This is a genomic window from Xanthomonas sp. NCPPB 3569 (assembly GCF_041475645.2).
Classification (GTDB): Bacteria; Pseudomonadota; Gammaproteobacteria; order Xanthomonadales; family Xanthomonadaceae; genus Xanthomonas; species Xanthomonas phaseoli.
Window position 1 is genome coordinate 171,846 of record NZ_CM192969.1, and the last position, 115,343, is coordinate 287,188.

Below are 115,343 nucleotides of genomic sequence, written 5' to 3' on the forward strand. Positions count from 1 at the left end.
GCCGGTGCAAAGAACCTGCTTCTCTGTAGGAGCGACCCCGGTCGCGAAGCCGTCCACGCATTCCATCCGTTGCTCAAACTTGACCCGCATCACCGCATCACCGCATCACCGCATCACCGCATCACCGCATCACCGCACCCCAAAGAAAGCTTCACCGTTCGTAATGGTCTGTCCTTGGCGTCTCTGTCGTTCTGTTTTGGTGAGTGAGCAATGAATTCCCAGTCCAACCTGTCGCCGGCGTCGCCGGGTGCTTCCTTGTTTGCCGAGACGCTTGCCGAGCAACGTGCGCAGCAGTTCCGCATGCGCCGCTTGCAGGTGCACAACTGGGGCACCTTCAACGGGCTGACCGAAGTGCCGATTGCGGAAAAGGGCTTCCTGTTCGTTGGGCGTTCGGGTTCGGGCAAGTCCACCTTGCTGGATGCGATGTCGGCACTGCTGACGCCGCCGAGCATCGTCGACTTCAACGCCGCCGCGCGCGAAGCCGAGCGCAGCGGGCGCGATCGGAGTCTGGTGTCGTATGTACGCGGTGCGTGGGCCGATCAGCAGGACAGCGCGTCCGGCGAAATCGCCACCCAATACCTGCGCAAGGGCGCGACCTGGACCGCGCTGGTGCTGGAATACGCAAATGCGCACGGCGAGGCGGTGAGCCTGATCCGCTTGTTCTGGATCGCCGGCAGCGGTAACGCGGCAGCCGATGTGCGGCGGCACTACATGGTCGCGCCACGCCGTTTCGACGTGGCGACCGAGCTGGATGGCTTCGATCTGGACCTGCGCAAGCTCAAGGCGCGATTGGGTGAGGAAGTGGCGCATTTCGACGGCTTCGCCGGCTATGCCGAACGCTTCCGGCATGCGCTGGGCATCGGCAACGAGATGGCGCTGCGGCTGCTGCACAAGACCCAGTCGGCCAAGAACCTGGGCGATCTCAATGCGTTCCTGCGCGGCTTCATGCTGGATGAGCCGCGCACTTTCGAAGCGGCCGATCGGCTGGTGGAGGATTTTGCCGAACTCGATGGCGCCCACCATGCGGTGGTCACCGCGCGGCGCCAGGTGGAAACGCTGACCCCCGCGCGCGAGCACCATGCGGCGCTGATGGCGTTGCGCCACAGCGTTGGCGAGTTGCGCGAGCTGCAGTTGGGCGTGGACAGCTACCGCGAGCAGCAGCGGCTGGCCCTGCTGGATGAGCGCTTGCAGGAGCTCGATAACCAGGACCGTGGACTGGCCGGCGAAGAAGGCCAGCGCCGCGAATCGCTGGATAACCACGAACAAAAACTGGTTGGCTTGGAGCGCGAGCAGCGTGCTGCCGGTGGCGAGCAGATCGAGGAACTGGAACGCGAGCGTGCGCGTGTGGAGCGCGAGCGCGACGAACGCCTGCGTCGCCGTGCGCAGATCGAACAGGCCTGCCGCCAGCTCGGTACCGCCCTGGCGGCCGGCGCCAGCGGCTTTGCCGCACAGGTCGCGCATGCGCAAACCGTGCTGGATAACGGCAAGCACGACGCCAGCGCGCTGGACGAGGCGATCGCCGAGCGCATGGGCGCGCGGCGCGACGACGAACGCCGCTTTGCCGAGATCCGCGCCGAACTGGATGCGCTGAAGCGCGCGCCATCGAGCATGCCCGCACCGATGCAGACGCTGCGCGCGCGCTTGTGCGAAGACACCGGCATTGCCGAGGCTGCGCTGCCGTTCGTGGGCGAGCTGGTGCAGGTGCGCGAAGACCAATCGGCCTGGCGCGGCGCCATCGAGCGTGTGCTGCACGGCTTCGCGCAGTCGCTGCTGGTGGACGAGCGGCATTACGCGCAGGTCAGTGAATGGGTCAACCGCACCCATATCGGTACGCGCCTGGTGTACTTCCGTGTGCGCCGTAACGACGAGCTGCACTCGCGGCGGGTCGATCCCGGCGCGCTGCCCGGCAAGCTGCAATTGCGCGAGCACGCCTTTACCGAATGGTTGCGCAACGAGCTCACCCGCCGTTTCGACTACGCCTGCGTGGACAACGCCGCCGCACTGCGCAACGCCGACCGCGCGATCACCCGCGAGGGCCAGGTCAAGCACCCGGGCGATCGTTACGAAAAGGACGACCGCCACGCCGTCAACGACCGCAAGCGTTGGCTGCTCGGTCACGACAACCGCGACAAGCTCAAGGTGTTCGAGCGCGAAGCGCAGGCGCTGGCCCAGCGCATCGCCAGCTGCGATGCCGATGTCGCAGCGCTGCGCAAGCAGCGTGAGCAGGACCAGGAGCGCCAACTGGCTGCCCACACCCTGGTGGAGCGCGACTGGGACGAGATCGACGTCGGTCCCAAGCTGCAGCGCCTGAGCGATATCGATGAACAGTTAGTGCAGCTGCGCGAAGGCAACAGTGGCCTGCGCGCGCTCGGCCAGGCCATCGACACCGCACGCACCTTGCGCGACCAGGCCAAGCGCACTTATGAAGATGTGCGGCTGGAGCGCGCGCAACTGGCGCGCGAGCGCGTGCGGCTCGAACAGCAGCATGCCGCATGTGCGGGCCGCGCCGGCAGCGCTACGCTCACGCCCACCCAGTTGCAGGGCCTGCGGGAACGGCTCGCCGCCTTGACGCCGCTGTCGCTGGACAATCTGGAAGCGCATTTTCGCGTGGTCGAACGTGGCCTGGCCGAGCAGCTGGCCGACAGCCAGGGCCGCGACAGCCGGCTCAGCGCGCAGTTGCTGGAATGCTTCCGCAAGTATTGCCAGCAGTGGCCCGAAGACAGCGGCGATTTCACCGTGAGCCTTGCCAGCGCCGACGATTTCCTCGCGCGCCTGGACCGGCTGGAAAGCGATGGCCTGCCGCGGCACGAGCATCGTTTCTTCGATTTGTTGCAGACCCAGAGCAAGAACAACCTGCTGGCCTTGCAGCGCCACACCGCCGAGGCCCACAAGGGCATCAAGCAGCGCATGGACGAGGTCAACGCCAGCCTGGAGCAGGTGCCGTTCAACCGCGACACCATCCTGACCATCGAGGTCGGCGACCGCCGCCTGGCCGAAGTGCAGGAATTCCAGCAGCAGTTGCGCGCAGTGCTGTCGCATCAACAGACCGAAGACCGGGCCCTGGCCGAAGCGCAGTTTTCCACCTTGCGCGCGCTGGTGGCGCGCCTGGGCGCGCAGGAACCGGAGGCACGCCGCTGGCGCGAGCAGGTGCTGGACGTGCGCCTGCATGTGGAGTTCATCGGTGTGGAGCTGGACGCCCAGACCCGTGCGCAGGTGGAGATCTACCGCAGCGGCGCCGGCAAATCCGGCGGTCAGCGCCAGAAGCTGGCAACCACCTGCCTGGCGGCCGCGTTGCGTTACCAGCTCGGCGGCGAAGACGGCGAACTGCCGCGCTACTGCGCGGTGGTGCTGGATGAAGCCTTCGACAAGGCCGACAACGAATTCACTGCGCTTGCGATGAATATCTTCGAGAACTTCGGCTTCCAGATGGTGGTGGCCACGCCGTTGAAGTCGGTGATGACCTTGGAGCCCTTCATCGGCGGCGCGTGCTTTGTCGAAATCAGCGGCCGCCACAACTCCGGCGTGTTGCTGATCGAATACGACGAGCAGGCACAGCGATTGAAGCTGCCCGAGCGCGCGCGTGGCGATGAGCCGGCAGTTGCCGATGCCGTTGATGCTGCGCCGTCGATCGAGGCTGCGGGCGAGCCTGCAGGAGTGCAGGGCGCTGTCAGCGCAGATGGCATGGCAATTGACGGCGCCGCAGTGCCCACGGCATCGCCTGCCACCGATGAGACCTTGTCCGCGGCGCCGGAAACGCAGACCGGTCAGCGCACGCCGGCAGTCGCGACGGCGAACAAGCAGAACAGGAACGCCAAGACCGCCAAGACCGCATCTTCCACGCGCGCTGCGGCACAGTCGCAAGCAATGCAGACCAAGAAATCGACTTTGCGCACTCCAGCTTTGGCTAGCAAGGCGGCATCCGACAAACGCGCATCGGGTGCGTCGGCGGTGCCTTCGGCAGCTGCATCCAGGTCCAGCGTCGGCAAGACCACTCGGTCTTCGAAAACACCGGGCAAGCCGATTGCGGCCACAAACGCATCCAGCGCCACATCCGGGAAGGGCGCCACCGCCTCTGCGGCGGTGAAAACTGCCGCAGCCAAGCCACGTGCAACAGCTGCATCGACCGGGCAGCCAGTACGCGGTGCCGGCAAGACAAGCTCCAAGCGCGCGGCGACGACTGCTTCACCGGCCAAAACGCGCGGCGCCAAGCCAGGCACGGCGCAGTCGCGCGGCAAGCGCTGACCATCGGGCACGGGCGACGCCATCTGCGCGGTGGCGTCACCCATCGAGCATCTCGCATCGCCAGCACGTTGCGATTACTGCTGCAGCAGATCCCAGCCCATCTTGCCGATCAGCACGATCACCAGCACCAGGAACAATTTGCGGATCAATGGCGTGCCGCCGCGTAACGCCATCCTTGTGCCGGCCACCGCGCCGGCCACGTTTGCCGCCGCCATCGGCAGGCCGATCGCCAGCATCACCTGTCCACTGGGCAAGAAGAACGACAACGCCGCAAGGTTGGTGGCCAGGTTGACGACTTTTGCCGCCGCCGAGGCGCGCAGGAAATCCAGCCCGAAAAAGCGAATGAACAGGAAGATCAGAAAGCTGCCCGTCCCCGGGCCGAAGAACCCGTCGTAGAAGCCGATCGCCGCTCCCATCGCCAACGCGGTGGCCAGTTCGCGCCGGCCGATCCGACGTGGCCGATGCAGCGCGCCGAAGTCCTTCTTGATCAGCGTGTAGATCAGCATCGCGATCAGCAGCACCAGAATCAGCGGCCGCACCGCCTGCCTGGGCATCAGGCTGACGGCGGTCGCGCCCAGGAACGAAAACGTAAACGCCGCCGCGGTGGCATACAGCACCGGCCGCCACGGAAAGCGCACCGTGCGCGCGTATCGCCACGCCGACGCAGCGGTGCCGAACATTGCGCTGAACTTGTTGGTGCCCAGAATCAGCGATGGCGCCTGCTGCGGCAGTGTCGCAAACAGGCCAGGCAGCTGGATCAATCCGCCACCACCGACCGCCGCATCCACCAACCCGGCCACGAAGGCAATGCACAGCAGCCACGGCAATTCGGTGGGAATCAATTCCAGCAAGGCCACGCTCCGCACAATAGGGGCCACAGCATAGCGAGTGCACCGAGGTCGCGCGCCGCAGTAAAAGCCAACGGAATCGCGGCAGGTGTAGCCGCGTCGGCAGTTGCAGTATCAGCATCAGCAGTAGCGAGCCGATGCCTGCCCCGTGTCACCCACGCATACCCAATGGAGACCGTGCAACATCAGGTCACGGCATCCAAAGCCCCTCTCCGTGCGGGAGATGGGTGAGGGTAGGGGGCGAAGCCTCGTGTTGTTCGATAAGAGGCTGCTAAACAACGCCCCAATCCCCAATCCCATCCCCCACAATCCCCGCATGCCAACCTCCACACCCACCGACCCCTGTCCCTGCGGCCGCCCCGCCAACTACGCGCAGTGCTGTGGCCCTTACCACGCCGGCGCCGCCGCGCCTGACGCTGAGACCCTGATGCGCGCCCGCTACAGCGCCTACGTGCGCCGCGATGCTGCGTACCTGCTGGCCAGCTGGCACCCGTCCACGCGCCCGGCCGCGCTGTCGCTGGACGAAGGCGGGCGCACCACCTGGCTTGGCCTGACTGTGCAGCGCACCCTCGAGACCGGCCCCGAGACGGCCGAGGTGGTCTTCCTGGCGCGCTATCGCATCGGTGGCGGCAGCGCGGTGCGCATGACCGAACACAGCCGTTTCGTGCGCGAAGCCGGCCACTGGTACTACCTCGACGCGCGCTGAGCACGACCCGGGCCAGTCGCTACCGCAGCCCAAGCAACCCCAACCACGTCTTCACACCCGCGCAGCCAACCGACTCGTCCGCATCCCAACGCGCAGCCCTGAAGCCCGGTTCAGCCCGACGAACGGCATCCAGACCCGCCATTTGTCGACGCCGCGTTCGCAGCCGATCGCCGAAGCTTGCCGCGCAGGCGAACTCCGCCGCGGGGGACTTGGATCATGGCAACCTTCAATCTCTGGCAATGGGCGATTCTGGCGGCGGTCGTGTTCGCGGTCGTGCTGCCGGCGTGCGTGGCGACCGCACTGATTCGCTTCGGCCCGCGCCACGACGCGCCGCGCCACGCGCGCACCCGCCGAGTGACCGAAAACGCCCCCTCCGCGCCGACCCTGTCGATGTTGACCGGAATTACCGGTGAGGGCAGCTGAGCCAGTCGGGCCGGCGGCACCATCGCTCGCATCGAGCCGCCGACCACCCCGGAACGCCTCACCTATCGCCATCCTGCACGCCTGCCACCATCCAGGTTGGCTATGCTCGGCGGCTCGACTTGCCGCGCAGGAGCATCCCACTGCATGACCTCTGCCCACCCGCCGGCCATCGCGCCATGACGCTGTCCCGGCGCGCATTGCCGCTCGTGTTGGGGCTGCTGCCGCTGGCAGCCTGTGCCGATCCGGCCTTCGACCGTTGCCTGGCCGGCCTGCAGACCCAGGCCGCTGCCAAGGGCGTGGACGCTGCCAGCTTTCAGCGCTTCACCGCCGGGCTGGCGCCCGATCCCAGCGTCCTGCCACTGCTGGACGCGCAGCCCGAATTCACCACGCCCATCTGGGATTACCTGGCCAGCCTGGTCGACAGCCAGCGCGTCACCGATGGCCAGGCCATGCTGGTCACCCACCGCGAACTGCTCGGCCGCCTGTCCGAACAAACCGGCGTGGACCCGGCCACCATCGTGGCGGTGTGGGGCGTGGAGAGCGATTACGGCCGCGTCACCGGCAAGCGCCCGCTGCTGGTGTCGCTGGCCACGCTGTCGTGCGCCGGCCGCCGCCAGCCGTTCTTTCGCGGCGAATTGCTCGCCTTGCTCAGCCTGCTGCAGCAAGGCGATCTGTCCGCGGACGGACTCACCGGCTCCTGGGCCGGCGCGTTCGGGCAAACCCAGTTCATGCCTTCGACCTACGCCCGCATCGCCGTGGATGGCGACGGCGACGGCCGCCGCGATCTGGTGACCAGCATCCCCGATGCACTGGCCTCCACCGCCAACTATCTGGTCAAGGCCGGCTGGGAACGTGCCCGTCCGTGGGGCATGGAAGTCACCCTGCCGCGCGGCTTCGACGCCAGCAAGGCCGGGCGCACCCGCCGCCAACCGCTACAGGCCTGGCAACGCGCCGGCCTGCTCGGCACCGACGGCAAACCGCTGGCACCGACCGGACTGCCGGCAGAAACGCCGGCCGCCTTGCTGCTGCCGGCCGGTGCCACCGGCCCGGCGTTCCTGGTGTTCCGCAATTACGACGCGATCTACGCCTACAACGCCGCCGAAAGTTACGCGCTGTCCATTGCCCTGCTCGCCGACCGCCTAAGTGGCGGCCCCGGCCTGATCGCGGCCTGGCCTACCGACGACCCCGGCCTGGGCCGGCCCGAACGGCGCGAGCTGCAGCAGTTGCTGCTCGCCCGTGGCTACCCGATCGGCGAGGCCGACGGCATGGTCGGCAGCGCCACTCGCCGCGCCATCCAGGTCGAGCAGACCCGCCTGGGCCTGCAACCGGCCGACGGCCGCCCCGGCCAACGCATCCTCACCGCGCTGCGCGCCGCCCCGCCGGTGGCCGGCGCCGCCGCCATCCGCGCCACCGCGTTCAAGCTGCCGGCCGCATACCCGGCCTTCGCCCAATCCCCCAGCGTCCACAAGGCATCCCCCATGTCCGACACCACCGGCCTGACCACAGGCGATTTCCACGGGTTTCCGTCGCTGCTGATCGAAACGCCGTTCTCCACCGCCGCCATCAGCCTGTTCGGTGGCCAGCTGCTCTCGTTCGTGCCCAAGGGCGGACAGGACGTGATGTGGCTCTCGCCCATCGCCAAGCAGCCGCCCACCCCGATCCGCGGCGGCGCGCCGGTGTGCTGGCCGTATTTCGGCCGCCAGGACCAGACCGGCGACGTCCCCGCCCACGGCTTCGTGCGCACGGTGGCCTGGCAACTCACCGAAAGCCGCCGCGAAGACGACGGCACCGTGGTACTCACGCTCACTCCGCCGCGTTTCGACGACCTGGCGCTGCGCCTGCGCATGACGCTGCGCATCGGCCGCACGCTGGAGCAACGCCTGATCACCGAAAACACCAGTGCCGCTCCGGTGCGCTTCACCCAGGCGCTGCATAACTACTTCCGCGTCGGCGACGCGCTCAAGGTCAGCGTGCAGGGCCTGGACGGCCTGGACTATCTGGATAAATACGAGAACTACGCCACCGCCCACCGCCAGCAAGGCGACTGGAGCCTGCGCGACCCACGCGATCCTGGCCGTAGCGACCGCATCTACATCGACGCCGGTGGCCGCTACACGCTCACCGACCCGGTGCTCGGCCGCCGCATCGTCATCGCCACCGAAGGCAGCCGCTCGCTGGTGGCCTGGAACCCGGGCGAAGAGGCCGGCAAGAAGATGGCCGACGTGGGCGAGGGCTGGCGCGACTATGTCTGCCTGGAAGCGGCCAACGCCGGCCCGGACGTCATCGAACTGGCTCCCGGCGCCAGCCACACCCTGACCCAGACCATCAGCGTCGAGTAACCGATCGCCGGCACCAGCCACGCCACCCACGCCAGCCACGCCACCGCGCTGCCTTCTCCCGCCTGCGGGAGAAGGTGCCCGAAGGGCGGATGAGGGCCGGCAGCCATGCCAGGCACTGCGAACCAGAGGCCAGGCTGCGCGGGGCCACGCAGCGCAACCAATGCACCGCCGGTAGCTGCCCTCCCTGTGCCGCTACACTGCCGGCCTCATCACCCCGGGCCGCGCGATGTCCCTCTCTCCCGATTCCGCTCCCGTCCCGGGGCGCCGCCGCGCCGCGCTGATCTTCATCTTCATCACCGTCCTGATCGACGTGCTGTCCTTCGGGGTGATCATTCCGGTACTTCCGGATCTGGTGCGCCACTTCACCGGTGGCGACTACGTGGTGGCTGCCGGCTGGATCGGCTGGTTCGGCTTCCTGTTCGCTGCCATCCAGTTCGTCTGCTCGCCGTTGCAGGGCGCGCTCTCCGACCGCTTCGGTCGCCGCCCGGTGATCCTGCTCTCGTGCCTGGGCCTGGGCCTGGACTTCGTCCTGATGGCGATCGCCCACAGCCTGCCGATGCTGCTGCTGGCGCGGATCATCTCCGGCGTGTGCTCGGCCAGCTTCTCCACCGCCAATGCCTACATCGCCGATGTCACCCCACCGGACAAACGCGCCGGCGCATTCGGGATGCTTGGTGCTGCCTTCGGCATCGGCTTTGTTGCCGGCCCGTTGATCGGCGGTTGGCTGGGCAGCATCGGGTTGCGTTGGCCGTTCTGGTTTGCCGCCGGGCTTGCCCTGTTGAACGTGCTGTATGGCTGGTTCGTGCTGCCCGAATCGCTGCCCGCCGAACGCCGCACCGCGCGGCTGGACTGGTCGCACGCCAATCCGCTGGGCGCGCTCAAACTGCTGCGCCGCTACCCACAGGTGTTCGGCCTGGCGTCGGTGGTGTTCCTGGCCAACCTGGCGCACTACGTCTATCCCAGCACTTTCGTACTGTTCGCCGGCTACCAGTACCACTGGGGCCCGCGCGAAGTGAGCTGGGTACTGGCCGGTGTCGGTGTCTGCAACATCATCGTCAACGCGTTGCTGGTCGGCCGCCTGGTGCGCCGGCTCGGCGAACGCCGCGCGTTGTTGCTGGGGCTGGGCTGCGGGGTGATCGGCTTCATCATCTATGGGCTGGCCGACAGCGGCACTGCCTTCCTGGTCGGTGTGCCGATCAGTGCGTTGTGGGCCATCGCCGCCCCGTCCGCGCAGGCCCTGATCACCCGTGAGGTCGGCGCCGACGCGCAAGGTCGCGTGCAGGGCGCGCTCACCGGTCTGGTCAGCCTGGCCGGCATCGCCGGCCCATTGCTGTTCGCCAATGTCTTCGCCTGGTTCATCGGCAGCGGTGCGCCGCTGCATCTGCCGGGCGCGCCGTGGTTGCTGGCCGCTGTGCTGCTGGCCGCAGGCTGGGGCATGGCCTGGAAACGGGCGGCGCGCGGCGCCGGCACCGCACCCGCGGCGCAGCCGTGAAGCCAACCTATTCAGCTTGCGCTCGCGTCTGCTTTTTCCGATTTGCGCAGGCACTGCTAGGCTGGTGTCCTTCGTGCCGCGGCACCGCCTTGAGCCCCTATGGTTTCCGACGTCCTGGCAGTTCCGCCATCGGCTGCGCTCGCGCTGCGCCATGCCACCCAGGATGCCCATCGCCTGGTCGAAGCGGTGCCGCTGATGCAGGCGTTAGCGCAGGGGCAGGTCGATTCGGCGGCCTATGCGCAGATCCTGCGCCGCCACCACGCCTTGCTGGCCGGCTTCGAAACACAGTACGGCAACTGGCTGACCACCCTGGTCGGCAACGGCTGGCAGTACCGCCGTCGCGTGCCGGCACTGCGCGATGACCTGCACGCGCTTGGCCAGCAACCGGATCTGCCGGTCGCACTGCCCGCCAGTGCCGAGGATGCCGCGCGCTGGGGCATGTTGTACGTCATCGAAGGCTCGCAGCTCGGTGGACGGGTGATCGCTCGCAGCTTGCGCAAACAGCAGCCCGCGCTGGCCGGCGCCCTGCGCTATTTCGAGATGGCCGACGACGACCCGGCCGGCTGGCGCCGCTTCCAGGCAGCGCTGGACCGACGCCTGGCCACCCCATCCGCACGCGACGCCGCCATCGACGGCGCGCAGGCCATGTTCGCCCACTTCCATGCTTGCCTCGCAGCGGAGCCACAGCCGTGAATCAGCCCACTCAACCTCTGGATATGGATGTCTGCGCGCGGGAACCGATCCATATTCCCGGCCTGATCCAGCCCTACGGCGTGTTGCTGGTGATCGAACCGGCCGATGGCCGCATCGTGCAGGCCAGCAGCACCGCCGCCGACCTGCTCGGCGTGCCGATGGATGCCTTGCTGGGCATGCCGTACACCCAGGTGCTGGAACTGCCCGACGCGCAACCATTTGCAGTAGACGATCAACCGCAGCACCTGCTGCACGCCGATGTGCGCTTCCCGCAGCGCAGCGCGCCGACCGATCATCCCTGGGTCGCCGCCTGGCATCTGTATCCGGAGCAGTGGCTGATCGAAATCGAGCCGCGCGACGCGCGCCTGATGGATGTCACCCTGCGCGAAGCGCTGCCGCTGTTGCGCAGCATCGAGCGCGATGCGGGCATCGACGAAGCGGCCGTGCGCGCGGCCAAGGGCCTGCGCAGCATGATCGGCTTCGACCGGGTGATGGTGTATCGCTTCGACGAAGAGTGGAATGGCGATGTCATCGCCGAAGCGCGCCAGCCCGAACTGGAGGCCTATCTGGGCCTGCATTACCCGGCCAGCGACATCCCCGCGCAGGCACGCGCGCTGTACCTGCGCAACCGCGTACGCCAGATCGCCGATGTGCGCTACCAGCCGTCGCCGATTCAGCCCACCTTGCATCCGCGCCTGGGCACGCCGGTGGATCTGAGCGATGTCAGCCTGCGCAGCGTCTCGCCGGTGCATCTGGAATACCTGGCCAACATGGGCGTCAGCGCCACCCTGGTGTCCTCGATCGTGGTCAACGATGCGCTATGGGGGCTGATTTCCTGTCACCACTACAGCCCGCACTTCACCAGCCATGCCATGCGCGATGCCACCGATGCGGTCACCCGCGCGCTGGCCGGGCGCATCGGCGCGCTGCAGGCAGTGGGGCGGGCGCGGCTGGAGTCGGTGCTGCTCACCATCCGCGAAAAACTGATCACCGACTTCAACGACGCCGAGCACCTGACCGTCGACATGCTCGCCGACATGGCCCCGGACCTGATGGACGTGGTCGATGCCGATGGCGTGGCAATCTTCCACGGCAACGAAATCAGCCGTCATGGCAGCGTGCCGGATGCAGAGGCGTTGCGCCGCATCCGCGAACACATCGAATCCGAGCACCACGACGCCCTGCGCGAGGATGCGGTCGGCGCCCTGCATGTGGACGCCATCGGCGAGGTGTTTCCCGAGCTGGCCGACCTCGCGCCGCTGGCAGCCGGTTTCATCTTCGTGCCGCTGATGCCGCAATCGCGCAGCGCCCTGTTGTGGACGCGCCGCGAGCAGGTGCAGCAAGTCAAATGGGCCGGCAACCCGCAGCTGGCCAAGCTGCAGGACATCCCCAATTCGCGGCTGTCGCCACGCAAGAGTTTCGATCTGTGGCAGCAGACCGTGCGCGGTCGCGCACGGCGCTGGTCGGCGCTGCATCTGGAATCGGCGCGCAGCCTGCGCGTGCTGATCGAACTGATGGAACGCAAGCGCTTCCAGCAGGATTTCACCCTGCTCGAAGCCTCGCTGTCACGGCTGCGCGACGGAGTGGCCATCATCGAGCGTGGCGCCAACACCGCTGCGCACCGGCTGATGTTCGTCAACCCGGCGTTCGCCGAACTCAGCCAGACCGAAGTGGCCGACTTGATCGGTTGCGACATCCTCGCCCTGCTGGCCGACGATGCCGCCCGCAGCAAGGTCGAACTGCTCGAAGAGGCGCTGCGCCTGGGGCGCGCCGCCTACGTCACCTTGCCGCTGCGCACCCGCGATGGTGCACCGGTGTATCGCCAGTTCCATCTCGAACCCTTGCCCAGCCCCAGCGGCGTCACTGCGCACTGGCTGCTGCAGTTGCGCGACCCGGAGTAAGAACGCTGCGATCACCGGCATGCGGCCAGCCCATGCGCCTGCCGCACCGCTTGCTCCATCCGCGTGCAGGCGTGCTAGGGCGCTGCTGTCGTCCGCAAGGCCAGCAATGTGACCGTTCCGGCCACCAGGCCCCAGAACGCCGCGCCGATCCCGCCCAGCGTCAGCCCGGAGGCGGTGACCAGGAAGGTGATCAACGCCGCTTCGTGTTCGCTGTCCTCGCGCAATGCCGCCGCCAGGCTATTGCCGATCGTACCTAGCAGCGCGATCCCGGCAATGGCCATCACCAGTTCACGCGGGAAGGCCGCGAACACCGCGGCCACGGTCGCACCGAACAACCCGACCACCACGTAGAACACACCCGCGCTGACCGCAGCGGTGTAGCGCCGCGCCGGATCTTCATGCGCTTCGCGACCCATGCAGATCGCCGCAGTAATCGCCGCCAGATTCAACGCAAAGCCGCCGAACGGCGCCAGCACCGTATTGACCGCACCGATCCAGCCGACCGTCGGTGAGATCGGCACTGCATAGCCGGACGCCCGGATCACCGCCACGCCCGGCACGTTTTGCGAGGCCATGGTCACCACGAACAATGGAATCGCCAGGCCGAACAGCGCCGCCCACGATAGCGACGGCATCACCAGCACCGGATGGGCCAGTTGCAGCTGCACGGCCTGCAACCGCAGGAGCCCCCCGCCGGCAGCGATCGCAATACCCACCAACAAGGTCGCAATCACCGCATAGCGCGCAAACCAGCGCCGCCCGCCCAGATAGGTCGCCAACATCGCCAGCGCCAGCAGCACCTGGCTCTGCATCGCCACAAAGAGGTCCAGGCCGAAGCGCAACAGCACGCCGGCCAGCATCCCGGAAGCAAGCGAAATCGGAATCCGCCGGATCGCCCGTTCGAATAATCCCGAAAACCCGGCCACCATCCCCAATACCGCGGCCACCACGAACGCACCGACCGCCTCGCCTAACGGCACTCCGGCCGCACTGCCGATCAGCATCGCCGCGCCCGGCGTGGACCAGGCCGTGACCACCGGCACGCGGTAGCGCAGCGACAAGCCGATACACGTCACCCCCATGCCGATGCCCAGCGCCCACATCCACGACGCCATCTGCGCCTGGTCGGCGCCCAGGTGGCGTGCCGCCTCGAACACGATCACCGCAGAACTGGCGAACCCCACCAGCACGGTGACAAAACCGGCAGCAATTGCAGGCAGGGAGAGATCGCGAAGCAGATTGCGGGAAGCGGGCATGAGGGCGCTCTGTGTCTGGTACATGCATTTTCATCGAGCCAACCCGCGATCGATACCGCAGCGTTACGCCTTTGGGTGTCGATCAGTGAGCTTGCAGCCCGCGTGCGTGGGGGATGCGGCTGGAGTGCGCAATCGCGCGCGGTATCTGCGTGGATCGGAGTCGATGTCATGCCAGTGTCAAAAAGTGCTTGCACTTCTGCGTGGTCTCGATAAACTGCGCGGCCTCGCTCAGGACGGCGGCGCTTCTCGAAGCATCGCACTAAGAACGAGGCGAATCGGAAACATCACAAGGTGTTGACGAAACGAAAAAGCCGGCTATGATGGGCGGCTCGCTATACGGAAAGACGCTTCGGCAGATTGAAGTGCAGCGGCGGCAACTTCCTCTTCACGAGGGGTTGACGAGGATGAAAAGCCTGCTAATATGGCCGGCTCGCTTCGCAGAAAACCTTTGGGTCGAAGCGAAGCAGCGTCAGCCACCTCGAAATGAGGTGTTGACGGCAAGAAAAAGTCCGCTATAATGGGCGGCTCGCTTCGACGGAAACGACGAAGCTGACGGGAACGGCGCTGAGGCCACTCCCCAAGTTCTTTGACAGTGTGCGCAGGTAATTTGTGCGGACGCCTGCAGGAAGGATGATTGTCCATCTTGCAGACGTTTAATCAAGCAACATATTAATTGCTTTGCAAGCGATAAGTTGCCAGTGGTTGGACTTCTGCAGCTAAAGTATTTGCCTTCGGGCATGTAATTTTAAGTGAAGAGTTTGATCCTGGCTCAGAGTGAACGCTGGCGGCAGGCCTAACACATGCAAGTCGAACGGCAGCACAGTAAGAGCTTGCTCTTATGGGTGGCGAGTGGCGGACGGGTGAGGAATACATCGGAATCTACTCTTTCGTGGGGGATAACGTAGGGAAACTTACGCTAATACCGCATACGACCTACGGGTGAAAGCGGAGGACCTTCGGGCTTCGCGCGGTTGAATGAGCCGATGTCGGATTAGCTAGTTGGCGGGGTAAAGGCCCACCAAGGCGACGATCCGTAGCTGGTCTGAGAGGATGATCAGCCACACTGGAACTGAGACACGGTCCAGACTCCTACGGGAGGCAGCAGTGGGGAATATTGGACAATGGGCGCAAGCCTGATCCAGCCATGCCGCGTGGGTGAAGAAGGCCTTCGGGTTGTAAAGCCCTTTTGTTGGGAAAGAAAAGCAGTCGGTTAATACCCGATTGTTCTGACGGTACCCAAAGAATAAGCACCGGCTAACTTCGTGCCAGCAGCCGCGGTAATACGAAGGGTGCAAGCGTTACTCGGAATTACTGGGCGTAAAGCGTGCGTAGGTGGTGGTTTAAGTCTGTTGTGAAAGCCCTGGGCTCAACCTGGGAATTGCAGTGGATACTGGGTCACTAGAGTGTGGTAGAGGGTAGCGGAATTCCCGGTGTAGCAGTGAAATGCGTAGAGATCGGGAGGAACATCCGTGGCGAAGGCGGCTACCTGGACCAACACTGACACTGAGGCACGAAAGCGTGGGGAGCAAACAGGATTAGATACCCTGGTAGTCCACGCCCTAAACGATGCGAACTGGATGTTGGGTGCAATTTGGCACGCAGTATCGAAGCTAACGCGTTAAGTTCGCCGCCTGGGGAGTACGGTCGCAAGACTGAAACTCAAAGGAATTGACGGGGGCCCGCACAAGCGGTGGAGTATGTGGTTTAATTCGATGCAACGCGAAGAACCTTACCTGGTCTTGACATCCACGGAACTTTCCAGAGATGGATTGGTGCCTTCGGGAACCGTGAGACAGGTGCTGCATGGCTGTCGTCAGCTCGTGTCGTGAGATGTTGGGTTAAGTCCCGCAACGAGCGCAACCCTTGTCCTTAGTTGCCAGCACGTAATGGTGGGAACTCTAAGGAGACCGCCGGTGACAAACCGGAGGAAGGTGGGGATGACGTCAAGTCATCATGGCCCTTACGACCAGGGCTACACACGTACTACAATGGTAGGGACAGAGGGCTGCAAACCCGCGAGGGCAAGCCAATCCCAGAAACCCTATCTCAGTCCGGATTGGAGTCTGCAACTCGACTCCATGAAGTCGGAATCGCTAGTAATCGCAGATCAGCATTGCTGCGGTGAATACGTTCCCGGGCCTTGTACACACCGCCCGTCACACCATGGGAGTTTGTTGCACCAGAAGCAGGTAGCTTAACCTTCGGGAGGGCGCTTGCCACGGTGTGGCCGATGACTGGGGTGAAGTCGTAACAAGGTAGCCGTATCGGAAGGTGCGGCTGGATCACCTCCTTTTGAGCATGACGTCATCGTCCTGTCGGGCGTCCTCACAAATTACCTGCATTCAGAGATGCGTATCGGCACAGGCCGGTATGCGAAAGTCCCATCATGGGGCCTTAGCTCAGCTGGGAGAGCACCTGCTTTGCAAGCAGGGGGTCGTCGGTTCGATCCCGACAGGCTCCACCATTTGAGTGAAACGACTTTGGGTCTGTAGCTCAGGTGGTTAGAGCGCACCCCTGATAAGGGTGAGGTCGGTGGTTCGAGTCCTCCCAGACCCACCACTCTGAATGTAGTGCACACTTAAGAATTTATATGGCTCAGCGTTGAGGCTGAGACATGTTCTTTTATAACTTGTGACGTAGCGAGCGTTTGAGATATCTATCTAAACGTGTCGTTGAGGCTAAGGCGGGGACTTCGAGTCCCTAAATAATTGAGTCGTATGTTCGCGTTGGTGGCTTTGTACCCCACACAACACGGCGTATGGCCCCGAGGCAACTTGGGGTTATATGGTCAAGCGAATAAGCGCACACGGTGGATGCCTAGGCGGTCAGAGGCGATGAAGGACGTGGTAGCCTGCGAAAAGTGTCGGGGAGCTGGCAACAAGCTTTGATCCGGCAATGTCCGAATGGGGAAACCCACTGCTTCGGCAGTATCCTGCAGTGAATTCATAGCTGCTGGAAGCGAACCCGGTGAACTGAAATATCTAAGTAACCGGAGGAAAAGAAATCAACCGAGATTCCCTGAGTAGTGACGAGCGAACGGGGAGCAGCCCTTAAGCTGGAATGGCTTTAGAAAAACAATCTGGAAAGATTGGCCATAGAAGGTGATAGCCCTGTATTTAAAAGGGCCACTCCAGTGAAGACGAGTAGGGCGGGGCACGTGAAACCCTGTCTGAATAGGGGGGGACCATCCTCCAAGGCTAAATACTCCTGACCGACCGATAGTGAACCAGTACCGTGAGGGAAAGGCGAAAAGAACCCCGGAGAGGGGAGTGAAATAGATCCTGAAACCGTGTGCGTACAAGCAGTAGGAGCTCGCAAGAGTGACTGCGTACCTTTTGTATAATGGGTCAGCGACTTACTGTTCGTGGCAAGCTTAACCGTATAGGGGAGGCGAAGGGAAACCGAGTCTGATAAGGGCGCATAGTCGCGGGCAGTAGACCCGAAACCGGGTGATCTAGTCATGGCCAGGGTGAAGGTGCCGTAACAGGTACTGGAGGCCCGAACCCACGTCTGTTGCAAAAGACGGGGATGAGCTGTGATTAGGAGTGAAAAGCTAATCGAACCCGGAGATAGCTGGTTCTCCTCGAAAGCTATTTAGGTAGCGCCTCATATGTATCCTCTCGGGGGTAGAGCACTGTTATGGCTAGGGGGTCATCGCGACTTACCAAACCATTGCAAACTCCGAATACCGAGACGGACTGTATGGGAGACACACGGCGGGTGCTAACGTCCGTCGTGAAAAGGGAAACAACCCAGACCCACAGCTAAGGTCCCAAATTCACTGCTAAGTGGAAAACGATGTGGAAAGGCATAGACAGCCAGGAGGTTGGCTTAGAAGCAGCCACCCTTTAAAGAAAGCGTAATAGCTCACTGGTCGAGTCGGTCTGCGCGGAAGATTTAACGGGGCTAAGCAGTGAACCGAAGCTTGGGGTGCATAAAACTTGTTTTATGCGCGGTAGAGGAGCGTTCCGTAAGCCTGCGAAGGTGGATTGAGAAGTCTGCTGGAGGTATCGGAAGTGCGAATGCTGACATGAGTAACGATAATGCGGGTGAAAAGCCCGCACGCCGAAAGCCCAAGGTTTCCTTGCGCAACGTTAATCGACGCAGGGTTAGTCGGTCCCTAAGGCGAGGGCGAAAGCCGTAGTCGATGGGAAGCAGGTTAATATTCCTGCACCTCGCGTGAGTGCGATGGAGGGACGGAGAAGGTTAGGTGTACCGGGCGTTGGTTGTCCCGGGGAAAGGCGGTAGGTTTGGATCTTTGGCAAATCCGGGATCCTTTAAGACCGAGCACCGAGACGAGCCTTTTTGGCGAAGTCACTGATACCACGCTTCCAGGAAAAGCTCCTAAGCTTCAGCTCACGAAGACCGTACCGTAAACCGACACAGGTGGGTAGGATGAGAATTCTCAGGCGCTTGAGAGAACTCGGGTGAAGGAACTAGGCAACATGGCACCGTAACTTCGGGAGAAGGTGCACCCTTTTTGGTGGCTCGTGCGAGCTATAGCTGAAGAGGGTCGCAGAAACCAGGCCGCTGCGACTGTTTATCAAAAACACAGCACTCTGCAAACACGAAAGTGGACGTATAGGGTGTGACGCCTGCCCGGTGCTGGAAGGTTAATTGATGGGGTCAGCCGCAAGGCGAAGCTCTTGATCGAAGCCCCAGTAAACGGCGGCCGTAACTATAACGGTCCTAAGGTAGCGAAATTCCTTGTCGGGTAAGTTCCGACCTGCACGAATGGCGTAACGACAGCGGCGCTGTCTCCACCCGAGACTCAGTGAAATTGAAATCGCTGTGAAGATGCAGCGTTCCCGTGGCAAGACGGAAAGACCCCGTGAACCTTTACTATAGCTTTACACTGAACGTTGAGTTCGTCTGTGTAGGATAGGTGGGAGGCTATGAAACTGTGGCGCTAGCTGCAGTGGAGCCATCCTTGAAATACCACCCTGTCGTGCTTGACGTTCTAACCTAGGTCCGTTATCCGGATCAGGGACCGTGTATGGTGGGTAGTTTGACTGGGGCGGTCTCCTCCTAAAGAGTAACGGAGGAGCACGAAGGTACGCTCAGCGCGGTCGGACATCGCGCACTGTGTGCAAAGGCATAAGCGTGCTTGACTGCAAGATCGACGGATCAAGCAGGTACGAAAGTAGGTCTTAGTGATCCGGTGGTTCTGTATGGAAGGGCCATCGCTCAACGGATAAAAGGTACTCCGGGGATAACAGGCTGATACCGCCCAAGAGTTCATATCGACGGCGGTGTTTGGCACCTCGATGTCGGCTCATCACATCCTGGGGCTGTAGTCGGTCCCAAGGGTATGGCTGTTCGCCATTTAAAGTGGTACGCGAGCTGGGTTCAGAACGTCGTGAGACAGTTCGGTCCCTATCTGCCATGGGCGTTGGAAGTTTGAGAGGGGCTGCTCCTAGTACGAGAGGACCGGAGTGGACGAACCTCTGGTGTTCCGGTTGTCACGCCAGTGGCATTGCCGGGTAGCTATGTTCGGAAGCGATAACCGCTGAAAGCATCTAAGCGGGAAGCGCGCCTCAAGATGAGACTTCCCGGGGCACAAGCCCCCTAAAGGAACCATGTAGACTACGTGGTTGATAGGTCAGGTGTGTAAGTACAGCAATGTATTGAGCTAACTGATACTAATGATCCGTGCGGCTTGACCATATAACCTCAAGTTGCCTTGGTCCCAACGAACGTTGGTAGATCATCAAATGCAAGCTACGTCACAAGTTAACTATGCGAGGCTGAGCGCCGTAGGTGCTTCCATACGCAAACGCTTGCACACCCGTGCTCACGTTTGAGGAAGCAGCAACTGGCGACGCTCCAACCGTCTCCCTGGTGAAATTAGCGCTGTGGAACCACCCGATCCCATCCCGAACTCGGAAGTGAAACGCAGCTGCGCCGATGGTAGTGTGGCTCAAGCCATGCAAGAGTAGGTCATCGCCAGGGGCTTTACCCCGAAACCCTCAGTCCGCAAGGACTGAGGGTTTCTTTTTTTGCGCCCAAATTGATACAAGACCCAGTCGGGGATGGCCTCAGGGCGCCTGAAAGCCGGCGGCGACCCAGGTGCTGCAGCAGCACAGCACATGAGATAACCGCCGCAAATCGCCTGGCGGTGGGGAGTTAGTCACCCCACAGCACCGCGCTCATCCAGCCGCCTCGCCCGCTTACCCTGCGCCGCTTGCCAGTCGGCGCCGACATCGCCTTCGTGGTAGCGGTCCAGGGCCAAGGCGCCCGTATGGCCGCGGCTGCGAATGCCCCGCAACACAAAGCACGCGCTCCCCGTAACCTGCGGGCCACCGGCACTGAGGGTTTATCCTTGGCCGCCAAACCGCCTGGCCAGTGCCAGGCGCGCCAGGCGGCAGTCGCTGGAGCCGATCACCGCACGATCAACGGCTGGTCGAGCAGGCTCATGCAGGCATGCATGAGCAGTCCCAGGTACTGGCCCACCAAAGGCGTGGCTCAGCATTACATTGCTACGCCATGGACCGCTTCCACGCCATGCAATCGAAGGAGCGATTACGGCAAGCCGTAAACGCCAAGGGCCGCCGCTGCGAGAGATCAGCAGCGTCATATCGAAACGAATCGTGCACCCATTCAGCGTTAGTCCACGCTGTGGAGTCGACGTGGTGCTTACATCGGGCAGACAACGCACGAATAGCCCCGCGATGGCGCGCCGACCGTCGCACTAATTGCATTTGAGTGTTTCGACCCCATTAGCTGCCTTGCCGGTACGTTGCCGGCGCTTGCTGGATGCGCTGATGCCTGAGTTGCCCGAGGTCGAAACGACGTTGCGTGGCCTGTCGCCGCATCTGGTCAGGCAGCGGATCCATGGCGTGATCCTGCGTCGGCCCGATTTGCGTTGGCCTATTCCCGAGCAGATCGAACGCTTGCTTCCCGGTGCCACCATGACCAACGTGCGCCGACGCGCGAAGTATCTGTTGATCGATACGGATGCGGGCGGCAGCGCGCTGTTGCATCTTGGGATGTCCGGAAGTCTGCGGGTACTACCTGGCGATGCGCTGCCGCGGGCGCATGACCATGTGGATATCAGTCTGCAGAACGGGCGCGTATTGCGTTTCAACGATCCGCGTCGCTTTGGCTGCCTGCTGTGGCAATCGGGCACACAACCCCATGAATTGCTTGCTGCGCTTGGTCCAGAACCATTATCGGACGCATTTACTGGCGATTATCTCCACGCACTGGCACAGGGGCGGCGGGCTGCAGTCAAAACCTTTTTGATGGATCAGGCCGTGGTTGTCGGGGTTGGAAATATCTACGCTGCCGAAAGCCTGCATCGGGCGGGCATCAGTCCGTTGCGCGAGGCGGGAAAAGTGTCGCTGGAGCGCTATCGGCGTCTGGCTGACGCGGTGAAAGACATCCTGGCGTATGCGATCCAACGCGGCGGAACCACGTTGCGCGACTTCATCAGCCCGGATGGTGCGCCTGGCTATTTCGAGCAGGAACTCTCTGTGTATGGGCGCGAGGGCGAGGCCTGCAAACAGTGCGGACGGGTGTTGAAGCACGCGACGATCGGCCAACGCGCCACGGTGTGGTGCGGGAGCTGTCAGCGCTAAGCGCGATATCGGGCCGACGCGGTGGTTGAGCACGGGCACTATCGGGATGTGTCCCGTCGTTTAAGCCAACTCACACCAAGCGACTCCGGCTCACTCCCCATATGGCGCAACTGCGGGCGTGCTAAGCGCGCCTGCTCTGCGCAATGCTGTGACGATCGACGTGGCTCTCCTTGGGCAACGCAGTTGTCGGCTTGCACTGTCTGGTTGTGACGCATGCGGTCGGGGCGCCCGCGACGAATGAATCGATCGCTGTGCCGCACCCGTAAAGCAGCCACCCAGCTGCAGGAATCTTCGCGTTCGTTACGCTCGCTCCGATGCCGGCATCGGACCTGCGCTCCATCCTGCATGCATGTCCGAGCGCATGTTCCGACCAAACGGAAACCCGCTTCTGCTCGAGTCCGTCGAGAAGTGCTCGGCGTGCTGCGTGGCCAGGTCTCCAGGCAGGCATCGCCTGAAGTCGCACGCAGCTTGCAGCGGAGTTGCAGCAAACAGCCGCAAGCAGCGGTGTTCTGGCGTCGACGCAGGCGGCGGGCCACAATCGCAAGGTCCTCCTATGGAAGCGCTGTATGTCCAGCTCGCGACAACTTGTCATTGCCCTGGTGCTTATCGGTGCAAGTGCGCTGGTAGCGATGCCGTCGACTGGCGCGGTGACGCCTTCTGCGAGCGATGCGGCTGCCGTAGAGCGCCTCCAGTTGAAGACCAGCGCGATAGAGCTGAGTGTCACGCCGGCATTTGGCGGGCGCGTGCTGTCGTTCAATCTGCGCGGCCAGCCCAACGTGTTGAAGGTCGGTGCGGCGGTGGAGCAACAGCCTGCCCCCGAGGTGTCGGCCACTGCGGGAGATATTCCCTATTTTGGTCATGATGTATGGGTCGGGCCGCAGAGTCAGTGGTGGCTGCATCAGCAGCTCAATGCCGAGCGTCAGGCGGCGGCCGCGGTGTGGCCGCCGGATCCGTATCTGTCGCTGGCGCAGACGCGCGTCAGCGTGCGTCGTCATGACGCGGTGGAACTTGAAGGCGTGCCCAGCCCGCTGACCGGGGTGCAATTGCGCAAGCAGATCAAACGTTCTGCAGCGCGTGCGGACACTGTCGACATCCAGGCCAGCGCGCGCAATATCCGCGCGCAGCCAATTGCCTGGGACCTTTGGTTCAATACGCGGGTTGCGGCGACGACGCGGGTGTTTGTGCCCGTTGCCGCTGCTGCGGATATTCGGCTGCAGCCACCGCGCGAGCCTGGCACGGTGGCGCCGCGTTATCAGCAGGAGCGTGGCCTGCTTGCGCTGCGCGCCGATGCGCGCCCAGATGGATTGATCCAGCGCGGCAAGCTATTGCTGCAGCCGTCGGCAGGATGGATGGCCGGTTTCGCAGGCGGGCAGGTCCTGGTGATTCGCTTCGCGCATCAACCGCTGTCGGCGATCCATCCCGAGCAAGGCCAGGTGGAGTTGTATCTGGATGCGCCAGCCCAGCATCCGGAACAGGGATTGCTGGAAATGGAGGTGCACGCGCCGTATCGGCAGCTTGCGCCAGGTGCGCACATGCAGGCACAGGAGCAGTGGACGCTGCTGCGCTACACCGGGCCGGATGAGGAACAAGCGCAGCGGCGGTTCCTTTGCAGCAACGCCAACGCGCTCGCGCTGGCCAATGCGTGCGATGCGCCGCCTGCACCTGGCTGAGATGCGCATTCACGTCGATGCCGGGCTGTGGCTATGATGTCGCCCATTCCCTGACCAGATCGATGCGCATGCAACGACGCCACTTCCTGAAGAATGCTGCTGCCGCATTGGCCGCGCTCGGTTTGCCGACGTTGCCGCAGTGGGCGCTGGCGGCCAAGGCCGTTGGTCTGCGTCGACTCGGGCAGCCGCAGCCGTTCGACTATGCCTGGTTGAAGGGACAGGCGCGCGCGCTGGCGAAGGCGCCTTACAAGACTCACAAGCAGCTGCTGCCGGGGCCGCTTGAGGCGCTGAACTGGGATCAGTACCAGTCCATCCGCTACCGCCAGGACCACGCGCTGTGGGCCGATGGCAATGGCAAATTCCAGGCGAAGTTCTTCCACCTGGGGCTGTATTTCCATACCCCGGTGCACATCTACGACATCGTCGATGGCAAGGCGCAACAACTGGCCTACGATCCGGCGGCCTTCGATTACGGCAGCAGCGGGCTGGGCGGCAAGCAATTGCCAAAGGACCTGGGCTTTGCCGGTTTCCGGCTCAACACACGCAAGGACACCGAGCGCGACTTTTCGGCATTCCTGGGCGCAAGCTATTTCCGTGCGGTCGGCAAGGAAGGCCAGTATGGGCAATCGGCACGTGGGCTGGCCATCGATACCGGTACTGGCGGGCCGGAAGAGTTTCCGGATTTCATCGCCTATTACCTGGAGCAGCCGGCGGATGATTCGGACACGGTGGTGGTGTACGGCTTGCTGGATTCGCCCAGCGTTGCCGGCGCCTACCGTTTCGCCATCACCAATGGCGATGTGTTGCTGATGGATATCGACAGCGCGCTGTACCCACGCAAGGCGATCGAGCGGCTGGGTATCGGCCCGTGCACCAGCATGTACCAGGTCGGCGAAAACGATAACCGGATGGACTGGGATTGGCGTCCGGAAATCCACGACACCGATGGCCTGGCGATGTGGACCGGCGGCGGCGAATGGATCTGGCGCCCGCTATGCAACCCGCCGCATCTGCGTTTCAACATGTTCGTCGACGAGAACCCGCGCGGTTTCGGGCTGCTGCAGCGCGACCGCAACTTCGACCATTACCAGGACGATGGCGTGTTCTACGAAAAGCGCCCGTGCCTGTGGGTGGAACCCAAGAGTGGTTGGGGCAAGGGCTCGGTGCAGTTGGTCGAGATTCCGACCGTCGACGAGACCTTCGACAACATCGTGGCGTTCTGGAACCCGCAATCCAAGCCGCAGCCGGGGCAGGAATTGCTGATGGGTTACCGGCTGTATTGGGGCGCGCAGCCGCCGGCCAGCTCACCGTTGGCGCATTGCGTGGCCACCCGAACCGGCCTCGGCGGCATCGTCGGGCAAAAACGCAGCCATTTCTCCTGGCGCTTTGCGGTGGACTTTGCCGGTGGCGAACTGGCCGCGCTGGCGAAGGATGCAAAGGCCAAGGTGGAGGCGGTGTTGCAGGTGTCGCGTGGCACCACTGAAATCGTGTCGGCGCGTCCGCTGCACGAGCTCAAGGGTTACCGGGCGATGTTCGACCTGGTGCCGCCGGACGAGGGCACCCAGCAGATCGATATCCGCCTGTACCTGCGCGCCAACGGCAAGCCGCTCACCGAAACCTGGCTGTACCAGTGGACGCCGCCGCCGCCGAGCGAGCGCAAGATCTACTGAGAAGCGCCGAACCAGGCGGCCGGGCGACGCTTGTTGCGGGCATCCGGTTGCCCGCGCTGTCGCGTGCGGCGCCAGGGGACGTGTGGCCGGCATGCAGCATGCGGCTGGAGCACTACCTGTTGGTGGACTTGTCTGCGGGACGATCGTCGCTGCGTCGCGCACTCAGGCCGGCGCCGAGGTGCCGACCAGGTGCAGTCGTCCGCGCGGACGTGTGCAGACCAGCTCCACGCGGAAGCAGGTGCCGTCCTTGCCGCTGATGATGCGTAATTCGCCTTGATGGGCCTTTGCGATCTGCGCCGCCATATGCAGGCCCAGATCGACATCCGGTAGCGCACGTCCGCCGGTATGCACATGGGTGGAAGCATGCAGCACATCCAGCCGACGCGGATCGATCCCATCCAGATTGCAGACTTCGATGCGTAGCCGGCCATGTTCGGTGACCGCGACGGCCTTGATCAGCGAACTTTGCGGCCCTTGCACGACGGCGTTGATCATTAGGCTGCCGAACATCTGCGCCAGCCGGATCGCATCGCCGTGCACGGGCTCGTCGATGGCCACGTGCGTGGACAGCACCTGGTTGGGGTAGGCGGCGCGGGTTTCGTCCACGACCTGGGAAAGTGCATCGAGCAGGTCGCTCCCGTCGCCATAGTCCAGCTGCAACCAATCGAGTTCGATGCCGCGAGCGAAATCGCAGGCGAAATCAATCAGTTCTTCCATGCGCCGCAGGCTACGCTGCAGCGAGCGGATGGAGCTGCCGTAGCGATGGTTGAGTTGGTCGATGGACAGCGTATCCACCACCGCATGCATGGACTGCAACGGGTTGCGCAGGTCGTGCCCGAGAATGCCGATGAATTCTTCGCGCAAGCGCGCCGAGGCGCCAACGCGACCCAGTTCGCTGCGGGCGCGCCGCGATTCCTGCGCGCTTTCTTCGGCGCGTTGCTCGGCCTGGATCTGTGCGGCCAGCAACTGTGCGAGCAGTTCGACCTTTTCCACCAACGGTGCGTCCATGACGCGCGGCTGCGGGTCCAGCGCGCACAAGGTGCCGAATACGCTGCCGTCGTCGAACTTGATCGGCACCGAGACGTAGCTCTCGAAGCCGTAGAGTCGCGGGGAGGGGTGATCGCGATAGACCGGGTCATCCGACGCATGGCCGAACCACACGGCATTGCCTTTCACCCGCACGCTGTCGCAGAACGTGGTGGCCAGCGGCAGCTCGTCGCCGGGCTGCAGGCCAAAGGACAACGCATCGTGCACCTGGCAGGTGATCCAGCGCGTCTCGGTGACGCGGGCGACGGCGGCAAATCCCATCCCGGTCAGGCGGGTGAGGACGCTCAACACGTCGGCGACCGAGGAGAGCCGGCCAACACGTGCGATATCGGCGCGTAATGCGGGAGGCAGTGGATCCATGAGTGCCTCCAAAGAGTAGACGATTGCCAGTTTACAGGACCGCGGTTGCGCCCGGTTGTGCGCCGCGCCGCTGTCTGCCAGACGCCACGATACGCCTGTCTGACGGCGTCCGCGACGCTTGCGTGAGCGCATGCCCGCACGGGTTTAGCAGCGCCTGCAAAGCGTATAGAGCGTGGCCGTTGGTCGCGCGCGGCTGTCGACGAAGCGGTGCCGCACTGTGTGCTGACGTAGGTTCTAGCGGCTGGCGTCAGCGCGACGGTGACGCGCTTGGTGCTGTCGAATGGCCAACTGCGATGTGCAAGCCCCCGCTCTCCAGCGCGATACCGCAGCGCGAACGAGGATGTGCGCGAATGCTGCTCCGGGGCACTGCTGTGCTGGATGCACACCGGCAGCGCGGATGGCTGCGGGTGCATGACCAGCCCCGGCGCTAGGCGACGGGCAGCGGCAAGGCGATCTGCAGCGGATCGATGCGGCCTTCGCCACGCATGATCTTCTTGAACTCGGCCCGGCTGACCGACACATAGCGCTCGTTGCCGCCGATCTCCACCTGCGGGCCATCCTGCACCGCGTGCCCGTGCACATCGACGCGCACGGTCATGGTTGCCTTGCTGCCGCTGTGGCAGATGGTCTTGATCTCTTCCAGCTCGTCGGCCCAGGCCAGCAGGAACTGGCTGCCTTCGAACAACTCGCCGCGAAAATCGGTACGCAAGCCGTAACACAGCACCGGAATCCGCAGACGGTCGACCACCTCGCTCAACTGCCAGACCTGGGCGCGGCTGAGGAATTGCGCTTCGTCCACCAGCACGCAGTGCAACGCGCCGTCGTTGTGGATGTCGCGTTCGACTAGTTGTTGCAATTCGGTGCCGCGCTCGAAGATACGCCCGTCCGCGCGCAGGCCGATGCGCGAGGCGACCACGCCGCTGCCGGCGCGGTGATCGAGTTTGGGCGTGAGGATCAGCGTGCGCATGCCGCGCTCGCGGTAATTGTGCGCCGATTGCAGCAAGGTGGTGGTCTTGCCGGCATTCATCGCCGAATAGTAGAAATAGAGCTTGGCCATCGGGCGATTTTACCGGGCCGGGCGGCAGGATGCGGCGCCTGTGTGTGCGGCGCTGGCGTGGCTGGGCCGGGGCAATGCCTGCCATCGAGCGGGTGGGAGCGCAGCCCCCGGTGATGGGCAAGGGCCAGCGGCACTGGAGACATGAATCCGTCGCGTCGGCCAGCCGCAAGCAGCCCCGGTACAATGGCGCGCTCTGTCGGAAGCCACTATGTACGGTCTCAATCCCCCGCAAAGCGCCGCGGTGCTGCACTGCGAAGGTCCCTTGTTGGTGCTGGCCGGTGCCGGCAGCGGCAAGACGCGCGTGATCGTGGAAAAGATCGCGCATCTGATCGCCATCGGCCGCTATCCGGCCAAGCGGATCGCCGCGATCACCTTCACCAACAAATCGGCCAAGGAAATGCGCGAGCGTGTGGCCAAGCGCATCCGTGGCGACGGCGCCGACGGCCTGACCATCAGCACCTTCCATGCGCTGGGCTTGAAGTTCCTGCAGATCGAACATGCCGCCGCCGGACTGAAGCGCGGGTTCTCGATCTTCGACTCCGATGACGCGGCTGCGCAGATCAAGGACCTGATGCACGGCGCCAAGCCCGATGCGATCGAAGATGCCAAGAACCTGATCTCGCGTGCCAAGAATGCCGGCCTGTCGCCGGAGCAGGCGATGGCGGCCGCACGCAGCACCCGCGAGAAGGAAGCGGCCAGCTTGTACGAGCGCTACCAGGCGCGGCTGACCACCTTCAATGCGGTCGACTTCGACGACCTGATCCGTCTGCCGGTGCAGATCCTGGAAGCCAACGAAGACATCGTGATGGGCTGGCGCGAGCGCATCGGCTACCTGCTGGTGGACGAGTGCCAGGACACCAATGATGCGCAGTACCGATTATTGAAGATGCTGGCCGGGCCGCGCGGCAACTTCACCTGCGTGGGCGACGACGACCAGAGCATCTATGCCTGGCGCGGTGCCAATCCGGAAAACCTGCAGCAGATGGCGCGCGATTATCCGGCGCTGGAAATCATCAAGCTGGAACAGAACTACCGCTGCTCCAATCGTGTGCTGCGTGCGGCCAACGCGTTGATCGCGCATAACCCGCACGAGCATTTGAAGACCTTGTGGAGCGACCAGGCCGACGGCGAGCGCATCCGCGTGTGGGAATGCCGTGACAGCGAGCACGAGGCCGAAAAGGTCGCTGCGGAGATCTCGTTCCTGGGCACCGCCAAGCAGGTGCCGTGGAGCGATTTCTGCATCCTGTTCCGGGGCAATTTCCAGTCGCGGCCGCTGGAAAAAGCGCTGCAGCTGTTGCGCGTGCCGTATCACCTCACCGGCGGCACCGCGTTCCTGGAGCGGCAGGAGGTCAAGGATCTGCTGTCGTGGTTGCGGTTGATCGTCAATCCGGACGACGACGCGGCGTTCCTGCGTGCCGTGCAATCGCCCAAGCGCGAAGTGGGTGCGACCTCGCTGGCGCGTCTGGCCGAGCTGGCCAGCGCCAAGTCGGTACCGATGTCGCGCGCAGCCGAGTCGATGGGCGCCTTGCAGCATTTGCCGCCGCGCGCGGCCAACGGTTTGAGTGCGTTTACCGACATCCTGCGCGACATGCGCGAGCACTCGTCCAGCATGCCGGCCGGCGAGCTGGTGCGCCTGCTCGCCGACAAGTCCGGTCTGCTCAACGACCTGCGCAATCAGTCCAAGGACGAAACCGGCTTCCAGCGGCGCAAGCGCAATCTGGACGAGCTGGCCGAGTGGTTCGAAGGTGGTCCGCGCGGCGCCAGCGCCAGCGATCTGGCTGCGCAGTTGGCGTTGCTGTCGCGCAACGACAAGGACGATGGCGGCAACCAGGTGCGCATGATGACCATGCATGCGTCCAAGGGATTGGAATTTCGCTATGTCTTCATCGTCGGCTGCGAGGACGGCGTGCTGCCGCACGAAGTGAGCCTGGAAGAAGGCAATTTGCAGGAAGAGCGCCGCCTGCTGTACGTGGGCATCACCCGCGCCAAGGAGCAGTTGTGGATGAGTCACAGCAAGCTGACGCGCAAGTTCGGCGAGCATGTGCGACTGAAGCCGAGCCGGTTTTTCGATGAGATTCCGGCCGAAGAACTGCAGCGCGATGGCGCCGACCCGGTGGCCGATGCCGAGCGCAAGAAAGAACGCGCCAGTGCGGGATTGGCGGCGATCCAGGCATTGTTCGATTGAGTTCCACTGAGTCGCGCGGGCAGCGTGGTGCCACCTGCATGAAGGGGTGAGCCTGGCACGCAACACGGTGCTGGGCGTGGGCCGGATGCGCTGCTGGTGCGTGCGTAGCACACATCGGTTGCGAAGCGTGCCTGGCGCTTAGCCTTCTGAGCCGGCTCCACTGCACGGCATCGCCTGTGAAAGGACAGAGCGCATCGTGCAATGACCTGCCATGCGGTGGCAGAAGAAGTACATCAGGGCTCAGCGTTGCAGCTCGACATGCGCACTACGCGCTGAGGCACGCGACCTGCCACAGAAGCGGAGCAGCCTGGTATGCAGGCCCGGCATGATGGCTCGCGCTGTCGTTCGCCGGCCCAAGCCCGAAGCGCCGCCGGCCAACGATGCAAGCCGGCAACGCGCCGATGGCCGCAAGACGCACCGGTGGTGCGTGACGATTGCACCGCCCAACCTGCGTGACATCACCGACCTTGCGCGCCATGCAGCGTGGCCATGCGTGCTGTGGTCAGGCTTGTCAGTGCCATTGCCGCACGGCAGTCTGAGGCTCCCGCCAACGGAGTGCACCGTGACCGTCATCCTCGAAACCGCTCGCGTGCGCTTGCGTCTGCTTGACCCCGAGCGTGATGCAGAGGCGATGCTGGCACTGGTCAACGATCCTGCCTTCATCGCCGGCATCAACGACCGCGGCATCCGCACCCGCGAGCAGGCGCGCGAGCATGTGCGCGAATGGGCGCAGGCCCATCAGCAACAACACGGCTTCGCGCACTGGGCGCTGGAAACGCGCGAGGCAAGCGCCTTCATGGGCACCTTGGGTCTGTTGTGCCGCGAGACCTTGCCGGTGCCGCATATCGGGTTCGCGCTGTTGCCCGCGTATCGCGGCAAGGGCTATGTGACCGAAGCCGGGCGCGCGGTGCTGGAGCATGCACGCCAGCGACTGGGATTGACGCAAGTGTGCGCGATCGTTTCGCCAGGCAATGCGGAGTCGATCCGCGCGCTGGAAGCGCTGGGGCTGCGCTACGACAGCTTGCGGGTGCTGAGTCTCGGCACCGAGGCCGTGGCGTACTACACGATCGACCTCCGCCCCGGTGGCGTGGACAGCTGAGCGGCGCTGCGTCACCCTGCCGGCTGTTTTCCACCGCACAGGGATGCCTGCATGGCACTGTTGGTCAACGCCTATTCCACGCTGCGCGCGCCGCTGTGGCCGGACTTTCTGCCAACCACTGCCGTGCAGCATCGCGACCACGCCGACCCGGAACTGGCCGCGCATCTGCATGGGTTTGTCGGCTACGTGAATCAGGCCGGCGATGGGCAGATGACGCAATCGCGCTATCACCTGATGCGGCATGTGCAGCGGGTGCGCCAGCACTTCAGCTTCGAGGTGGACGATGCGGCATTCGGCGCGCTGGCGCAGTGGGCCGAGCAGGCCAATGCCGTGTGTTTCCTGGCCGATGGCAGCGTGCGCGACCCGCAGGGCCGGGTGCTGATCAGCCAGGGCGAGCCGCTACTGGATGCGCAGGCGCAGCTGCCCTATCCACCGGACGCGCTGGAGCGCCGCGCGCGGCAGCACGACCAGCTGGCAGCGCTGGGCATCCGCGTGCCACCGAGCCTGCCACCGGTGCCGGGGGAGGCCGAGGCCCGCCTGCGGACGCCGGACAGCATTGCCGCGCGCATGCTGGGGTTGTTTGCGGTGGCGCTGCGGGCGGAAATCCTGGCCGCCGGCGATACGCCGCCGTCGCTGACCGACATGGCCGAACGCCTGCCGGGACTGCAGGCCGCCGTGTCACCGCAGGAACAGGCATTTTTCGAACACGCGCAGCCGGATGCGCAGCAACTGGCCAACTTCGGCTGGCGCTACGAAAGCCTGGCGCTGCTGCAATGGGCAGTGGGCATGACCGACACCCTGCCGCTGCCCACCGCTCTATGCGATGTGCCCGGCGTGGCGCAGCGCGCGCTGGAGCGGGCCGAGACTCCCACAGCACCGCCGCCAACGCTGCGCCCGGTGCCGGAGCTGCTGGATGCGCTGGACCGCCACCTGCGCCTGCACTGGGCAGTGCGCCAGGCCGGGCAAACCGGTCAGACGGTCCCCGCCGGCATCGTGCCCGGCGTGGTGTACGAGCGGCATTACGCGCTCAACTGGCTGCTGCACTTCGAAGACGCCGACTGGGACGAGGTGGATACACCGACCTGAGCGTCGCGAGCGCCGCTGCGACCTCGGCGCTGCATGGGGCTTGGCGCAATGCATCCGCCTGGCGTTGCGTCTTCGCGCCTGCCCCAGCGTGTGATTCTCACATGCGCTAGCCGAGGAAGGACATGGCATGGGTCAGCGAGCGATCGGTCTGCAGATCCAGTAAACGGCCGTGCGCGTCGTGGAACAGCAGATGGCCGGACTGCTCGCGCACCTTGACCGCGATGCCCGCAGGCCAGTCCAGCGACGCAACGATGCCGCCGTCCTGGTGGCGCACCACCAGATAGCGCGAGCCATGCGGCCAATGCAGGCCAACCAGGAATCCCGCTTCAAGCGCCACCACGTTTGAGCCATCCGGCGTGCCGGATGCGGCGCTGCGTTCGTGCAAACGGCGCTGACGGGCGCTGCCGGAGTGCTGGTAGTGCAGCCAAATGTCGCCATCGGGATCGGCGCGCACATCCGCTTGCTGCACGCTGCCCAGCCGATGCGCGAGCAGCGGCGTTTGCGGCTCAACGCGCAGGGACTCGCGCGCCTTGAGGCGTCGCGCAGGCAGGCTGTAGGTCCAGTCTTCCAGGTGCTCGCGGGCCTGCACGAGATACACCTCGCAATCGCTGAAGAATCCCGCCGCAATCACCGGGCCGGGCAGGTCACCGACGTGCCACAGCACGCGGTGCAGATCCTTGTCGGTATCGACGACCAGCAGCCGGTTGTCGACCACGATGCTCCAGCCGATTCCGCTGTAGCTGGGCGCGGCGTACTGCAGCGCGATCTGGCCAAGGTCGCGCACCGCATGGGTGATCAAATCCAGCCGATGGACGGTGGACACGCGCTCACGCGGTGCGATTGCCAGGGCGACCTGCCCACTGTCGGCGATGACCACACCGAATGCAGGCGCCGGGTAGCGCCGCAGCAGGCGCCCGTGCGCGTCCACCACCGCCGCACCGGCTTCGCCCAGGGCCAGAAGATAACGGCGACCCGGGAGTGCAGCCACATCGTGGATGGCCGCCAGACCGGCCTGCGGTGCCTGCAGTCGCAGGGTGGTGGCGCCGTCCCATAGTTTGGATTGGCTGGCCGTGACGTGTGGTTTGAAGGCGGGAATATCGGCGCTGAGCAGTGGGTCGTTGGCCAGTTTCAGCAGCGTGGTCAGATCGCCGACCGACAAGCTGTTGCGTGCGAGGGCATGATCGGCGGCAATCGCCGGCAGCAACTGCCGTGTCAGCTGTTGCAGCCAGCGGTTGGGGGACGCATCCACCAGCAGCGCTGCTGCCATTTCGCTGCGCGGTGCCGGATCGGCGGTGGGGTCCGCAAGCGCGGCGATGCGGTCGGCGTACTGTTCCAGCGTGTCTGGCAACAGCTGCGCGCGCTTGACCAGGGCGCGTGCGCGCAGCGTGCTGCCGGCCTGTTCCGCGGCCAACAGCCACTGCGCGGCCCGGTTGCGCGCAGTGTGCAGCGGCCACACCGCGTCCACGGCGGCCAGCCAGTCGCCGGCCTGCACCAGTGCCTGGCCCCATTCCAGCCGCAGCGCGTCGGCCAGCGCGCGCTCGGTGCCGTGCAGCAGCTGGATGGCGGCGGCAAAGGCGCCATCGCGGCGCGCCACCTGCACCGCACGCGCGTGGTCGCCGGACAGCATCAGCAGCCGGATGATCATCGCCGCCGACATGTCCCAGCCCAGCGCCAGCTCCGCGGCCTGTTTGTAGCGAGCGTGCTTGACCAGATAGTCCAGCGCCTCCTGGCGCGCATTGAGCAATTCGGCCAGCACGAACACCGCACGATCGATCTGCCCCTCTCGGTCCAGGCGCGCGAAGGCGCTGCGATAGGTCGCGCGCAGATGCGCCTGCAGCTCTTCGCCCAGGCCGATGCTGGTGCCGGCGCCGCGCGTGCGTGACAGACTCAGGTCGCTGCGCCGCTGGGGCACCCCGAACGCCTGCCCCAACGACTCGCCCACGCCATCGAGCGGCAGCGCGTTGCGCAAGGCTTCGTCCAGATCGCCAGTGTCGAACTGGCGCAGCATCCGGCGCATGTAGGCGCCCTGGTGACGTCCGACCAGGCTGGCCATCCGCGAGGCAACCAGTGCGCGGGCAAGCCGCGTGCGCCACGCCGACACGGATGCTGCGTCCCGGCGTGCCGGCACGGCAGCGTTGTGCCCGGTGGCTGCGGATCCCTGCGATGCCGGTGCGTGCTCGCTGCCCAGGGTGCGCTGAGCGCGCGCCAGCAGGCGTTGCCACAGCGTGTTGTTCTCAACGCCGGGGCGCTGCGTCTTCAGCGCGTGCAGAAACGCATCGCGCTCGGCGCTGGCTGGTGGGACGGCATTGCCCAGCAGTTGCCGCAGCGGTTTGCCGCGCAGCCGGTCCACCTCCAGCGGTGGCTCGCCCGGGCTGCAGTCGTAGGGCATGTGCAGCGGGTAGCCGGACACGTCGATCGCCTCGGATGGATCCAGCGCCACCGCGTGTTGCCACTGCAAGGCGATCACCTGGGCGCCATGGACCAGGCCGATATCGGCGGAGGGTAACTGCGCCGCCTCGGCGGCGGTCAGCGCGCCGGAGAACAGGCCGCCATGCACCTGGCACAGCACCAGGCCGGGCGCCTGCTCGCAAACCAGCGCACGCGGCGCAGCGAAGCACAGCACATCGCCGTCGGCAAAGCGCAGCGCCCGGCTACCGGGTTGCCAGGCGCGTACTAGCCTGGCCAGGCGTTGGTCCGGGCTGAGCCACGCTGCCGAGAACCACAGCGCCGATACCATCTGGCTGCCATGCCACAGCGGGTACCGCACGCTGGCGCCCGCGTTGTCCGTGCGTGCGGAACTACTCATGGCCGGGTTGCTCGGCCTGGCCCTGCACGACCATCAGCGGGGTCAGCCCGCCATCGCCCAGGATCCACGCCTGCCCCTGCAGGGTGACCAGTGCAACCCGCGCGCCATCGCTGGACACCGCCGCGGCGCTGATCTCGCTGGCGGCACGATGCAGTGTCCGCCGGCCGCTGGCCCCGATGGCGAGCAGCGCGCGACGATCGGCGCGCAGTACCAGCAGCAGGCTGTGCTGCGGTGCGTCCGGGTCGCCGATCAGGCCAATCGGTCTGTCGCCGGATGCCACGATCGCCTCGAATTCCTGAAAGCCATCGGCCGGCCCCCCGTGCAGCACCCGGTACGCCAGCGAGCGGTCGCCACCGGCCTGACGGCTTGCCAGTTCCAGGGCAATGGCGCCACGCCATTGACCCTCCTGGGGCAGGCTGCGCAGCAACACGACCGGCGGACGCGACCCCAGCGCCAGCTGCAGGACCAGGTCCTGCTTGCCAGCGCGGTGCAGGCGTAGCAGCCGCAATTCGCCAGCGGCATGAGTGGCGTAGACCGCGTGTTCGGCATCGCTTTGCGCCAACGCCACCACCTGCCCGGCGATCTCGCTGCCTTGCGCAACCCGCTGCCGCCGGTTGGTATCGCGCGTCCACGTCATCAGCCGGCTGTGCTGGTCCCACAACAGGAACCGCTGCGGCATGCCGCCGCTGTTGAGCCACACGCACGGACGCAGCCGCACCTGGCCGGGCGCGGGGCAGATGCTCTGCCCGCCGGCCTCGATGGAGCCGCGCATGCCCTCGAGATTCCAGAACCCGGCCTGCTCCCGTATAGCGACGATGCCGCCCACGTGCCTGTTCTGCGCCGCGAGGCACAGCGGCTGACCGCCCTGCGCCCATTGGTGGTAGCGCGGCGCCACCCGTTTGGCGATGTCGGCGGGCTGCACCTTCACCATCGCGCTGCGGCAGCCGTCTGCCAGCAGCAGCGCGACATGGCTGCCGTCCGGGCTGAACAGCGGCGCATGGCGCAGCGAAAACTTGCCCCTGACCACGTGTGTCGCGGTGTCTGCCTCGGCAGGGCGTTGCATGTCGATGAAATGCCCGCGCAGCAGCTGCCTGGCGGCCATGCTCGCAGGCACCGGCAACAGGCTGCTGCGGGTGCCGTGGCGCGTCTGCAGCATCACCTGCAGATGCGCATCGGCCGCAGGCGCGATGCCGGCCTGGTGGTGGAACGGTGCCGCATGCACCGGCTGCGCGCCGATCCACCAGCACTCGCTGGTGGTGGGCGTCGCGCTTGCCAACTGCGTGGCCCAGGCCAGCGCATGCTGCAGGCCGGTCGCCTCGAACGTGCGGCCCTGCAGCAGCTGTTGCAGCCGGGCGGGGCTGTCGGCGTCGTGCAGGTCGCCGGGCAGATGCGCCAGGCCCCAGACAAAGCGCGCATTGGCGGACTGCGCACGGCGTGCCAGCAGGATCCACAACGCAATCTGCGCCAGACGCGGCGCCCCCCATTGCGCCGGACCGGCATCGAAGATCGCCACCAGACGGGCATCGCGCGCGCGCCTGCATGCGGGGCACCAGGAACAGGTGTTCGGCGTGTGCGGCACGGCGCAGGAATTCCTCCGGCAATGCGTCGGCAAGTGCCCACTCGCTCAGCAGCAGATGCGTGTAGCTGCCGCGTCGGCGCAGGTCGTCGATGCCGTCCGGCTCGGCGTCTCCGTCGGCGCGGCGCAGGCTGTCGCGGCCGAGCAAGGGGTCAAGACGCAGCAGCCAGGTGCCGAGCTGGGAGGCGATTTCCGGGTCGAACCAGTCCAGCCACAGCCGCCAGGCCTGTAGCGGGGCGGGTAGCTGCAGCGCGGCACTCACGCGGCCTCCCAGTGCTGACGGATCTGCGCCACGACCTCGGGACGCGCCGGCAGCAACCGATGCAGTGGCAGCACCAGCGCAGGTGAGCGCAGCAGCAACAACGGCTGCAGCCCGTACTGGCGGCGCAGCGCACGCTCCAGCAGTTCCAGCGCAAGGTCGGGGCGTTCGGCGGTGGGCAACCACAGGCCGGCGGCGTCCGCGCGCGGTGCCACGTATTGCACACCGTTGGCCCAGGGCAGCTGCGTTGCAGGGCCGGTCAGCAGCACGGCGTGCGCCGTGGCGCTAACCAGCAAGCCCGCGCCGTCGGGCACGCGCTCCCATGCCGCCAGCAACGCGCGTGCGGCATCGCCCACGCCGATCACCCCCTGCGGGGCGACCGGCACCGGCTCGTCCTGCCACGACCAGTTCACGCGCCGCTGCCGATCTGCTCGATCAGGCGCGTGCGTTCGTGGGCCAGCTCGGCCGGCAGCGAGGCGGCCGTGAAGTTGGCATCGATCTCGCGCAGCAAGGCTTCGGCCATGGTGCGCAGGGCCGGAGTGTGCGGATCCTGCAGACAGCACTGGGCGGCCTCGACCAGCCGCGCAGTGCGCGAGAGCGGTTGCAGGGCGGCCTGTTCGACGGCCGCGCGCAGGGTGGGATTGGCAGCAGCGGCCAGGGTGCCGCGCAGCAGGTCCTGTGCGCTGGTTTGCTGCTCGCGTGTCGGCAGCACATAGAACAGCGGCCACAGATCGGCCTCGCTGGCCTGGGTGCGTCCGGCCAGCACGCAGGCGGCGGCGATCAGCCGCTGGGTCTTGACCAGGCGGCGGTCCGAGAGCTGCATGCCGGCGCCGCGCAATGTCCGGATCGCCGCGGCCAGCGCCGTGCGTGCGCCATCCATGTCCACCATGCGTGCCTGCGCGCACAACAGGTCCAGGTCGGCCAGCCCGGCGGTGTGTTGCAGCGGTGCGCGCTCGGCCTGCCAGCCGCCGGCGAGCAAGGCCTCCAGCTGGTGATCGGCCACCGGGTCGACGAACAGATGCAGCAGGAAGCGGTCGCTGAAGGCCGCCAGCGCATCGTCTTCCGGCAGCGCGTTGGCCGCGCCCACGCACAGGCGCAACGGGCAGTGCAGGTCGGTCTGGCCACGCCGGAAGCGGCGCTCGTTGAGTAGGCCCAGCAAGGTATTGAGGATGGCGGTGGAACCCAGGAAGACTTCGTCGAGGAAGGCGATCTCCGCCTCCGGCAACATCCCGGTGACATCGATCTGCACGCTGCCCTCGCGCAATTTGCGCAGGTCCACCGGGCCGAACAGCTCGGCCGGTTCGGTGAAGCGACCCAGCAGATATTCGAAATAACGCCCGCCCAGCGCGGCGGCGACGCGGCGCACCACCGCGCTCTTGGCGGTGCCCGGCGGGCCGATGATCAGCAGGTGTTCCTGGGCCACCGCTGCCAGCACGATCAGTTCGGCCAGTTGATCGCGTTCGATCAACCCGCTGGTGGCGGAGTGGACGGTGGCGCGAACACGCGCGGCGGCATCAGACGGGGCTTGCATGCGGTCGATCCTTCGAGAGAACGCGCGACCGGCCGCTGCGCGGACGATCGGTGGTGGGCAATGGAACGGGCAGCCCCGCTTAACGAGGCTGCCATGGATGTGCGGGTATCCTGCCCGCTCACCGAGCCAGGGAGGCAATGCAATGACGATTGGTCAGTATTCGGAATTCTATCGTGGCAAGCGGGTGGTGGACTTCAGCGTCGATCAGCCGGCCAGCGGCGGCGATGTGGTGTACCGGCTGCGGCAGGAGTACGAAGGCGAGGACACCCAGGCGGCGCTGCTCGACAGCCTGCTGGCGCAGGTCGATCCGGCCAGCATCCAGGCGTTGATCATCGGCTCGTGGCGCGAATCGCATGATGAAGGCCCCAGCGGCTATCTGCAGCGCTTGATCGAACGCCGTGACGAATTGCCTGCGCTGCGCGCGCTGTTCGTCGGCGACATGACCTACGAAGACTGCGAGATCTCCTGGATCATCCAGACCGACTACACGCCTCTGCTGGCCGCGTTTCCGGCGCTGCAGTCGCTGCGCGTGCGCGGCTCCTCGCAATTGAAGCTGACGCCGTTTGCGCATGCGCAGCTGCAGGAACTGGCGATCGAATGCGGCGGTCTGCCATCGGCGATCGTGCAGGCGATCGCCGCCTCCACGCTGCCGGCCCTGCAGCGCCTGGAGCTGTGGCTGGGCGTGGAGGATTACGGCTTCGATGGCGACCTGGGCACCTACCAGCGGTTGCTGGCGGCGATCGGCCCCGAACGGCTGCGCTATCTGGGCCTGCGCAACGCCGCCAACACTGATGAACTGGCCAGCTGGCTGGCGACCCAGCCATGGCTCGGTGGCCTGGAGACCTTGGACCTGTCGCTGGGCACCATTGGTGATGCCGGTGCGCGCGCGCTGGTCGAAAGCACCCAACTGGGCCAGCTGCAGCGGATCGATCTGAGCCATCACTACATTTCTGCCGACTGGCAGGCCCGGCTGGCAGCGCTGCCGGTGACGGTGATCCTGGAGGATCCCGAAGAGGAAGACGAGGACGAGCGCTACGTCGCCGTCTCCGAATGAGGTGAGCGTGCCTTGGGTCGTGGTGGGGCCACAGGACAGCCGCAGGATCGCGGCCCTGCAGCAGGCATTGCAGGCGCAGGGACATCCTGCGGCGGCGGTGTTCGACTATCTGCAGCTGCTGCAGACGCCAGCGCCGCTGCAGGACTGGCTGGCACGCCACCCGGCCGCGCGGGTCAAGCTCGAATCGCCCGGGGAGGCGCCTGAGGTGCATCAGGCGCTGGTGCTGCGCGGCTGGCGTCGGCTGGGAGCGCAGGGCGCGGCGCCGGCACCGCTGGCGCATGGCGAGCTGGCCCATCAGCAGCTGTGGTACGCCGGGTTTGCGGACCTGCTCGCGTCGCTGCCGGCCGCGCAGTATCTGAACCCGCCGGCCGGCCTGCTGGCGATGACGGACAAACTCGCCTGCCAGCAGCGCCTGGCTGCCGCAGGCGTGGCTGTGCCTACGCTGCTGGGCAGCGTGAGCAGCTATGCCGAGATGCGCGCTTGCCTGCAGGCCAGCGGCTGCAGCCAGGCGTTTCTCAAGCCGCGCTATGGATCGTCCGGCGCCGGCGTGCTGGCGTATCGCTGGCACCGCGACGGGCGTGAGATCGCCAGCGGCTCGGCCGAGCTGGTCGTGGAGCAGGGCCGCGTGCGGGTGTTCAATGCGTTGCGCCAGCGCCACTACACCCAACGCACCGAGATTGCGCCGCTGGTGGATGCGATCGCCGCGCAGGGCGCTTATCTGGAGCGGTGGATTCCCAAGCCGCGCGCGCCCGGCTTGCCGGGCCATCACTACGACCTGCGGGTCGTCGCGCTGGATGGCGTGGCGCGGCAACGCGTGGCACGCGCCAGCCGCGGCGCGCTGACCAATCTGCATCTGGGCAATACGCGTCTGCCAGCGCAGGCGTGGCAGGGCGCGGACGTGGACGCGCTGGTGTCGGCCACGGTGGCGCAGGCCGCGCGCGTGTTTGCCGACTGCCGCATGATCGGCTTCGACCTGATCCAGCGCGACGGGCGCTGCCACGTGCTGGAAGCCAATGGGTTCGGTGACCTGCTGCCGGAGCTGCGCTGGCAGGGGCGAACGACCTACGAAGATCAGGCGGCACTCGGCACGGTTGCTACCCATGCCGATGCCGGCGACGGGAGACGACGGCATGGCTGAGCAATTGCCGGACATGCACGCCATCGTCGGTGCGCGCGATATCGTGTTCATCACCCTGGATACGCTGCGCTACGACGCCGCGCAGCGCTGCTTTGCGCGCGGCGAACTGCCGGTGCTGGCGCCGTATCTGCCGGCCGATGGCTGGGAACGGCGGCATACCCCGGGCAGCTTCACCTACGCCGCCCACATGGCCTTCTTCGCCGGCTTCCTGCCCACGCCTGCCCGCCAGGGCCCGCATCCGCGCCTGTTCGCGCTGGCCTTCGATGGCAGCGAGACCATCGTGGCGCAGACCCAGGTGTTTGCCGACAGCGGCGACATCGTCGATGGCCTGGCGCGCTGCGGTTACCACACGCTGTGCATCGGCGGCACCGGATTTTTCAACAAGCGCAACGCACTCGGTCGGCAGCTGCCCGGCCTGTTCCAGGAGAGCCACTGGACGCCGGACTTCGGCGTGACCGCGATCGACTCCACCGAGCATCAAGTGGCATTGGCCTGCGCGCGCCTGGGCGACCCGGCGTTGCGCGACACGCGCTGCTTCCTGTTCGTCAACGTCTCGGCCCTGCACCAGCCCAACCGGCACTATGTCCCCGGTGCGGCCAGCGACGATTTCGAAAGCCATTGCGCCGCGCTGCGCTATGTCGATGCGGCATTGGCGCCGTTGTTTGCGGCGCTGCGCGCGCGCGGCGGTGCGTTTGCCATTATCTGTTCCGATCACGGCACCGCCTACGGCGAGGATGGTTACCATGGCCATCGTCTGGCCCACGAGGTGGTGATGACCGTGCCTTATGCCCATTTCCTGGTCACCCCATGAGCTTGCCGTCGTTGGCCGATCTGCTGCGCTTGCCGCCGTATCAGGCGTATTCGTATTCGTACCCGCATAAAACCAGTTATCGGCCGTTGCAGCCGGCGGTGCCGTTGTCGCAGGTGTGGGCCGACGAGCGCCGGCAGGCGCTGTTCCTGTATCTGCACATCCCGTTCTGTTCCTATCGTTGCGGGTTCTGCAACCTGTTCGCGCTGGCACGGCCAGCGCCGGCGCAGGTGGAGGCCTACCTGGCGCAGATGGAACGGCAACTGCAGGCCACCGTGCAGGCGCTGGGCGCGCACCGTTTCGTGCGCTTTGCGATGGGCGGGGGCACGCCGAGCTATCTGGACGCGGCGCAATTGCGGCGCGTGTTCGACATGGTGGCGCGCCACGCGACGATCGCGCTGGATACCATCCCGGCCGGGATCGAGGTCTCGCCGGAAACCGTCGATGCCGAGAAGCTGCAGGTGTTGCGGCAGGCCGGGATCGACCGCGTCAGCATGGGCATCCAGAGTTTCAGTGCCGCCGAGGTGAGCGCGCTGGTGCGGCCGCAGCAGCGCGAGACGGTGGAACGTGCGATCGACATCATTCGCGCGCAGGGCATTACCACGCTGAACCTGGATCTGATCTACGGCATCGCCGGGCAGACCGTGGAAAGCTTCCTGGCCTCCATCGACAGCGCGCTCCAGCATGCGCCCGAGGAGCTGTATCTGTATCCGTTGTACGTGCGGCCGATGACCGGGTTGGGCCGGATCGAGGCCAAGGCCGGCGGGCGACGCAGCTTCGTGCTGCAGCCCGAACCACTGGACGAACGCCTGGCGTTGTACCGGGCCGGGCGCGACCGGCTGCTGGCAGCCGGCTACACCCAGATTTCGATGCGCATGTTCCGCGCCCCGCATGCACCCGATGGCGACGCGCCTGTGTACTGCTGCCAGAGCGATGGCATGGTCGGCATCGGCTGCGGTGCGCGCTCGTATACCGCCGGGCTGCATTACTCCAGCGAATACGGGGTGAGCCGGCGCTCGGTGGCGGATATACTCGAACACTATCTGCAGCGCGACCCGGCCAGCTTTGCACGCGCCGACTACGGCATTGCGCTGGACGCCGACGATGCGCGGCGGCGGCATGCGATCCAGTCGCTGCTGGTGGTGCCAGGGCTGGATCGCGATGACTTCCGCCAGCGTTTCGGCATGGACTGCCTGGATGCCTTGCCGCAGCTGCAGGAGTTGCTGGCGCTGGGGCTGGCGCAGTGGCAGGGCAGCCTGCTGTCGCTCACCGCCGCCGGCATGGAGCGCGCCGATACCATTGGCCCGTGGCTGACCTCGGCGCCGATCGTCGAGCGCATGCAGCAGTACCAGGTCGGGTAGGCGGCCGATGCATCTGTCGTTGCTCTATCGCGGCCGGCTCAGCAGCTGCAATTACAGCTGCGATTACTGCCCGTTCGCCAAGACCTACGACAGCGCCGCCGCACTGCGTCGCGACGCGCAGGAGTTGGCGCGGTTCGTCGCCTGGGCGCAGGCGCAGACGCGGCCGTTGTCGATCCTGTTCACGCCCTGGGGCGAAGGCCTGGTGCGGCGGCATTACCGCGAGGCGATGGTGCAGCTGAGCCAGCTGCCGCAGCTGCGCCGCGTGGCGATCCAGACCAATCTGTGCGTGGGCCTGCGCTGGCTCGACGCGGCCAATCTCGACCGCCTGGCATTATGGTGCACCTACCACCCCAGCCAGGTGACGCGCGCGGCCTTCCTGCAACGCTGTCAGGCGTTGCGCGAACGCGGCGTGCGGCACAGCGTGGGCATGGTGGCCGCGCACGCGCACATGGACGAGATCGAGGCGCTACGCGCAGCTTTGCCCGACACCACGCCGATGTGGCTCAACGCTTTCGATCCGCGGCCGCCCGACTACTACACGCCCGAGCAGGTGCAGCGTTTGAGCCGGATCGATCCGCACTTCGGCTACAACCTCATTCCGCCACCCAGCTTCGGTGCGCCCTGCCTGACCGGTGAATCGGTGCTGTCGGTGGATGGCGACGGCACCGTGCGGCGCTGTCATTTCGTCGATGCGCCGCTGGGCAATCTGTACGACGGCAGTTTCGCGGCGCAGTTGCGTACCCGCAGCTGCCCCAACACGCGGTGCGACTGCTTCATCGGCTACGCGCATCGGCCTGACCTGCCGTTCCAGGCCGACTACGCGGGCGGCGTGCTGGAACGGGTGCCGGCGACGGCGTGATCCGGCCAGTACCGACCGCCGGGGCACCCCGACATGGCTCACAGCCTGGCAGGCGGTGAGCCAAGGACCTGCGCACAGTCACCGCAGTACGCGCGTGGTCGGTGCTGCAGCAGGCATCGGTCGCGCGCGGTTGGCGGCTGCGCGGGCCGCTCGCTCCTCTCGCTTACTCGCCCACGCGGGCGCGCAGTTCGCTGACTTGCTCGCGCAGTTCCTGCAGCTGCTCTTCCAGGCTCTGCACCCGCGCTTCCAGGGCAGCGGTGTCGGCGCCGCGCGGCGCGCTCTCGCGCGTTGCAGCTGCGGCCTGCAGCGCGTCGAGATCCAGCGCGCCGCTGAGCAGATGCATGTAACGATCTTCGCGCTGGCCGCTGGCACGCGGCAATTGCACCGCCAGGTCACGCTGGATCAGCCGCTCCAGGTGATGGCGCACATCGTCGGCATCGTTGAAGCGCGCCAGCCGCTCGCTGCGTGCGTACAGCTCGCCCAACGTCTGCGGCCCGCGCAGCAGTAGCAGTCCGATCAACGCCACCTGCTGGCGGGTCAGGTCCAGCACGCTGCTCAGCTTGTGCTCGTAACGTTCGGCGCGCGAGGAAAACTGCTGGCGCACCAGTCCCAGCGTTTCCAGCTGGCGCAACGCGTGATGCACCACGCCGGTTTGCAGACTCAGCACCGGCTCGCGCGCGGTCTTCTGGTTGGCGGCTACCTGCGCGGCGTTGACGGTGAGCGGGTAGGCGTCCGGGGTGGTGGCCTCTTTTTCGATCAGGCAGCCAAGCACGCGGGCCTGGGCGGTATCGAGCACGGGGATGGACGATGTCTCTGTCATGCGGCAGCTCCTGGGCAATCAGCAGGGAAGGATATGCCGATCCCGTGCCTGGCGGTCTGCGCGTCGTTGGCCGTGCAACGCCGCGCTCGGGCCGTGTGGTGATGGTGCTGCGGCCATCCCCCGCTGCGTGTGTCCCGGCGTCATCGACCAGCGTGTTGCTGGCCGGAGGGCGCCAGGTCCGCGTGCCCCGCAGCGGGCGAGCCAACCGTGCAGGCAATGGAGCGATGTCGCATGCCGCAAGCCCCGCAACGCGCCAGGTCGGCCGGCGCGCGCGTCGGCGGCGAAAACGAGCAGGGCAGCACCACGCGAACCCGCTAAAATCGCGGGCTTCATTGCCGCTCCTGCTCTGGTGGATGCCATGCGCCCCTCGCTTTACGCACCGTTATCCCTGCTCGCCTGCACCGCGCTGGCCTTGAGCGCCTGCAAGCCCGGCCAAGAGGAGACGGGCCAGCGTGCGCAAGCCGCTGCCGTGTCCGCCAACGCGGCAGCCAGTGCCACTTCGGCGAAACAGGCCTCCCCGGCCGCTGCTGCAGCCATCCCGGCCGGCGACGAAAACCTCAACGCGGTGCTGTGGATGCAGCGCTCGGAGGAATACCGCGCCGTGGCCGAGCAGACCTACCGCGCCGCTGCCGACAAGCTGGATGCCGCGCTCAAGCAGCCCAACTGGGACGCGCTGGTGCCGGAAGAGCGCGGCAACGCCGCCACCGGCCTGAAGCCGGCGGTGGTGCTGGACGTGGACGAGACCGTGCTGGACAACTCGCCCTATCAGGCGCGCCTGCTGCGCGATGGCAAGGAATACGACGAGCTGAGCTGGGACCAGTGGGTGGCCGAGAAGAAGGCCACCGCCATCCCCGACGTGGTGGATTTCGCCAAGGCCGCCAACGCCCGCGGCATCACCCTGATCTACATTTCCAACCGCGCGGTGCACCTGAAGGACGCCACCTTGGCCAATCTGCGCAGCGTGGGCCTGCCGGTGGCCGACGACAGCGTCTTTCTCGGCCTGGGCACGGTGGTGCCCGGCTGCGAGCAGAACGGCAGCGAAAAGAACTGCCGCCGCCAGCTGGCCGGACAGAAGTACCGCGTGCTGATGCAGTTCGGCGACCAGTTGGGCGACTTCGTGCAGGTCACCGCCAACACCGGCCAGGCGCGTGGCGCGTTGTTGCAGCAGTACCACGACTGGTTCGGCGAACGCTGGTGGATGCTGCCCAACCCCAGCTACGGCGGCTGGGAGCCGGCGCAGTTCAATAACGACTATGCGCAGCCCTGGCAAAAGCGCCACGACGCCAAGCGCGCTGCGCTGGAGGTGGCCCGATGAGCCGCGCGCGCTTGCCGCTGGCCGCGCATGAGCGGCTGATCTTCGCGCTGGATGTGCCCAGCCACGACGAGGCGATCGCCTGGGTGGACCGGCTCGGCGATTCGGTGTCCTTCTACAAGATCGGCATGGAGTTGCTGGCATCGGGCGAGTACTTCCACGTGCTCGATGCGCTGGCCAAGCGCGACAAGCGCGTGTTCGTGGACCTCAAGTTCTTCGACATTCCCGCCACCGTGGCCGGCACGATTCGCCGCCTGGCGCAGTGGCCGGTGAGCTATTGCACCGTGCACGGCTGGCACGCCGGCATGCTGCAGGCGGCCGCCGACGCCAACCATGGCGACATGCGCCTGCTGGCGGTCACCGTGCTGACGTCGATGGGCCGCCCAGACCTGGCGGCAATGGGCATCGACCGCGAACCGGTGGACGTGGTGGTGGAGCGCGCGCTGGCCGCACAGGCCGCCGGGATCGATGGCGTGATCGCTTCCGGCCAGGAAGCCGGCCCGATCCGCCGTGCCACCGGTCCGGACTTTTCGATCGTGTGCCCGGGTATCCGCCCCGGCGGCCCGGTCGGCGACGACCAGCAGCGCACCGTGGGCGTGGCCCAGGCCTTTACCGACGGCGCCGACGCGATCGTCGTTGGCCGCCCGATCCGCCTGGCAAGCGACCCGGCAGCGGCGGCGAACGCCATCCAGGACGAGATCCGCGCGGCGGTGACGCAGCACCGGGACCGAGTTGAGCCGCTTGGTTGAACCCCTCGTCACGGCGTGGCGGCTGATGGTGGGGGAATCACCTACAGCGGGTAGGAGACGATCTGCTGTTGCAACGCAGGTGAAATCGCGAAGCTGGAATGGCGGGCGACCTTGGCGGTGACCATCTCCTGCAAGCGTTCAGACGCGGTGTCTCTGCACAACGTCGACCAGGAACGGTATTGAGCGGCGTTTCTTTCGTCGCTCACTGTCAGCACGGGCACCGATTTTGCATACTGCGTCATGCGGGTTTTGTTGCGTCGAGTGAGTACTGTCGTCGGTGTGTGCATCACGCTCGGTGCCTGTTCTCTGGTGGCCAATGTTCCAGAGTTGTTCCGCTACGACGAGCCGACCGATGGCGCGATAACGCGCCTGCGGATCGTCGGTGACGATGGCAACACGGTGATCTATCCAGGCACGACCTGCGACCAAACTAATGTTCCCGGCTTCGGTCGGGCAGCGCGCGCACTGGTACTTGGCGGCCAGGATTTGGGCATGCCGCGACTGAGCGATACGCCCAAGCATCCACTGGAACTGGCGGTGCGCGCGGGTCAGCCCATGGTCGTGGGCTTCAAGGCAGGCGCTGTCACCAATCCACCATGTCCCAAGGCGCCTCCGGGCTATCGTGCGATATGTTCGCCACCGCCCGGCCATGGCCCGACGTGTGTGAGCACGCGGACCTTCGTCCCGGAATCAGGCGTCGACTATGAGGCGCATCTGGACTTCGGCTCCGGGCGCTGCCGTCTGGACGTCTATGCGTTGACCAAGGACGCACGCGGTGCGGTTGAGCGTCACGCCATTGATGCGCCGCCGCCCAGCTGTCCGTCGTCGAAAGAATGACTGCTTGGCAAACAGTGTGCGTCCGGCGTTTGCTGGCGTGCCCAATCAAGCGTCCGTCAGTGCGTCACAGACCAATGCCAGCGCAGCGGGATGAGACCCCATCCGCCTGAGCCGCTTCGGTCAACGAGCCAACTACCATATCTTCCAAAATCAATAAGTTGCATCCGCTTACTTAAAGCATTGCTTTAACGTGAAAGTCTCGTTAACATGCCGGCGTCCGATGTCAGTCGGAAGCTGTGCCACTCATTGTCCACCGGGCTTGTCCCGGTTTTCGAAGGGATCGGGCCTTATGCCCGATCCTTTTTTTTGCACGGCGTTTGCGCGCCGCCAATGGCCGCTTTCTCGATGAGTGCGTGGCATCGGCACGCAGCGGGCCCGTGCGGCTTGCCGTGGCGCCCGCCAAGCCGGCTCCGCATCGCCGACAACCAGCGCCTCTCATCGGATGTTCTGAGAACAGCGGCGAGGGCAGGTGGAACATTATCGGCAGTCCACCGAGCGCACGCGGTGCCCGGGACTGAAGGTGCCGACTTCAGATGCCGGTGGCCCGACCGCCGGCCCGTTACGGCACTGCCGCTGCCTTGCAATAGCGGTCGATGAAGTGCTGGTGGCTCGGCATCACATCCACGCAGTGCGAAATGGTCTGCGCCACGCTGGCCAGGAAGCCTTCGGCGTCGCGGTCGGGCACCTGGTCCACCAAGGGGTGATACCCCTGCGGCAGGATGCCCTGGCCCACCAATACCTGCACCCAGCTGATCTCGGCGAACATTTCTTCGGCATTGCGATAGAAGCGCCCGCTGTCGCGGAACAGGTCCAGCGTGGCCTGCAACTCGGGGGTGATCGGCATCTGGCGGCAGTGCCGCCAGAACGCGCTGTCGTCGCGTTCGGTGGCGTGGTAGTGCAGCAGCAGAAAATCGCGGATGCGGTCGAACTCGAACGCCAGCCGGTCGTTGTAGCGCTGCACCAGCACCGGGCTGATGCCCTCGCGCGGAAACAGCTCCAGCAACTTGGAAATGCCGGACTGGATCAGATGGATGCTGGTCGATTCCAATGGCTCCAGAAATCCGCTGGCCAGGCCCAGCGCGACGACATTGCGGTTCCAGCACTGCTTGCGCCGGCCGGTGGTTAAGCGCAGCGGGCGCGGGTCGGCCAGCGGCTTGCCATCCAGATTGGCCAGCAGCGTGGCGGCGGCTTCGTCGTCGCTGATATGCGCGCTGCAATACACATAGCCGTTGCCGGTGCGGTGTTGCAGCGGAATGCGCCACTGCCAGCCGGCTGCGTGCGCGGTGGAGCGCGTGTACGGCGTGGGCGGGCCCACCTTTTCGCAGGGCACTGCCAGCGCGCGATCGCACGGCAGCCAATGGGTGAAGTCGTGGTAGCCGGTGTGCAGCGCTTGCTCGATCAGCAGCCCACCGAAGCCGGAGCAATCGATGAACAAGTCGCCATGCACCGTCTGCCCGGACGCCAGCTGCAGCGACTGCACATGGCCGCTTTCCGGATGCAGTTGCACCTGCTCGACCAGCCCTTCGATGCGGGTGACGCCGCGCTGCTGCGAATACCGGCGCAGAAAGTGCGCGTACTGGGTGGCATCGAAGTGGTAGGCGTAGGCGATGTTGGCCAGTGGCGAATTGGCCGGCACATCGCCGGCCGAGGTCATGAACTTGCCGCGCGCAGCCGCCACGGTATTGAGCGTGTACGCACCCAGCGGTTGCGCTTTGCCGCGCGCGTGTTGCTTGATCCAGTATTGGTGAAACGGCAATAGCCCCAGCGGGTGCCCGATCTGGCTGCCGAAGCCATGCATGTACGTACTGCCGGGGCGTTGCCAGTCGACGAACTCGATACCGAGCTTGAAGCTGCCCTGGGTCTGGCGCACGAACTCGGCCTCATCGATGCCGAGCAGGTTATTGAAGGCCTTGATATGCGGCACGGTCGCTTCGCCCACACCGACGGTGCCCAGCTGTTCGGACTCGATCAGCTGCACCTTGAAGGTGGGTCCGAGCACGCGCGCAAACGCGGCGGCCGCCATCCAGCCGGCGGTACCGCCGCCGACAATGACGATGTTGCGAAGTGGAGCGGGAATCATGCCGATGCATTCCTGAGCAAGAACAGCGGACGAATACGCGAACGGGGCCAGTTGGCCCCGTTCGACAGGCCACATGCCCATCCCGGCGCATGTGGCAAGGTACGTCAGAACTTGGCGCCGATCTCCAGCACGACACTGCGTGGCACGTAGTTGATCTCGCCACTGGTATTGATGGCGATGTCCGGATCGAACTGCCCGTTGCTGCCGAAGCCGTTGTAGGCGTACGCGCTGTAGTTCTTGAAGTTGAACGCATTGAGCAGGTTCACGCGCGCGTTGAGCTTGAAGTCGCCGACCACGGTGAATTCCTTGGTGGCCTGGAAGTCCACCGTGCGGTAGCCCCAGATATCGCCACCCACCAGAAACTTGCCGCTGCCCGGCGGGGTGACGCCGACCTGCTGGCAGGTGGCGCCATCGGGATCGGTGAAGCCGAAGCAGGCGATCGTGTTGATCGGCTCGGGCGTGGCCAACACCAGCTTCGCACCGAAGGTCACGCCCCACGGGCCGTCGATCGAGCCGGAGGCGACGAAGCGATGCGCGGCCACCGCGTCGGATTTGACGAACGGGTAGTCGTGGATCGTGGCCTTGTCGAAGCCGTAGGGCTCATCGATATTGCGGTTCTGGCGCGCGCTGGTGTGGGTGTAGGACAAGGTCAGGCCCCAGCCGGATTCCTTGGTGTACGGCTTGTCGGCCGACAACAGCACCTGGCTGTTGCGCTGCTCCAGGCCGTTGCTGCCCAGGATGGTGTTCTGGTAGCCCGGCACCGGCTCGCCCCACGGCACGTTGCCGTTCTGGAAGTAGGAGCCATCCGGATAGCGGTTGATCAGGCCCATCGCAAAACCGTCGTAGCTCAGGATGCGCTGGAAGGTCACATCGGTCAGCCAGTCGCCCACCTGGTTGGTGATGCCGATGCTGTACTGGTCGCTGTACGGCGTCTTGAGCTTGTTGTTGAACATGAAAAGCTCGGCGCTGCCGGACACACCGGGAATGGTGTTGAGCTGGTCGATGCCGTTGAGGTAGCGCGGGTCGAACGCCACGCAGGTGCGGTCGGCGCGATAGCATTGCTGGGTTGCCGGATTTTCGAAATACACCGCTACCGGCGACAACGCCGCCTTGCTGGTTTCCAGCGCCAATTGTTCGAACAGGTTGCGATCGTACGAGCGCGCCGCACCACCATGCACGATGGCCGCTTCGTCGCCGAAGATGTCATACGAGAAGCCGAAGCGCGGCGCCCAGGCATCCTTGAAGTTCTTGCGGTTGTTGCCGGTGCTGATGTAGTCGGCCACGTTGATGCCGCTGGGCAGCAGGCGATTGGCCCACGGCTGGCCGGGATTTTCCGCGTCGTTGGCGTACAGCGCGTCGACGAAGGCCTGCGAGGTGACGAAGTTGGTGTAGGCCGGGGTGTCTTCGTAATCCCAGCGCACGCCGATGTTGATCATCAACTTGTCGGTGGCGGCCCAGTCGTCCTGCAGATAGATGCCGTACTGCTTGGACGGCGAGACCACCGTGGCGCGCTGGCCGGGCGTGGTGTACGGCGCAATGAAGTCAACGCGATACGGCGTGGATTCCACGCTGCCACCATTGACGCGATAGCTGAACTGCGGATTCAACGCCGCCGAATCCTGCGAGGTGAGCTCGATGTCCTTGTAGTTCACACCCATCTTGATGGTGTGTTCGCCATGCCACTGGAAACTGGTGAAGGTCAGATCGTTCTGGATGAACCAGCCCTTCTGGCTCTTGCGCTGCGCGTTCTTGCCGCCAGCCGAACCGGTGGTGAGGAACGTGCGCTCATCGATATCGGTGGAACCGGCACGTGGCTGGAAATAGGTGTAGACGATGCCGTTGCCCAGGGTGCGCGGGGTTGGGTTGTTCTCCGAGTTTTCGGTGCCGACGATGACCTCGTTGAACCAGTTGTCGGCACTGTGCTGCCAACGCAGGTTGGTGCGCTTGTCCTTGTTGATCTTGTCGGTGGCTTGGGCGAGCGTGTTGGTACCGCCGACGTTGGCGGTCTGCGTCTCGTCGCGGTAGATCGTGCTCAGTTCGATGCGATCGCGATCGGTGGGCTCGAAGTCGATCTTGCCGAACAACAGGTCTTCCTCGAACGGCATGTTGGCCGGGCCATATTGGCTGGCCAGGTTGGCCGGCAACTGGCTGACGAAGGCCGCCGCCTCGGAGCTGGGCTGCACGCTCTTGGGCGCCACGTTTTCCTTGCCTTCGTAGGCAACGAAGAAATGCATGCGGTCCTGGATGATCGGCCCGCCCAGTGCGAAGCCGTATTCCTTGGTCTGCGAATCGATCTTGCCGTTGGCTTCTTCGTCGGGCCGCTTGTCGCGCAGGTCCTGATCGGTATAGCGATAGAACGCTTCGCCGTGGAATTCGTTGGTGCCCGACTTGGTGGCTGCGGTAATCGCCGCGCCACTGATCTGGCCGTACTCGGCCTTGTAGTTGGAGGTAATGACCTTGTATTCGCCGATCGCCAGCTGCGGGAATGGATTGCCCTGCGTATCGCTTTGACCGGCGACGCCGCCGCTACGCACGTAGCTCTTCTGGCCCACGCCGTCGATATACAGATTGCCGGCGCTGGCATTGGATGCACCGCCGCGCAGCTTGGTGTTGCCGTTGCCGTCGACCTGAAACACCATGCCCGGCACGGTATCGGCAAACTCCAGGAAGTTACGCGTGGCCTGCGGCAACTGCTGGATCTGGCGCGCGCTGATGGTGTTGCCCACCTCGGAGGTCTTGACGTCGCGGATCATCGGCGCGCTGACCGTCACCGTATCCAGCGTGGTCGCATCGCCGGCCGGCGCGGCGGCCGTCTCGGTGCCCAGATCGACGATGGCGCTGGAGGCCACCGACAGGGTCACCGTGCGGCTGATGCCGTTGGATTCGACCTTGTAGGTGCCCGGCTGCAGCCCGACGATGGTGTAGTTGCCGTTCGCATTGACCGGCGCGCGTCGCACCGAGCCGGTGGCGATGTTGGTGACGACGACTTCGCTGCCGCTCTGCGCGGAAGCGACCTGGCCGCGCAACGTGGCGTTGCTGGACTGGGCCATGGCCGGTGTGGTTGCGAACAACGAGGCGGCCAGGGCGCAGCACAACAGGCTGCGCGCCGGCAGGGTGGAGACGGTGCGGTGATTCTTCATGACTTTCCCCCTCCCAGGGGTAAAGCGCGACGCAGTGCAGTGACTGGCGCGTTGGGTTGGTGCTTTGGTGTGAAACACAGGGACAACAGGCAACAACAGCCGCAAGGGCTGCAAGAACAACAAGGGTCTGCGGGGACGGGTGCTTGCTCCTTCAGGCACGGGTCGAGACGGGTGAGGCAATGGCGGCGCGTGGCCGATGCAGCGCATCGGCAATCACCGGGCCATGCAAAACCAACGATGCACCAGGATTGGTGCCGTGCACGATGGCCAGCACAGGCGGCGTCCCTGTGCTGGCATCGCTGGCGACGCTGGCGCTGCTAGCGACTTACCAGATGATGCGTGCGCTCAGGAACAGCGTCCGCGGCGAGGTGGACAGCGCACCGTACTGGTTGATGCTGGCACGCGGGTTGTAGACGCCGTCCTGGCCCCAGTCGATGGCGTACTGGTCGTAGTTGCGGAAGTTGAGCGCATTGATCAGATCCCCGCGCACCTGCACGGTCAACGCTTCGGTGACATGCATGTCCTTGGACAGCGACAGATCCAGCTGCCGCGTGCCGAAGATGTCGCCGCCGGCGATGAACTTGCCGCCCGGTGCATCCACCGAGACGATGCGGATGTTCTCCGACGGCTGGCCGCCGTACTGGTCGTAGGACACCGCCTCATTGCGCGGCGGCACCGTGGCCAGGGTCAGCTTGGCCGAGGCGCTGATGCCCCAGAACAAATCGTAGATGCCGGTCAGCACCAGGCGGTGGCGCGGCACTGCGTTCAGATCCAGGAACGGGTAGTCGGCGATGGTGGCCGCATCGAACCCGTAGCGATCGTCGTTGCCGCGGTTGCCGCGCGCGCGCGAGAACGTGTAGGCCGCCGTCAGCCCCCAGCCGCTTTCCTGGGTATAGGGCTTGTCTGCCGACAGCAGCAACTGGCCGGTCTTGGTTTCCACGCCGTTGTTGCCAATCAGCAGCGAACCGAAGCCCGGCGGATTCTCGTTCCACGGCTGGCCGCCATTCTGGAAGAAATCGCCATTGGGATAGCGGTTACCCAAGGTGAGGATCAGACCGTCCTTGCTATGGATGTAGGACAGCGTGGCCGAGGTGTTCCACTCGCCCAGCCGCGTGCGCAGGCCCAGCGAATACTGGTCGGAATAAGGCGTTTTCAGATCGTTGTTGAGCAGGTCGATCTCGCCGTTGCGCACGCCCGAGTTGACCAGGCTGCCGAGGCTTGCCGGATCGCTGAGGTAGGCCGGGTTCCAGTTGATGCAGGTGCCCGGCGCCGGCGTGCAACCTGGCGCGGCTTCGGCAAAGCGCAGCGTGTACTGCGCCAGTGCCGACTTGACCTGCTCCAGCCCCAGGATGTCGAACAGGTTGCGGTCGTAGCTGCGCCCGGCACCGCCGAACAACACCAGCGATTCGTCGCCGCGGAAATCGTAGGAGAAGCCCAGGCGTGGCGCGAAGTTGTTGTTGTCTTGCTTACGGTTATGGCCGTTGCTGATGTAGTCGTTGATGTTGACGCCGCCCTTGGCCAGCTGCTCGGCGTAGGTGGCGCTCACCGTCGGGTCGGTGCCGGGACCGTTCAAGGCCGCCACCACTTCCGGCGGGGTCACGTTGTCCAGGTAGGATGGAATCTTCTCGCCATCCCAGCGCACGCCCAGGTTCAACTGCAGCTTGTCGTTGACGTCCCAATCGTCCTGGATGTACAGGCCCAGCTGCTTGCTCTTGGTCGTCACCGACGGCGCCGCACCGGCAAACGGCAGATTGAACTTCACCTGGTACGGAATCGCCGAGGTTCCCAGGCCATCGGCCACCGCGTAGTAGAACGACGGATTGACCGCCGAGTTTTCGCTCTGGGTCAGCTCCACTTCCTTGTACTTCACGCCCATCTTGATGACGTGGCTGCCGTGCCAGTCGATGCTGTTGAAGGTCAGGTCGTTCTGGAAGCTCGGGCCTTTCTGTCCCTTGCGCTGGATCGCCAGGCCGCTGGTGGCGTTGTCGCGGATCAGCACATCGTCTTCGGCCACGCCGCGGGTATAGATATTCTGGTTGCCCAGGGTGAAGGCATTGGGGTTGAACAGCACGTCTTCGTAGGAGACACGCGCCTCGTTGACGTAACGTTCGCCGAAATGCTGCCAGCGCAGGTCGTAGCGTTCTTCGGTGTTGAGGTTGTTCTTGCCGGCGATGGCGGTGTTGCGGTCGCCCACGTCGTCGCGGCTCTTCTCGTCGCGGTACTTGGCGGTCAATTCCAGGCGATCGTTCTCGCCCACGTCCCAGTCGATCTTGCCGAAGTACAGGTCTTCCTTGAACGGACGGGTGACCGAACCCAGGCGGCTCTGCACGCCGGCCGGCAGGTCGTCGCTCAGCGCGCTGAAGCTGTCCGGCACCGAGACCGGGTTGGCCGACACCTCGAAGCCCTTGCCTTCGTAGCTGACGAAGAAATGCGCCTTGTCCTTGACGATCGGCCCGCTGAAGGCCATGCCGTATTCGTCCTGGTGGGTCTGGCGCTTGCTGCCGTCGGCATTGGGCGCACCGGCGCGCTCGTCGGCCTGACGCGCGCGGAAATCGGTATTGGTGGTGCGCCCGAAGATCTCGCCGTGGAACTCGTTGCCGCCGGACTTGGTGGAGGCCACGATCGCCGCCGACCCCACCTGGTCGAACTCGGCCTTGTAGTTGGAGGTAATGACCTTGTATTCGCCGATCGCCAGCTGCGGGAACGGGTTGCCCGCGCTCTGCTCCTGGCCGGAGACGCCGCCGAACAGATAGCTCTTCTGGCCCACGCCGTCGATGTAGACGTTGACCGCCGAACTGGCCTGCGCGCCACCGCGGATGCGGCTGTTGCCGTTCGGGTCGGTCTCGAACTGCATGCCGGGCACGGTGTCGGCGAACTCCAGGAAGTTGCGCGTCAGCTGCGGCACCGTGTTGATCTGCTTGAGCGACACATTGGTGCCCACTTCGGAGGTCTTGACCTCCTGCAGCGAGGTGGCGGTGACCTTGACCGTGTCCAGGGTGGTGGCGGTGCTATCGGCGGGCGTTGTCGCCTCGCCACCACCGCCCAGATTCAGGCTCACCGACGAGGCCACCGACAAGGTCACCGTCTTCTCCGTGCCCGGGCCGGCATCCACCTTGTAGGTGCCCGGCGGCAGGCCAACCAGGGCATAGCTGCCGTCCGGCCCGGTCGCCACGCGTCGCGTGGTGCCCGTGGCGACATTGGTGGCGGTCACCGTGGTGCCTGCCTGGGACGCGGCGACTTGCCCGCGCAAGGTGGCATTACTGGACTGGGCCATGGCCGGACTGGCGGCCAGCAACGAAGCGGCAAGGGCGCAGCACAGCAGGCTGCGCGCCGGCAGGGTGGAGACGGTACGGTAGGTCTTCATGACTTCCCCCTCCCAGGGGTCAGGCGCGTACCGGCAGCGTGGTCGGCGTGGCGCAGGGTGACGCGTTATTTCAAGGACGAACGAGCAGCGGTAGCGGCAACGCTAGAGTTATAAAAAACATAAGAAACCGTAAAGAATTCGTGAAGATGCGACGTAGTGCATAGACGTCAATGGCCTGGCGTGCCGCGGGCGGCGCTGGAGGCACGCACGATCAGCTCCGGAACCATCTGCGAAAACGCCGGCGGCGCAGCGTCTGCAGGCGGTGCAGGCGCATCGACCAACTGTTGGCCCAGCAACAACTGCAACGCGCGCGCGCCCAGGCCGGCGATATCCACCCGCATCGTGGTGAGCGCAGGCAGCACGTAGCGCGCCATCGGCACATCGTCGAATCCGGCCAGCGCAATGTCCTGCGGCACCTTGAGCCCGGCATGGCCGAGCGCGAACAGGCAGCCCAAGGCCATCATGTCGTTGGCGGCGAACACGGCGTCGGGCCGCGTGTCCCGGGCCAGCGCCTGGCCGGCGCGGTAACCGGATTCTTCGTCGAAATTGCCGGGCAAGACCCAGGGCTGCGCGGTCGGATCCAGCGCCAGTTCGTCGCGATACCCGCGCAGGCGCTCATGCGCATCGAAGTTGTCGTCCGGCCCGGCGATGAAGGCGATGCGGCGGTGGCCACTGTCGCGCAGATGCCGGGTCATGACCCGCGCGCCGCCGTAGTTGTCCACATTGAGCACGGGCCGCTCGCTGGCGCTGCCGGCGCAGTTGAGCAGCACTGCCGGCAGGCCGCCGGGCAGCGCGTCTTCATGCACGCCCGAATCGCCCAGCGACGGCGACATCACCACCACCCCGTCCACGCGCCCGGGCAGGCGCTCCAGTGCCCGGCGCTGCGCCTGCGGGTCGCCGTGCGAGCTGGACACCAGCAGGTGGTAGCCCTGCTCGCGCGCCACCTGGTCGATGCCGCGGATCAATTCGGAAAAGAATTCGCCATGCAGGTCCGGCAGCACCACCCCGATGGTGTGGGTGCGCCGGCTGCTGAGGCTGCGCGCGGCGTGGTGCGGGATGTAATTGAGCGCACGCGCCACCTGCAAGACCCGCTCGCGCACCGATTCGGCCACGTGCTGATGCCCGTTCATGGTGCGCGAGACCGTCGCCACCGACACCTGCGCTTCGCGCGCAACGTCCTTGATGGTGACGCTGCCGCCTTCGGACCGTGGCCGACTCATGCTGTGGCGTTCTCCAGGTCAACGCGCGTGGCGCCGCGCGCCGGGGTGAGGCGCGCAGAGTGCTGGCACCAAGCGGCCGTGTCACGCAGGCACATGAATGACATCAGCGCCATCTGATGAAGACCCCCAAGCGAGATGCAGCGCACGCTAGCAGGAACTGCAAGCGCTTACATGATGCGCCGCAGCATTGGGCCAAACGCAAGCGGCGCAAGGGTTGACGTCCGCTCGCTGGACAAGTTTGTCCGAATAAGACATCAGCAGCCAATGTCGGACACTGGTCGACAACGTGCCAGGAACTACGAAAACGTAACATCTGCACACCATACCGCGGCGCACGGTTCGCGCCCGCCTTGCCGCCAATGCCTCCAGACAGCAAGATGCGCCGATCGATCAGGGGGAACATCGTGCGCATGTCGCTACCTACCGTCCGTGCAGGGCGGTTCCACTTCGCCGCGTGGCTGCTGCTGGCCGCGCTGTGCGTGAGCGGCTGCCAGCGCAACCAGACCGCGCCAGCACTGCCCGGCGCCAAGGCCGAGCCGGCCGCGGCGATGCAGGCGATGACCCTGCCGCTGCGGCGCAATGATCTGGTGGCGTATGCCCGTATCCGGGTGACGCCTGCGCAATACACCCAGCTGGAAGCGGCCTGGCGCAGCGGTGCCAGCCGTTGGCCGCTGACCGAACTGCCGCTGCCCAATGAAGTCGGCGCGCTGCTCGGGTCGTTGTCGGCGCCCGATGCCGAACGCCGCCTGCAGCAGGCCTTCGATGCGCAGCTGGCCGGCCAGGCCCAGGGCATCGCGCAGGCGGCGCAATCGCTGGGCCAGTTCGGCGTGCAATACTTACGTAGCCGCAACGACTACCAGCCCGAGCAGCGCGCCCATTACGTGCAGTTGGTCGACGCCTTGAGCGCGTGGGCCGCCACCGCGCCACTGGCCGATCGCCCCCGCGCCAAGGCCAGCATCGCCGACCTGGCGACCGCCGCGCGCGCCACCGGCATCACTTCCGATGCCGACCTGCAGCGGCTGGGCATGGAAGAAAGCCTGCGCCGGCTTGGGCCGTTCTGGGAAACCTGCAAGAAGGTGCTGGAGCGCTACGACCTGTCGATCGACAGCAGCCTGGACGCGCTGCGGACCGGCTTGATCAAGCAGGATGCGGATACCGCCCAGGTCCGGCTGCGCTATCCGCTGGCCGCCCACGATATCGATCTGAGCGTCGCGCTGATCAAGCGCGAGGGCCACTGGTACCAGCTGCAGACCCAGAACGAAGTGCAGGCGTTGCTCGATGCCCAGGCCGCGCCCTTACCTAGCGCCGCTGCAGTGCCCGACACCGCAGCGGCCGCGCCGGCGAAGCCTGCCGACCCCGGGCAACGCCCGGCTGGGCGATAATGACCGTGATGCCAGAACAGAATCCCCTGCCGTTCCCGGACGGCCAGCCCAGCCCGCCCGGCACTGCCGCAGCCGACACCACCGGCGCCACGACGGCGGCATTGCCGCTCGCCGAGCCGGTACCGCCAGCAGTTGCGCCCTCGATCGCCCCCGGCGTTGCCGCTGCGCGCAGCGCCAAGCGCCCTTGGTGGGCGCGCCTGCTCGGCCGCCTGGCAGACCCCTGGCTGAGCCTGACCATCGAGCCGGACCAGCCCGGTCGCTACGACGACGGCCGCCCGGTGGTATACGTGCTGGAAGACTACGGCATGTCCAATGCGCTGATTCTGGACAAGGCCTGTCGCGAAGTCGGCCTGCCGTCGCCGCTGGTGCCGTTGCCGGGCGACCCGCTGGAACGCAAGCGTGCCTACCTGGCGCTCTCACGGCGCAGCAGCAGCAATTCGCTGATTCCCGAGCAGCGTGGCGGCAAGACCCATTCCGATTCGCTGGCCAAGTTGCTGCAGGCCCACCGCGTGCGCGCCGACCTGGACGTGCATCTGGTGCCGGTGTCGATCTTCGTCGGCCGCGCGCCGGACAAGCAGAGCGGCTGGTTCGCGGTGCTGTTCTCGGAAAACTGGGCGCTGGTCGGACGCTTCCGCCGCCTGCTGTCGGTCTTGCTCAACGGCCGCACCACCATCGTGCGCTTCGCCCCGCCGATTTCGCTGCGCCAGACCATGGCCGAAGGACTGCCGCCCGAGCGCACCTTGCGCAAGTTGCAGCGCGTGTTGCGCACGCACTTCCGGCGCATCCGCGAAGCGGTGATCGGCCCGGACCTGTCTACCCGCCGCTTGCTGGTGGACCAGGTGCTGGCCGCCGAGTCGGTACGCGAAGCCATCGCCATCCAGGCCAAGCGCGACAACTCCAAGCCGGTCGATGCCTGGCGCAAGGCACATGCCTACGCCTGGGAAATCGCCGCCGACTATTCCAGCCCGGTGGTGCGCTCGGCCAGCTTCCTGCTGACCCACGTGTGGAACCGCATCTACGCCGGCGTGCTGGTGCATCACCTGGACAAGCTCAAACAGGCCGCGCCCGGGCACGAAGTGGTGTACGTGCCCAGCCACCGCAGCCACATGGACTACCTGCTGCTGAGCTATCTGCTGTACGAACGCGGCATCGTGCCGCCGCACATTGTGGCCGGCATCAACCTCAACCTGCCGGTGGTGGGCACGTTGTTGCGCAAGGGCGGCGCGTTCTTCATCCGCCGCTCGATCAAGGGCAACGCGCTGTATTCGGCCGTGCTCAGCGAATACGTCGCCCAGTTGGTGGCCGGCGGCTATTCCATCGAATACTTCGTCGAAGGCGGGCGTTCGCGCACCGGGCGTTTGCTGCAGCCCAAGGGCGGCATGATCGCGATGACGCTGCGCGCGTATCTGCGCCAGCCGCGCAAGCCGGTGCTATTCCAGCCGGTGTACATCGGCTACGAAAAGTTGATGGAAGGCAACAGCTACCTGGACGAGCTCACCGGCCGGCCGAAGGAAAAGGAATCCATCTGGGGCCTGCTGTGGTCCATTCCCAAGGTGCTCAAGCAGAACTACGGCCAGGTGGTGGTGAATTTCGGCGAGCCGATTGCGCTCAACGACGTGCTGGCCAAGCACGCGCCCGATTGGGACGGCCAGCCGCTGCCGGAAGACGAAAAACCCACCTGGCTGGCACCGGCGGTGGACATGCTGTCCACGCAGATCCAGACCCGCATCAACTGCGCCGCCGACGTCAATCCGATCAACCTGCTGGCGCTGGCTTTGCTGTCCACGCCCAAGCACGCGATGGGCGAAGCCGACCTGATCGCGCAGATCGAGCTTTGCAAGAAGCTGCTGGCCGAAATGCCGTACTCGGACCGCGTCACCGTCACCCCGCATACGCCGGCGCGCATCATCACCCACGCCGAAGAGATCAACGTGCTCACGCGCGTGTCGCATCCGCTGGGCGACGTGCTCAGCGTCAGCGGCGACACCGCGGTGTTGCTGAGCTACTTCCGCAACAACGTGCTGCACCTGTTCACCGCCTCCTCGTGGGTGGCGTGCTGCTTCCAGAACAACCGCCGCATGAGCCGCGCCGGTCTGTTGCGCCTGGGCCGCACGGTATACCCGTTCCTGCAGGCCGAGCTGTTCCTGCCGTGGAGCGAAGACCGCTTTGCCGAGCGCATCGAACAGACCATCGACATGTTCGTGCGCGAAGGCCTGCTGCTCAACGTCACCGACGACGACGGCGGCATCCTGGCACGCAACACCGGGCAGACCGACGAAGTGTTCCGCCTGCGTGCGATCGGCCATTCGCTGCAACAGGCCTTCGAGCGCTATTACATCGCCATTTCGGTGCTGGTGAAGAACGGCCCTGGCGTGCTCGGCGCCGGCGAACTGGAAAGCCTGTGCCAGCAGGCCGCACAGCGATTGAGCCTGTTGTATGCACCGGCCGCGCCGGAGTTCTTCGACAAGACCCTGTTCCGCGGCTTCATCCAGAAATTGCGCGAGTTGCGCCTGGTGTGGCCGGACGAAAACAGCAAGCTGATGTTCGACGAGCGCCTGGATGCCTGGGCCAAGGACGCCAAGTTCATCCTGGGCCGCGAACTGCGCCACACCATCGAACGCGTCAGCCCGGCGGCGGCCAAGCCGGACGTGGTGGTGCCGCCGCAGTAAGAGCGACTGACAAGACGTAGCGAGCAGTCGTCGGGTGGGTGTGGACGGCGCGCAGGAACCAGAGCGCACGTGGTACATGCCGTACCGGGCACCGGCCGCGCCCGCCTGGCGGCTGCACAGTCGTTTTGCTGGATGCTCTAAGCCGTTGGCGAATGCCTTCACGTCTTGCAGGGCGCGTGGGTCGCGTGGCGAGGCGTCTGTGGACGAGGCGCCGGCTGCCTTCACATAACGGTTCCGTTCGCTTCATCGGGCGCTTGCAGCGCTCCCGTTAGCATCGCGGTTTCTTTCATTGTGATCGGCTGCGTTGCACCACCGGCGTGGCCGACAGGAGACTTGCATGCGCGCAGCCATCCACACCCAGTTCGGCAACCCGGCCAAGGTGCTCGAACTTGGCGAACGTCCCACACCGCAACCCGGCAAGGGTCAGGTCCGCATCGCGATGCGGCGTTCGCCCATCCATAACCATGACCTGTGGACGGTGCGCGGCAACTACGGCTACAAGCCCACATTGCCGGCGATCGGCGGCAGCGAAGGGTCGGGCGTGATCGATGCGCTGGGCGAAGGCGTCCAGGGTCTGCAGGTCGGCCAGCGTGTGGCTGCTGCCGGCGTGCACGAGAGCTGGGCCGAGTACTTTCTGGCCGAGGCAACCGGTGTCGTTCCGCTGCCCGATGCACTGGACGACGACCGCGGCTGCCAGCTCATCGCCATGCCGTTGAGTGCATTGATGCTGATCGAATTCCTGCAGGTCAACAAGGGCGATTGGATCGTGCAGAACACGGCCAACGGCGCGGTAGGCAAGACCGTCGCCATGCTGGCGGCGGCACGCGGCATCAACGTGATCAATCTGGTGCGTCGCGATGCCGGCGTGGACGAACTCAAGGCATTGGGCATCGGCAATGCGGTGTCGACCGCGCAAGACGGTTGGCAAGCCAACGTGCGCGCGCTGGCCGGCGATGCGCCGATCGTGCGCGCGGTCGACTCGGTCGCCGGCAAGGCGGCAGGCGAGCTGATGGGGCTGCTTGCCGAGGGCGGCGAGTTGATCTCGTTCGGCTCGATGACCGGCGACCCGCTGGAGATTGCCAGTGGCGATGTGATCTTCAAGCAGGCGACCGTGCGCGGCTTCTGGGGCAGCAAGGTCATGGCCGCCACCAAGTCCGAGGACAAGCGCCGCATGATCGGCGAGCTGTTGAAGGCCGCGCTCGACGGCAGCCTGGCACTGCCGGTGGAAGAGGTGTTCGATCTGGCCGATGCCGCCAAGGCGGCGGCCGCCAGTGCCGAGGCCGGACGCAGCGGCAAGATCCTGTTGCGCGCCGGCTGAGCGCTGTACGCAGCAGTCTGGCTGAGCGCTGCACGCAGGAGTCTGATTGGCTCGCCTTGGCGCTTCCTTCTCCCGCTCGCGGGGGAAGGTGCCCGAAGGGCGGATGGGGGCAAACGCAGTGAGAGTTGGTCAACGTCTGCGGGCGCCCAGTCAGGCGCTCACGTGCGCGCAGCGCCACGCCAACGCCACGCTTGGCTCAACCAGCGATGGCCTGCCCCGCACCCCATCGCCACTCGCATGTCACGCGGTCTCCGTCCCACCAGTCAATCTGTTCACCGCCAATGCAGGAGCGCGCCGTAGCGTGCCTGGCCGTGCGGGTAACGCCTCATCGCGCCCAGGTGCGCTCCTACGCAGGGGTGTTGGCGCGCGCAGCAGGCAGACGCGGCGATCAGTGCACGGCCTTAACCAAGCGAACGCAACCGCAGGCATGGCCTCACGCCGGCTCGTCAGGCACCAGTTCCATTTCCAGCCGTGTGATGCAGTCCTTGAGATGCAGCTTGCGCTTCTTCAGGCGCTTCATCTGCAGCTCGTCCTCCATGTTGGCGGGCACGCGCTGGATCTCCTCGTCCAACGCGCGGTGGGCGCGTCGCAACTCGGCGATCTCGGCGGGTGAGAGAGTTTCCACGGCTCCGAGCATACACAACCACGGGCCGGCCGCGTCACCTGTGCTTGCCAAGCCGCCCGGGGCTGCGACAATGCCTGCGCGCCGTTGGGGAAACGGCGGCGCGCCTGATCCCATCATTGCCGCGCGGCCATGGCCGTCGAGAAAGGAGTCTTTACGATGCGTTTGCGTTCTTCCCTGCTGGCCCTGAGCCTGCTCACCGCCGCCAACCTGGCCAGCGCCGCCGACGTCGCCAAGTACGACGGCTTTTTGTGCTGCAACCTGCGCACCGACGGCAGCTGGATCAGCGACAGCAACTACGCCGAAGACGGCAAGCGCATGCTTCCCGTAGGCACCCCGGTCAGCGTCACCGGCTTCGGCCGCAACCGCGTCAACCTCAAGATCGCCGGCGAAAAGCAGTCCATCGGCAACGATTACAGCCGCGACCTGGACAACACCGCCTTCGCCGCCCGCTATGTCGTCACCGCCGACCCCAAGCTCAAGCTGGCCACCTTTCCGCCCAAGATCCGCCAGGCCATCAATGACGGCAAGCTCACCGGCGGCATGACCCGTGAACAGGTGCTGATGGCGGTCGGCTACCCGATCAGCAGCGAAAACCCGAATCTGGACGCCTCGCTGTGGCGCTACTGGCGCGACAGCTTCTCCGAGTACCAGGTGCAGTTCGGCCCCAGCGGCAAACTGGTCAAGGTCACTGCGGACCCGCAGTTGATGAATTTGATTTGGCTGCCGTGAGTATTAGTTGCAAATATCGTCGCGTCGACTTACTTCGCGTGCTAGATGCAATTGGGGATTGCTGATTGAGTTAGAGTGTTGCTAAAGACAAGGGTCGCCTAAAAATTTTCCTCGTTCCTACGACTTTCAAACAGGAGCATTAAAGTAAAGGGCGCCACGGATGCTATCGGGAGATAAATGTGAACACGGTAATCAATCAAAATGGCGAGCCCGCAGGTGGCGACCTCATTGCTCGCGTTCCAAAAGAACACCTCAAGTCACTGTTCTACCTTTTCTCTGGAAAGCCAGACTCACGTATTAAGACTTTTAATGATGCCATCCAGATTTCCAAACAGGATGTTCTGGAATTGCATGACTGTATATCTGCAAAACTGGCGACCCACGATATCGATGCGGTAATTGCTACAGTAAAAATTGGTTACGAGGGTTCCCAACTTAGTGAGTTTGGAACATGGGCAGAATTTTCAGAGCATAACTTCGTAGAGCCAGAAAAGATTGAAGAGATTGTCGTTAAGTGGGACTTTTTAGTTAATGTGCGAGAGTTCGCAAACCCCCAACGACACACCCTGTTGTTCCGAGTTTCTCGTGAGATGAAGCCATCGCAGTTATTTCATATGCTTGGCGCGGGAAATCACGATGAGCTTGATCAAGTGGATGTCATGTCGTGCCCAGCATTTTGTCGTGTAGATTTCATTAATGCGCATATAAGTAAAGAGTTAATCAACGTCGTAAGTGATTGGTACTCGGGCAGGAAAGAGCCTGAGCTCATTGAGCCATTCCTGTACAAGATTAAGAAGAAAAAAAGCTTGGTCGTTGTATTTCTTGATCAGTGGCTTCTTTTTTCATGGGCGATGTTGGTTTCTTCGTTCTTGTATTGGAAGTTTAATGTCAATTATTCCGGAAATCCTCCAATTGGATTAAGCATAATTGCGCTATTCATATCCATTTATTCGCTTCGCCCCGTGAGCAGAATATCTGGGATTCTGGTCGGCCGAGTATACAAGGCGATCTCAGAAATGGAAGGTAGCCGAGTTGTATTTGAATTTACCTCTGGAGATAGGAAGAGGATTTCACAGCAAAAGAAAGATAATCGTAAAAACGGTGTCAGATTTATTGTCGCCAGTTCTTGGAATGTGGCGCTAAACATAATTGCAACTATCATCTGTGCCTACTTCGTATCCAAGGGTGCGCATTAAACGGTTGCAAAGAAACAAGCTTAATTGTGTAGTTATCAAAAATTATTGTTTCTAGGCTCAATTAATCCTTCATATTTTAAAGTTTTGAAAGAAATTAACTTCGATCTAGGGCGAGATATATGGCGACTGACGTAGGGGATGACGCAAATCGCGACGAGGTAGATCCTGAATACAGGCAGTGGCTTGTCGTCGCCGAGCAAAAAGCTCAAGAAGACTATGATAAGACTGTGCTTACTTTATCTGGCGGCGCGTTAGGAATTTCCTTCGCATTTGTCAAAGACATTGTCGGCCAAAATCCGATTCAGAACTCATCTTGGCTTGTTGCAGCCTGGATATTATGGGCGCTAAGCACGTCGGCAATGCTTGGTTCTTTTTTTGTCAGTCGGCTTGCATTACGTAGAGCAATATTGCAGTGCGACGATGGAACCATTTTTTGCAACCCTCCGGGAGGGTTTTACACGCAGCTTACCCGCTGGCTCAACGGGAGTGGAGCTGTTCTGTTTTTACTTGGAATATGCTTTATGGCGGCATTTGTTAAAACGAACCTCACAGAACGAGAGAACCCAAATAACAGACAAAAAATCACCCAGCCGACCACCAAGCAATCCACAACCCCAGCGCCCTCCAGCTCGCAAAGATGAGGGATACGCAAACGACAACAGAACTACTCGAGGCTATGAGCCGCCGCCGCCAAAGCGTAAGTAGGAACAGACTCTTGCTGCGCTGGTGACTCGGGCCAAGCTTCATGCATGGCAGATTAGGGGGGCTGGATTTGCTTCAGGACCTGTTCGATTTGTTCTGCTAATAACTCAAAGCAAAATTCCAAAGCGTCCGGTGTCACCGTCACTTTGTGAGGGTTAGACGCGTCTGCAGAATACTTAGCGCACACCAGCGCCGCTAAAAAGCGCAAATGATCGCGCGTTTGCAGCAACCGAAGCTGCGCGTTTTCCGGCAACAGGTAATACCCGAACAGAGACTGCTCCATGCTCACTCCTCCGGAACAGGCTCCCGCCGCACGATGCGGCGGGATGCCGGGAGGTTAGCAACCGCAGACAGTCGGCGGGCTTATTTCCCTTGCGGGTGTTGTATTCGCCGCCCTCCCGGCGTGGAGACGCCGAGCATGTGCCCGAACATCAGGCACAAAAAACCACCGCTTGACGGGGGTGGCACCGCTGTCTACGGAGTTGCTACGCTCCTCGAAGGAGTGTGCTACTGACGCATGGATGAGTCAAGATGCAGGCCTGGAACCTTGCACTGTTTCGGCTATCGATGCCGTGTCGCGGGGAGGTGGATAGTAAATATCCGGATATTTAAGCGCCGCGGAATGCCTGATTAAATCGAATGCGTCAGCGGATAAAACGGAAAATGCTGTGACTGTCAAACCTATTGTGGGCGCGAAGAGCATTTTGAACCCATCCGATGTCGGGCCAGCCGTTATGACTGGCACCACACAAGCCCGGCGCTAGAATTTCCCCTCGGCCAAGTGGCCGCAAGACATTGAAGCTCTCATGCAACGACACCCGGACCTGTATCCCAACGACGATAACGGCAACACCCTCTGGCACATTGCCCAGCAAGGCGTGGACCTGTCGAAGCCGCGCGAGATTGCGTTCTCCGTGGTCTTCCCCACGAAGGAGTCGGCACTGGAGTTCTCGGTGATGCTGCTGCGCTTCGAGCAAAAGGTGCGTTGTTGCCACTATCCGGAAAACACCGCGTTTCCGATGGACGTGACGGTGTATCCGACCATGGTGCCGTCGCACAAGGCGATTTCGGCATTCGAGGAGGAGCTGGCCGTGGAGGCCAAGCCCCTGGGGGGCCTGAATGACGGCTGGGAGTTTTCCGTGGATGACAAGGACGCCTGACGCAGCCCGTGTGCGAGAGCCGGCGATGCAGTCACTGCATCGCTGAGCTCGTTACAGTTTTTTCCGAGTCACGACGCCACCGCATCAGCGCTGCGACTGCGGTACGCGGCGCAGCTTTGACACGTCATAGCCCATGGCGGCGATGCGTTGGACAGCCTGCTGATAGTCGGCATCGGACACCTGCGGGGTACGCGCCATGTACCAGACGTAATCGCGCTTGCTGCGCGCCACGATGGTCTGCGCATACGCCGCATCCCGCCAGGCGATCACGTATTCGGCCTTGAACGGCCAGAAGAACTGCATGCTCCATAGCGCACCATTGCCTTCCTTCGCCACCCGGCCGATCGGATGCATGGACTTGAGCGGCTCCTGGAAGCTGCCCTTGCGGTAGGTGAAGGTGGTCTGGATGCGGCCATCCGGCCGCAGCGCATAGCGCTCCACGGCATCATAGGCCTTGCGCTCCGGCCGGGTGGGAATATGCGCGATGACGTACCAGTCGCCCATGAAGCGCGGCACGTCGACGCTGTCTGCGCGGGGCAGGGCGGCACGCGACTCGCTCCCACTTGCACTCCCGTAGACCGCTAGCGTCAGCAACAACAGCATCGAACCACCTCGCATGGCAACCTCCACCAGAAAGAACCCGTAGATAGACCTACGGCGTTGCTGTGCGTCCGGATGCAACCCCATGCGATGCAGTTCCGGACTGAGTGCACGCTGGCGTGGTGTGCCAGCGGCACGACCGTAACGCTCGACATGTCATGGCGGTGTTGAAGCGCCAGGCCGACGCCTTGCGCATGCCAGGAAACGCGCGATCACGGAGTGGTGAGCGCCGGGTCGACGATCAGCCGCAACGAGGATTACGACGCGCTTTGAAAGCGCAACGGTGACAGGACGTGCCGTTCAGTGCCGGCGGTCGAGCCATGACTGACTGGTCGGAGTTTCGGCAGTCGGTAGCCCGACGGCATTCACCAGGGCGATACCGCGTCTTCCCCATATGGATGAATCGTCGCGATCCTTCCATCCGCGTCGTGTTCCAGCGGTGCCATCTTGATGCTGCGCAGATGCGTCTGCCCGCCCGACAAGACAGCATCGTGATAGAACAGATACCACTGGCCGTCGAACAGGCAGATGGAGTGATGCGTGGTCCAGCCGACCACCGGTGCGAGCAGCACGCCCTGGTAGGCGAATGGCCCGTACGGGGTATCGCTGGTGGCGTAGCAGATGCGGTGGGTGTCGCCGGTGGAATACGACAGGTAATAGCGGCCGGCATGGTGGTGGACCCAGGGCCCTTCGAAGAAGCGGCGGGCGTGGTCGCCTGCGCGTAGCGGGGTGCCGTGTTCGTCGAGGATGATGATCTCGCGGGTGGGTTCGGCCAGTTGCGTCATGTCCTCGCGCAGGCGGGCGACGCGCGGGCCGAGTGCGGGCGCGTCGTCGCCCGGTTCCTGATGGTCCGGCGCATAGACGTTGTCGCGGTACTGCTGCAGCTGGCCGCCCCAGATGCCGCCAAAGTACAGGTAATGTGCGCCGTCGTGGTCGGCAAATACTGCCGGGTCGATCGAGTAGGTGCCGGCGATGGGTTCGGCTGCGGCGACGAACGGGCCTTGCGGGCCATCGCCGACCGCCACGCCGATCTGGAAGATGCCGTCGGCCCGCTTGGCGGGAAAATACAGATAGGTCTTGCCGTCGCGCTGCGCGGCATCCGGTGCCCACATCTGGCGCTGTGCCCACGGCACGTCGCGCACGTGCAGCACTTGCCCGAGGTCTTCCACCGGTGCACCGGGATGGGCCATGCGGAAGACGTGGTAGTCGGCCATGTCGAAGTGCGAGCCGTCGTCGCTGAAGGCAACGCCGGCATCGATGTCGTGCGAGGGGTAGATGTACAAGGCGCCGTCGAACACGTGTGCGGAAGGGTCGGCGGTATAGAGGTGGGTGACCAGCGGTGCGGAAATGGCGGTGCGCGCCAGCGCCTGCAGTGCAGCGGTGTGCAGTTCATCGGACATGCGCGTACCTGTGCATGAGGTGGGAGGAAGAGGGCGTCAACTGGTGGCGAGCGCGGCGCTGCGTCGGCGCAGGCCCAGCTCGTGTTCGATGCGGGTTTCCAGCGGCTTGTCGATCTCGTACAGCGCCAGCAACGCGGTGCCGAGCAGGAACGGGATGGACGCATACACGCTGATGGCCAGACGAATGCCGTTTGTCACGGCATCGCTTTGCAGCGGCAGGGCCGCGTCGTAGCCATAGAACGCCAGGATGCCGGCGACCAGCGCGCCGCCGACGCTCAGGCCTATCTTCAGGCCGCACAGCATCGCCGAGAAGATGATCGCGGTAGCGCGGCGGTGGTTCTTCCATTCCGAGTAATCGGCCACGTCGGCGATCATCGCCCACAGCAGCGGGATGGTGATGCCGTAGAAGAAGCCGTGCAGCACGTAGGAGGCGAACACCCAGGCAATCGCAGTCGGCGGATACACGTAGAACGCCAGCAGGAACAGCGTGGAGATTAGCAGCGCGCCGCCGAACACGTTGCGCTTGCCGTAGCGATCGGCCAGCCGCTTGGAGAAGCCGATGCCCACGATCATCGCCAGGATGCCGCCGGCGCTGAACACGCTGAAGGCCGAGGTGGGTGCGTTCTGCGGCCATTGCAGCGCGCTCAGGCCGGCGCCGGTAAGCATGCTGTTGATCGCAGCGATGAAGCGGTTGAAGCCGGCGTTGTCGAGGAACAGCGTCAACGCGTTCGCGTCGAGGGTGTACTTGAAGTAGTAGATGTACATCCCGCCCTTCATGGCGAGATTGATGAAGACCAGGATGGTCAGCGACAGCATTACCAGCCAGGGTTTGTTGCGGACCAGATCGGTGAGGTCCTGGCGCACGCTGCTGCGTTGTTCGCTGATCGGCAGCACGCGCTCGCGGGTGGTGAAGAAGGTGATCAAAAAGCACAGCGTGCCGACGGCGGCGAACAGCGCCATGGTGTTGCGAAAGCCCTGTGCCTTGTCGCCATTGCCCAGGATCAGCACCAGCGGCAGCAACAACACCTGGATGATGAACTGTGCAAACGTCACCGCCAGGAAGCGGTACGCCGACAGGCTGTTGCGCTGCTCCATGCTGCCGGTGAGCACGCCGCTCAACGCCGAGTACGGCAGGTTGTTGGCCACGTACACCAGCATCAGCAGCGTGTAGGTGGCGAAGGCGTAGGCGATCTTGCCCTGCTCGCCGAGTGCGGGTGTGTTGAACGCGGCCAGCGACAAGGCACCGAACGGCACTGCCGTCCACAGGATCCATGGGCGGAACTTGCCCCAGCGCGTGCGGGTGCGGTCGGCCAGGATGCCGACAATGGGCGTGAACACGAACGCGCCGAGCATGCCCACCACGAAGATCAGGGTGGCAGCCACACTCGCCGGGATGCGGAACACATCGGTATAGAAGAACGCCAGGAAGGTGACCAGCGTCTGGAAGATCAGGTTGGCCGCCAGGTCGCCCAGGCTGTAGCCGATCTTTTCGCGCAAGGAGAGCTGTTGTGAGCGATCGTTCATGAGGTGGTGCGGACTCGAAGAATGCTGCGGAAAACGCCGCGGCGCGCATTGCGCCACCGGTCGCCGCTGGGAGGAACGGCGACCGGTGACGACAACACTCAAAAGGTACCGCGGATGCCGAGCATGACGGTGCGCCCGGGCTCGTACAGGTCGTAGGTGGCGTTGGGCCAGGCGAAGGTCGTGCGCAACGGTTCGTTGGTGATGTTGGTGACGTTGAGCGTGATCTGCGGCTTGGACGGCAGCCAATCCAGTGCGTAGCTCGCCGACATATCCAGCTGGCCGCGCGCGTCGGCGTTGAGGCGCGCATACGGAATGCCGTTCTGGTTGGCGCCGGAGATCACCATGTCGTCGTTCCAGGTGTAGGACAGGCGGATCGAGGCGGCATCCTTTTCCCAGTAGACGGTTCCGTTCCAGAGATTGGGTGCGACACCGACGGCCACCGCCGGCACGCCTTCGCCTTCGGACTGCTGGTTGACGTGGGTGTAGTTGAGGCTGAAGCCCAGGCCGTCGAACAGCTTGTCCAGCGGCTGGACCCAGATGGCCTCGGTGCCGCGGATATTGAGCACACCATCGGCATTGACCTGCGTCTGCACATCCACGGTGGCCGCATTGGGGCCGCCGCGCTGGGCCAGGCCGGCCTGCTGGATCGGCAACAGGGTGTCGTAGTTCACGCCCAGGTCGTTGAACGGGATGCGGCGTATGCCGTTGACGGTGAAGCCGGTGATGCGCTTGTTGAACAGGGTCAGGCCCACATAGCCTTCGCCGCCGGTGTACCACTCGCCGCCGAAGTCCACATTGGTCGACAGATACGGCTTGAGGTTCGGATTGCCCTGCGTGGCGGTCTGCGCGGAAGGGTCGCTGAAATTGGTGTTGGGCAGCATCGCGCTGGGATCGGGGCGGGTCAGCGTGCGCGAGCTGGACAGGCGCACGACCACCTTGTCGGCCACGTCCCACGCCACGTTGAACGAGGGCAGGGTTTCCTTGTAATCCGAATCCAGCACCTGCACGCTGCGGACACCGTTGATGGTGACCGGGCCGGTAATGGTCTGGTCGGTGGTCACATAGCGCACACCGGCGTTGAAGCGCATGGTGCGGTTCCAGACGTCGGCTTCGGCATTGGTCTCGATGTAGAAGCCCAGGTTTTTTTCGCGGATGCCGCCGGTCGAAGCGCCGGTGTTGGCCGAGTTGCTCTCCGGTGCGGCATCGCGCAGAGCGTAGTAGTTGGTGTCGGCCAGGAAGCGGGAGAAGTCGGCCGTGATGAAGCCGTCTGGGCCGGGTTTCAGATAACTGGCCAGGGCCGAGTTCGGGATTGCCGAGCCGGCGCCGCCATTGCACACGTTGCCGCCGTTGCCGCGGCACACCACCTGTTCCCAGGCGGTGCTGTTGTCGAAACCGCGGATGGTGCGCTCGGCCATGTCGTAGGACGCGCCGATCTTGACGTTGCGCTTGTCCTCGTCGAACTGCAGATCGGCGCGCGCGCCGCGCGTTTCGGTCTGGCGCTTTTCGTTCTGGATATTGACCCGGCCGCCCGTCCAGCCCCAGCCCAGATTGGGGTCGTTGAGATCGAGCGGGCTGGTGATGCTGGGGCGGTCGCCGCCTTCGTTGCGGTAATCCACGGTGGTGAACGGCGAGGTGACCAGGATGCTGGGCGATTCGCGCGCTAGCCAGCTACGGGTGGCATTGGCCTGCACATTGAGCTTGATGTCCTGCTCGGCGCCAAACAGCAGTTCCGCACCGGGATTGACGCTCCAGAACTTGACGTTTTCATGGTACGGGCGCGCTTCCAAGAAATATTGCGCATTGGCGAAGGTGGCGCTGGTCACCACGTTGTTCTGATCCACCTGCATGCCGAGCGGGATCATGTTGCCGTTGCGGCCGATCAGATTCATGCTGATCCGCTCGGTGGTGCGCTCGGCTTCGGAGTACAGCGTGTCCAGGTAAAAATGCATGTTGTCGGACGGGCGCCATTCCAGCGACATCACCGACGCATCGCGGTCGCGATCACCACTCATGTAGACGCGGCGGCCCAGACGCGGGATCAGCGCATCGCTGATCTGGTCGATGTTCAGGCCCGGGTTGCGCGCCAGCAGCCAGGCGGCGTCGATGGTTTCGCCGGTGGTGAGGCCGCTGCCGGCAGTGGCGGGCACCGTGTCGGGAATGCGCCAGTTGCCGCCGCCATTGACGTTGCACGCCGCCGGTTGGTTGGTGGCTGGCGTGCCTGCCGGCGGCGCGAGGCCGCACTGGGTGTAGGTGAGGCCGGGGTTGGTCCAGCCCACGCTTTCGAAACCGCGCACGCCGAGTTTGCTGCGCACCGACGCCACGCCGAACAATGCGCCGAAGGTGCCGGCTTCATTGGTCCAGCTGCCCATGAAGGCGCCGCGTGGGGTGGTTTTTTCGCTGGTGCTGTTCCAGTCGGCCTGCGCCTGATAGGTGAAGTGCACACCGGGGCGATCGAACGGGCGCGCGCTGCGCATGTCCACGACGCCGGAAACGCCACCTTCGAGCATGCTCGCAGTGGGTGTCTTGCTCACCGTGAGCTGGGTGAAGAATTCGGTGGGGAACAGATTCAGATCGACTTCACGGTTCTGGTTCTGCGCATTCAGGCCGATCGAGGCGGTGGCGATGCTGGCGCCGTTGAGCGTGGTCTTGGTGAAGCTGGTGCCCAGGCCGCGGATGGCGATATTGAGACCTTCGCCATTGACGTCGCGCGCCAGCTGCACGCCGGGAATGCGGTTGAGCGACTCGGCGATATTCATGTCCGGAAACTTGCCGATGTCTTCGGCAAACACCGTGTCGGCAAAGCCGACCGAATCGCGCTTGGCGTCGGTGGAGAACTGGATGCTGCGTCGGTAGCCGGACACGGTGACGGTATCCAGCTGGGTCACCGCATCATTATTGCCGGCAGTGGTGGGTGGGGTTTGCGCCGTGCCCTGGGCATCGGCGGACTGTGCCCAGGCGGCAGTGCCGGACATGCCCAGCAGGATGGATCCCAACGCGCAGGACAACGCGGTTCGTGCGTAGCTGTTCTTCACCGTAATCCCTTCCCTAACAGGTAGCAGATGTCCCACGCATCGCCCCTGCGCAGGGAGTGTCGCTGCCGCTGCGCGGCGATGGTGCGATGGGGGAGACGGACGATCAGTGCATTTGATGTTAGCGCTAACAAATTCGGAACATCACGCTGCAGGGCAGCATAGAAGCGTGGACGTGTCGGCAAGCCGCCGGCCAACCCACGCCGTCGCGCCAGAGGCGCTTGCGTACGGGAGCGCAGTGCTGCACTGCGCGATGGATTTATCGCGATGCCGTGGTAATGGTAGCGCTATCATCCGTGGCGCAAGGCCACCTTCGTGCAGGTGCAGTGGTCGATGAATCGAACCGAAGAACACGCCAGCGACGGGCCCGGCCGGCACCTGACGGGTGCACGCACGCACCACATCGGCCAAATCGGCCAACCCGTGCAACACGCCGGCGCGCTGGCGCGCCTGCACAGGCTACGCGCATGAGCGAGCTGCCCGCCGCGGCGCCGGAGGCTGCATCGGCAAGACTCGGTCGGGTGCGCTGGCGGGTCTGCGCCTTGCTGTTGGCCGCCACCACCATCAACTACGTGGACCGCCAGGTATTGGGCGTGCTGGCGCCGTTCCTGCAGACCCAGATCGGTTGGAACGAAATCCAGTACGGCTATATCGTCACCGCATTCCAGGCGGCGTATGCGCTGGGCTTGCTGTGCAGCGGTGCCGTGATCGACCGCTTCGGCACTCGGCTCGGCTATGCGCTGGCGATCGGCCTCTGGAGCCTGGCGGCGATGGGGCACGCCCTGGCCACCAGCGTGGTGGGGTTTGCGATTGCGCGGTTTTTCCTGGGCCTGGGCGAATCGGGCAACTTTCCTGCAGCGCTCAAGACGGTGGCCGAATGGTTCCCGCGCCGTGAGCGCGCGCTGGCCACCGGCATCTTCAATTCCGGCTCCAATATCGGTGCCATCGTCGCCCCATTGCTGGTGCCGTTGATTGCCACCGCCTGGGGCTGGCAGGCGGCGTTCCTGTTCACCGGCGTGCTCAGTGCCACCTGGTTGGCGGTGTGGTGGTTCAGCTATCACCCGCCGGAGCAGCAACCCCGGTTGTCTGCCGCAGAACTGGCGCATATCCGCAGCGATGCGCATGAGCCGGTGCAGCGCCGGCTGTCCTGGTTACAGGTGCTGCGGCATCGGCAAGCCTGGGCGTTTGTGCTGGGCAAGTTCATCACCGACCCGATCTGGTGGTTATTCCTGTTCTGGCTGCCGAAGTTCCTGCATGCCGAATATGGCTTGAGCCTGCTGCAGTTGGGCGTGCCCCTGATCGTGATCTTCGTGCTGGCCGATATCGGCAGCATTGCCGGTGGTTGGGTGGCCGGGCGTTTCATCGCGCGTGGCTGGAGCGTCAATCGCGCACGCAAGAGCGCGATGCTGATCTGCGCGGTTTCGGTGGTACCCATCGTCTTTGCCGCACGCGCCGACAACCTGTGGCTGGCGGTTGCGCTGATCGGGTTGGCGACCGCCGCGCATCAGGGCTGGTCGGCGAACCTGTTTACGCTGCCTTCGGACATGTTTCCGCGCCACGCGGTCGCCACCGTGGTGGGCATCGGCGGCTTTGCCGGTGCGGTGGGCGGCATGTTGATCGCCACCTTCATCGGCTTCCTGTTGCAAGCCACCGGCAGCTATGTGCCGGTGTTCCTGATGGCAGGCTCTGCCTACCTGCTGGCATTGGCCGTCGTGCACACGCTGGTGCCGCGGCTGGAGCCGGCGCAGTTGCCTGCCGATCCAGCGCCGACATCATCCTGAGGTGAGCTTATGCACATGCGCGCAGTAACACTGGGGCTGTTGATGGCGGCGGGCATGGCTGCGCCAGCACACGCGGCACCGCTGGCAGCGACCGCGTCCAAGTTCCTCGGAAGTGCGTACGGCGCGCAGCAGGCACCGGGGTTTGCGCAGTACTGGAACAAGCTCACCCCGGAAAACGGCGGCAAATGGGGCAGTGTGGAGGCCGTGCGCGACCAGATGGACTGGAGCACGCTGGATGCGGCATACCGGTTCGCGCAGGCCAATCAGATGCCATTCCAGATGCATGTCATGGTGTGGCGCAACCAGCAGCCGGAGTGGATCAAGACCTTGCCGCCGGCCGAGCAGCGCCGCGAGATCGAGCAATGGTTTGCCGCCGTTGCGCAGCGCTACCCGGATATCGCGCTGCTGGAGGTGGTGAACGAGCCCCTCAACGATCCGCCCAGCAAGGCCGATACCGGCGGCGGCAATTATCTGCAGGCGTTGGGAGGCAGTGGCGACAGCGGCTGGGAATGGGTGCTGCAATCGTTTCGGCTTGCGCGCCAGCATTTTCCGCACACCAAGTTGATGATCAACGACTACAGCATCACCAATAGCGCGCAGGCGACGCAGAAGTATTTGCAGATCGTGCGGCTGCTGCAGGGTGAAAACCTGGTCGATGCCATCGGCGTGCAGGAGCATGCCTTCGAGACCACGCCGGAGGTGGCGATGTCGGTGCATCGCGACAATCTGGATGCATTGGCCGCCACCGGCCTGCCGATCTACATCACCGAGTTCGATCTGGACGGGCCGACCGATGCGCAGCAGCTGGCCGACTACAAGCGGGTGTTCCCGCTGTTCTGGGAACACCCGGCAGTGCATGGCATCACCTTGTGGGGCTTTCGGCCCGGCTTGTGGCGCAGCAAGGAAGCGGCGTATCTGATCCGCGCCGACGGCACCGAACGTCCCGCGCTCACGTGGCTGCGCGATTACGTTGCGGCCCATCCCGGGACACCTGCACCATGACAATGGCCGATGCGCGCCGCGCCCACAGAGGTCTGCGTGGTGTCCCGGCCTCGTGCCGATGGCCTCACGTTGGCGCGCGGGCTGCATGCACTACGTGGCTGGTCGTCGTGCTGATCGGGCTGACCACCGCCGCGCGACAAGGCTGTTGGGCGTGTCTTTTGACGCCGCTGTCCGACTCGCCTGCCTGTCATGCAGGTGCAACAGTCGCCGGCCTCGGCGGCATGGCGATCGCCCTTTTCATTGGTTTCGTTTTGCAGGCCATCGGCAGCGACATTCCGATATTTTTTTGCGGCGGGTGCGGCCTACTTCCTGGCGCTGGCGCTGGCGCTGGCGGTGGTGCACCGCCTGGTGCCACGGGGCAGCCGGCGCGAGTGGAGCAACCGGCCTAGACGCGGTTCACAGGTGTCTGCGCACGTTGGCGTCGATCCGGCGCACGTCAGCGTACCTGGCCTTTCCGTGACTGCCTTGCTCACTTATCGAGGATGCAAACATGTTGAAACTTCGTTACCCACTCACGCTTGTGCTGTTGCTGGGCGCTTGTGCGTCCGCTGTTGCCGGGCCGATCGCTGCCGGCAAGCAGCGCGCCCTGGGCAGCGCCTACAGCCCACAGCAAGCGCAGGGCTTCACCAACTACTGGAATGCCGCTGTTCCCGAAAATGCGGGCAAATGGGGCAGCGTCGAAGCGGTGCGCGGCCAGATGAATTGGGGCCCGCTCGACGAGGCCTATCAGCTGGCCAAGCGCAACCATATGCAGTTCCAGTTCCACGTGGGTCTTTGGGGTGCACAGCAGCCGACGTGGGTGCGCACCCTGCCGCCAAACGAGCAGCTTGCTGCGATCGAGCACTGGTTTGCCGCCATTGCGCAGCGCTACCCCGACATCGATCTGATGCAGGTGGCCAATGAGACGCTGCCGAACCACAATCAGCCCGACAACCGTAACGCCAATTCGGGCAATTATCTGCAGGCGCTGGGCGGTACCGGGGCGACCGGCGTGGACTGGGTGCTTGAGGAATTCCGCCTGGGACGCAAGTATTTCCCGCATACCAAGCTGATGATCAACGACTACGGCATCACCGGCGATACGGCCGCTGCCAAGCAGTATCTGCGGACCATCCAGCTGTTGCAGCAAGAACACCTGATCGATGCGATCGGCATCCAGGGACACTCCTTCGAGACGTCCTATGCATCGGTGTCGGTGCAGCGCGGCAACCTGGACCTGCTGGCCACCACCGGGCTGCCGATCTACATCACCGAGTTCGACCTGGACGGGCGTACCGATGCAGAGCAGTTGGCCGCTTACCAGCGCATCTTCCCGCTGTTCTGGGAGCACCCGGCCGTGCGTGGGGTGAACCTGTGGGGCTTCCGTCACGGTCTGTGGCGCGACAGCGAAGGTGCGTATCTGATTAATTACGATGGGAGCGAGCGCCCGGCATTGACCTGGCTACGCAGCTACGTTGCCAGCAAGCCCTGAACAGGCTTCCTCCTCACTGTCCATAGGGCTGATATCGATCATGCGTTCTTCCGTGTTGTCCTTGCATCCCGATCGTTTGCTGCCGGCCGATCCCGGCACGCGCGCGATCGCCCGCCGCCTGTACGCACAGGTGGCAACGCTGCCGATCATCAGCCCGCATGGCCACACCGACCCCGCCTGGTTCGCCACCAATGCAGCGTTCGCCAACGCGACCGAACTGTTGTTGGTGCCAGACCACTATGTATTCCGCATGTTGTACAGCCAGGGCATCGACCTCGATGCCCTGGGCATCCCGCGCGCAGATGGAACCCGCGCAGCAGTCGACCCGCGGGCGGCATGGCGCGTGTTTGCCGAGCACTACGCGTTGTTGCGCGGCACGCCGTCGGCGCTGTGGCTCAATCATGTGTTCCACGACGTTTTCGATTTGCGTGTCCGCCTCGATGCCGGCACCGCCGATCACTATTACGACCACATCACCGCCGCGCTGCAAACGTCGGCATTCCTGCCGCGTGCGCTGTTCGAGCGCTTCAATATCGAGGTGATCGCCACCACCGAATCGCCGCTGGATCGGCTGCAGCACCACGCGGCCATTGCCGCCAGCGGTTGGCAGGGGCGGGTAGTGACGGCGTATCGCCCTGACCCGGTCGTGGACCCGGAGCACGAGCAGTTTGCCGGCGCGCTGGAGCAGTTTGGCGCGCTCACCGGTGAGGACGTGCTGACCTGGGATGGCTACCTGCGTGCGCATCGGCAACGGCGCGCGTTCTTTGCCGCGCATGGCGCCACCTCGACCGATCACGGGCACCCCAGCGCCGCGACCGCCGATCTGTCGCGGGCCGAGGCGCAGCGCCTGTTCGATACGGCGGTGCGCGGTGCGGCCACGCCGGAGCAGGCAGAACTGTTTCGCGCGCAGGTGCTGACCGAAATGGCGGCAATGAGCCTGGACGACGGCCTGGTGATGCAGCTGCATCCGGGCTGCTTCCGCAATCACAACCGGCAGCTGTTCGAGCGGTACGGACGCGACAAGGGTGCCGATATTCCGATGCGCACCGACTATGTGCATGCGTTGAAGCCCTTGCTGGACCGGCATGGCAACGATGCACGCTTGCGCCTGATCGTGTTCACCCTGGACGAAACCAGCTACAGCCGCGAGCTGGCGCCATTGGCCGGGCACTATCCCTCGCTGCTGCTCGGCCCGGCGTGGTGGTTCCATGATGCGCCGGAAGGCATGTGGCGCTTTCGCGAGCAGACCCTGGCCAGCGCCGGCTTCTACAACACGGTGGGCTTCAACGACGATACCCGCGCATTCCTCTCGATTCCGGCGCGGCACGATGTGGCACGGCGCGTGGACAGCGCCTTCCTGGCCAAACTGGTTGCCGAGCATCGGCTGGACGAGGACGAGGCAACCGAGGTGGCGATCGACCTGGCCTACCGCCTACCCAAGCAAGCGTACAAGCTGTGAGGTGGCGCAAACGGAGGGCGGCAGCACCGACGTGTGCGCACGCCGCATGACTACATCCTGCGCAGCGGCAGGGTCGGTGAACTGATGCGTGTACATGCGATGCACAACATCACGCGACTACGGCGCGTGGCTGACGCAGCCCGTGCCTGCACGGCCATTATCTTGCTCTGCAGCGCATTACCCATCATCGCAGCACCGCACGCTGCCAGCGACGCCTCGCGCGAACGTATTTCGCTCAATGCGCAGTGGCGCTTTCAGCGCGGCGACCCACCCGCAAACCATGAAATCCTGGACTACGATGTACGGCCACAGGTGGTGCGCAGCGGCGATGGCAAGGTGGCCGATGCGCAGCCGGAGCAAGCGCAGCTCACCGAAGCGTCGGCCGCGCGCGTGCTCAAGCCGTGGATCCTGCCGACCGCCAACGGCTTGATCGCAGACCCGGCCCAACGCCACACACGCCCCCCAGGCAATCCGGGCAGCACGGTGGCGTATGTGCAGCCGCACTTCGACGACAGCGCCTGGGAAACCGTGGACCTGCCGCACGACTGGGCCATTGCCGGGCCGTTCCTGGCAGACGGGCCCTACGGTGGCATGGGCCGGTTGCCGAGCTGGGGCATCGGCTGGTATCGCAAGAGCCTGGACATCCCGGCCAGCGATCGCGGCCGCGCGTTGTTTCTGGATCTCGATGGTGCGATGTCGTACGCCACGGTCTGGCTCAACGGCAACCTCGTCGGCGGCTGGCCTTACGGGTACAGCTCCTGGCGCGTTGACCTGACACCGTATGCGATTGCAGGCAAGCGCAACCAACTGGTCATTCGCCTGGATAACCCGCCCGAGTCGGCGCGTTGGTATCCGGGCGGCGGGCTGTATCGCAACGTGTGGCTGACCAAGACGGCGTCGTTGCATATCGCGCACTGGGGCACGCAGCTGACCACGCCGTACGTCTCGGCCGATGCAGCGCAGGTGCAGCTGACCATCACCTTGGACAACGCCGCCCGCAGCGCCGGCCAGGCGCAGGTGAGCACAGCGATCTATCTGCTCGACGATGCCAGCGACCAGCCCAGCGGCGAGGCGGTCGCACGCATTCCAGCGCAGCCGATCACCGTCGCTGCCGGCGGCACGGCGCAGCTGCAAGGCAGCACCCGGATCGACGCACCGCGGCTGTGGGGGCCTCCACCCACGCAGCAGCCGCATCGCTATGTGGCCATCACCGAAGTCGGTCAGCAGGGGCACGTGGTGGATCGCTACGAAACCCGCTTCGGCATTCGCAGCATCGTGTTCGACGCCGACAAGGGCCTATTGGTCAATGGCGAGCACGTGCCGATCCGCGGGGTGAACAATCATCATGACCTGGGCGCGCTCGGTGCGGCGTTCAACAGGCGCGCCGCCGAGCGGCAGTTGCAATTGCTGCAGCAGATGGGCGCCAACGCCATTCGCATGAGCCATAACCCGCCTGCGCCCGAATTGCTCGACCTGACCGACCGCATGGGTCTGCTGGTGGTGGACGAGGTGTTCGACAGTTGGGAGATGAAGAAGACCCCGCTGGATTTTCATCTGGTGTTTGGGCAGTGGCATGCCGCCGATCTGCGCGCGATGCTGCGCCGCGACCGCAATCATCCCTCGGTGATGTTGTGGAGCGTGGGCAACGAGGTTGGCGAGCAATACACCGGCGAACAGGGCGCGGCGATTGCGCGCACGCTGCGCGCGATCGTGCATGCAGAAGACCCGACGCGCCCGGCGACGGTGGCGATGAACTACGCCTCGCCTGAGATGCCGCTGCCCGCTGCGCTGGATGTCGTCAGTCTCAATTACCAGGGGGAAGGCATCCGTGATGCAGCCGAGTTCGAGGGCACCGAGCGCATCCGTAAACCGCCGCAATACCCCGGGTTTCATGCACGGTTTCCACACACGGCCATTGTCAGCAGCGAAACGGCCTCGGCACTGAGCAGCCGTGGCGTGTACCTGTTTCCGGTCACTGCCGACAACAGCGCACCGGTACGCGATGGCCGTGGCGGCGATTCTGTGGCGCATCAGGTCAGCGCGTACGAACTGCATGCGGTGGACTTCGGCTCCAGCGCGGACAAGGTGTTCGCTGCGTTGGATCGGCACCCGTACGTGGCCGGCGAGTTCGTCTGGACCGGTTTCGATTACCTGGGCGAGCCCACCCCGTATTACAGCTCGCGCAGTTCGTACTCGGGCATCTTCGATCTGGCCGGCTTCCCGAAGGACCGTTACTGGCTCTATCAATCGCGCTGGCGTCCGGAAGTGCCGGTGGCGCATCTGCTGCCGCATTGGAGCTGGCCAGGGCGCGAGGGACAGGTCACGCCCGTGCATGTGTTCACCTCCGGCGACGAGGCCGAGCTCTTCGTCAACGGCGTCTCGCAAGGGCGCAAGCGCAAGGCGCCACTGCAGTACCGGCTACGCTGGGACGCGGTGGTGTACCAACCGGGCGAATTGCGGGTGCAGGCCTACAAGGATGGCAAGCCGTGGGCCAGCGAGCGCGTGCAGACGGCAGGCCGCGCCGCGCGCATGCAGCTGACGCCGGATCGGGGCAGTATCCGCGGCGACGGACAAGACCTGAGCTTCATCACCGTGCGCCTGCTCGATCGCGACGGACGTCCCGCACCGACCGCGGGCGACCGCCTGCGCTTCCGCATCGAAGGCCCTGGCGAGTTGGTGGCCACCGACAACGGCGACCCTACCAATCTGGAAACGTTCGCCTCTTCGCAGCGTCATGCCTTCAATGGGCTGTGCCTGGCGATCGTGCGTGCCAAGGCCGGGGCGCGTGGCACGATCACCGTGCATGTGGAATCGGACACGTTGCAAGCCGCACAGACACAGGTGGCGGTGCAGTGATGCGATCCAGTGCAATCGAAACCTGTGGCCTCTCAACGGACCTGCACATGCACATCAACCGCGCCAACCTCACCAAACGCCTGGGATTGCTGATCGCCGGGCTGAGTGCAGTGTGCACACTGCAGGCCTTCGCCGCGTGCGGGACGCCCGGCAGCTCGCTCAAGCAGGCGTATGCGCAAGGGTTCCTGCTCGGGACTGCCGTCAATGCCGATATCGTCTCCGGCAAGGACGCAGCCGCTGCTGCGCTGGCGGCCTGTCACTTCAATGCGGTTACCGCGGAAAACGTGATGAAGGCCGAAGTGGTGGCGCCGCGTCGTGGCGTGCAGGATTTCAGTGCGGCCGATGCATTCGTGGCCTACGCACGGCGCAATCGGCAGTTCGTGGTCGGTCACACCCTGGTCTGGCATAACCAGACACCGGAGTGGTTCTTCACCACCGCCGATGGTCGGCCCAATACGCCGGCACAGCAATTGGAGCGCATGCGTGCGCATATCGCAGCGGTGGCCGGGCGCTACACGGGCAAGGTGCAGGCCTGGGATGTGGTCAACGAAATCATCGACGAAGACGGCAGTTACCGTTCGACCAACTGGGTGCAGCGCGTGGGCGACGGCGACACGGTGGTCCGCAATGCCTTCACCTTCGCGCAGCGCTATGCACCGGATGCGCAGCTCTACTACAACGATTTCAATGCATGGCGGCCGGCCAAGCGCGAGGGCATCGTGCGCATGGTCAAGATGTTGCAGCAGGCCGGTGTCCGCATCGATGGCGTGGGCATGCAAGGCCATTGGGGACTGAACTACCCCAGCCTGCGCGATATCGAAGACGCCATCGATGCGTACGCTGCGCTTGGCGTGAAGGTGATGATCACCGAGCTGGACATCGATGTGTTGCCGCTCACCAAGGAAGGCCAGATCATCGGCACCGGCATGGCGCACAAGCAGTTTCAACTGCCGGAATTCAAGCGCTTCCTCGACCCCTATCGGGATGGGTTGCCTGCCGACGTGCAGGCGCAATTGCGCGACCGGTATGCCGAATTGTTCGCGCTGTTCTGGCGCAAGCGCGACAAGATTGCGCGCGTCAGCGTGTGGGGCGTGAGCGATGACATGTCGTGGAAGAACGATTACCCGGTGCCTGGACGCACCAACTATCCGTTGCTGTTCGATCGCAATCATCAAGCCAAACCGGCGTTGGATGCGGTGTTGGCGGTGCCCACCGCGGCCGCTGCACGCTAGCGGCTGCCGGCAGATGCGCTGCCGACAACCACGCCCAGGTGGCAGGCGAGCACGGCCGATGTTCAATGCGGCATGGATGGCTCGACACACCGCATTCCTGCGTGCCGTGCACGTCACAGCTGCATGCGCTCGAAGTGGTGTGGGCCGCGATCGGCAGTTGCCTGCACACGCATGATGGCATCATGCACCCAACCACGAGACAGGACTGACCGATGCGCTTGCCGCCTTATCTGCTGTTGGCCGTGCCGTTGCTGGCGGTGCTTGCTGCTTGCACCAAGCAGACGCCACCGGCGCCGCGTTTTGCCACCATCGGCCAGCTGCAGACATTGGACCGCCGCTTCAGCGATGTGGTGGCAAGCGATGCGCGCATCGAGAAGCTCACCGAGGGCTTCACCTGGTCCGAAGGCCCGGCATGGGTGCGCAACGGCGGCTATCTGCTGTTTACGGATGTGCCGGAAAACAAGCTGTATCGCTGGTCCGAACAGGACGGCCTGTCGGTCTTGCTGTCGCCCTCCGGCTACACCGGCCCGGAGCTGCCCACGCTGCGCGAAGCCGGCGCCAATGGCCTGTATGCCGAGCCCGACGGCACGGTGTTGCTGGCCGATTCCGGCACGCGCATCCTGGCCAGGCTCGATCCGGTCACGCGCAAGAAGACACCGCTTGCGACCACCTTCGAAGGCCACCGATTCAACAGCCCTAACGATGTCGTGCGGCGCAGCGATGGCGTGGTGTTCTTCACCGACCCGCCCTACGGGTTGAAGGACCTGGATCAATCGCCGGTCAAGGAGTTGCGCTTCAATGGCGTCTATCGCCTGGACACCGATAGCAGCGTGCATCTGCTGGACGATGGCCTGAGCTTTCCCAACGGCATTGCCCTGTCGCCGGATGCGCGCACCTTGTACGTCTCCAACTCCGATCCGCAACGGCCGATATGGATGGCGTATGCACTGGATGCGCAAGGCGCCGTCACCGGCAAGCGCGTATTCGCCGATGCGTCGGACCTGATTGCCAAGGATGTTCCCGGCCTGCCCGACGGCATGGCCGTGGCCGCCGACGGCACGCTGTTTGCCACCGGCCCTGGCGGCGTGATCGTCTTCGATCCCGCCGGCCAACGCCTGGGCCGCATCGCCACCGGCGAGGCCGTCTCCAACTGTGCCTTCGGCAACGATGGCCACACGCTGTACATGACCTCGCACGCGATGCTGGCGCGCGTGCGCGTGAAGTCGCTGGGCCTGCAGTTCGCGCGCTAGACGATCGCGGCGATGCCGCGGCATCGCTGCGTGCTGGACACGCACCCGTCTGGCCGCGTGCGTGTCTGACCGCAGCGCCGATCGCTTCGTGCGACCGCTGCATCGGTTGCGCTGCGTATTGCGTGGCCAGTCGTTGAGCCGCCACGCACCGCTCCGGCGCAGATAACCACAGCATCATGACGCGAGCCCGCACTGCGCCTACTCGCCCGTCGCGCCGCCCTCGCTGCGGCCTTGTAGGGGAGGAGCGCGTTGCCCGCGTGCCCGCAGCTCCGACCGCCGGCCGCAGCGCCCGCGAGCCAGGCCTTGCACCCGGCACGCCGCACCACCGTTAGCGACCGCAACCGTGGTGCGGCGCGTCAAAACAGGCATGCACCGAATCGATCCGACACCGCGCAGCGCCTGCTGCGCCAAGGCGTGCCGCTGTCCAGGCAATCGCCATGCTTGAGCCTGTTGCAAAAAGGTAATCATCGCTATACGGTAGTTTTCACTACTGTCATGTGCGGGTTGCCCGCGGGATTGCGGCAATGAACGAAGCTTGCGTTTCCCGGTTGCTGCGCACACTGGCGTGCGTGGTCGTCGCGGCGCTGCCGCTGATGCCTGTGCTGGCGGCAGCGTCCTCGCCGGTACAGGGTCTATGGCTGACTGCGGCCAAGGACGCCGTCATCGCCTTTGCGCCATGTAGCAATGCCGCCGGCGCGATGTGCGGAAAGGTGGTGTGGGACAAGGACGCCGGCACGCCGAAGGACACCTGCGGTGTACAGATTGCGCGCCTGGAGCGCGACGACAACGGCACCTGGCGCGACGGCTGGGCATTCGATCCGCGCAGCGGCAAGCGCTACAAGGCCACGCTGCGCAGCAAGGGCGACAGCTTGACCCTGCGCGCGTTCATCGGCGCCGAAGTGCTCGGCGAAAACATGCTGTTCACCCGCGTGCAGGCCTTGCCGTCCACGCCGGTGTGCGCCAGCCACTAGTTGCGGTCAGCGCCACGAGCGCGCAGCACCGACCGCCGCGATCGCGGCGGTTCTCACTCACATCCACCGGGGGACTCCAGATGGCGAAGATCCATGTCGGCGCGGTTGTCGCGTGCGGGTTGCTGCAAGCTGCGGCCTGCCTAACGGCGCAGGCCCAGCAAGCCGAACCGGCCAGCGAGGGCAGCGTGGCGACCTATCAGTTCGACAACCAGATCAAGCTGATGAGCGAACAGCGCACGCGCGGCATCTCCGATTCGTTGCTGCGGCCCTCGGCCAAGTGGAGCACGCAGTTCGTGCATGCCAGCGGACTGGTCGCGTTGCTGGAAGTGGCCGGGGTCAGCAAGAAGCAGTTCGTCAATGGCGACGGCCTGGGCGTCACCTTGGCGGGTGGTTATCGCTTCGGCGATCCGGACCGCTGGCACGCCGGCGTGGGCTTGGCCACCGAGCGATTCCCGGGCGCGCGCTTCATGGCGCCGCATGGCATCGACCTGGAAACCGGCACGCCGACCGATGTGCGCACGACCAACTACAACAGCGATTTTGCCGTGATTGAGCTGGGCTACGGCATCGTCGAAGGGGGCGTGCTGTATGTGGTGTCCAAGACCTATCGCGGTGCCGATACCGGCGGCGTGTGCGGGCAGATCCTGCGCTTCTCGATCGATCCGACCGCCGCATTGCAGTGCTACGCGCGCGGCGAACAGGACCCGCACGCGTGGTGGGACGCGTTCTGCGCCACCGCCGCTGCCGTGGTGCAGGGCGATGCGGCGCTGCGCCGACGCGTGGTGGCCGTGTGTTGCTCGACCCAGGGCGAAGGCACCGTCTGCGTGGACCACAACGGCCAGGCGCTCGGGCGCGCCATGCTGTGGCTGGACATGCGCGGCCAGGCGGCCATCGCCCGGCGTCTGCAGGGGCGTTGGCTCACTGTGCGCGGCTACGACCCGTTGCGCCTGTGGCGATGGTTGCGCCTGAGCGGCGGTGCGCCTGCGCGCAGCGGCAAGGACTGCGCCGGCCACATCGCCTATCTGCGCGACCACCAGCCCGTGCGGTATCAGCGCACGCACAAGTTTCTCAACGTGCTCGATTACATGAACCTGCGCCTGACCGGCCGGTTCTGCGCCACGCCCGATTCGATGCTGACCACCTGGGTCACCGACAATCGCGACCCGCACCATATCCGCTACGACGCCGGCCTGCTGGACATGGTCGGGGTGGAGCGCGACAAGTTGCCGGACCTGGTGCCATCCACTGCGGTGCTGGGGCCGCTGCTGCCGCAGGTGGCCCAGGCCCTGGGCCTGTCGCCGCAGACTGTGGTGGTGGCCGGCGCGATCGACACCTCGGCAGTGGCGGTGGCCGCGGCGGTGGAGGATCACGCCGCGCACCTGTACCTGGGCACCTCGTCATGGCTGGGCGCGCATGTGCCGCGCATGAAAACCGACGTGCGCAGTACGATCGCCGCGGTGCCGTGCGCAGTGGAAGGGCGCTATCTGGCGATCGCCCTGCAGACCACCGCCGGTGCCAACCTGTCCTTCCTGCGCGACCGCATCCTGTTCCATGCCGACGAACTGCTCAGCGACGAGCAGCGCCCGGACGTCTATGAAGTGCTCAATCGCATCGCCGCACGCGTGCCCGCAGGGTCCAACGGGTTGATCTACATGCCCTGGCTGTTCGGCGAACGCACGCCGGTGGAAGACCCGAGCCTGCGTGCCGGCCTGATCAATCTCTCGCTGATGCATAGCCGCGAGGACATGATCCGCGCGGTGATGGAAGGGGTGGCGTTCAACACGCGCTGGATGATGGAGCCGTTCGCGCGCCTGCTTGGCTGCGACCCAGGCACGATCGCTGCGGTCGGCGGCGGCGCCCAGTCGGACCTGTGGTGCCAGATCATTGCCGATGTCAGCGGCCGGCCGATCCGGCAATTGCACAATCCGATCCAGGCCAATGCGGTCGGCGCGGCCTTCATCGCCGGGGTCGGCCTGGGCCGGCTCGGCTTCGGCGACCTGGCGGCATTGCAGCGCCCCCGGCGGGTCTACGAGCCGGATGCGGGCACGCGTGCGCTGTACGACGACCGCTACGCGGTATTCAAGGACCTGCAGCGCACCTTGGCGCCGATCTACCGACGGCTCAATCCCTCCACGCCTGCTCCCGCCCCGGAGGTCGCCGCGCATGTTTGCCCTTGAACAACGCCAGCGCGTGGTTGCGCTGTGCATCGAACTGTCGCGCCGCGGCTATCTGGCCGGCACCGGCGGCAATGTCGCCGTGCGTATCGATGCCGAGTGTTTCGCCGTCACTCCCTCGGCGATCGACTACCTGAGCATGCAGGCCGAGGATATCTGCATCGTCCGCACCAAGGACCTGCACCAGCTCGACGGCACGCGCGCGCCGTCGGTCGAAACCGGCCTGCATGCGCAGGTGATGCGGCGGCGCCCGGACGTGGGCTGCAGCATCCACACCCACCAGCCGGTCGCCAGCGCCTGCACCCTGCTGGGCGCGCCGTTGGAGGTGACGCAACCGGCGTTGCGCCGGCTGCTTGGTGCACGGATTCCGATCGCCGGCTACATGCCGTCGGGGACCGGCTTGCTGGCCCGCCTGTTGGCCCGGCAGCTGCGGCCCACCGTCAACGCCTATCTGCTGCGCAATCACGGCGTGGTCTGCTGCGGGACCAACCTGGAGGCGGCCGTCACCGTGGTCGAAGCATTGGAACTGGTCGCGCGCAGCCACCTGCAGGCGCAGATCCAGGCACGTGCGGCGCGCGAGCCCGACCTCGCTGCGGGCCTGCAGCGGGTGCTGACGGCGCTGGATTCCAGCCGGCACACGTCCGGCGCGTCCTCCCTTTCCCAGACATGATGGCACCGACAATGAGCGTGACTTCCGCGATTTCGCAATGGCCCGACGTGGACCAGCTGTATCGCCGCTTCGATGCGTTGGTCAAACAGCCGATGCGGCCGGTCCGGCGCGAGGGCATGGACAAGGTGATGCGCTACTTCGAGCAGCGTTGCCAGGGCTCCAAGCAGTTGGGCGACGCCGCGCAGCGGGTGATTCCCGGCGGCGTGCAGCACAACCTGGCGTTCAACTACCCGTTCTCGCTGGCGATGCGCAGCGCCGAGGGCGCCTACCTGACCGACGTCGACGACAACCGCTACATCGACTTCCTGCAGGCCGGCGGCCCGACCTTGCTCGGCTCCAATCCGCCGGCCCTGCGCGCACGCGTCAACCAGGTGCTGGACCAGTGCGGGCCGGTGACCGGACTGCTGCACGAATACGAGGTCAAGCTGGCCGAGCTGGTCTGCGCCAGCATGCCGGCGGTGGAGATGGTGCGCCTGCTCGGTTCGGGAACCGAGGCGGTGATGGGCGCGGTGCGCCTGGCACGCGCGTATACCCGCAAGCGCTGGATCATCAAGATCGGCGGTGCTTATCACGGCTGGAGCGACCAGTTGGTATACGGCCTGCGCCTGCCTGGCACCGGCCGTATGGAAGCGATCGGCATTCCGCGCGGCGCCACCGCGCATACCCAGGAATGCCTGCCCAACGATCTGGACGCGTTGCGCCGCAAGCTGCAATTCAATCGCCTGCGTGGCGGGACCGCTGCGGTGCTGCTGGAGCCGCTGGGGCCGGAGAGCGGCACCCGCCCGGTGCATGCGGACTACAACCGGCAGGTGCGCGCGCTGTGCGACGAGTTCGGTGCGCTGTTGATCTTCGACGAAGTGGTGACCGGTTTCCGGTTGGGTCCCGGCGGTGCGCAAGGCTACTTCGGTGTTGCACCGGACATCACCGTGCTGGGCAAGTGCCTGGCCGGCGGCTACCCGATGGCCGGCGCGATCGGTGGCCGCCGCGAGGTGATGATGAGCCTGGTGGGCGGCATCGGCACGACCGCGCGGCGCGCCTTTGTCGGCGGCACGCTTTCGGCCAACCCGCTGTCTTGCGTTGCCGGCTATTACGCGTTGCTGGAAGCCCAGCAGCACGATGCCGCCGGCCGCGCCGGCCGCGCCGGCGATCGCCTGCGCGCCGGACTGGAGGCGATCATCCAGCGCCGCGGATTGCCGTACGTGGTCTACAACATGGGCTCGATCGTGCATCTGCAGACCTCCGGCGTGCTGCTGCTGGACACCGGCAACCTCTACAAACTCTGGCGCGTGCGCAACGAAGCCAAGGCGCGCAAGCACATGATGGAAGAGATGGGCGCGGCGTATTCGGCGCACGGCCTGATCACCCTGGCCGGCAGCCGCATCTACACCAGCATGGCCGACACCGATGCGGTGATCGACGAGGCCCTGAACCGTTTCGACGATGTCTTCGCACTGGTCTGAGCCGATGAACGCCACCGATGCCCTGCGCGACACCTGGCTGCAGACCCGCGAACGGCTGCAGGCCTCCCACTTGCTCGGCGACGATGACGCGGCCTTGTCGGTGCGTTGCCCGGGCGCCACGCAGATGTGGATCGGCAGCGCCACCGCGTCGACGCCGCGGCTGCTGGACTGGCGCGAGGATGCCGCGCTGGACGCCGCGCAGCGCCTGCATGCACAGGTCTATGCGCAGCGTGGCGACGTGGGGGCGGTGGCGTGGTCGGCCGGTGCGTTCGGCCACTGCCTGGCGGAGGTCGGCGGCGTGTTGCCGCAGGTGTTCGACGAACAGGCGCGGCATCTGGGGCCGATGCCGCCGCCGGTGCGCGCGGCCGACGCGGCGGCGGTGCTGGCCAGCGGGATCGGCAACGCCGTGCTGGTGGCGCGGCGGCCGCTGTGCCTGGGCACCAGTGCGCGTCGCCTGGCGCTGAACCTCGGGTTGTTCGAAAAGTGCGCCAAGGCGTATGTGCTGGCGGCGGCCACCGGAGGACCGACCCGGCAGCTGCCGTGGTGGGTGCGTCGCATCGCCAACGGGCGTCTGCGCAAGGACCAGGTGCGTGCGGCGGCCGCATTCGCCGATGGCGCCCTGCCCACCGAAAGCACGGCTTACTGAAGGCATCGCATGCGCAGCCCTCATCCACCCGCAGTGTCCGCCGCGGCCGTTCCCGCCTCGAAGGGGTTGCCGTCCGGTTTGTCGATCGGTTCGATCGCCCTGCTCATCCTGGGCGTGCAGCCGATCCTGCTGGGAACATTGGTCGAGCAAAAGCTGATCACCCTCTCCGGCGTGGGCATCGTGGCGATGGGAGAGATCGTCGCGCTCGGCCTGGGCGTGGCGCTGGGCGATGCGCTGTTGCCGCACCGCTGGCAGCGTCAGGTCGCGGTGCTGGCGACGCTGGTGGCGGCGCTGCTGGATCTGGCCACCACGCAGGCGGTCGGCGACACCGCATTCGTGCTGGTACGCGCCGCTGCCGGCCTGGCGGAAGGGCTGCTGCTATGGGTGGCGACCCTGACCATCGTGCGTGCGGCCAAGCCGGATCGGGTCACCGCGGTGTTTATGCTGACCCAGGCGGTGGCGCAGATCGCACTGGCGAACCTGCTGGCGCTGTGGGTGCTGCCGTCCACCGGCTGGAAAGGCGGTTTCGTGGCGCTGGGCGCGGTGACGCTGTGCGCGGCGCTGCTGGCCCCGTTGCTGCCGGCAAGGTTGTCTGCCGTGAGCGCAACCGCGCCGGCGCGCCGCGTGCGCTGGTCGCCGACAACCCTGTTGCCCTTGCTGATTGCCTTCGCGCAAATGGCCGCGACCGGCGCGCTGTGGGCGTACCTGGAACCGTTGGGGCTGCGCGCCGGCCTGGATGCCAGGGCGGTGCAGGCGCACACCTCGCTGGTGCTGGCGATGCAGATCGTCGGCGCGCTGGCGGCGATCTGGTGGGTGCGCCGGCTCGGTCACGCACGTACCCTGGTGGTCGGCAGCCTGGTGCTGGCAGCGGTGGCGGCCAGCATGGCGCGTGCGGCGCCGGCCGGCACTGCCGCGTTCACGGTTGCCTGCGTGGGCTTGGGCCTGGTCTGGATGTTCCTGATGCCGTTCCACGTGGGTCTGGCGTTCGGTGCCGACGCGCATGGCCGGGTGGCGGTGCTGGTGCCGGCGGTGCAGTTGCTGGGATCGGCTGCCGGCCCCTTGCTCGCTTCGCTGTTGCTGCAGCACGATGATCCGGCTCCGGTACCGGTGTTCAGTCTGGCCGCCGCATTGCTGGCGGCGGTGCTGGCGGCGGCAGCCGGCCGCGACCAGCGCCGCCGGGCGCCGCCGACCGCAGCGCAGCCGAACAGGGGGGATCGATGATCGACAGCGTGTGCGGGATGGTCCGCAGCGTGCCGGCGCGTCTGGCACGCCGGTCGCGGATGCGTTTGCAGTGTTTGCGCGTGCAGCGGGGGCGTGTGCGTCATGCACGCTGACCTGGACGCGTCCGCCGAGGACATCGCGGCAGTCTTCGCTGCCCAGCAGCCGGTGGCCGCTGCCTGGCGCAGTTCCACCGCCGCACAGCGGCGCGAGCGCCTGCGCGCGTTGCGCAGCGCGCTGCTGGCACGGCGGCAGGCCCTGTATGCCGCCTTTGCCGGCGACTTCGGCAAACCGGCGCTGGAGGTGGAGCTGAGCGAGCTGTTGCCGGTGGTCGACGAAATCGCCGCCGCCATCGCCGGGCTGCCGCGCTGGATGCGCCCGCGCAAGGTGGCGCCCACGTTGCTCACGCTGGGCACGCGCGCGCAGATCGCCTATCAGCCCAAGGGGCGCTGCCTGATCATCGGGCCGTGGAATTATCCGGTTGCCACCGTGCTCGGGCCGCTGGTGTCGGCGCTGGCGGCAGGCAACACCGCCATCCTCAAGCCGTCCGAATTCACCCCGCAGGTCAATGCGGTGCTGCGCGCGCTGCTGGCCGAGGCATTCGACCCTTCCGAAGTGGCGATGGTGCAGGGTGGCGTGGCCACTGCGCAGCGCTTGCTGGCCTGCCCGTTCGACCATGTGTTCTTCACCGGCTCGCCGGCAGTGGGGCGTCAGGTCATGGCCGCCGCCGCCGCCCAGCTGGCCTCGGTGACGCTGGAGCTGGGCGGCAAATCGCCGGCCATCGTCGACCGCAGCGCCAACCTGGAGCGCGCCGCGCAGGTGCTGGTGTGGGGCAAGCTGGTCAACGCCGGGCAGACCTGCATCGCGCCCGATACGCTGTTCGTGCATCGCGAGGTCCGCACGGCGCTGCTGCAGCGGTGCCGCGAACTACTGGCGCAGCGCTACGGCAACAGTGCTGCGGCGGTGGCCGCCAGCCCCGATCTGGCGCGCATGATCCATGTCGGCCATGCGGCGCGCCTGGCGACCCTGATCGATGAAGCGCGCGCGGCCGGTGCCGAGCTGGTGGCCGGCGGCGAGCATGACGTAGCGCAGCGTTTCATCGCCCCGACGGTATTGGCTGATGTCCCGGAACACGCGCGCATCGCGCAGGAAGAAATCTTCGGCCCGGTGCTGCCGGTGGTGACCTTCGACCACATCGACACGCTGCTGGCCGGGCTCGACGCCGCCGCCAAGCCGTTGGCGCTGTACCTGTGGAGCAACGATGCCGCACAGGTCGCCCACGTGCTGGCGCGCAGCAGCTCCGGCAGCGTGGTGGTCAACCACTGCCTGCAGCAGTTCATGCACACCGGCTTGCCGTTCGGCGGCATCGGCCAGTCCGGGATCGGCAGCGCGCATGGCGTGCATGGATTCAAGGCGTTTTCGCATGAGCGTGCGGTGTTGCGCGGCGGCCGCCTGCTGATCGCGCGCGCCTTCTTTCCGCCGTATCGGGGCTGGCAGCACCGCGTGGCCACCGCATTGACCGCCTGGCTGGCCCGCCGATGACGCGTGCGGCACAGATCGCCCGCGACGCAGCGCGTATGATGTGGCCCTGGCAAACACCGGCCGTGCAGGCGCATGGCGTGGCGGTGGCATGGCGCTACTGCAGACGATGGACGCCGCCTGGCCGGCGCGATGCAGCAGCGATGCAACGGCGCAGGTGCAGTCGCGGTGGTCTGGCCGACGCATCACTCCGTGTTCGAGGAATTCCCTGCCCATGTCCACGACCAAGTCCCGTCCGCGCGCGCCGCTCAAGGCGCCCGCGCCCAGGCTGACCGGCAACAAGCTCCCGGCCCAGCATCGCGCGACCGAGACCTACGAACATATCTTGGCGGTGACCGCGCAATTGCTCGGCGATGTCGGCGTGGAACGGCTGTCCACCAATCTGGTCTGTGCGCATGCCGGACTGACGCCACCGGCGTTGTACCGCTACTTTCCCAACAAATATGCCTTGTTGTCCGAGCTCGGCACGCGCCTGATGCAGCGGCAGAACGCGCTGGTGCCCAAGTGGATCACGCCGCAGGCTATGTCCGGTTCGCGCGACCAGGTGCAGCAGGCGCTGACCGGCCTGGTGCTGGACACCTACCGGGTGACCAAGGCCACCGAGGGCGGGGTCTGGATCCTGCGCGCGCTGCGTGCGGTGCCGGCCTTGCAGCAGGTGCGGCTGGACTCGCATGCGCAGGTCACCAAGGCGCAGGTGCGCATGCTCGCCGATTTCTTTCCCGATGCAGACCCGCGCCAACTGCGTCTGGTCAGCCGCATCGTGGTGGACCTGATCTATGCGACCGTGGAGCTGCTGTTCGATGTGCGGCTGAGCAGCCGCGCGGTGGCCGAGACAGTCGGCACGATGATCGCCGGTCACGTCGAGCAGTTGCGCGATGCAACGGCCGATGCGCCGACGGGCAGCGCTGCGGAGCATCGGCGGCGTGCGTCACAGGCGCGGCGTTCAACACGCGCCGGGTGATGGGCCGGCAGCGACCGCGTCGTCAGGGCATGGATGGGCGCACTTTCCAGGCGCAGGGGTAGCTGGCCGGTTGTCATGTGACTGCCTGCAGGCGCTGGATGGCGCGGGCAGGCACGCGCCACAGGCAACGCTCAGGGCACCGGCGGTAGCACGAGCAGATCCTGCAGTTCCGGTCCGCCGCCGCGGTTGCCGCTGCCTGCGGCGATGTAGAGATCCTCGCCCACCTGTGCCGCCTGCGTGCCGTGCCTGCCGCGTGGCAAGGCCGGACCGGTGTCCCATCGCGCGGTGGCCGGGTCGTAGAACTCCACCTCGGCATGGCCGGCGACCTGGGCCGTGCTTTCGCCGCCCAACAGCATGACCCGGCCGTGATACGCGATGGCCGCCGCGCCCGCGCGCGGGGTCGGCAGCGTGGCATCGGCCACCGACCAGGTGGCCTGGCGCAGATCGTAGATATCCAGCTGCGGAATCGTTTGCGACAGCGTGTCGCCGGTGTCGTGCGAAGAGCGGCGCCCGCCGCCCGCGTAGAGCTTGCCGTCGAGCACCACGGCCTGGAAGTGGTCGCGCGCATGCGGTGCATCGGGCAGGCGCGTCCAGCGCTGGGTCCGCGTGTCGAAGGCATCCAACCAGGGCACATAGCCGCTGTTGTGGCCACGCGTATTGCCGCCCACCAGATACAGCACCCCGTCGTGCGCGACGGTACCGGCCGAACCGCGGCGGCGATCGGCAGGAATTTCTGCGCCCACCTGCCAGCGGTCGGTGGCCGGGTCGTAGATCAGCAGATGCGTCAACGCCGCTTCGTCGGGATAGTCGCCGGTAAACCCGCCCACCAGATAGAGCTTGCCTGCCCAGACCGCCGCCTGGGCGTGGTTGACGGCCAAGGGCGGCGCGCTGCCGCGCGACCAGCGCCGGGTGCGGGTATCGAAGATATCCAGCGGGCGTTCACCGCGACCCCCGAGCACATACAGGCGCTCGCCGATGGCGACCATGCTGTTTTCGTGGCGTGCATGCGGCTCGCCCTGCGCCTGTACCGCGCGCCATTGCTGCTTGCTGGTTGGCCCGGCTGATTCGAGGTCACTGGCCTGCCCGCGGGCAGGCACGCTTGCGGTCACCACGAGCAGGAACACCACGCAGAACGACATTGCCAAGCGATGCATCGGTGTTCCTTCGGTTGCCGAGAGCCGCCAGTCTACGCACCGATCGACGCACCGCCACGGCAGGAAGCGGACGCAGCCGCGACGCATCTAGCGATCACGACAGTGCAGCGCTGCCATGGTCGGCGATGGCAGTGGTCGATCAACTGCACTGACGCAGTGCCGCCGTAGGCGCAGCGCGCTTCATCAAACGCAGCGTCTTGGCCGCATGCGAGTGACCAGGTGGACGCCGCCTCTTCACGTCCGACAGCAGCGCGTATGCAAACACTACCGCTACCGCAATGACAGGAGACCTGCGTGACGCGTTCCTCGACAACTTCCCGTTCGGCGACAACGCCGCCCAAGAGCGTCGCCGCTGCAGCGGCGCGTGGGCTGCGCCTAAGCGCGCAGCACGGCCGTGGCGGTACTGCCGTTGGTGTGGCGCGTGCGCGCGACCTGTCGGCGCAAACCTCGCTGTCTGCACAGACCATTGGACGCATGCATGCGTACTTCGCGCGACACAGCGTGGACAAGCGCGGCAAGGGCTGGGCGGATGCCAAGGCGCCATCGGCTGGCTACATCGCCTGGCTGCTCTGGGGCGGCGATGCAGGCCAGCGCTGGGCAGCGCGTGTGTACGCGCGCCTGCACCAGGCAAGCGCGACCAAGGGCGCCAGCAGTGGAGATGGCTCGAAAAAGACTGCTGTAAAGAAGACCGCAACCAAGCAAGCGGCGGCAAAAAAAACGGCGACCAAGACGTCGGCAAAAAAGACAGCTGCGAAAAAGACCACGCCGACCAAGCGCGCCACGAAAAAAACGGCGGCTGCAAGCGCCTCCGCCAGAAAGACTGCATCGTCCAGGGTCGCAAGCAAGGCAACCAAGAAAGCTGCAGCAAAGAGCCGCGCGGCTGAGAAGAAAGGCGCGACCAAGAACGCGTCATCAAGGCGCACTGCGGCGAAGAAGAGCACCTCCACAGCTGCGAAAAAGCGTGCAGGCAAGACGTCCGCGCCCTGGAACACGTCCAGCCCGAAGGGCGCTTCGCGCTCCAAGCCACTGTCGCCATCGCAGAAGACCCAGGCACGCAAGCGCGCAAAAGCCGCGGGCCGCCCATATCCGAATCTGGTGGACAACATGGCCGTCGCCAGCAAGCGCAGCACGACCAAGCGAGCGAACAAGTCCAGCGGCACGAAAAAGCCTGCGGGAAAGAAATAGCGGTATCGGTCGCGCGCCTTTGTGCGTGCTGGGATCAGAGGGTGTGCGGCACATGCCCGACTTTGCATGCCGCTGGGTCTGAGATAGTGCCGACTAGACTATGGGGCGGTGACGTTTGCTGTCGCCCCGGCATCGGTCCGAGCAGTACTTCACCGCATCCCAGACACGCTCCCACTTCTTGCGCCAGCGGAACGGCCGCCCGCACTGCACGCAGACCTTCTCTGGTAGATCCTGTTTTTTTCGCATCGCCATAGGCTGGGAGGAACTGGGAAATACGTCGATGAAGCGGGATGCAAGCATAGCGATCTCCAATGCAAAACGCCGTCTCGACTCGGGCGGCCAACACAACTGCGGCGCAGCCGCCAGACGGGCGCGGTGTGTGCTCGGAATCGGCATGGCCCACTCCTACACTGCGGTCTGAAGGCCTCGTCCGCATCACCGGGCGACCGCTCGCTACGTTTTGCTAGCCGCGCTTCATGCAGGTAGCTGCACAGAGCACGGTAGTACATGGAGTGGGAAGACCGCCGCATACGCTTTGCTATAGTGCGCAGCAAGCGGTGTGGCGGCACGTCTCCGGCATCGCAAGGCGCCACGCTCACACTCTCAAACAAGGACGTTCGTGAAAGCATTGTTGCTGGTCGTGTCGGCGCTCTTGTACGTTGCCGCACTCTGCCTTCCTGCACTGCATGGCGGTACCGAACATGTGAGCGGTGTCGTGCTGCTCATGCTCGGCTGGATCCAGGTGCTCGATGGCCAATGCGTCGCCTGGTTAGCCAACCTGTTGTTCTTCGGTGCGTGGCTCTGTTACCTCTTCAAATCCGATAGGACGGCATTGGGCCTGCTGCTGTCGGCATGCCTGATCGGCATGGATACCTTTCGTGCCACCCGCTATCTGAAAAACGAAGCCGGGCACGAAGTGATGATCGACCGGGTAGGCGCAGCCTTCTACGTGTGGGAGCTGAGCTTTCTGGCACTGGTGATCGTGGTGCTGGTGCGGCTGTCGAAGAAACGTGGCGTCAAGCGACCGAAGACGGTTTGATCCTGCAATCGCCTTTTGAAGGCGAGTGTGCGAACGAAGCTGCCACTCCCATTGAGCGCCCACACATGTGGCAAGCAAGTGCAACCGCACGTTGCTCTTCGCGCTGACTGCGGTGGTCATTGCCTGTATCGCTTCGAATGCGGAAGTTGCCGCCCGGGGTGCATGCGGCGGGGCGGCAAGCTGGCGCTGGCGTTGGGTGACCTCTTCAACTGCTGCGTTGGCTGCTATCTGCACCAGCTGAGCTGGTAGGTCAGACACATTGGCTGTGCAATTGCCGTCGCCGGCGTGCGATTCTAGGGTCCAGACCCGACGGAGGTTGGTCATGGACACCAGCACCAACGTAGACACGCAAACCATCCCGACCCTGCCGAGCCGTTCGATTCCGCAGACAGTAGCGTTCTATCGGCAGCTGGGCTTTGTCGGCGATGCGCATCCGCACGATGCAGGTTACGCAATCCTGCGACGTGGCGAGGTGGAACTGCACTTCTTCGCGCATCCGGATCTGGATCCGGCCGCCTGTTATGCAGGCTGCTACATCCGGGTAGGCGATGTGGATGCCGTCCACGCAGCGATGAAGCACGCCGCCTTGCCCGAGCGAGGCATTCCCCGGCTCGACCCGGTTGGCGACAAGCCGTGGGGCATGCGTGAGTTCGCCATTGTCGATGAGAGCGGCAATCTGCTGCGGATTGGGCAGGTGCTCGCGTCAGGGTGATGCATTGCATGCGCGAGGTGACGGCAATGGTCGCCCGCCTGATGGCACCCGCGCGCGCAATGAGATGGTGCCGTGCAGCGTCTTACACCTCACCCATCGATCCAAGTGCCCGTGTCACTTCCGTCGGGGTGGCCGTACCGAGCGCGGCATAAGCCGCCTGCAAGGACGCACAAAAACGCGCGTCTGCGGACAGTGATCCGAACACCGCCTCCAGTGTCAGGAAGGTAGCGACATCATGACCTGCATCGCCAGTGGCGTTGCGTCCAAGCGCGCTGAGCGCATCGTGCATTGGGTCGGTCAGCGGGACGCCGTTGTGCGCCTGCCTGCGGACGAAGTGCAGCCACGCCGCAACGGCCAGGCATAGGCGCTGGATCGGTCGGCCGGTAGCGAGTGCATCGCCGATCGTGCCGAGCAGTCGCACCGGGATTTTCTGCGAGCCATCCCAGGCAATCTGCGTGAGCAGGTGACCGATGGCGGGATTGCGAAAACGGGCCAGGATGGCGTCGCTGTAGCGTTGCGCATCGAAGCCCTGCATGGCCTGCAGGGTGGGCGCGATCTCCGCGCGCATCAACGTTTCCACGTACGCGGCAAGTTCGCGGTGACGCATGGCCTCGGCCACGGTTTCCAGGTCCAGCAGGCTGCCGAGATACGCCAGCGCCGAGTGCGGCGCGTTGAGCAGACGCAGCTTGGCGCGCGCGTAGCCGGCGATGTCTTCGCTCAGGGTGACGCCAACGCGCTCGAATGCGGGGCGCCCATTGCAGAAGCGGTCTTCGATCACCCACTGGCTGTAGCGCTCGCGCTGGATCGGCCAGGCATCGCGCACGCCAAGATGATCGTGTACGCGCATGCGCAGCGCGTCATCGGTGGCAGGCGTGATGCTGTCGACCATCGAGCGCGGGAAGGCTGCGTGCTGCGTGATCCATTGCGCAAGCGCCGGGTCACGCTGCGCGGCGAGCCGCACCACCGCGCGCTGCAGCAGCGTGCCGTTGTCGGTCAGGTTGTCGCAGCTCAGCGCAGTGAACGGCGCGGTGCCGTCGTGCCTGCGTTGCTGCAGCCCGGCGACGAGGTAGCCGATGGCGCTGCGCGGGCGCGCGGGATGGGCGATGTCGTGCACGATGTCTGGATGCGAGAGGTCCAGCGTGTCGCCGGCCAGGCAATAGCCCTTCTCGGTGATGGTCAGCGTGACCAGGCGCACTGCCGGGTCGGCAAGGCGCGCGAGCACGGCAGCGTGTTCGTCTGCGGCGCAGAGCACCTCGCCGATGGCCCCGATGACGCGTAATTGCGGGTGTTCGTCGAGCAGGGCGAGGGTGTACAGACCATCCTGTGGGCGCAAGGCATCGCGCACCTGCGGGCGATCAGCGAAACGGCGCTGATGGCCCAGCTGGGGTCTTCGGCTAGCAGGTCATCGATGTAGACGGCCTGGTGAGCACGGTGGAAGGCACCTGCGCCCAGATGCACGATGCCGATGGTGGGGCTTGCCGGGTCATAGCTGGGCCTTGAAACCACCGGCGGCAGCGTGGCCAGGGTGTCGAGCGAAAGACGTGGTGCGTGCATCGTGTCGCCTGCGAGGTAGGGGTGTTTGGAGGGGCTGCGCCGAACCATCGCCCTGATCCGCCCCGCGCCCCGGCCCGCGTCGTGCGACGAGGGCGCTCCGAGGCACGCGCGCCCACGGCGCGCAAGCGATGCCCCTTCACCCCGGAAGGAGAGCGGCTTTCGGGTAATCGCGGCCGAAGGACTTGTCGATCCACGGCCGCATGGCGAGCGTGTCGGCTGCTGTTACTTGTCGGTCACGGTAAAGCGCTGCCTGGCGCGGATATCTGCACTGGAGGCGCCGATCTGCACTTCATAGGCGCCCGGGTCCACCGCATACGCCTTGCGTTGCGCGTCGTAAATGCGCAGCGCGTTGTTTGCGTTGAAGGTGAAGTGCAATTCGCGCTGCTCGCCCGGTTGCAGGGCGATCCGTTGGAATCCATGCAATTCCTTGCCGGCACGTTCGCGTTGCGGGGCGAGCGGATGCAGATACAGCTGCACCACCTCGTCGCCCGCGCGTTGGCCGGTGTTCTTGACCGTGACGGTGGCAGTGAGCGCGCCATCGGCTGCGATGGTGGTGCGGTCCAGGCGCAGACCGGAATAGGCGAACTGCGTGTACGACAGGCCGTGGCCGAACGGATACAGCGGCGTGCCGCCGAAGTAGCGGTAGGTGCGGCCGCGCATGGCGTAGTCGTCGAACGCCGGCAGGGTTTCGCTTTGCTTGTAGAACGTCACCGGCAACCGGCCGCCCGGATTGGCATCGCCGAACAAGACGTCGGCCACTGCCGAGCCGCCGCGCTGGCCCGGATACCAGGCCAACAGGATCGCCGGCAGGTGCTGCTGCGCCCAATCGATGGCCAGCGCCGAGCCGGTGGTCAGCACCGCCACCACCGGCTTGCCGGTGGCTTGCAAGGCTTCGAGCAGGTCGCGCTGCGGCTTGGGCAGGCGCAGGTCGGTACGGTCGCCGCCGGCAAATCCGGGGTAGTTCACCTTCATTTCCTCGCCTTCGACATCGCCGGTCAGGCCGCCGACGAAGACCACCACATCGGCGCTGCGTGCCACGTCCAGCGCCTCCTGCAAGGGCGGCTTGGCCCCGGGTTGCCGCCAGGCCAGGCGCACGGCGGCACCGCGCTCGGCTTCGAAGTATTCCAGCCGCAACTCGTAGGCACGGCCGGCCTGCAGCTGCACATCGACGCCATCGGCGTGCAGGCGGTCGGTGGTCGCCCAGCGGTCGATCACCGGCTTGCCGTCCAGGTACAGGCGCACGCCGTCGTCGGCGGCCGCTTCCAGGTGGTAGGCGCCGGTGGTCGGCGGGACCAGTTGGCCGCTCCAGCGGATGCTGAAGTTGTCCGCCGGCACCGCTTCGCCCGGGCCGGCTTCGCCACGCGCCAGCAGGTTGTCGGTCGGCGAGCCGCGGTCCCATTTGAAGCCGATTTGCGCATCCACGCGCACCAGGGCCGGCTTACCGGACAAGTCGCGATTGCGGAAATACTCGCCACGCAAACCGCGTTCGGGCGAGGTGGCCGACGGCCGCAGGTATTGCGGCTCGATCAGCGGCGTGGCGGCCGGATCGTCGCGCCCCTCGACCAGGTCGGCGCCGCGCGCGTACAGCACCTGCGCATTCGGGGCCGCGGCTCGGATGCCTTGCAGCACGGTGACCGGCGCGGCCGGCGTGCCGTAGTAATTGCCGAGCAGCGCCATGGTGTCGTCGGCGGTGGGGCCGATCACCGCGATGCGTTTGAGCTTGGCGCGCGACAATGGCAACAGGCCATCGTTCTTCAGCAGCACCAACGATTCGCGCGCGGTGCGGCGCGCCAGCGCATCGTGCGCCGGCGATTGGTTGACCGATGCGGGAATCTTCGACCACGGCAACTGCCCGGGCGGATCGAACATGCCCAGGCGCATGCGCGCGGTCATCAAGGTCGTCAACGCGGTGTCGATCTGCGCTTGGTCGATCAGGCCCTGGCGGACCGCCGCCGGCAGGGTGGAATACTCCTCCCCGCATTCCAGTTCGGTGCCGTGCTTGACCGCCAGCGCGGCGGCTTGTTCGCGGGTGGCGACGATCTTGTGGTGCTTCCAGATATCCACGATCGCCCAGCAATCGGACACTACGTAGCCCTTGAAGCCCCATTGCTGGCGCAGCACATCCTGCAGCAGGAACTTGCTGGCGCTGGCCGACTCGCCATACACGCGGTTGTAGGCGCCCATCACCGCATCCACCTTGCCGTCCTTGACCAGCGCCTCGAACGCCGGCAGGTAGGTCTCGTACAGATCGCGCTGCGAGGGACGCGCATCGAAGTGGTGACGATCGGCTTCCGGGCCGCTGTGCACGGCGAAATGCTTGGCGGTGGCGTCGAGCTTGCGGTAGCGCTCGCCCTGCGCATTCTTCGGCGCATCGGCGCCTTCGCCCTGCAGGCCCTGCACGAAGGTCACGCCCATGCGCGCGGTGAGGAAGGGATCCTCGCCGTAGGTCTCCTGGCCGCGGCCCCAGCGCGGATCGCGGAAGATATTGATGTTCGGCGACCAGAACGTCAGCCCTTGATAGCGTTTGTGCTGGTTCTGGCGCAGGAACTGATGGTGCTTGGCACGCGCCTCGTCGCTGATCGCGGTGGCGACCTCGTGCATCAGCGGCAGGTCGAAGGTGGCGGCCATGCCGATCGCTTGCGGGAACACCGTCGCCCCGCCGGCGCGCGCCACGCCATGCAGCGCCTCGTTCCACCAATCGTAGGCCGGCACGCCCAGGCGCGGAATCGCCGGCGCGGCGTTCTGCATCTGCGCGGCCTTTTCTTCCAGTGTCATGCGCGACACCAGATCGGCCGCGCGCGCCTCGAAAGAACGCTGCGTGTCCAGATACGGTGGCGGCGTAGCGGCCTGGGCAGCGCCTGCAGCGCACCCCACTGCGAGCAGGACACCGTGCGCGAGCGAACGAAGCGGAGCGGGCGGATGCGAAGGCATGGTCAGTCCTGTTGAGGGCGGTCGGGGTGCGATTGGGCGAACGGCCCGATCGTGCTGCCGACGAAGCCGCCGGCCTGTGCGGTGCTGAGAAAGCTGGCGTCGTCGTTGCGGCGTAGCGATTGCCAGCCGCGGCCATCGGCATCGAAGGCGAAGCTGTAGGCACCGCCATCGCCGCTGATTTGCAGCCGCAGCTGCGCAGTGGCCGGGATGCGGGTCTGCGCCAGCGTGGTGGTGACCGCGCCATCGCGCTTGTCCAGGAACACCTGCACGGCGTTGCCATCGCGACGAATGCCGAGCGCGTACCACGCGGTGGAATTCTGAAATGCGGCCAAGCCTGCACTGATGCCTGCCTGGGCCGGCACCTCCAGTGCGGTGCTGGCGGTGAAATGCAGATGTTGCTGGCGGCGTGCGAGAAACGCGGGCGTTCCGCTACCGTCCAGCCCTTGTGCGTTGGCGTGCAGCGTCAACCAGCCTGCCCGCGTACGCAGGTCGGCCACATCCTGCTTTGGCACGCGCACGGTCAGCCATTCGCGCTGCAAAGTGGCCTGATCGAAGTCGTCGTGCCAGACGAAGTTGCCCGACAACGGCGCCTGCGTGGCACCTGCCTTCATGCCAGTCGGCGCCTTGGCGATGTAGGGGATTGGCTGCCCGGCCGGCAGGATCGAGGGCCAGCCATCGCGCCACTGCACCGGCAGCAAAAACGTTTCGCGCCCGGTGTTGTAGCGATCGCCCGCGTAGGGACGGCTTGCGAGAAACACCGCCCACCACTGTCCGTCGGGCGTATCGACCAGATCCACGTGGCCGGCATTGCTGATCGGGTGCGCGCGCTCGGCCGGCAGATCGCGTTGGGTCAGGACGGGGTTGTTCGGTGCGGGTGCATACGGCCCCCACACGTTGCGGCTGCGCAACACCACCTGCGAATGCTGCGGCCCGGTGCCGCCCTCGGCACACGAGAGGTAGTACCACCCGTCGCGTTGATACAGGTGCGGGCCTTCGATCCAGATCGGCTTGCTGGCCAGATCCACGCCGCCATTGAGCAACACCTTGCGCGGACCGACCGGCGCATTCTTTGCGATATCGAAACGCTGCATCCAGATCGCGCGATGCCCCTCGTACAACGGCGTGCCTTCCGGCGGGCCGTTGTTGAGCAGGTACGCGCTGCCATCGGTATCGAAGAACAGGGACGGGTCGATGCCGTCGATGCTGGGCAACCAGGTCAGTGCCGACCATGGGCCCGCCGGATGGCTGGCACTGGCGATGAAATTGCCGCCGCTGTCGACCGAGGTGCCCACCACGTAGAAGCGCCCGTCATGATGGCGGATGCTGGCGGCATACATCCCGCGCGACATGCGCAGCCCGTCGTAATCGAGCTGCTCGCGGCGTTCGACCACGTTGCCGATCTGCGTCCAATGCACAAGATCGGTACTCTCGAACACCGGGATCGCCGGAAAGTACGTAAACGTCGAATTGACCAGGTAATAGCGCTCGCCCACGCGGGTGATACTGGGATCGGGATAGAACCCAGCCAGCACCGGATTGCGGTAATGCCCGGCCGGCAGCGGCGTGGCGAAGACCGCATCGTCGCCGCGGTACTCGAACCAGTCGAACGCGACATCCGCAGACGTTTGCGCCTGCGCCTGCGCGTTCGCAGGCGCCGCCAAGGCCACCAGCAGGGCCATACACGTGGCAGATAACGCGCGCATCACCAGTCCCACATCGCGCCGTCTTCCAGTCGCGCGATCGGCAGCTGCTTGGGCACGTAGGGATACTTCGCTGCAAGCGCTTCGTCGATGTCCACGCCATGCCCCGGTGTCTCGCCGCAGTGCAGGCGGCCATCGCGGAATTGGTAGTCGTGCGGGAACACCGCATTGGCCTCGTCGGAATGGAACATGTATTCCTGGATGCCGAAGTTGGGCACCCAGGTGTCGAAGTGCAAGGCGGCGCCCATGCACACCGGCGACAGGTCGGTGGCGCCGTGAAAGCCGGTGCGCACCTGATGCAGCGCGGCGAAATCGGCCAGCCGGCGCACATGGGTGATGCCGCCGGCATGGACGATCGTGGTGCGGATGTAGTCGATCAGCTGCTGCTCGATCAGATGCTTGCAGTCCCAGATCGAATTGAACACCTCGCCCACTGCCAGCGGCGTCACGGTGTGCTGGCGGATGAGCTCGAACGCACGCTGGTTTTCCGCCGGGGTGGCATCTTCCAGCCAGAACAACCGGTACGGCTCCAGGTCGCGGCCCAGCCGCGCCGCTTCGATCGGGGTGAGCCGGTGATGCGCGTCATGCAGCAGTTCGATCTCGTCGCCATGGTCGGCGCGCAGTTGCTCGAACAGGCGCGGCACGACACCGAGGTAGCGCGGCGTGGACCACACGGTTTCGGTGGGCAGCTCGCTTTCGGCCGGTTCGTACGGCTTGCCGCCGACAGAAATGCCGTAGGTCTTCTTGATGCCGGGCACGCCGCATTGCGCGCGGATCGCGATAAAGCCCATCTCGCGGAAGCGGCCCACTTCGTCGCTGGTTTCGGCAATATCGCGCCCGTTCGCATGCCCATATACCAGCGCCCCTTCGCGTGAGCGTCCGCCAAGCAGCTGATACAGCGGCATGCCGGCCATCTTGCCCAGGATGTCCCACAACGCCACATCCACTGCGGCAATCGCGCTCATCGTCACCGGCCCGCGCCGCCAGTACGCGCCGCGGTAGAAGAACTGCCAGATGTCTTCGATGCGTCCGGCATCGCGACCAATCAGGTTCGGCACCAGGTGTTCCTGCAGGTAGGCGGCCACTGCCAGTTCGCGCCCGTTGAGCGTGGCATCGCCTACGCCGGTGACGCCCGAACGCGTGCGGATCTTCAAGGTGACGAAATTGCGCCCCGGGCAGGTGACGATGACGCGCGCCTCGACGATCTCGCGGTCGCGGGCAGAACCTTGCAGCGGTGCAGGGGAGTCGGAAGTCTGTGACATCGTGATCTCGCTCAGGGGGAAGAGGTGGCAGTGATGGGAAGTTCGAACGGGCCAGCCGGCAGGCCGCTGCGGTCGTACAAGGTGCACACCGGGCTGTCGGCCCAGCAGTAACGCACCCGCGTGGCCTGCACGCCGGCGGGAACACCCAGGCTGATCTCGCGCCCGGACAGCGTGGCACTGGCATAGCGGCAGCTGCCGGCCGCATCGCCGCAGAGCTCGAAGCCGATCGGCGCGTCGTTGCCGTAACTCACCAGCGTGATGTCGACATCGTCGAAGCCGATGCGCACGCTCTCGCCGGCGCGGCGTGCGCTGCGCGGCACCGGCCCGGAAGGCGCAATCGTCTCGCCATACACCACATGCCGCGCGACGCGTGCCAGGCGCCGGCCCAGCTCCTGTTTGTTGGCCGGATGGATGTCGTAGCGGTCGCCGATATCGATCGCCACCGCCAATCCTGCGTGCGCGTCGTTGGCGACGAAACGCCGCTGCGCTTCGCGCAATTGCGCCCAACCGCTGTCGGTCGGCTGGGTAGGCGGTGCGCCGTAATTGGCCAGCTGCACCACCAGCAACGGCAGGACTGCGCCGAAGCGCTGCCGCCAGTCGCGCTGCCAGGCCGTGAGCAAGGCCGGATAACGCGCTGCATCGCCGGTATTGGATTCGCCCTGGTACCACAGCACGCCACGCAGGCCCAGGTGTTCCAGCGGCGCGATCATGCCGTTGTACAAGGTGGTCAGCCCGGCCGCCGACGACCACGGTGCGCGCGGAGGCATGCCCACTGCCTGCGGCACGATGCGGTATTGCCAGGGCGCGTCCAGCGCCACGGTGCTGCCATCGGCAAATTGCAGTGCGCGCGATGGCGCGTCGCCCAGCAGCCCGCCGCGTCGATAGGTATTGAGCACATTGAGCACGATGCTGTTGCGCCCGGCATGCAGCCGTCCGCGCGGCAGCGCGTAGCGACGCGGCTGGTCCGCGCCATAGCTGCTGCCCACGCCGCGTCCGTTGACCCAGGTCTGATCCAGCTCGTCCACTGGCCCCAGCAACAACGTGGCGTCCTGCGCGGCCTGTGCCGGTGTCAGCTCCACGCTGGTGCGGTACCAGACCATGCCGTTGAAGCCGACCAGTTGCGGCACGCCCCAGTCGTCCCATGCGCCCAAGGCCGGCGGCGCGTTCTGCCAGTCGCCGGGCGCATCCGGCTGCCACGGCTCGCCTTCGCCATGCGCATGCCACCAGGTTTCCCACAGCGCGGCCCAACGCGGTGCGGCCGCGACCGGATCGGTTGCATAACGTGCCAGCACATCCAGTGCCGGACCATCGTCGCCAGCGGCACGCAAGGCCTTGTCGCCGATCCAGGCCTGCAGTTGCGAACCGCCCCACGATGCATTGATCAGCCCCATCGGCACGTCGACTTGCTTCTGCAACTCGCGTGCGAAGTAGTAACAGGCGGCCGAAAAATCCTTCACCGTCTCCGGTGTGGTGGGCTGCCAGGTTGCAGTGCCGCCGAAACCGCGTTGCGGTGTCGGGCTGGATTGCGCAGGCACCTTGAACATGCGGATGCTGGGGTGGTCGGCATCGGCAATCTCGCTGCGCGAATCCAGCGTGCGATGCACCTGCAATTCCATGTTCGATTGCCCCGAACACAGCCAGACATCGCCGATCAGCACATCATCGATCTGCTGCATCGCACCGTTGCCCGTGCTGGCCTTCAGGCTGTACGGGCCGCCGGCAGCGTGCGCGGGCAAGCGCGCTTCCCAGTGACCTTGCCGGTCTGCGCGAGCCTGCACCTGCGCACGCTCCAGTTGCACGGTGACCCGCGTGCCCGGCGCCGCATCGCCCCACAGGCGGATCGGCGCATCGCGCTGCAGCACCGCATGGTCCTGAAACACCGGATGCAGCAGCGGCGCATCCGCTGCGCTGGCAAGGTATGGCAGCAGCAACGCCGACAGCGTGCCGATCACTCTCTTTACGCGATATGCGCTCACTTCGGATTCCCCGGTGCATACGGAAATGTCAGTGCCTGGTAATACGCCAGCGGCTGCGCCGGCGGGCTGACGCCTGCAGGCAGCGAGCGCCCGGACACGCTCTGGAAATAGGCGATGCTGGCATCGCGCCACCACTGCGCCTCCCGTTGCTGGATCGCCAGGAAATCGGCGACCTGCTGGTAGCGCTGTGCATCGATCTTCCCGGCCAGACCCTGCCAGGTCGTGCGCATCGCAGTCACCTCGGCCACGCCATGGTCGTAACGCCACACCAGTTCGTCCCACAGCGGCCTGCCGGAGGCCATGCGGTGATCCCACGGCACATGATGGAACCACAGCAACAGCTGCTCGGGTACGCGCTGCACGTCGCCGAACACGCGCGCCACCGGCGGGGCATATTGCGCAACGGCATTGCTGCCGCTGGCACTGCGGTCGAAGCCAATACCATTGCGGTCGGCGCGGTGGTAATACACCGGGTCCCAGTCCGGACGTTCGCTGCCTGTATCCCACGGCGCCGGGCCGTAATGGTGGCCGCGCCCCATCAGGTGGTGCAGGCCGAGCGGGGTCATGTAATCCACCACCGCCTCGCGCGAGCGCAGCATCATGGAAACCACCGGCTCGACCACCGCCGGATCGTTGGAAAACGTCATGCGCGCCCATTCCTGCGCAATCGCGCGCGGCGACAGCTGCGGGTCCCACGCCAGCCGCCCGTATGCGTACCAGTTGGCCTGATCGAAGATCGAGCCGCTCCAGTTGCGATCGGCGCCGATATTGGCCACGCCGGCGATACCGGTCAGCCGTGTGCGTTTGCTGTCGGTAAACAAGCGGCCATCCACTGTCTTTGCAACGGTCGAGCCCTTGCCGCGCGTATAGGTGTCCGCTTGCAAGGTCTCGGAAAACAGCGGGCCCAGATAGGCCAGGTGGGTGGAAAAGCCCAGATATTCCTTGGTGATCTGGAATTCCGGCATCAATGGCGTCTTGCGCATCGCACCGAACAACGGGTGAAACGGCTCGCGTGGCTGGAAGTCGATCGCCCCGTTTTTCACCTGCACGATCACGTTGTCGGCAAAGGCGCCATCCAGCGGCACGAACTCGCTGTAGGCCTGCTTGGCGCGGTCGTCCGGCTGCTCATGCGAGTAGACGAAGGCGCGCCACATCACCACCCCGCCATGCGGCGCCAGCGCATCGGCCAGCAGGTTCGCGCCATCGGCGTGGCTGCGTCCATAGTCCTGCGGACCGGGCTGGCCTTCGGAGTTGGCCTTGACCAGGAACCCGCCGAAATCCGGAATGCGTGCATAGATGGCGTCGGCGGTGTCGCGCCACCAGCGCTGTACCTGCGGGTCCAGCGGGTCGGCGGTGGTCAGGCCACCGATTTCGATCGGCGCGCTGAAGCGCGCGCTGAGGAACACACGAATCCCGTACGGACGAAACACCTTCGCCAGGGCGGCCGCCTTGTCAAGGTAGTCCGGCGTCAGGCTCCAGGCCTTGGCGTTGACGTTGTTGAGCACGGTTCCATTGATGCCCAGCGATGCATTGGCACGCGCGTAGTCGGTGTAGCGCGGATCCAGATAGCCGGGCAGCGTCTGCCAGTTCCACAGCGAAGCGCCGGCATAGCCGCGTTCCACCAGACCATCGAGATTGTCCCAATGATTGAGCATGCGCAGCTGCAAGCGTGGCGATGCGCGCACATCCACCGCTGTGAGCGACTGCCCGGTCTGCAGCAGACGCAACAGGTGGAATGTGCCGTACAACACGCCGATATCGCTGCCGCCGACAATGGCGGTGACCTGATGCCCATTTAGGTCGGCGCGACGAATCAGGTAGCCATCGCGGCCCAACTGGCATGTATCGAGCCGCAGGGCGGCAATCTGTGGCGCGCTGGCGGCGCCCAAGACGATGGCGCCATCTTGCGTCACCGCGTCCACGCGTGGCGGTGTGCTTCCCAACAATCCCTGCAGGCCGCGCGCCAGTTCATCGCGTGCTGCGTGCACGGTGGGCGATTGGCCGACGATGACCAGTTCGCTGGCGTTCTGGCGCAATTGCGCGGCATTGGCCAGCGGTTGGTAGCGCAACCATAGATCGTAGCCATCTTCTGCGTGCGCGTTGATGGTGACCAACACGCCGCTGCATAACAGTGCCAGCCACATGACGGCCTGCAGCGTAAATGCGCCGACACCCGTGTCATGCCGCGGCATTGCAGACCGGCTCATGCGGCATGCTCGAGCGTCACCGGCGCAGGCAGGCGCATATCGCCGCTCTGCCTGCTTCCCGGTACCATGGCTCGCACCGGCATACCTGCACTCGGCGTCCGCGTTACCGCAGCAGCGCCCGTGCATCCCGCAGCTTTCGCACGCATTTGAAGAGGCCACGCTTGGAGAAGGTCAGGAAATCGGTCCGCCGCACCAGCCGCGCGACTACCATCGACGAGGTGGCAGCGCTGGCAAAGGTCTCGCCGATGACGGTCTCGCGCGTGGTCAACAACACCGGAAGCGTGCGCGATGCCACCCGCGAACGGGTCATGCGCGCGGTCGACAAGCTCGGCTACACGCCCAATCTTGCCGCCAGCGCATTGGCGGCCGCGCAGAGCACGCGGATTGCGTTGATCTACAGCGATCCCAGCGGCGCCTACTTGCGCGAGTTGCTGCTGGGCGTGTTGCGGGTGGCATCGCGTACGTCGATCCAGCTGGTGATCGACTGCTGGGACGACCTGGACGCCGATGCCGAACGCAAGGCGGCGCGCAAGCTCGCCAAGGGCGTTGCCGGTGTGATCCTGCCGCCGCCGTTGTGCGAATCCAGGGCCGCAGTGCTGGAGTTGGTGCGCGCCAAGGTGCCGGTGGTGGCGATCGCCTCCAACCATTTCAGCCCGGATGTCGCATGTGTGCGCATCGACGAATTCGCTGCAGCCAAAGAGATCACCGAACACCTGATCGCACAGGGGCATACGCGCATCGGCTACATCGCCGGGCATCCGAATCTGTCGGCCAGCACGCGGCGCTTCGAAGGCTTTCAGGCGGCGTTGGCCGACGCCGGGCTGCGTCTGGATCGGCACCTGGTGCAGCCGGGCGATTACACCTACAAATCCGGCCTGGTCGCCGCGGAGAAGTTGCTGGCGCGCAAACGTCGCCCCAGCGCCATCTTCGCCAGCAACGACGACATGGCCGCCGCGGCAATCTCGGTCGCGCACCGGCGCGGTCTGGATGTGCCGCGCGATCTGTCGGTGGTCGGGTTCGACGACACCTCTGCCGCCACTGCGGTGTGGCCGGAAATCACCACCGTGCAGCAGCCCATCGCCGCCATGGCCGATGCCGCGCTGGACATCTTGCTGAAGACGATTCGCGCCAAGGAGCGTACGGCAAGGATGGTCGATCATGTGGTCGCGCACCTGCTGGTCAAGCGGGATTCGGTAGCCGCACCGACAGCGGACGATGCGGCCGAGTAAACGTAGCGATCAGACCACTGCATGCCGCAAGCCGGATGTGGTCGCCTCGCAGGCTTGCATGCAACACACCAAAATTGCCGGTGTGCGCTCATGTGTCTGGTGAGCACGCATCACGTCGGCAGCCAGTGCTGGCCGCCGCAGTGTGGTCGCAGGCCCACCGTCGCCATGCAGACAGTCATGGTACGCGCCAGGTGAGGCGAAGCGCGTGCAGTGGCAATGCTCAACGCGTCAGATACTGATTGATCAGGTTTTCGTACGCTTCCTGGCGGCCGCTGATCTGCCGGGGCGCATTGCCGGCCGCATGCTTGGCCAGATCCGCCAGCGTGGTCTTGCCTGCGGCAAAGTCCGCGCCCGCGCCGCTGTCGAAGCTGGCGTAACGCTCGGCGCGCCACTGTTCCAGCGGCGAGGCGGTCAACAGCGCGTTGGCCACTTCCAGCCCGCGGGCGAACGCGTCCATGCCGCCGATGTGGGCCAGGAACAGGTCCTGCGGGTCGGACGATTCGCGCCGCACCTTGGCATCGAAGTTCAGCCCGCCCGGTGCCAGACCGCCCTGCCGCAGCACCACCAGCATGGCGCCGACGGTGTCGTACAGATCGGTCGGGAACTGGTCGGTGTCCCAGCCGTTCTGCGGGTTGCCGCGGTTGGCATCGATGCTGCCGAGCAGGCCGGCATCGGATGCCACCTGCAGATCGTGCTCGAAGCTATGGCCGGACAAGGTGGCGTGGTTGGCTTCGATGTTGAGCTTGAAATCCTGGTCCAGGCCATGCTGACGCAAGAAGCCGATTACGGTGGCGCTATCGAAATCGTACTGGTGCTTCATCGGCTCCATCGGCTTGGGCTCGATCAGGAAGTTGCCCTTGAAGCCGATCGCGCGACCGTAATCGCGTGCCAGGGTGAGGAAGCGCGCCATGTTGTCCTGCTCGCGCTTCATCTGCGTGTTGTGCAGGCAGGCATAGCCTTCGCGCCCGCCCCAGAACACATAGTTTTCGCCGCCCAGCTCCACCGTGGCCTCGATCGCGGCCTTGACCTGCACCGCCGCACGCGCCACGACATTGAAGTCCGGGTTGGTCGAGGCACCATTCATGTAGCGCGGGTGCGAGAACAGGTTGGCCGTGCCCCACAGCAGCTTGATGCCGGTGTCGGCCTGGCGCTGCTTGGCAACGCCCACCATGTGCTTGAGATTGCTCTCGTATTGGCCAATGTCATCGGCATCCGGCGACAGGTCGATGTCGTGGAAGCAGTAGTACGGCACGCCGAGCTTGGTGACGAACTCGAACGCCGCATCGGCCTTGGCTTCGGCACGGTTCAACGCGGTATCGCCCACATCCCACGGATACGCACGCGTGCCCGGGCCGAACGGATCGGCGCCATTGCCGCAGAAGCTGTGCCAGTAGGCAACGGCAAAGCGCAGATGCTCGGCCATGGTCTTGTCGCCGATGGTCTTGTTGGCGTCGTAGACCTTGAACGCGAGCGGGTTGTCCGAATCGCGGCCTTCGAAACCGATCTGGCCGATGCCGGGGAAATATTCTTTCGCGCCGATGTACACGGTGTTGCTCATGGGGTGAACTCCTGCAGAAAGGGGGTGTCATGGGGGAGGGGGTTGGCATCGACACACTGCGACGCCGGCACGCGCAACGACTAGTGGCGCCGCGTCGCTGCAGCGCATCTGTGCATGCGTGTACCGCTACGCACTGCACAGAATGTTAGCGCTATCAAAAAGCCGACTGAAAAAAGCCGCGCCATATAGCGAAGCCGAAGGTGTCATGCCGATCCCAGCTGAAACGGTCTTGCAGACTTTACCCAGCCCGCCGCCGAAAGGCTTGCTGCGCTGCGAGATGCGAGCTGTTGCGTGGCGGCGGGGTGCGGTGATGTCTGGTGGGTTGGGGCGTACGACCCTCACCCGCCCTTCGGGCACCCTCTCCCGCGCGCGGGAGAGGGGACTTGCAGAGCGATTGGACGGTCGCGTCTTCTTCGGCGGGCACCCGCGCGCCCGCACGGGCGGCGGGACCGTCAAGAGGGAGTCGCCAAGAACAGGAGATCGCCAGGAGAGGGCACTGACGCAGGAGATCGCTAGCAGAGGACACTGACGGAAACGGGCTGGGTGGAAGCGCTCCCCCCTTGGACGAGGGCTTGCTTCCTTCCCCCGTTCACGGGGGAAGGTGCCCGAAGGGCGGATGGGGGCAGCCACCTCCGGCCTCACGACCAAGTCTCAACCCCAATCCCCCCGGCAGCTACAATGGGCGGCTCATGACCGCTGTCCTGCCGCTGCCGCAACCCCTGGCCGACCCCGCGCCGCGCACCGCGCGCCCGCGGTTGCCGTCCGATCAGCTGCGCCTGGGCAAACGGCTGCAGCGCCAGGTGGGCCAGGCGATCGCCGACTTCGGCATGATCGAGGCCGGCGACAAGGTGATGGTGTGCTTGTCCGGTGGCAAGGACAGCTACACCTTGCTGGACATGCTGCTGCAGTTGCAGCGCAAGGCGCCGGTGCCGTTCACGCTGGTGGCGGTGAACCTGGACCAGAAGCAGCCGGAGTTTCCCGCCGAGGTGCTTCCCCGCTATCTGCGCGAGCAGGGCGTGCCGTTCGACATCGTCGAGCAGGACACCTACTCGGTGGTCAGCCGGGTGATCCCGGCCGGCAAGACGATGTGTTCGCTGTGCTCGCGGCTGCGGCGCGGCGCCTTGTACGCCTACGCGCAGGCGCATGGGGTGACCAAGATCGCGCTCGGCCACCACCGCGACGACATCGTTGCCACGTTCTTCATGAACCTGTTTCACCACGCGCGCCTGGCCGCGATGGCGCCCAAGCTGCGCAGCGACGACGGTGCGCATGTGGTGATCCGCCCGCTGGCCTATGTGCGCGAAGCCGATATCGCCGCCTACGCACAGCTGCGCCAGTTCCCGATCATTCCGTGCAACCTGTGCGGTAGCCAGCAGAACCTGCAGCGCCAGCAGGTGGGCCGCATGCTGCAGCAATGGGACCGCGACCATCCGGGGCGGGTGGAACAGATTGCGCGCGCGCTGGGCGACGTACGGCCCGAGCAACTGGCCGACCGCGCCTTGTTCGATTTCCTGGCGCTGGGCCGCCGCTCCGACGCCAGCGCGCCCGATCCCACCGCCTGGCACGCCGCCGGCGACAGCACACACGATAGCGACTGACGCGCCCGTTCGGTCGCCGTCGGTCTTCCACCTCCACGTTTGTCTTCTTCGGTCCAACGCATGTTCTTTCGCAATCTCACCCTGTTCCGTTTTCCCACCACGCTGGATTTCTCCGAGATCGACACGCTGCTGCCGCAAGTGCAGCTCAAGCCGGTCGGCCCGCTGGAAATGAGTTCGCGCGGTTTCATTTCGCCGTTCGGCCGCGACGAGCAGGAAGTGCTCTCGCACCGTCTGGAAGATTTTCTGTGGCTCACCGTCGGCGGCGAGGACAAGATCCTGCCCGGCGCGGTGGTCAACGACCTGCTCGAGCGCAAGGTGGCCGAAATCGAGGAAAAGGAAGGCCGTCGCCCCGGTGGCAAGGCACGCAAGCGCCTCAAGGACGACCTGATCCATGAGCTGCTGCCGCGCGCCTTCGTCAAGAGTTCGCGCACCGACGCCATCCTGGACCTGCAGCACGGCTACATCGCGGTCAACAGCTCCAGCCGCAAGAGCGGCGAGAACGTGATGAGCGAGATCCGTGGCGCGCTCGGCAGCTTCCCGGCGCTGCCGCTCAATGCCGAAGTGGCTCCGCGCGCCATTCTCACCGGCTGGATCGCCGGCGAGCCCTTGCCCGAAGGCCTCAGCCTGGGCGAAGAGTGCGAAATGAAGGACCCGATCGAAGGCGGCGCGGTGGTCAAGTGCCAGCACCAGGAACTGCGCGGCGACGAGATCGACAAGCACCTGGAGGCCGGCAAGCAGGTCACCAAGCTGGCGCTGGTGCTGGACGACAATCTGTCGTTCGTGCTCGGCGACGATCTGGTGATTCGCAAGCTCAAGTTCCTCGACGGCGCCCTGGATCAGCTCGAACACAGCGAGGACGACGGCGCACGCGCCGAACTCGACGCACGCTTTGCGTTGATGAGCGCCGAGATCCGCCGCTTGTTCCTGTTGCTGGAAACCGCGTTGAAGTTGAGCAAGGCCGAGTAACCGGTTTTCCAACTGTGGCGGCGTTGTCAGGCGCGATTCGATACATGAGTGAAAAGCGGTGAGTCGACGGTGCGGTGGGCTCACTGCGCGCAGGACACGCCGTGAGCCCTCTCTGAGAGTCGATGGCGGCATCCGCACCGCCATCGGTCCCGCCAGCGGTCAGTACACCGCGCCAAGGCGTTCTTGCGCTGCTTTCGTGAAGGGCATACGTGGGATGTGTCCTGCGACGGTGGTGGACACGGACCGGGCGCGACGCAGATCGGCTGCTCTGCGACTGATCCATCGGTTGGCCAATCGCGCCCAGGCAGGGCATCGATCACGGTCTGGCCATCACCGCGTGCGGCAGTCAACGCGTCTCACCGCCTGACACATCGCGGCGGTATCCTGTGCGCATGTTCAAGCCCGTCCGCCGCCTGATTGTTCCGCCCTCGCAGGTTGTCGAACGCGACTGCGTGCACGTGCAGCTGGACGGCCGCGATATCGCGGTGCTGCGCGTGCGCGACCCGCGTGCGCGACGCATCAAACTCAGCGTCGACGAGCGCGGCGCACGGCTGACCTTGCCGCTGCGCGCAAGCCTGATTTCCGGCGAACGGTTTCTGCATGCGCATCTGGACTGGCTGACCACGCAGCTGTCGCGGTATCAGCAGGTCGATGCGTTTCCTGCGCTTGAGCGTGGCGTA

General features: G+C 65.3%; 78 protein-coding genes, 2 tRNA genes, 3 rRNA genes, 1 other RNA gene and 4 pseudogenes (2 of these 88 cut by a window edge). 55 read left to right on the forward strand and 33 right to left on the reverse strand.

The annotated features are described in order from the left end of the window. Nucleotides 1–90, reverse strand: partial view of a hypothetical protein gene (locus tag ACCQ03_RS00700; protein ID WP_372359851.1) — the 5' end (the start) only. 462 nt of this gene lie to the left of the window's left edge; only the first 90 of its 552 coding nucleotides appear in the window; its start codon is at nucleotides 88–90; the stop codon falls past the left edge of the window. Nucleotides 91–210: 120 nt separating this feature from the next. Between ACCQ03_RS00700 and ACCQ03_RS00705 the strand changes: the two genes are divergently transcribed. Next, the gene (locus ACCQ03_RS00705; protein ID WP_209227417.1) at nucleotides 211–4,242 is read left to right on the forward strand and encodes an SbcC/MukB-like Walker B domain-containing protein; all 4,032 of its coding nucleotides are present in this window, start codon (nucleotides 211–213) and stop codon (nucleotides 4,240–4,242) included. Between the two features lie 74 nt (nucleotides 4,243–4,316). Here the strand turns inward: ACCQ03_RS00705 and ACCQ03_RS00710 are convergent, their stop codons facing one another. Further along, nucleotides 4,317–5,099 carry a sulfite exporter TauE/SafE family protein gene (locus tag ACCQ03_RS00710; RefSeq protein ID WP_204243825.1) on the reverse strand — a complete coding sequence of 261 codons (783 nt, stop codon included), beginning with the start codon at nucleotides 5,097–5,099 and terminating at the stop codon, nucleotides 4,317–4,319. Between the two features lie 307 nt (nucleotides 5,100–5,406). Here ACCQ03_RS00710 and ACCQ03_RS00715 point away from each other — a divergent pair, with 307 nt between their 5' ends. The 6 genes from ACCQ03_RS00715 to bphP all read left to right on the forward strand — a co-directional run bounded on the left by ACCQ03_RS00715 (nucleotide 5,407) and on the right by bphP (nucleotide 12,644). Beyond that, nucleotides 5,407–5,796 (forward strand): YchJ family protein, encoded by a 390-nt coding sequence (locus ACCQ03_RS00715; protein WP_209227415.1) that lies wholly within the window; start codon nucleotides 5,407–5,409, stop codon nucleotides 5,794–5,796. A 216-nt stretch (nucleotides 5,797–6,012) separates the two neighbouring features. Further along, nucleotides 6,013–6,219 carry a hypothetical protein gene (locus tag ACCQ03_RS00720; protein ID WP_057680167.1) on the forward strand — a complete coding sequence of 69 codons (207 nt, stop codon included), beginning with the start codon at nucleotides 6,013–6,015 and terminating at the stop codon, nucleotides 6,217–6,219. A gap of 176 nt (nucleotides 6,220–6,395) precedes the next feature. Beyond that, a complete protein-coding gene (locus ACCQ03_RS00725) occupies nucleotides 6,396–8,558 on the forward strand; it encodes a lytic murein transglycosylase (protein ID WP_150147253.1) in 2,163 nt (720 codons plus the stop codon). A gap of 226 nt (nucleotides 8,559–8,784) precedes the next feature. Then, the gene (locus ACCQ03_RS00730; protein WP_057678977.1) at nucleotides 8,785–10,050 is read left to right on the forward strand and encodes a TCR/Tet family MFS transporter; all 1,266 of its coding nucleotides are present in this window, start codon (nucleotides 8,785–8,787) and stop codon (nucleotides 10,048–10,050) included. A gap of 99 nt (nucleotides 10,051–10,149) precedes the next feature. Beyond that, nucleotides 10,150–10,743: a biliverdin-producing heme oxygenase gene (locus ACCQ03_RS00735; protein WP_057678978.1), complete on the forward strand. Its 594-nt coding sequence runs from the start codon at nucleotides 10,150–10,152 to the stop codon at nucleotides 10,741–10,743. Further along, complete coding sequence (gene bphP / locus ACCQ03_RS00740; RefSeq protein ID WP_057678979.1) at nucleotides 10,740–12,644, forward strand: bacteriophytochrome BphP; 1,905 nt, start codon at nucleotides 10,740–10,742, stop codon at nucleotides 12,642–12,644. Before ACCQ03_RS00735 ends, bphP begins: the two co-directional genes overlap by 4 nt. A 74-nt stretch (nucleotides 12,645–12,718) precedes the next feature. On the opposite strand, the gene ACCQ03_RS00745 is transcribed toward bphP, so the two are convergent. Beyond that, nucleotides 12,719–13,900 (reverse strand): benzoate/H(+) symporter BenE family transporter, encoded by a 1,182-nt coding sequence (locus ACCQ03_RS00745; protein WP_057678980.1) that lies wholly within the window; start codon nucleotides 13,898–13,900, stop codon nucleotides 12,719–12,721. A 746-nt stretch (nucleotides 13,901–14,646) separates the two neighbouring features. Here ACCQ03_RS00745 and ACCQ03_RS00750 point away from each other — a divergent pair. The 8 genes from ACCQ03_RS00750 (at nucleotide 14,647) to ACCQ03_RS00785 (ending at nucleotide 24,820) form a co-directional block, all read left to right on the forward strand. Continuing rightward, nucleotides 14,647–16,193 (forward strand): 16S ribosomal RNA (locus ACCQ03_RS00750). Between the two features lie 95 nt (nucleotides 16,194–16,288). Then, a tRNA-Ala gene (locus ACCQ03_RS00755) sits at nucleotides 16,289–16,364 on the forward strand. An 18-nt stretch (nucleotides 16,365–16,382) separates the two neighbouring features. After that, nucleotides 16,383–16,459 (forward strand) — tRNA-Ile (locus ACCQ03_RS00760). Nucleotides 16,460–16,686: 227 nt separating this feature from the next. Continuing rightward, nucleotides 16,687–19,567 (forward strand): 23S ribosomal RNA (locus ACCQ03_RS00765). A 170-nt stretch (nucleotides 19,568–19,737) separates the two neighbouring features. Continuing rightward, nucleotides 19,738–19,852, forward strand: a 5S ribosomal RNA gene (rrf, locus tag ACCQ03_RS00770). Together the 16S, 23S and 5S rRNA genes with 2 tRNA genes alongside form the textbook arrangement of a ribosomal RNA operon. A gap of 812 nt (nucleotides 19,853–20,664) precedes the next feature. Continuing rightward, a complete protein-coding gene (mutM, locus tag ACCQ03_RS00775; protein ID WP_209227480.1) occupies nucleotides 20,665–21,480 on the forward strand; it encodes a bifunctional DNA-formamidopyrimidine glycosylase/DNA-(apurinic or apyrimidinic site) lyase in 816 nt (271 codons plus the stop codon). 692 nt (nucleotides 21,481–22,172) lie between these two features. Then, nucleotides 22,173–23,150, forward strand: coding sequence for a DUF4380 domain-containing protein (locus ACCQ03_RS00780; RefSeq protein ID WP_057679971.1), 978 nt, complete (start codon nucleotides 22,173–22,175; stop codon nucleotides 23,148–23,150). Nucleotides 23,151–23,218: 68 nt separating this feature from the next. Continuing rightward, complete coding sequence (locus tag ACCQ03_RS00785) at nucleotides 23,219–24,820, forward strand: OpgD/OpgG family glucan biosynthesis protein (protein ID WP_057679975.1); 1,602 nt, start codon at nucleotides 23,219–23,221, stop codon at nucleotides 24,818–24,820. A 162-nt stretch (nucleotides 24,821–24,982) separates the two neighbouring features. Here ACCQ03_RS00785 and ACCQ03_RS00790 read toward each other — a convergent pair whose 3' ends face one another. Together ACCQ03_RS00790 and ACCQ03_RS00795 are read right to left on the reverse strand one after the other, a co-directional pair. Then, nucleotides 24,983–26,227: a GAF domain-containing sensor histidine kinase gene (locus ACCQ03_RS00790; protein ID WP_057679972.1), complete on the reverse strand. Its 1,245-nt coding sequence runs from the start codon at nucleotides 26,225–26,227 to the stop codon at nucleotides 24,983–24,985. 427 nt (nucleotides 26,228–26,654) lie between these two features. Continuing rightward, complete coding sequence (locus ACCQ03_RS00795; RefSeq protein ID WP_017155167.1) at nucleotides 26,655–27,284, reverse strand: thymidine kinase; 630 nt, start codon at nucleotides 27,282–27,284, stop codon at nucleotides 26,655–26,657. 208 nt (nucleotides 27,285–27,492) lie between these two features. Here ACCQ03_RS00795 and ACCQ03_RS00800 point away from each other — a divergent pair, with 208 nt between their 5' ends. The 3 genes from ACCQ03_RS00800 (at nucleotide 27,493) to ACCQ03_RS00810 (ending at nucleotide 31,654) form a co-directional block, all read left to right on the forward strand. After that, nucleotides 27,493–29,469, forward strand: coding sequence for a UvrD-helicase domain-containing protein (locus ACCQ03_RS00800; protein ID WP_209227447.1), 1,977 nt, complete (start codon nucleotides 27,493–27,495; stop codon nucleotides 29,467–29,469). A gap of 562 nt (nucleotides 29,470–30,031) precedes the next feature. Further along, nucleotides 30,032–30,568, forward strand: coding sequence for a GNAT family N-acetyltransferase (locus tag ACCQ03_RS00805; RefSeq protein WP_150147277.1), 537 nt, complete (start codon nucleotides 30,032–30,034; stop codon nucleotides 30,566–30,568). Between the two features lie 51 nt (nucleotides 30,569–30,619). Then, entirely contained in the window at nucleotides 30,620–31,654 is a 1,035-nt protein-coding gene (locus ACCQ03_RS00810) for a DUF4272 domain-containing protein (protein WP_057679973.1), read from the forward strand. Nucleotides 31,655–31,760: 106 nt separating this feature from the next. Here ACCQ03_RS00810 and ACCQ03_RS00815 read toward each other — a convergent pair whose 3' ends face one another. The 4 genes and pseudogenes from ACCQ03_RS00815 to ACCQ03_RS00830 all read right to left on the reverse strand — a co-directional run bounded on the left by ACCQ03_RS00815 (nucleotide 31,761) and on the right by ACCQ03_RS00830 (nucleotide 37,826). Next, complete coding sequence (locus ACCQ03_RS00815) at nucleotides 31,761–34,460, reverse strand: bpX6 domain-containing protein (RefSeq protein ID WP_209227449.1); 2,700 nt, start codon at nucleotides 34,458–34,460, stop codon at nucleotides 31,761–31,763. Further along, a pseudogene (locus ACCQ03_RS00820) lies at nucleotides 34,453–36,298 on the reverse strand (hypothetical protein). Before ACCQ03_RS00820 ends, ACCQ03_RS00815 begins: the two are co-directional and overlap by 8 nt. Beyond that, nucleotides 36,295–36,708: a bpX5 domain-containing protein gene (locus ACCQ03_RS00825; protein WP_039569919.1), complete on the reverse strand. Its 414-nt coding sequence runs from the start codon at nucleotides 36,706–36,708 to the stop codon at nucleotides 36,295–36,297. The pseudogene ACCQ03_RS00820 and the gene ACCQ03_RS00825 overlap by 4 nt, the downstream one beginning before the upstream one ends. Further along, nucleotides 36,705–37,826, reverse strand: coding sequence for an AAA family ATPase (locus ACCQ03_RS00830; RefSeq protein ID WP_209227450.1), 1,122 nt, complete (start codon nucleotides 37,824–37,826; stop codon nucleotides 36,705–36,707). The genes ACCQ03_RS00825 and ACCQ03_RS00830 overlap by 4 nt, the downstream gene beginning before the upstream one ends. Nucleotides 37,827–37,968: 142 nt before the next feature. Here ACCQ03_RS00830 and ACCQ03_RS00835 point away from each other — a divergent pair, with 142 nt between their 5' ends. Genes ACCQ03_RS00835 through ACCQ03_RS00855 form a run of 5 tightly spaced genes read left to right on the forward strand, consistent with a single transcriptional unit; the run spans nucleotide 37,969 to nucleotide 43,046 of the window. After that, nucleotides 37,969–38,880, forward strand: a complete 912-nt coding sequence (locus ACCQ03_RS00835) for an STM4015 family protein (RefSeq protein ID WP_057679830.1) — start codon at nucleotides 37,969–37,971, stop codon at nucleotides 38,878–38,880. A gap of 19 nt (nucleotides 38,881–38,899) precedes the next feature. Next, nucleotides 38,900–40,018 (forward strand): STM4014 family protein, encoded by a 1,119-nt coding sequence (locus ACCQ03_RS00840; protein WP_209227481.1) that lies wholly within the window; start codon nucleotides 38,900–38,902, stop codon nucleotides 40,016–40,018. Further along, complete coding sequence (locus tag ACCQ03_RS00845; RefSeq protein ID WP_209227451.1) at nucleotides 40,011–40,829, forward strand: STM4013/SEN3800 family hydrolase; 819 nt, start codon at nucleotides 40,011–40,013, stop codon at nucleotides 40,827–40,829. The genes ACCQ03_RS00840 and ACCQ03_RS00845 overlap by 8 nt, the downstream gene beginning before the upstream one ends. Further along, entirely contained in the window at nucleotides 40,826–42,187 is a 1,362-nt protein-coding gene (locus tag ACCQ03_RS00850) for an STM4012 family radical SAM protein (RefSeq protein WP_057679828.1), read from the forward strand. Before ACCQ03_RS00845 ends, ACCQ03_RS00850 begins: the two co-directional genes overlap by 4 nt. Before the next feature lie 7 nt (nucleotides 42,188–42,194). Beyond that, a complete protein-coding gene (locus ACCQ03_RS00855) occupies nucleotides 42,195–43,046 on the forward strand; it encodes an STM4011 family radical SAM protein (protein WP_209227452.1) in 852 nt (283 codons plus the stop codon). A gap of 163 nt (nucleotides 43,047–43,209) precedes the next feature. On the opposite strand, the gene ACCQ03_RS00860 is transcribed toward ACCQ03_RS00855, so the two are convergent. Then, nucleotides 43,210–43,866, reverse strand: a complete 657-nt coding sequence (locus ACCQ03_RS00860) for a YceH family protein (RefSeq protein WP_057679826.1) — start codon at nucleotides 43,864–43,866, stop codon at nucleotides 43,210–43,212. A gap of 349 nt (nucleotides 43,867–44,215) precedes the next feature. Between ACCQ03_RS00860 and ACCQ03_RS00865 the strand changes: the two genes are divergently transcribed. Then, entirely contained in the window at nucleotides 44,216–45,181 is a 966-nt protein-coding gene (locus ACCQ03_RS00865) for an HAD family acid phosphatase (RefSeq protein WP_209227453.1), read from the forward strand. After that, nucleotides 45,178–45,927: an orotidine-5'-phosphate decarboxylase gene (gene pyrF, locus ACCQ03_RS00870; protein WP_057679824.1), complete on the forward strand. Its 750-nt coding sequence runs from the start codon at nucleotides 45,178–45,180 to the stop codon at nucleotides 45,925–45,927. The genes ACCQ03_RS00865 and pyrF overlap by 4 nt, the downstream gene beginning before the upstream one ends. 41 nt (nucleotides 45,928–45,968) lie before the next feature. Here the strand turns inward: pyrF and ACCQ03_RS00875 are convergent, their stop codons facing one another. After that, complete coding sequence (locus tag ACCQ03_RS00875; RefSeq protein ID WP_139790920.1) at nucleotides 45,969–46,169, reverse strand: hypothetical protein; 201 nt, start codon at nucleotides 46,167–46,169, stop codon at nucleotides 45,969–45,971. Here ACCQ03_RS00875 and ACCQ03_RS00880 point away from each other — a divergent pair. Beyond that, nucleotides 46,168–46,764 (forward strand): hypothetical protein, encoded by a 597-nt coding sequence (locus ACCQ03_RS00880; RefSeq protein WP_150147288.1) that lies wholly within the window; start codon nucleotides 46,168–46,170, stop codon nucleotides 46,762–46,764. The two genes, ACCQ03_RS00875 and ACCQ03_RS00880, sit on opposite strands and share 2 nt — an antisense overlap. Nucleotides 46,765–47,323: 559 nt before the next feature. On the opposite strand, the gene ACCQ03_RS00885 is transcribed toward ACCQ03_RS00880, so the two are convergent. From ACCQ03_RS00885 to ACCQ03_RS00900, 4 genes are all read right to left on the reverse strand, one after another. Further along, nucleotides 47,324–48,925 (reverse strand): tryptophan halogenase family protein, encoded by a 1,602-nt coding sequence (locus tag ACCQ03_RS00885; RefSeq protein WP_057679780.1) that lies wholly within the window; start codon nucleotides 48,923–48,925, stop codon nucleotides 47,324–47,326. 23 nt (nucleotides 48,926–48,948) lie between these two features. Then, on the reverse strand, nucleotides 48,949–51,984 hold the full coding sequence (locus tag ACCQ03_RS00890) for a TonB-dependent receptor domain-containing protein (RefSeq protein WP_150147290.1): 3,036 nt from the start codon (nucleotides 51,982–51,984) through the stop codon (nucleotides 48,949–48,951). A 325-nt stretch (nucleotides 51,985–52,309) separates the two neighbouring features. After that, nucleotides 52,310–55,348, reverse strand: a complete 3,039-nt coding sequence (locus tag ACCQ03_RS00895) for a TonB-dependent receptor (protein ID WP_209227456.1) — start codon at nucleotides 55,346–55,348, stop codon at nucleotides 52,310–52,312. Nucleotides 55,349–55,515: 167 nt separating this feature from the next. Next, nucleotides 55,516–56,568 (reverse strand): LacI family DNA-binding transcriptional regulator, encoded by a 1,053-nt coding sequence (locus tag ACCQ03_RS00900; RefSeq protein WP_209227458.1) that lies wholly within the window; start codon nucleotides 56,566–56,568, stop codon nucleotides 55,516–55,518. Nucleotides 56,569–56,978: 410 nt separating this feature from the next. On the opposite strand from ACCQ03_RS00900, the gene ACCQ03_RS00905 reads away from it, so the two are divergent. Next, entirely contained in the window at nucleotides 56,979–57,950 is a 972-nt protein-coding gene (locus ACCQ03_RS00905) for a hypothetical protein (protein WP_057687072.1), read from the forward strand. Then, a complete protein-coding gene (gene plsB, locus ACCQ03_RS00910) occupies nucleotides 57,950–60,619 on the forward strand; it encodes a glycerol-3-phosphate 1-O-acyltransferase PlsB (RefSeq protein WP_057678855.1) in 2,670 nt (889 codons plus the stop codon). The genes ACCQ03_RS00905 and plsB overlap by 1 nt, the downstream gene beginning before the upstream one ends. 4 nt (nucleotides 60,620–60,623) lie before the next feature. On the opposite strand, the gene ACCQ03_RS00915 is transcribed toward plsB, so the two are convergent. Further along, nucleotides 60,624–60,697: non-coding RNA, sX9 sRNA (locus ACCQ03_RS00915), on the reverse strand. A 259-nt stretch (nucleotides 60,698–60,956) separates the two neighbouring features. Here ACCQ03_RS00915 and ACCQ03_RS00920 point away from each other — a divergent pair. Then, complete coding sequence (locus ACCQ03_RS00920; RefSeq protein WP_209227460.1) at nucleotides 60,957–61,937, forward strand: zinc-binding dehydrogenase; 981 nt, start codon at nucleotides 60,957–60,959, stop codon at nucleotides 61,935–61,937. A 433-nt stretch (nucleotides 61,938–62,370) separates the two neighbouring features. Here the strand turns inward: ACCQ03_RS00920 and ACCQ03_RS00925 are convergent, their stop codons facing one another. Then, nucleotides 62,371–62,562 (reverse strand): YdcH family protein, encoded by a 192-nt coding sequence (locus ACCQ03_RS00925; protein ID WP_209227462.1) that lies wholly within the window; start codon nucleotides 62,560–62,562, stop codon nucleotides 62,371–62,373. Nucleotides 62,563–62,718: 156 nt separating this feature from the next. On the opposite strand from ACCQ03_RS00925, the gene ACCQ03_RS00930 reads away from it, so the two are divergent. From ACCQ03_RS00930 to ACCQ03_RS00940, 3 genes are all read left to right on the forward strand, one after another. Further along, nucleotides 62,719–63,291, forward strand: a complete 573-nt coding sequence (locus ACCQ03_RS00930) for a hypothetical protein (protein WP_102584112.1) — start codon at nucleotides 62,719–62,721, stop codon at nucleotides 63,289–63,291. A gap of 179 nt (nucleotides 63,292–63,470) precedes the next feature. After that, entirely contained in the window at nucleotides 63,471–64,487 is a 1,017-nt protein-coding gene (locus ACCQ03_RS00935; protein WP_209227463.1) for a hypothetical protein, read from the forward strand. 119 nt (nucleotides 64,488–64,606) lie between these two features. Further along, nucleotides 64,607–65,128: a hypothetical protein gene (locus ACCQ03_RS00940; RefSeq protein WP_209227464.1), complete on the forward strand. Its 522-nt coding sequence runs from the start codon at nucleotides 64,607–64,609 to the stop codon at nucleotides 65,126–65,128. A 116-nt stretch (nucleotides 65,129–65,244) separates the two neighbouring features. Here ACCQ03_RS00940 and ACCQ03_RS00945 read toward each other — a convergent pair whose 3' ends face one another. After that, nucleotides 65,245–65,472, reverse strand: coding sequence for an XAC0095 family protein (locus ACCQ03_RS00945; protein ID WP_029820797.1), 228 nt, complete (start codon nucleotides 65,470–65,472; stop codon nucleotides 65,245–65,247). 523 nt (nucleotides 65,473–65,995) lie between these two features. On the opposite strand from ACCQ03_RS00945, the gene ACCQ03_RS00950 reads away from it, so the two are divergent. After that, nucleotides 65,996–66,349 carry a ribonuclease E inhibitor RraB gene (locus tag ACCQ03_RS00950; protein ID WP_024937634.1) on the forward strand — a complete coding sequence of 118 codons (354 nt, stop codon included), beginning with the start codon at nucleotides 65,996–65,998 and terminating at the stop codon, nucleotides 66,347–66,349. A gap of 84 nt (nucleotides 66,350–66,433) precedes the next feature. On the opposite strand, the gene ACCQ03_RS00955 is transcribed toward ACCQ03_RS00950, so the two are convergent. The 4 genes from ACCQ03_RS00955 to ACCQ03_RS00970 all read right to left on the reverse strand — a co-directional run bounded on the left by ACCQ03_RS00955 (nucleotide 66,434) and on the right by ACCQ03_RS00970 (nucleotide 72,905). Beyond that, entirely contained in the window at nucleotides 66,434–66,967 is a 534-nt protein-coding gene (locus tag ACCQ03_RS00955; RefSeq protein WP_209227483.1) for a lipocalin family protein, read from the reverse strand. 347 nt (nucleotides 66,968–67,314) lie between these two features. Continuing rightward, nucleotides 67,315–68,349 carry a glycoside hydrolase family 43 protein gene (locus tag ACCQ03_RS00960; protein ID WP_104590369.1) on the reverse strand — a complete coding sequence of 345 codons (1,035 nt, stop codon included), beginning with the start codon at nucleotides 68,347–68,349 and terminating at the stop codon, nucleotides 67,315–67,317. A gap of 36 nt (nucleotides 68,350–68,385) precedes the next feature. Continuing rightward, complete coding sequence (locus ACCQ03_RS00965; protein ID WP_209227980.1) at nucleotides 68,386–69,873, reverse strand: MFS transporter; 1,488 nt, start codon at nucleotides 69,871–69,873, stop codon at nucleotides 68,386–68,388. Nucleotides 69,874–69,971: 98 nt separating this feature from the next. Next, nucleotides 69,972–72,905 carry a TonB-dependent receptor gene (locus tag ACCQ03_RS00970; RefSeq protein ID WP_057678616.1) on the reverse strand — a complete coding sequence of 978 codons (2,934 nt, stop codon included), beginning with the start codon at nucleotides 72,903–72,905 and terminating at the stop codon, nucleotides 69,972–69,974. A gap of 464 nt (nucleotides 72,906–73,369) precedes the next feature. Between ACCQ03_RS00970 and ACCQ03_RS00975 the strand changes: the two genes are divergently transcribed. The 16 genes and pseudogenes from ACCQ03_RS00975 to ACCQ03_RS01050 all read left to right on the forward strand — a co-directional run bounded on the left by ACCQ03_RS00975 (nucleotide 73,370) and on the right by ACCQ03_RS01050 (nucleotide 93,592). Then, nucleotides 73,370–74,683 carry an MFS transporter gene (locus tag ACCQ03_RS00975; protein ID WP_209227465.1) on the forward strand — a complete coding sequence of 438 codons (1,314 nt, stop codon included), beginning with the start codon at nucleotides 73,370–73,372 and terminating at the stop codon, nucleotides 74,681–74,683. A 9-nt stretch (nucleotides 74,684–74,692) separates the two neighbouring features. Then, on the forward strand, nucleotides 74,693–75,685 hold the full coding sequence (locus tag ACCQ03_RS00980; protein WP_057662075.1) for an endo-1,4-beta-xylanase: 993 nt from the start codon (nucleotides 74,693–74,695) through the stop codon (nucleotides 75,683–75,685). Nucleotides 75,686–76,175: 490 nt separating this feature from the next. Next, the gene (locus ACCQ03_RS00985) at nucleotides 76,176–77,156 is read left to right on the forward strand and encodes an endo-1,4-beta-xylanase (protein WP_080949008.1); all 981 of its coding nucleotides are present in this window, start codon (nucleotides 76,176–76,178) and stop codon (nucleotides 77,154–77,156) included. A 40-nt stretch (nucleotides 77,157–77,196) separates the two neighbouring features. Then, nucleotides 77,197–78,615 (forward strand): glucuronate isomerase, encoded by a 1,419-nt coding sequence (uxaC, locus tag ACCQ03_RS00990; protein ID WP_209034360.1) that lies wholly within the window; start codon nucleotides 77,197–77,199, stop codon nucleotides 78,613–78,615. 84 nt (nucleotides 78,616–78,699) lie between these two features. Beyond that, nucleotides 78,700–81,471, forward strand: a complete 2,772-nt coding sequence (galB, locus tag ACCQ03_RS00995; protein WP_209034376.1) for a beta-galactosidase GalB — start codon at nucleotides 78,700–78,702, stop codon at nucleotides 81,469–81,471. Nucleotides 81,472–81,518: 47 nt separating this feature from the next. Further along, a complete protein-coding gene (locus tag ACCQ03_RS01000; RefSeq protein WP_057678611.1) occupies nucleotides 81,519–82,703 on the forward strand; it encodes an endo-1,4-beta-xylanase in 1,185 nt (394 codons plus the stop codon). Between the two features lie 212 nt (nucleotides 82,704–82,915). Further along, nucleotides 82,916–83,953 carry an SMP-30/gluconolactonase/LRE family protein gene (locus ACCQ03_RS01005; protein WP_057678610.1) on the forward strand — a complete coding sequence of 346 codons (1,038 nt, stop codon included), beginning with the start codon at nucleotides 82,916–82,918 and terminating at the stop codon, nucleotides 83,951–83,953. 524 nt (nucleotides 83,954–84,477) lie between these two features. Further along, nucleotides 84,478–84,924 carry a DUF2147 domain-containing protein gene (locus ACCQ03_RS01010; RefSeq protein ID WP_057678609.1) on the forward strand — a complete coding sequence of 149 codons (447 nt, stop codon included), beginning with the start codon at nucleotides 84,478–84,480 and terminating at the stop codon, nucleotides 84,922–84,924. 80 nt (nucleotides 84,925–85,004) lie between these two features. Then, nucleotides 85,005–85,628, forward strand: a pseudogene (locus ACCQ03_RS01015) (TorF family putative porin); the annotation flags it as partial. Continuing rightward, nucleotides 85,617–87,101 (forward strand): annotated as a pseudogene (locus ACCQ03_RS01020) (xylulokinase); the annotation flags it as partial. The pseudogenes ACCQ03_RS01015 and ACCQ03_RS01020, both read left to right, overlap by 12 nt. After that, a complete protein-coding gene (locus tag ACCQ03_RS01025; protein WP_209227466.1) occupies nucleotides 87,088–87,768 on the forward strand; it encodes a class II aldolase/adducin family protein in 681 nt (226 codons plus the stop codon). The pseudogene ACCQ03_RS01020 and the gene ACCQ03_RS01025, both read left to right, overlap by 14 nt. An 11-nt stretch (nucleotides 87,769–87,779) precedes the next feature. Next, entirely contained in the window at nucleotides 87,780–89,228 is a 1,449-nt protein-coding gene (locus ACCQ03_RS01030; protein WP_017155212.1) for an aspartate aminotransferase family protein, read from the forward strand. A 4-nt stretch (nucleotides 89,229–89,232) separates the two neighbouring features. After that, nucleotides 89,233–89,874, forward strand: a complete 642-nt coding sequence (locus ACCQ03_RS01035) for a hypothetical protein (RefSeq protein ID WP_057678607.1) — start codon at nucleotides 89,233–89,235, stop codon at nucleotides 89,872–89,874. A gap of 78 nt (nucleotides 89,875–89,952) precedes the next feature. Beyond that, entirely contained in the window at nucleotides 89,953–91,095 is a 1,143-nt protein-coding gene (locus tag ACCQ03_RS01040; protein ID WP_057687108.1) for an MFS transporter, read from the forward strand. A 102-nt stretch (nucleotides 91,096–91,197) separates the two neighbouring features. Further along, nucleotides 91,198–92,634, forward strand: coding sequence for an aldehyde dehydrogenase family protein (locus tag ACCQ03_RS01045; RefSeq protein ID WP_057678934.1), 1,437 nt, complete (start codon nucleotides 91,198–91,200; stop codon nucleotides 92,632–92,634). Between the two features lie 211 nt (nucleotides 92,635–92,845). Continuing rightward, nucleotides 92,846–93,592, forward strand: a complete 747-nt coding sequence (locus ACCQ03_RS01050) for a TetR/AcrR family transcriptional regulator (RefSeq protein WP_057678933.1) — start codon at nucleotides 92,846–92,848, stop codon at nucleotides 93,590–93,592. 131 nt (nucleotides 93,593–93,723) lie between these two features. On the opposite strand, the gene ACCQ03_RS01055 is transcribed toward ACCQ03_RS01050, so the two are convergent. The 3 genes from ACCQ03_RS01055 to ACCQ03_RS01065 all read right to left on the reverse strand — a co-directional run bounded on the left by ACCQ03_RS01055 (nucleotide 93,724) and on the right by ACCQ03_RS01065 (nucleotide 96,183). After that, on the reverse strand, nucleotides 93,724–94,746 hold the full coding sequence (locus tag ACCQ03_RS01055; protein WP_057678932.1) for a Kelch repeat-containing protein: 1,023 nt from the start codon (nucleotides 94,744–94,746) through the stop codon (nucleotides 93,724–93,726). A 551-nt stretch (nucleotides 94,747–95,297) separates the two neighbouring features. Continuing rightward, complete coding sequence (locus ACCQ03_RS01060; protein ID WP_209227485.1) at nucleotides 95,298–95,804, reverse strand: hypothetical protein; 507 nt, start codon at nucleotides 95,802–95,804, stop codon at nucleotides 95,298–95,300. Nucleotides 95,805–96,024: 220 nt separating this feature from the next. Then, the gene (locus ACCQ03_RS01065) at nucleotides 96,025–96,183 is read right to left on the reverse strand and encodes a DUF2256 domain-containing protein (protein ID WP_080576160.1); all 159 of its coding nucleotides are present in this window, start codon (nucleotides 96,181–96,183) and stop codon (nucleotides 96,025–96,027) included. Nucleotides 96,184–96,559: 376 nt separating this feature from the next. On the opposite strand from ACCQ03_RS01065, the gene ACCQ03_RS01070 reads away from it, so the two are divergent. Together ACCQ03_RS01070 and ACCQ03_RS01075 are read left to right on the forward strand one after the other, a co-directional pair. Then, nucleotides 96,560–96,970 (forward strand): hypothetical protein, encoded by a 411-nt coding sequence (locus ACCQ03_RS01070; protein ID WP_209227487.1) that lies wholly within the window; start codon nucleotides 96,560–96,562, stop codon nucleotides 96,968–96,970. A 322-nt stretch (nucleotides 96,971–97,292) separates the two neighbouring features. After that, nucleotides 97,293–97,682 carry a bleomycin resistance protein gene (locus ACCQ03_RS01075; protein ID WP_017155220.1) on the forward strand — a complete coding sequence of 130 codons (390 nt, stop codon included), beginning with the start codon at nucleotides 97,293–97,295 and terminating at the stop codon, nucleotides 97,680–97,682. Between the two features lie 82 nt (nucleotides 97,683–97,764). Here ACCQ03_RS01075 and ACCQ03_RS01080 read toward each other — a convergent pair. The 7 genes and pseudogenes from ACCQ03_RS01080 to ACCQ03_RS01110 all read right to left on the reverse strand — a co-directional run bounded on the left by ACCQ03_RS01080 (nucleotide 97,765) and on the right by ACCQ03_RS01110 (nucleotide 109,622). Beyond that, nucleotides 97,765–99,236: pseudogene (locus ACCQ03_RS01080) on the reverse strand (mannitol dehydrogenase family protein). A 222-nt stretch (nucleotides 99,237–99,458) separates the two neighbouring features. After that, nucleotides 99,459–102,167, reverse strand: a complete 2,709-nt coding sequence (locus ACCQ03_RS01085) for a glycoside hydrolase family 3 protein (protein WP_209227468.1) — start codon at nucleotides 102,165–102,167, stop codon at nucleotides 99,459–99,461. Between the two features lie 2 nt (nucleotides 102,168–102,169). Next, a complete protein-coding gene (locus ACCQ03_RS01090; RefSeq protein ID WP_209227470.1) occupies nucleotides 102,170–103,846 on the reverse strand; it encodes a glycoside hydrolase family 43 protein in 1,677 nt (558 codons plus the stop codon). 23 nt (nucleotides 103,847–103,869) lie between these two features. Next, nucleotides 103,870–105,129 carry a D-mannonate dehydratase ManD gene (manD, locus tag ACCQ03_RS01095; protein WP_057678927.1) on the reverse strand — a complete coding sequence of 420 codons (1,260 nt, stop codon included), beginning with the start codon at nucleotides 105,127–105,129 and terminating at the stop codon, nucleotides 103,870–103,872. Nucleotides 105,130–105,140: 11 nt separating this feature from the next. Further along, the gene (locus tag ACCQ03_RS01100; RefSeq protein WP_209227472.1) at nucleotides 105,141–107,105 is read right to left on the reverse strand and encodes a sialate O-acetylesterase; all 1,965 of its coding nucleotides are present in this window, start codon (nucleotides 107,103–107,105) and stop codon (nucleotides 105,141–105,143) included. After that, on the reverse strand, nucleotides 107,102–109,297 hold the full coding sequence (locus ACCQ03_RS01105; protein ID WP_209227489.1) for an alpha-glucuronidase family glycosyl hydrolase: 2,196 nt from the start codon (nucleotides 109,295–109,297) through the stop codon (nucleotides 107,102–107,104). Before ACCQ03_RS01105 ends, ACCQ03_RS01100 begins: the two co-directional genes overlap by 4 nt. A 118-nt stretch (nucleotides 109,298–109,415) precedes the next feature. Then, nucleotides 109,416–109,622: a hypothetical protein gene (locus tag ACCQ03_RS01110; RefSeq protein WP_008577822.1), complete on the reverse strand. Its 207-nt coding sequence runs from the start codon at nucleotides 109,620–109,622 to the stop codon at nucleotides 109,416–109,418. Here ACCQ03_RS01110 and ACCQ03_RS01115 point away from each other — a divergent pair. Further along, on the forward strand, nucleotides 109,522–110,541 hold the full coding sequence (locus ACCQ03_RS01115) for a LacI family DNA-binding transcriptional regulator (RefSeq protein ID WP_506185209.1): 1,020 nt from the start codon (nucleotides 109,522–109,524) through the stop codon (nucleotides 110,539–110,541). The two genes, ACCQ03_RS01110 and ACCQ03_RS01115, sit on opposite strands and share 101 nt — an antisense overlap. A gap of 220 nt (nucleotides 110,542–110,761) precedes the next feature. On the opposite strand, the gene xylA is transcribed toward ACCQ03_RS01115, so the two are convergent. Continuing rightward, on the reverse strand, nucleotides 110,762–112,099 hold the full coding sequence (xylA, locus tag ACCQ03_RS01120; protein WP_209227474.1) for a xylose isomerase: 1,338 nt from the start codon (nucleotides 112,097–112,099) through the stop codon (nucleotides 110,762–110,764). Between the two features lie 689 nt (nucleotides 112,100–112,788). Here xylA and ttcA point away from each other — a divergent pair. The 3 genes from ttcA to ACCQ03_RS01135 all read left to right on the forward strand — a co-directional run. Further along, nucleotides 112,789–113,697, forward strand: a complete 909-nt coding sequence (gene ttcA / locus ACCQ03_RS01125) for a tRNA 2-thiocytidine(32) synthetase TtcA (protein WP_057679949.1) — start codon at nucleotides 112,789–112,791, stop codon at nucleotides 113,695–113,697. Nucleotides 113,698–113,757: 60 nt separating this feature from the next. Further along, on the forward strand, nucleotides 113,758–114,663 hold the full coding sequence (locus tag ACCQ03_RS01130; RefSeq protein ID WP_007974628.1) for a recombination-associated protein RdgC: 906 nt from the start codon (nucleotides 113,758–113,760) through the stop codon (nucleotides 114,661–114,663). Nucleotides 114,664–115,055: 392 nt separating this feature from the next. Beyond that, a protein-coding gene (locus tag ACCQ03_RS01135) for a YgjP family zinc-dependent metalloprotease (RefSeq protein WP_057679948.1) crosses the window boundary here: on the forward strand, nucleotides 115,056–115,343 show its beginning. The gene runs 498 nt beyond the window's last position; the window shows 288 of its 786 coding nt (coding positions 1–288); the start codon lies at nucleotides 115,056–115,058; its stop codon lies beyond the right edge, outside the window.

Excerpts from the sequence above, each read along its gene's own strand:
- ACCQ03_RS00705 (WP_209227417.1), top strand. The coding sequence starts at position 211 with ATGAATTCCCAGTCCAACCTGTCGCCGGCGTCGCCGGGTGCTTCCTTG.
- ACCQ03_RS00715 (WP_209227415.1), top strand. The coding sequence starts at position 5,407 with ATGCCAACCTCCACACCCACCGACCCCTGTCCCTGCGGCCGCCCCGCC.
- ACCQ03_RS00720 (WP_057680167.1), top strand. The coding sequence starts at position 6,013 with ATGGCAACCTTCAATCTCTGGCAATGGGCGATTCTGGCGGCGGTCGTG.
- ACCQ03_RS00725 (WP_150147253.1), top strand. The coding sequence starts at position 6,396 with ATGACGCTGTCCCGGCGCGCATTGCCGCTCGTGTTGGGGCTGCTGCCG.
- ACCQ03_RS00730 (WP_057678977.1), top strand. The coding sequence starts at position 8,785 with ATGTCCCTCTCTCCCGATTCCGCTCCCGTCCCGGGGCGCCGCCGCGCC.
- ACCQ03_RS00735 (WP_057678978.1), top strand. The coding sequence starts at position 10,150 with ATGGTTTCCGACGTCCTGGCAGTTCCGCCATCGGCTGCGCTCGCGCTG.
- ACCQ03_RS00745 (WP_057678980.1), bottom strand. The coding sequence starts at position 13,900 with ATGCCCGCTTCCCGCAATCTGCTTCGCGATCTCTCCCTGCCTGCAATT.
- mutM (WP_209227480.1), top strand. The coding sequence starts at position 20,665 with ATGCCTGAGTTGCCCGAGGTCGAAACGACGTTGCGTGGCCTGTCGCCG.
- ACCQ03_RS00785 (WP_057679975.1), top strand. The coding sequence starts at position 23,219 with ATGCAACGACGCCACTTCCTGAAGAATGCTGCTGCCGCATTGGCCGCG.
- ACCQ03_RS00790 (WP_057679972.1), bottom strand. The coding sequence starts at position 26,227 with ATGGATCCACTGCCTCCCGCATTACGCGCCGATATCGCACGTGTTGGC.
- ACCQ03_RS00795 (WP_017155167.1), bottom strand. The coding sequence starts at position 27,284 with ATGGCCAAGCTCTATTTCTACTATTCGGCGATGAATGCCGGCAAGACC.
- ACCQ03_RS00800 (WP_209227447.1), top strand. The coding sequence starts at position 27,493 with ATGTACGGTCTCAATCCCCCGCAAAGCGCCGCGGTGCTGCACTGCGAA.
- ACCQ03_RS00810 (WP_057679973.1), top strand. The coding sequence starts at position 30,620 with ATGGCACTGTTGGTCAACGCCTATTCCACGCTGCGCGCGCCGCTGTGG.
- ACCQ03_RS00815 (WP_209227449.1), bottom strand. The coding sequence starts at position 34,460 with ATGAGTAGTTCCGCACGCACGGACAACGCGGGCGCCAGCGTGCGGTAC.
- ACCQ03_RS00830 (WP_209227450.1), bottom strand. The coding sequence starts at position 37,826 with ATGCAAGCCCCGTCTGATGCCGCCGCGCGTGTTCGCGCCACCGTCCAC.
- ACCQ03_RS00835 (WP_057679830.1), top strand. The coding sequence starts at position 37,969 with ATGACGATTGGTCAGTATTCGGAATTCTATCGTGGCAAGCGGGTGGTG.
- ACCQ03_RS00845 (WP_209227451.1), top strand. The coding sequence starts at position 40,011 with ATGGCTGAGCAATTGCCGGACATGCACGCCATCGTCGGTGCGCGCGAT.
- ACCQ03_RS00850 (WP_057679828.1), top strand. The coding sequence starts at position 40,826 with ATGAGCTTGCCGTCGTTGGCCGATCTGCTGCGCTTGCCGCCGTATCAG.
- ACCQ03_RS00855 (WP_209227452.1), top strand. The coding sequence starts at position 42,195 with ATGCATCTGTCGTTGCTCTATCGCGGCCGGCTCAGCAGCTGCAATTAC.
- ACCQ03_RS00860 (WP_057679826.1), bottom strand. The coding sequence starts at position 43,866 with ATGACAGAGACATCGTCCATCCCCGTGCTCGATACCGCCCAGGCCCGC.
- pyrF (WP_057679824.1), top strand. The coding sequence starts at position 45,178 with ATGAGCCGCGCGCGCTTGCCGCTGGCCGCGCATGAGCGGCTGATCTTC.
- ACCQ03_RS00880 (WP_150147288.1), top strand. The coding sequence starts at position 46,168 with ATGCGGGTTTTGTTGCGTCGAGTGAGTACTGTCGTCGGTGTGTGCATC.
- ACCQ03_RS00875 (WP_139790920.1), bottom strand. The coding sequence starts at position 46,169 with ATGACGCAGTATGCAAAATCGGTGCCCGTGCTGACAGTGAGCGACGAA.
- ACCQ03_RS00885 (WP_057679780.1), bottom strand. The coding sequence starts at position 48,925 with ATGGGCATGTGGCCTGTCGAACGGGGCCAACTGGCCCCGTTCGCGTAT.
- ACCQ03_RS00890 (WP_150147290.1), bottom strand. The coding sequence starts at position 51,984 with ATGAAGAATCACCGCACCGTCTCCACCCTGCCGGCGCGCAGCCTGTTG.
- ACCQ03_RS00895 (WP_209227456.1), bottom strand. The coding sequence starts at position 55,348 with ATGAAGACCTACCGTACCGTCTCCACCCTGCCGGCGCGCAGCCTGCTG.
- ACCQ03_RS00900 (WP_209227458.1), bottom strand. The coding sequence starts at position 56,568 with ATGAGTCGGCCACGGTCCGAAGGCGGCAGCGTCACCATCAAGGACGTT.
- ACCQ03_RS00905 (WP_057687072.1), top strand. The coding sequence starts at position 56,979 with ATGTCGCTACCTACCGTCCGTGCAGGGCGGTTCCACTTCGCCGCGTGG.
- plsB (WP_057678855.1), top strand. The coding sequence starts at position 57,950 with ATGACCGTGATGCCAGAACAGAATCCCCTGCCGTTCCCGGACGGCCAG.
- ACCQ03_RS00920 (WP_209227460.1), top strand. The coding sequence starts at position 60,957 with ATGCGCGCAGCCATCCACACCCAGTTCGGCAACCCGGCCAAGGTGCTC.
- ACCQ03_RS00930 (WP_102584112.1), top strand. The coding sequence starts at position 62,719 with ATGCGTTTGCGTTCTTCCCTGCTGGCCCTGAGCCTGCTCACCGCCGCC.
- ACCQ03_RS00940 (WP_209227464.1), top strand. The coding sequence starts at position 64,607 with ATGGCGACTGACGTAGGGGATGACGCAAATCGCGACGAGGTAGATCCT.
- ACCQ03_RS00945 (WP_029820797.1), bottom strand. The coding sequence starts at position 65,472 with ATGGAGCAGTCTCTGTTCGGGTATTACCTGTTGCCGGAAAACGCGCAG.
- ACCQ03_RS00950 (WP_024937634.1), top strand. The coding sequence starts at position 65,996 with ATGCAACGACACCCGGACCTGTATCCCAACGACGATAACGGCAACACC.
- ACCQ03_RS00955 (WP_209227483.1), bottom strand. The coding sequence starts at position 66,967 with ATGCGAGGTGGTTCGATGCTGTTGTTGCTGACGCTAGCGGTCTACGGG.
- ACCQ03_RS00960 (WP_104590369.1), bottom strand. The coding sequence starts at position 68,349 with ATGTCCGATGAACTGCACACCGCTGCACTGCAGGCGCTGGCGCGCACC.
- ACCQ03_RS00965 (WP_209227980.1), bottom strand. The coding sequence starts at position 69,873 with ATGAACGATCGCTCACAACAGCTCTCCTTGCGCGAAAAGATCGGCTAC.
- ACCQ03_RS00975 (WP_209227465.1), top strand. The coding sequence starts at position 73,370 with ATGAGCGAGCTGCCCGCCGCGGCGCCGGAGGCTGCATCGGCAAGACTC.
- ACCQ03_RS00980 (WP_057662075.1), top strand. The coding sequence starts at position 74,693 with ATGCACATGCGCGCAGTAACACTGGGGCTGTTGATGGCGGCGGGCATG.
- ACCQ03_RS00985 (WP_080949008.1), top strand. The coding sequence starts at position 76,176 with ATGTTGAAACTTCGTTACCCACTCACGCTTGTGCTGTTGCTGGGCGCT.
- uxaC (WP_209034360.1), top strand. The coding sequence starts at position 77,197 with ATGCGTTCTTCCGTGTTGTCCTTGCATCCCGATCGTTTGCTGCCGGCC.
- galB (WP_209034376.1), top strand. The coding sequence starts at position 78,700 with ATGCGTGTACATGCGATGCACAACATCACGCGACTACGGCGCGTGGCT.
- ACCQ03_RS01000 (WP_057678611.1), top strand. The coding sequence starts at position 81,519 with ATGCACATCAACCGCGCCAACCTCACCAAACGCCTGGGATTGCTGATC.
- ACCQ03_RS01005 (WP_057678610.1), top strand. The coding sequence starts at position 82,916 with ATGCGCTTGCCGCCTTATCTGCTGTTGGCCGTGCCGTTGCTGGCGGTG.
- ACCQ03_RS01010 (WP_057678609.1), top strand. The coding sequence starts at position 84,478 with ATGAACGAAGCTTGCGTTTCCCGGTTGCTGCGCACACTGGCGTGCGTG.
- ACCQ03_RS01025 (WP_209227466.1), top strand. The coding sequence starts at position 87,088 with ATGTTTGCCCTTGAACAACGCCAGCGCGTGGTTGCGCTGTGCATCGAA.
- ACCQ03_RS01030 (WP_017155212.1), top strand. The coding sequence starts at position 87,780 with ATGAGCGTGACTTCCGCGATTTCGCAATGGCCCGACGTGGACCAGCTG.
- ACCQ03_RS01035 (WP_057678607.1), top strand. The coding sequence starts at position 89,233 with ATGAACGCCACCGATGCCCTGCGCGACACCTGGCTGCAGACCCGCGAA.
- ACCQ03_RS01045 (WP_057678934.1), top strand. The coding sequence starts at position 91,198 with ATGCACGCTGACCTGGACGCGTCCGCCGAGGACATCGCGGCAGTCTTC.
- ACCQ03_RS01050 (WP_057678933.1), top strand. The coding sequence starts at position 92,846 with ATGTCCACGACCAAGTCCCGTCCGCGCGCGCCGCTCAAGGCGCCCGCG.
- ACCQ03_RS01055 (WP_057678932.1), bottom strand. The coding sequence starts at position 94,746 with ATGCATCGCTTGGCAATGTCGTTCTGCGTGGTGTTCCTGCTCGTGGTG.
- ACCQ03_RS01065 (WP_080576160.1), bottom strand. The coding sequence starts at position 96,183 with ATGGCGATGCGAAAAAAACAGGATCTACCAGAGAAGGTCTGCGTGCAG.
- ACCQ03_RS01075 (WP_017155220.1), top strand. The coding sequence starts at position 97,293 with ATGGACACCAGCACCAACGTAGACACGCAAACCATCCCGACCCTGCCG.
- ACCQ03_RS01085 (WP_209227468.1), bottom strand. The coding sequence starts at position 102,167 with ATGCCTTCGCATCCGCCCGCTCCGCTTCGTTCGCTCGCGCACGGTGTC.
- ACCQ03_RS01090 (WP_209227470.1), bottom strand. The coding sequence starts at position 103,846 with ATGGCCCTGCTGGTGGCCTTGGCGGCGCCTGCGAACGCGCAGGCGCAG.
- manD (WP_057678927.1), bottom strand. The coding sequence starts at position 105,129 with ATGTCACAGACTTCCGACTCCCCTGCACCGCTGCAAGGTTCTGCCCGC.
- ACCQ03_RS01105 (WP_209227489.1), bottom strand. The coding sequence starts at position 109,297 with ATGCCGCGGCATGACACGGGTGTCGGCGCATTTACGCTGCAGGCCGTC.
- ACCQ03_RS01110 (WP_008577822.1), bottom strand. The coding sequence starts at position 109,622 with ATGACCCGTTCGCGGGTGGCATCGCGCACGCTTCCGGTGTTGTTGACC.
- xylA (WP_209227474.1), bottom strand. The coding sequence starts at position 112,099 with ATGAGCAACACCGTGTACATCGGCGCGAAAGAATATTTCCCCGGCATC.
- ttcA (WP_057679949.1), top strand. The coding sequence starts at position 112,789 with ATGACCGCTGTCCTGCCGCTGCCGCAACCCCTGGCCGACCCCGCGCCG.
- ACCQ03_RS01130 (WP_007974628.1), top strand. The coding sequence starts at position 113,758 with ATGTTCTTTCGCAATCTCACCCTGTTCCGTTTTCCCACCACGCTGGAT.